The 114,987-nt window shown below is 57.1% G+C and carries 91 protein-coding genes, 2 tRNA genes and 2 pseudogenes (1 of these 95 cut by a window edge); 45 read left to right on the top strand and 50 right to left on the bottom strand.

Going from position 1 to position 114,987, the window contains the following annotated elements; genetic code table 11:
- On the top strand, positions 1–919 hold a 919-nt coding region (locus tag P8Z34_02970), incomplete at its 5' end, for a hypothetical protein (GenBank protein ID MEJ2549626.1).
- A gap of 94 nt (positions 920–1,013) precedes the next feature.
- Here P8Z34_02970 and P8Z34_02965 read toward each other — a convergent pair.
- The 14 genes and pseudogenes from P8Z34_02965 to P8Z34_02900 form a co-directional block, all read right to left on the bottom strand.
- Entirely contained in the window at positions 1,014–1,631 is a 618-nt protein-coding gene (locus tag P8Z34_02965; GenBank protein MEJ2549625.1) for a DUF5698 domain-containing protein, read from the bottom strand.
- A 19-nt stretch (positions 1,632–1,650) separates the two neighbouring features.
- Entirely contained in the window at positions 1,651–2,178 is a 528-nt protein-coding gene (locus P8Z34_02960) for a DUF2179 domain-containing protein (GenBank protein MEJ2549624.1), read from the bottom strand.
- A gap of 5 nt (positions 2,179–2,183) precedes the next feature.
- Complete coding sequence (gene glgP, locus P8Z34_02955) at positions 2,184–4,361, bottom strand: alpha-glucan family phosphorylase (protein MEJ2549623.1); 2,178 nt, start codon at positions 4,359–4,361, stop codon at positions 2,184–2,186.
- A gap of 151 nt (positions 4,362–4,512) precedes the next feature.
- Positions 4,513–5,415 (bottom strand): PIG-L family deacetylase, encoded by a 903-nt coding sequence (locus P8Z34_02950; protein MEJ2549622.1) that lies wholly within the window; start codon positions 5,413–5,415, stop codon positions 4,513–4,515.
- A 36-nt stretch (positions 5,416–5,451) separates the two neighbouring features.
- The gene (locus tag P8Z34_02945; GenBank protein MEJ2549621.1) at positions 5,452–5,874 is read right to left on the bottom strand and encodes a secondary thiamine-phosphate synthase enzyme YjbQ; all 423 of its coding nucleotides are present in this window, start codon (positions 5,872–5,874) and stop codon (positions 5,452–5,454) included.
- 81 nt (positions 5,875–5,955) lie between these two features.
- Entirely contained in the window at positions 5,956–7,020 is a 1,065-nt protein-coding gene (locus P8Z34_02940) for a GGDEF domain-containing protein (GenBank protein ID MEJ2549620.1), read from the bottom strand.
- Between the two features lie 31 nt (positions 7,021–7,051).
- Positions 7,052–7,837 (bottom strand): enoyl-ACP reductase, encoded by a 786-nt coding sequence (locus P8Z34_02935; GenBank protein MEJ2549619.1) that lies wholly within the window; start codon positions 7,835–7,837, stop codon positions 7,052–7,054.
- Between the two features lie 219 nt (positions 7,838–8,056).
- Positions 8,057–8,452, bottom strand: coding sequence for an Acyl-CoA dehydrogenase C-terminal domain-containing protein (locus P8Z34_02930; protein ID MEJ2549618.1), 396 nt, complete (start codon positions 8,450–8,452; stop codon positions 8,057–8,059).
- 3 nt (positions 8,453–8,455) lie between these two features.
- Positions 8,456–8,821: pseudogene (locus tag P8Z34_02925) on the bottom strand (acyl-CoA dehydrogenase family protein).
- 18 nt (positions 8,822–8,839) lie between these two features.
- Positions 8,840–9,772 carry an acyl-CoA dehydrogenase family protein gene (locus P8Z34_02920; GenBank protein MEJ2549617.1) on the bottom strand — a complete coding sequence of 311 codons (933 nt, stop codon included), beginning with the start codon at positions 9,770–9,772 and terminating at the stop codon, positions 8,840–8,842.
- Positions 9,773–9,798: 26 nt separating this feature from the next.
- On the bottom strand, positions 9,799–10,821 hold the full coding sequence (locus P8Z34_02915; protein ID MEJ2549616.1) for an electron transfer flavoprotein subunit alpha/FixB family protein: 1,023 nt from the start codon (positions 10,819–10,821) through the stop codon (positions 9,799–9,801).
- A gap of 57 nt (positions 10,822–10,878) precedes the next feature.
- Positions 10,879–11,772: an electron transfer flavoprotein subunit beta/FixA family protein gene (locus P8Z34_02910; GenBank protein ID MEJ2549615.1), complete on the bottom strand. Its 894-nt coding sequence runs from the start codon at positions 11,770–11,772 to the stop codon at positions 10,879–10,881.
- Complete coding sequence (locus P8Z34_02905; GenBank protein ID MEJ2549614.1) at positions 11,769–12,437, bottom strand: DNA-3-methyladenine glycosylase; 669 nt, start codon at positions 12,435–12,437, stop codon at positions 11,769–11,771. Before P8Z34_02905 ends, P8Z34_02910 begins: the two co-directional genes overlap by 4 nt.
- A gap of 49 nt (positions 12,438–12,486) precedes the next feature.
- Positions 12,487–13,419 carry an NAD-dependent epimerase/dehydratase family protein gene (locus P8Z34_02900; protein MEJ2549613.1) on the bottom strand — a complete coding sequence of 311 codons (933 nt, stop codon included), beginning with the start codon at positions 13,417–13,419 and terminating at the stop codon, positions 12,487–12,489.
- 106 nt (positions 13,420–13,525) lie between these two features.
- On the opposite strand from P8Z34_02900, the gene P8Z34_02895 reads away from it, so the two are divergent.
- From P8Z34_02895 to P8Z34_02840, 12 genes are all read left to right on the top strand, one after another.
- Positions 13,526–14,809, top strand: coding sequence for a hypothetical protein (locus P8Z34_02895; GenBank protein ID MEJ2549612.1), 1,284 nt, complete (start codon positions 13,526–13,528; stop codon positions 14,807–14,809).
- 354 nt (positions 14,810–15,163) lie between these two features.
- A complete protein-coding gene (locus P8Z34_02890; protein MEJ2549611.1) occupies positions 15,164–16,018 on the top strand; it encodes a substrate-binding domain-containing protein in 855 nt (284 codons plus the stop codon).
- A 223-nt stretch (positions 16,019–16,241) separates the two neighbouring features.
- Complete coding sequence (locus P8Z34_02885; GenBank protein ID MEJ2549610.1) at positions 16,242–17,291, top strand: ABC transporter substrate-binding protein; 1,050 nt, start codon at positions 16,242–16,244, stop codon at positions 17,289–17,291.
- Positions 17,257–17,643 carry a hypothetical protein gene (locus tag P8Z34_02880; protein ID MEJ2549609.1) on the top strand — a complete coding sequence of 129 codons (387 nt, stop codon included), beginning with the start codon at positions 17,257–17,259 and terminating at the stop codon, positions 17,641–17,643. The genes P8Z34_02885 and P8Z34_02880 overlap by 35 nt, the downstream gene beginning before the upstream one ends.
- Positions 17,644–17,761: 118 nt before the next feature.
- Positions 17,762–18,736 carry a sugar ABC transporter permease gene (locus tag P8Z34_02875; GenBank protein ID MEJ2549608.1) on the top strand — a complete coding sequence of 325 codons (975 nt, stop codon included), beginning with the start codon at positions 17,762–17,764 and terminating at the stop codon, positions 18,734–18,736.
- A 1-nt stretch (position 18,737) separates the two neighbouring features.
- Positions 18,738–19,598 (top strand): carbohydrate ABC transporter permease, encoded by an 861-nt coding sequence (locus P8Z34_02870; GenBank protein ID MEJ2549607.1) that lies wholly within the window; start codon positions 18,738–18,740, stop codon positions 19,596–19,598.
- A 23-nt stretch (positions 19,599–19,621) separates the two neighbouring features.
- On the top strand, positions 19,622–22,084 hold the full coding sequence (locus P8Z34_02865; protein ID MEJ2549606.1) for a glycosyl transferase: 2,463 nt from the start codon (positions 19,622–19,624) through the stop codon (positions 22,082–22,084).
- 85 nt (positions 22,085–22,169) lie between these two features.
- Complete coding sequence (locus tag P8Z34_02860; GenBank protein MEJ2549605.1) at positions 22,170–24,488, top strand: glycoside hydrolase family 3 N-terminal domain-containing protein; 2,319 nt, start codon at positions 22,170–22,172, stop codon at positions 24,486–24,488.
- A gap of 146 nt (positions 24,489–24,634) precedes the next feature.
- Positions 24,635–25,801, top strand: coding sequence for a xylose isomerase (gene xylA / locus P8Z34_02855; protein ID MEJ2549604.1), 1,167 nt, complete (start codon positions 24,635–24,637; stop codon positions 25,799–25,801).
- Between the two features lie 101 nt (positions 25,802–25,902).
- Positions 25,903–27,408, top strand: coding sequence for a xylulokinase (xylB, locus tag P8Z34_02850; protein ID MEJ2549603.1), 1,506 nt, complete (start codon positions 25,903–25,905; stop codon positions 27,406–27,408).
- Between the two features lie 295 nt (positions 27,409–27,703).
- Entirely contained in the window at positions 27,704–29,923 is a 2,220-nt protein-coding gene (locus tag P8Z34_02845) for a hypothetical protein (GenBank protein MEJ2549602.1), read from the top strand.
- A gap of 27 nt (positions 29,924–29,950) precedes the next feature.
- On the top strand, positions 29,951–30,544 hold the full coding sequence (locus tag P8Z34_02840; protein MEJ2549601.1) for a glycerol-3-phosphate acyltransferase: 594 nt from the start codon (positions 29,951–29,953) through the stop codon (positions 30,542–30,544).
- 33 nt (positions 30,545–30,577) lie between these two features.
- Here the strand turns inward: P8Z34_02840 and P8Z34_02835 are convergent, their stop codons facing one another.
- Together P8Z34_02835 and P8Z34_02830 are read right to left on the bottom strand one after the other, a co-directional pair.
- Positions 30,578–33,895, bottom strand: a complete 3,318-nt coding sequence (locus P8Z34_02835) for a transglycosylase domain-containing protein (GenBank protein ID MEJ2549600.1) — start codon at positions 33,893–33,895, stop codon at positions 30,578–30,580.
- Positions 33,896–33,963: 68 nt separating this feature from the next.
- Positions 33,964–34,437, bottom strand: coding sequence for a MaoC/PaaZ C-terminal domain-containing protein (locus tag P8Z34_02830; GenBank protein ID MEJ2549599.1), 474 nt, complete (start codon positions 34,435–34,437; stop codon positions 33,964–33,966).
- Between the two features lie 239 nt (positions 34,438–34,676).
- Between P8Z34_02830 and P8Z34_02825 the strand changes: the two genes are divergently transcribed.
- The 3 genes from P8Z34_02825 to P8Z34_02815 all read left to right on the top strand — a co-directional run bounded on the left by P8Z34_02825 (position 34,677) and on the right by P8Z34_02815 (position 39,301).
- On the top strand, positions 34,677–37,067 hold the full coding sequence (locus P8Z34_02825; protein MEJ2549598.1) for a hypothetical protein: 2,391 nt from the start codon (positions 34,677–34,679) through the stop codon (positions 37,065–37,067).
- Between the two features lie 76 nt (positions 37,068–37,143).
- Complete coding sequence (locus tag P8Z34_02820; protein MEJ2549597.1) at positions 37,144–39,033, top strand: Na+/H+ antiporter; 1,890 nt, start codon at positions 37,144–37,146, stop codon at positions 39,031–39,033.
- Between the two features lie 10 nt (positions 39,034–39,043).
- Positions 39,044–39,301 carry a cyclic-di-AMP receptor gene (locus tag P8Z34_02815; protein ID MEJ2549596.1) on the top strand — a complete coding sequence of 86 codons (258 nt, stop codon included), beginning with the start codon at positions 39,044–39,046 and terminating at the stop codon, positions 39,299–39,301.
- A gap of 24 nt (positions 39,302–39,325) precedes the next feature.
- Here P8Z34_02815 and P8Z34_02810 read toward each other — a convergent pair whose 3' ends face one another.
- The 7 genes from P8Z34_02810 to P8Z34_02780 all read right to left on the bottom strand — a co-directional run bounded on the left by P8Z34_02810 (position 39,326) and on the right by P8Z34_02780 (position 45,432).
- Entirely contained in the window at positions 39,326–40,285 is a 960-nt protein-coding gene (locus P8Z34_02810) for a CAP domain-containing protein (protein MEJ2549595.1), read from the bottom strand.
- 195 nt (positions 40,286–40,480) lie between these two features.
- The gene (gene amrA / locus P8Z34_02805) at positions 40,481–41,071 is read right to left on the bottom strand and encodes an AmmeMemoRadiSam system protein A (GenBank protein MEJ2549594.1); all 591 of its coding nucleotides are present in this window, start codon (positions 41,069–41,071) and stop codon (positions 40,481–40,483) included.
- Between the two features lie 152 nt (positions 41,072–41,223).
- Complete coding sequence (locus P8Z34_02800; protein MEJ2549593.1) at positions 41,224–43,380, bottom strand: cation-translocating P-type ATPase; 2,157 nt, start codon at positions 43,378–43,380, stop codon at positions 41,224–41,226.
- A 71-nt stretch (positions 43,381–43,451) separates the two neighbouring features.
- On the bottom strand, positions 43,452–44,390 hold the full coding sequence (locus P8Z34_02795; GenBank protein MEJ2549592.1) for a hypothetical protein: 939 nt from the start codon (positions 44,388–44,390) through the stop codon (positions 43,452–43,454).
- Positions 44,390–44,959, bottom strand: a complete 570-nt coding sequence (locus tag P8Z34_02790; protein MEJ2549591.1) for a class I SAM-dependent methyltransferase — start codon at positions 44,957–44,959, stop codon at positions 44,390–44,392. Before P8Z34_02790 ends, P8Z34_02795 begins: the two co-directional genes overlap by 1 nt.
- On the bottom strand, positions 44,956–45,183 hold the full coding sequence (locus tag P8Z34_02785; GenBank protein ID MEJ2549590.1) for a thioredoxin family protein: 228 nt from the start codon (positions 45,181–45,183) through the stop codon (positions 44,956–44,958). The genes P8Z34_02790 and P8Z34_02785 overlap by 4 nt, the downstream gene beginning before the upstream one ends.
- A gap of 9 nt (positions 45,184–45,192) precedes the next feature.
- Positions 45,193–45,432, bottom strand: coding sequence for a hypothetical protein (locus P8Z34_02780; protein ID MEJ2549589.1), 240 nt, complete (start codon positions 45,430–45,432; stop codon positions 45,193–45,195).
- A gap of 101 nt (positions 45,433–45,533) precedes the next feature.
- On the opposite strand from P8Z34_02780, the gene fusA reads away from it, so the two are divergent.
- Genes fusA through P8Z34_02765 form a run of 3 tightly spaced genes read left to right on the top strand, consistent with a single transcriptional unit; the run spans position 45,534 to position 48,450 of the window.
- Positions 45,534–47,609, top strand: a complete 2,076-nt coding sequence (gene fusA / locus P8Z34_02775) for an elongation factor G (GenBank protein MEJ2549588.1) — start codon at positions 45,534–45,536, stop codon at positions 47,607–47,609.
- 57 nt (positions 47,610–47,666) lie between these two features.
- Complete coding sequence (locus P8Z34_02770) at positions 47,667–48,083, top strand: hypothetical protein (GenBank protein ID MEJ2549587.1); 417 nt, start codon at positions 47,667–47,669, stop codon at positions 48,081–48,083.
- Positions 48,073–48,450 carry a DUF6504 family protein gene (locus tag P8Z34_02765; GenBank protein ID MEJ2549586.1) on the top strand — a complete coding sequence of 126 codons (378 nt, stop codon included), beginning with the start codon at positions 48,073–48,075 and terminating at the stop codon, positions 48,448–48,450. The genes P8Z34_02770 and P8Z34_02765 overlap by 11 nt, the downstream gene beginning before the upstream one ends.
- A gap of 58 nt (positions 48,451–48,508) precedes the next feature.
- Here the strand turns inward: P8Z34_02765 and P8Z34_02760 are convergent, their stop codons facing one another.
- Genes P8Z34_02760 through P8Z34_02745 form a run of 4 tightly spaced genes read right to left on the bottom strand, consistent with a single transcriptional unit; the run spans position 48,509 to position 52,136 of the window.
- Positions 48,509–49,483 carry a phosphatase PAP2 family protein gene (locus P8Z34_02760; protein MEJ2549585.1) on the bottom strand — a complete coding sequence of 325 codons (975 nt, stop codon included), beginning with the start codon at positions 49,481–49,483 and terminating at the stop codon, positions 48,509–48,511.
- Positions 49,484–49,486: 3 nt separating this feature from the next.
- Positions 49,487–50,269: an alpha/beta fold hydrolase gene (locus P8Z34_02755; protein ID MEJ2549584.1), complete on the bottom strand. Its 783-nt coding sequence runs from the start codon at positions 50,267–50,269 to the stop codon at positions 49,487–49,489.
- Positions 50,266–51,039, bottom strand: a complete 774-nt coding sequence (locus P8Z34_02750) for an alpha/beta fold hydrolase (GenBank protein ID MEJ2549583.1) — start codon at positions 51,037–51,039, stop codon at positions 50,266–50,268. Before P8Z34_02750 ends, P8Z34_02755 begins: the two co-directional genes overlap by 4 nt.
- The gene (locus P8Z34_02745; GenBank protein ID MEJ2549582.1) at positions 51,036–52,136 is read right to left on the bottom strand and encodes a Xaa-Pro peptidase family protein; all 1,101 of its coding nucleotides are present in this window, start codon (positions 52,134–52,136) and stop codon (positions 51,036–51,038) included. Before P8Z34_02745 ends, P8Z34_02750 begins: the two co-directional genes overlap by 4 nt.
- A 100-nt stretch (positions 52,137–52,236) precedes the next feature.
- Between P8Z34_02745 and P8Z34_02740 the strand changes: the two genes are divergently transcribed.
- From P8Z34_02740 to P8Z34_02685, 12 genes are all read left to right on the top strand, one after another.
- Positions 52,237–52,309: transfer RNA gene (locus P8Z34_02740), tRNA-Ala, on the top strand.
- Between the two features lie 5 nt (positions 52,310–52,314).
- A tRNA-Ala gene (locus tag P8Z34_02735) sits at positions 52,315–52,390 on the top strand.
- Between the two features lie 342 nt (positions 52,391–52,732).
- Positions 52,733–55,549, top strand: coding sequence for a leucine--tRNA ligase (locus P8Z34_02730; GenBank protein MEJ2549581.1), 2,817 nt, complete (start codon positions 52,733–52,735; stop codon positions 55,547–55,549).
- Positions 55,550–55,694: 145 nt separating this feature from the next.
- Complete coding sequence (locus P8Z34_02725) at positions 55,695–56,099, top strand: Rid family detoxifying hydrolase (protein MEJ2549580.1); 405 nt, start codon at positions 55,695–55,697, stop codon at positions 56,097–56,099.
- A gap of 59 nt (positions 56,100–56,158) precedes the next feature.
- Positions 56,159–56,842, top strand: coding sequence for a response regulator transcription factor (locus tag P8Z34_02720; GenBank protein MEJ2549579.1), 684 nt, complete (start codon positions 56,159–56,161; stop codon positions 56,840–56,842).
- A gap of 4 nt (positions 56,843–56,846) precedes the next feature.
- The gene (locus tag P8Z34_02715) at positions 56,847–58,274 is read left to right on the top strand and encodes a HAMP domain-containing sensor histidine kinase (GenBank protein MEJ2549578.1); all 1,428 of its coding nucleotides are present in this window, start codon (positions 56,847–56,849) and stop codon (positions 58,272–58,274) included.
- Positions 58,275–58,314: 40 nt separating this feature from the next.
- Positions 58,315–60,378: an immune inhibitor A gene (locus P8Z34_02710; protein MEJ2549577.1), complete on the top strand. Its 2,064-nt coding sequence runs from the start codon at positions 58,315–58,317 to the stop codon at positions 60,376–60,378.
- A gap of 117 nt (positions 60,379–60,495) precedes the next feature.
- Complete coding sequence (locus P8Z34_02705; protein ID MEJ2549576.1) at positions 60,496–61,866, top strand: peptidase MA family metallohydrolase; 1,371 nt, start codon at positions 60,496–60,498, stop codon at positions 61,864–61,866.
- Complete coding sequence (locus P8Z34_02700) at positions 61,859–63,994, top strand: peptide ABC transporter substrate-binding protein (protein MEJ2549575.1); 2,136 nt, start codon at positions 61,859–61,861, stop codon at positions 63,992–63,994. The genes P8Z34_02705 and P8Z34_02700 overlap by 8 nt, the downstream gene beginning before the upstream one ends.
- Before the next feature lie 57 nt (positions 63,995–64,051).
- Positions 64,052–65,800: a dynamin family protein gene (locus P8Z34_02695; protein MEJ2549574.1), complete on the top strand. Its 1,749-nt coding sequence runs from the start codon at positions 64,052–64,054 to the stop codon at positions 65,798–65,800.
- A 53-nt stretch (positions 65,801–65,853) separates the two neighbouring features.
- Positions 65,854–66,351 (top strand): histidine phosphatase family protein, encoded by a 498-nt coding sequence (locus tag P8Z34_02690; protein ID MEJ2549573.1) that lies wholly within the window; start codon positions 65,854–65,856, stop codon positions 66,349–66,351.
- A gap of 117 nt (positions 66,352–66,468) precedes the next feature.
- On the top strand, positions 66,469–67,494 hold the full coding sequence (locus tag P8Z34_02685) for a fructose-bisphosphate aldolase class I (protein MEJ2549572.1): 1,026 nt from the start codon (positions 66,469–66,471) through the stop codon (positions 67,492–67,494).
- A gap of 98 nt (positions 67,495–67,592) precedes the next feature.
- On the opposite strand, the gene P8Z34_02680 is transcribed toward P8Z34_02685, so the two are convergent.
- Together P8Z34_02680 and gltB are read right to left on the bottom strand one after the other, a co-directional pair.
- Complete coding sequence (locus P8Z34_02680) at positions 67,593–69,065, bottom strand: glutamate synthase subunit beta (protein ID MEJ2549571.1); 1,473 nt, start codon at positions 69,063–69,065, stop codon at positions 67,593–67,595.
- Between the two features lies 1 nt (position 69,066).
- Entirely contained in the window at positions 69,067–73,584 is a 4,518-nt protein-coding gene (gltB, locus tag P8Z34_02675) for a glutamate synthase large subunit (GenBank protein ID MEJ2549570.1), read from the bottom strand.
- Between the two features lie 246 nt (positions 73,585–73,830).
- On the opposite strand from gltB, the gene P8Z34_02670 reads away from it, so the two are divergent.
- The 4 genes from P8Z34_02670 (at position 73,831) to arfB (ending at position 77,250) form a co-directional block, all read left to right on the top strand.
- Entirely contained in the window at positions 73,831–74,583 is a 753-nt protein-coding gene (locus P8Z34_02670; GenBank protein MEJ2549569.1) for an enoyl-CoA hydratase/isomerase family protein, read from the top strand.
- A gap of 138 nt (positions 74,584–74,721) precedes the next feature.
- Positions 74,722–75,543, top strand: coding sequence for a polyphosphate kinase 2 family protein (locus P8Z34_02665; protein ID MEJ2549568.1), 822 nt, complete (start codon positions 74,722–74,724; stop codon positions 75,541–75,543).
- A gap of 76 nt (positions 75,544–75,619) precedes the next feature.
- The gene (locus P8Z34_02660) at positions 75,620–76,687 is read left to right on the top strand and encodes a DUF5668 domain-containing protein (GenBank protein ID MEJ2549567.1); all 1,068 of its coding nucleotides are present in this window, start codon (positions 75,620–75,622) and stop codon (positions 76,685–76,687) included.
- Positions 76,688–76,824: 137 nt separating this feature from the next.
- Complete coding sequence (gene arfB, locus P8Z34_02655; protein ID MEJ2549566.1) at positions 76,825–77,250, top strand: alternative ribosome rescue aminoacyl-tRNA hydrolase ArfB; 426 nt, start codon at positions 76,825–76,827, stop codon at positions 77,248–77,250.
- 20 nt (positions 77,251–77,270) lie between these two features.
- Here arfB and P8Z34_02650 read toward each other — a convergent pair whose 3' ends face one another.
- Both P8Z34_02650 and P8Z34_02645 read right to left on the bottom strand, forming a co-directional pair.
- Complete coding sequence (locus P8Z34_02650) at positions 77,271–77,600, bottom strand: cupin domain-containing protein (GenBank protein MEJ2549565.1); 330 nt, start codon at positions 77,598–77,600, stop codon at positions 77,271–77,273.
- Positions 77,601–77,667: 67 nt separating this feature from the next.
- A complete protein-coding gene (locus P8Z34_02645; protein ID MEJ2549564.1) occupies positions 77,668–78,489 on the bottom strand; it encodes a hypothetical protein in 822 nt (273 codons plus the stop codon).
- Positions 78,490–78,705: 216 nt separating this feature from the next.
- Here P8Z34_02645 and nadC point away from each other — a divergent pair, with 216 nt between their 5' ends.
- Genes nadC through nadB form a run of 3 tightly spaced genes read left to right on the top strand, consistent with a single transcriptional unit; the run spans position 78,706 to position 82,181 of the window.
- Positions 78,706–79,539 (top strand): carboxylating nicotinate-nucleotide diphosphorylase, encoded by an 834-nt coding sequence (nadC, locus tag P8Z34_02640; protein MEJ2549563.1) that lies wholly within the window; start codon positions 78,706–78,708, stop codon positions 79,537–79,539.
- A gap of 3 nt (positions 79,540–79,542) precedes the next feature.
- Positions 79,543–80,592: a quinolinate synthase NadA gene (gene nadA, locus P8Z34_02635; GenBank protein MEJ2549562.1), complete on the top strand. Its 1,050-nt coding sequence runs from the start codon at positions 79,543–79,545 to the stop codon at positions 80,590–80,592.
- On the top strand, positions 80,589–82,181 hold the full coding sequence (gene nadB / locus P8Z34_02630; protein ID MEJ2549561.1) for an L-aspartate oxidase: 1,593 nt from the start codon (positions 80,589–80,591) through the stop codon (positions 82,179–82,181). The genes nadA and nadB overlap by 4 nt, the downstream gene beginning before the upstream one ends.
- Before the next feature lie 293 nt (positions 82,182–82,474).
- On the opposite strand, the gene P8Z34_02625 is transcribed toward nadB, so the two are convergent.
- The 4 genes and pseudogenes from P8Z34_02625 to P8Z34_02610 form a co-directional block, all read right to left on the bottom strand.
- Complete coding sequence (locus tag P8Z34_02625) at positions 82,475–83,518, bottom strand: prohibitin family protein (GenBank protein MEJ2549560.1); 1,044 nt, start codon at positions 83,516–83,518, stop codon at positions 82,475–82,477.
- 319 nt (positions 83,519–83,837) lie between these two features.
- A complete protein-coding gene (gene dtd, locus P8Z34_02620) occupies positions 83,838–84,305 on the bottom strand; it encodes a D-aminoacyl-tRNA deacylase (protein MEJ2549559.1) in 468 nt (155 codons plus the stop codon).
- Between the two features lie 192 nt (positions 84,306–84,497).
- The gene (gene trpS / locus P8Z34_02615; GenBank protein MEJ2549558.1) at positions 84,498–85,487 is read right to left on the bottom strand and encodes a tryptophan--tRNA ligase; all 990 of its coding nucleotides are present in this window, start codon (positions 85,485–85,487) and stop codon (positions 84,498–84,500) included.
- A 12-nt stretch (positions 85,488–85,499) separates the two neighbouring features.
- A pseudogene (locus P8Z34_02610) lies at positions 85,500–85,685 on the bottom strand (Rdx family protein).
- 417 nt (positions 85,686–86,102) lie between these two features.
- Here P8Z34_02610 and P8Z34_02605 point away from each other — a divergent pair.
- From P8Z34_02605 to P8Z34_02585, 5 genes are all read left to right on the top strand, one after another.
- Positions 86,103–86,330 carry a YtxH domain-containing protein gene (locus P8Z34_02605; GenBank protein MEJ2549557.1) on the top strand — a complete coding sequence of 76 codons (228 nt, stop codon included), beginning with the start codon at positions 86,103–86,105 and terminating at the stop codon, positions 86,328–86,330.
- A 276-nt stretch (positions 86,331–86,606) separates the two neighbouring features.
- Complete coding sequence (locus P8Z34_02600; protein MEJ2549556.1) at positions 86,607–86,996, top strand: response regulator; 390 nt, start codon at positions 86,607–86,609, stop codon at positions 86,994–86,996.
- Positions 86,997–87,259: 263 nt separating this feature from the next.
- Complete coding sequence (msrP, locus tag P8Z34_02595) at positions 87,260–88,204, top strand: protein-methionine-sulfoxide reductase catalytic subunit MsrP (protein MEJ2549555.1); 945 nt, start codon at positions 87,260–87,262, stop codon at positions 88,202–88,204.
- Positions 88,204–88,884, top strand: a complete 681-nt coding sequence (locus P8Z34_02590; GenBank protein ID MEJ2549554.1) for a sulfoxide reductase heme-binding subunit YedZ — start codon at positions 88,204–88,206, stop codon at positions 88,882–88,884. Before msrP ends, P8Z34_02590 begins: the two co-directional genes overlap by 1 nt.
- A gap of 371 nt (positions 88,885–89,255) precedes the next feature.
- Positions 89,256–89,720 (top strand): hypothetical protein, encoded by a 465-nt coding sequence (locus tag P8Z34_02585; GenBank protein ID MEJ2549553.1) that lies wholly within the window; start codon positions 89,256–89,258, stop codon positions 89,718–89,720.
- 40 nt (positions 89,721–89,760) lie between these two features.
- Here P8Z34_02585 and P8Z34_02580 read toward each other — a convergent pair whose 3' ends face one another.
- Entirely contained in the window at positions 89,761–90,900 is a 1,140-nt protein-coding gene (locus tag P8Z34_02580) for a GH3 auxin-responsive promoter family protein (protein MEJ2549552.1), read from the bottom strand.
- Positions 90,901–91,154: 254 nt separating this feature from the next.
- Between P8Z34_02580 and P8Z34_02575 the strand changes: the two genes are divergently transcribed.
- Complete coding sequence (locus P8Z34_02575; protein ID MEJ2549551.1) at positions 91,155–93,029, top strand: serine protease; 1,875 nt, start codon at positions 91,155–91,157, stop codon at positions 93,027–93,029.
- Positions 93,030–93,125: 96 nt separating this feature from the next.
- Here P8Z34_02575 and P8Z34_02570 read toward each other — a convergent pair whose 3' ends face one another.
- A complete protein-coding gene (locus P8Z34_02570) occupies positions 93,126–94,157 on the bottom strand; it encodes a hypothetical protein (GenBank protein ID MEJ2549550.1) in 1,032 nt (343 codons plus the stop codon).
- Positions 94,158–94,255: 98 nt separating this feature from the next.
- Positions 94,256–96,616 (bottom strand): ComEC/Rec2 family competence protein, encoded by a 2,361-nt coding sequence (locus tag P8Z34_02565; protein ID MEJ2549549.1) that lies wholly within the window; start codon positions 96,614–96,616, stop codon positions 94,256–94,258.
- A 245-nt stretch (positions 96,617–96,861) separates the two neighbouring features.
- Here P8Z34_02565 and deoC point away from each other — a divergent pair, with 245 nt between their 5' ends.
- Positions 96,862–97,539, top strand: a complete 678-nt coding sequence (deoC, locus tag P8Z34_02560) for a deoxyribose-phosphate aldolase (GenBank protein MEJ2549548.1) — start codon at positions 96,862–96,864, stop codon at positions 97,537–97,539.
- 113 nt (positions 97,540–97,652) lie between these two features.
- Here deoC and P8Z34_02555 read toward each other — a convergent pair whose 3' ends face one another.
- The 12 genes from P8Z34_02555 to P8Z34_02500 form a co-directional block, all read right to left on the bottom strand.
- On the bottom strand, positions 97,653–98,195 hold the full coding sequence (locus P8Z34_02555) for a hypothetical protein (GenBank protein ID MEJ2549547.1): 543 nt from the start codon (positions 98,193–98,195) through the stop codon (positions 97,653–97,655).
- A gap of 13 nt (positions 98,196–98,208) precedes the next feature.
- Positions 98,209–99,843: a GAF domain-containing protein gene (locus P8Z34_02550; protein ID MEJ2549546.1), complete on the bottom strand. Its 1,635-nt coding sequence runs from the start codon at positions 99,841–99,843 to the stop codon at positions 98,209–98,211.
- Between the two features lie 259 nt (positions 99,844–100,102).
- Positions 100,103–100,705 carry a signal peptidase I gene (gene lepB / locus P8Z34_02545; GenBank protein ID MEJ2549545.1) on the bottom strand — a complete coding sequence of 201 codons (603 nt, stop codon included), beginning with the start codon at positions 100,703–100,705 and terminating at the stop codon, positions 100,103–100,105.
- A gap of 70 nt (positions 100,706–100,775) precedes the next feature.
- Complete coding sequence (der, locus tag P8Z34_02540) at positions 100,776–102,146, bottom strand: ribosome biogenesis GTPase Der (GenBank protein ID MEJ2549544.1); 1,371 nt, start codon at positions 102,144–102,146, stop codon at positions 100,776–100,778.
- 6 nt (positions 102,147–102,152) lie between these two features.
- Positions 102,153–103,400, bottom strand: a complete 1,248-nt coding sequence (locus tag P8Z34_02535; GenBank protein ID MEJ2549543.1) for a CdaR family protein — start codon at positions 103,398–103,400, stop codon at positions 102,153–102,155.
- 8 nt (positions 103,401–103,408) lie between these two features.
- Positions 103,409–104,284 carry a diadenylate cyclase CdaA gene (gene cdaA, locus P8Z34_02530; protein MEJ2549542.1) on the bottom strand — a complete coding sequence of 292 codons (876 nt, stop codon included), beginning with the start codon at positions 104,282–104,284 and terminating at the stop codon, positions 103,409–103,411.
- Positions 104,285–104,319: 35 nt separating this feature from the next.
- Positions 104,320–106,665, bottom strand: coding sequence for a tetratricopeptide repeat protein (locus tag P8Z34_02525; GenBank protein ID MEJ2549541.1), 2,346 nt, complete (start codon positions 106,663–106,665; stop codon positions 104,320–104,322).
- Positions 106,666–106,786: 121 nt separating this feature from the next.
- A complete protein-coding gene (gene polA, locus P8Z34_02520; protein MEJ2549540.1) occupies positions 106,787–109,564 on the bottom strand; it encodes a DNA polymerase I in 2,778 nt (925 codons plus the stop codon).
- A gap of 76 nt (positions 109,565–109,640) precedes the next feature.
- Positions 109,641–111,317 (bottom strand): response regulator, encoded by a 1,677-nt coding sequence (locus tag P8Z34_02515; GenBank protein ID MEJ2549539.1) that lies wholly within the window; start codon positions 111,315–111,317, stop codon positions 109,641–109,643.
- Between the two features lie 151 nt (positions 111,318–111,468).
- The gene (locus P8Z34_02510; GenBank protein ID MEJ2549538.1) at positions 111,469–112,614 is read right to left on the bottom strand and encodes an NBR1-Ig-like domain-containing protein; all 1,146 of its coding nucleotides are present in this window, start codon (positions 112,612–112,614) and stop codon (positions 111,469–111,471) included.
- A gap of 214 nt (positions 112,615–112,828) precedes the next feature.
- Positions 112,829–113,974 (bottom strand): NBR1-Ig-like domain-containing protein, encoded by a 1,146-nt coding sequence (locus P8Z34_02505; protein MEJ2549537.1) that lies wholly within the window; start codon positions 113,972–113,974, stop codon positions 112,829–112,831.
- 169 nt (positions 113,975–114,143) lie between these two features.
- Positions 114,144–114,987: the end of a CSLREA domain-containing protein gene (locus P8Z34_02500; protein ID MEJ2549536.1), read on the bottom strand. Its footprint extends 1,757 nt past the window's final position; the window shows 844 of its 2,601 coding nt (coding positions 1,758–2,601); the start codon falls outside the window, past its right edge; its stop codon occupies positions 114,144–114,146.

Here is a 114,987-nt window from a genome sequence, read left to right as displayed (position 1 = left end):
TTTGGAGGAACGCGGGTTTTATATTGCCCGCTGCAGTCATAGTAATTATACATATACTCGTTTATCCCTCGGATCTTCGTTAAACATGGCATATCTTCATGAATTTTATCAATTCGATGATCTTAACGGATTTGAGCAGGTGATAAAGGAAAATCTAGTCACTAGTCTGTTGAAAAAAATAGGATACAAAATCGTAGCATTCGCAACCGCATTTCCGCCAACCAATTGGGCCCATGCAGATGTTTATTTTTCATACAGAGATCAAAATCAGGAAGATCGTTTGTTTCAAGCTGGAGTACGAGAACCTGAAGCCGTCTTCATCCGTACGACAGCGGGTCTGATCATTTTAGATGCAGAAACACTGCTGCAAGATAGAATGAAGAAATTAATTGACGAGTCAGCAAGTTACGATCGATACATGCGTATTGAGTACAATCTTGACAAACTGAGTACGGTGCCTTCAATCCAAGGCCCAAAATTTGTTTTCGCCCATATCACCATTCCCCACGAACCATATATATTTAGTGCGAGTGGAGATTTCGTGCCGAATCAAACTGACAATATTGTTGGTTATCGAGGACAAGTTGAATATGTGAACTCAAGAATCATTGACTCGATCGACAATATTTTGAATCATTCAGATATACCTCCAATTATTGTGATACAAGGGGATCATGGAGGTGTGGAGACCGTAAATGATTACAGAAGGACAAATATTTTAAATGCATATTATTTGCCTGGTGGAGGAACAGATGCACTTTACCCTACAATTACACCCGTGAATACATTTCGACTGATTTTCGATCAATATTTCGATTCCAATAATGGATTACTTCCGGATGTTAGCTATTATTCACATTGGAAGGATATTTTTAATTTTGAAATTGTTCCTATAACGAGACAGGGTTGTACTCCATAAATTCAGGAAAGAGGTGGAATATATTTTCTTAGCTTGAGAGGGTGATTTATTTTCGAAGCTCGATAGAATAACGTTTCTAATTGTAATAATTATTTCAAGTTTTCCAGCCTCCCTGCAACTGCCGAACCGGCTCCATGGTGATGAAAGCGTTCCGATCGATTTCCAGGATTTGGCGCTTGACGTGCCAGAGTTCCTTGCGGGGAACGAACGTGAGCAGCGTGTGCACCGTCCCCATCAAACCCGTGCCGGATAGTTCGGTCACCCCGTGACCTTCTGCGCGGAGATGTGTGCTCAACGCTTCACCCAGATTCGATGAGGTGATCCGCAGCAGGATGTGTCCGGGTGCAATCTTCGAATCGATTGCCATCCCCAGCACGTTCCCGAAGGCGAAACCAAGGGCATATGCTGCGAGATTCCAGGGATTGTCGAGATCTTCCAGGACACCCGCAACACCGACCACAAACAGAGAGGATTGAAGGAAGGCGAGCAGCCAGGCCGTAGTTCTGCGTCCTTGCACGATGGTCAACGTGCGAATCGTGGAAATGGTCAGATCGCTGGTGCGCAGCAGGAAGATGAGGATGGGGACGATACCGCTGGAAATCGCAGACCAGGCCACGGTCGGCGCGGGGGGAAGGGTAACGCCTGCGAATCCGACGAGGCTGGCGAGAACGATGGTCACGAGAAGTGTGACGATGGGATAGCCGACGCGCATCTTATCCGGCCTTCTCCACTCAGCCTCTCCAGTAGCCTCGGTGGAGCGGGCGGATGTCCTCGACGGTGACGAAGGCATCCGGATCGATTTCGTTGATGCTCTTTCGTACGGTTCTCACTTTGCGGCGTTTTACGCTGCAGTTCAAGACGGAAACGGTTCCGTCTTTTCCCCGGCCCGAAATCTCCGTTACGGCGTGTCCGGCATGGCGAAGTGCCTCTGCGATGGCGCTTCCCCGCCGGGAGCTGATGATGCGGACGTGGCTGAAGCCAACAGCCAGACGCTCCTCGATCATCATGCCTACGACGTTGCCCGTGGCGAAACCACCGGCGTATCCGATGAGGTTGAAGAGATTGTCCAGATTGCTGAGCACGCTGGTGATGGCGATCACCCAGAGTGCGGATTGGATGAATCCGAAGATCCATGCGAACGGCCTGCGTCCCCGGATGACGAACAGAACCCGCAGCGTATCCAGCGACATATCCGTCACGCGCAGGAAAAAGATTACCAGGGGCATAAAAGCCGGGTTTATTGCGAGGAGATCGAGCATCGAATTTATTCGTAATCTTTTTTCTTACAATTCGGAAGCGCCGGCAAGTACATATTGTTGACGTATTCCTTCACCATCCGACGCATGCTGAAACGCGGCGCGAGCGACTGAATGGAACGTTTCACCCTTCGCAGCCACTCGCCTGGCAGGTCGTCCGCCGAGCGCTGGTAATATAACGGAATGATCTCGTTCTCTAAAACTTGATAGAGACTCTCGGCGTCCGCCTCGTCCTGGGCTTCCGGAGTATCGAAATCCGTCAACGTGCCGATTGCCCAGCCGTTCTCACCGTCGTAGCCCTCTATCCACCACCCGTCCAGAATCGAGAAATTCAATACGCCGTTCAAAGCGGCTTTTTGCCCCGACGTGCCGGAGGCTTCGTTCGGGCGGCGGGGTGTGTTGAGCCACACGTCCACGCCTTGTATCAAATAGCGCGCCAGATTCATGTCGTAGTCTTCGACGAAAACCAAACGGCCGCCGTTCTCGGCGCGTTTGACCTGACGGTATATTTCCTGAATCAGAAGTTTCCCCGGATCATCGGCCGGATGAGCTTTACCGGCGAAGATCAACTGAACGGGCATGTCCGGCCGGTTGAGCAAACGCAGCAGGCGATCCACGTCACGCAGAATCAAATCGGCGCGTTTATATGTGGCAAAACGGCGGGCGAATCCAATCGTCAGCGCGTAAGGCTCGAGCAAGGCGCCGCTCGCGATGACCTGGACCGGATGGTCATTTCCGCACAGCCACTGTGGGCGGGCGCGTTCCCGCAGGTAATCGGTCATCTTGCGTTTCAGATGGCGGCGAACGTCCCATAGTGCGTGATCGGGAATGCGATCGATGTACTCCCAGAGTAGAGGGTCGTCGAGGTGTTTCTCCCAATCCGCGGCCAGGAACTCCTTGAACAGTTCGCCCATGCGGCGTGCCACCCAGGTGGATGAGTGGATCCCGTTCGTGATGTGGCCGATGGGGACTTCTTCGACGGGTCGATCGGGCCATAGAAAGGCCCACATTTTCCGCGCCACGCGGCCATGCAGTTCGGACACGCCGTTGCAATGTTCCGACATGCGGAAAGCCAGGATCGCCATACTGAAGCGTTCGCCCCATTTCTGGGTGTGCAGCGCCAGGTTGATGAAGGAATCTCGATCCAGGCCGAGTTTCGGCCAATATTTTTCGAAATACTGATCGATCAATGCCAGAGGAAATTCGTCGTGTCCCGCAGGAACAGGGGTGTGGGTGGTAAAGATCGTGGTGGCTCTGACTTTTTCCAGGGCGGTATCGAAGGACGTTCCGCTGGCGGTCATCTCGCGCACTCGTTCCAGCGCCATGAATGCCGAATGGCCTTCATTCATGTGCCAGGCGCAGGGATTGAAGCCCAGCGCCCGCAGCGCTCTCACACCGCCGACGCCGAGGATGATCTCCTGGGATATGCGTGAATCGAGATCGCTGGTGTAGAGCCTGGCTGTTAAATTGCGGTCGGATTGGCGATTCTGTTCGACGTTCGAATCGAGCAGATACAGCGGCGTCCGACCGACCTGAACGCGCCACATACAAACCTGGACCTCGCGCTCTCCAAGCGGGACGTTGACCGTGAGTTTGTCGCCGTGCTCGTCGACGACCGGGAAAACGGGTAAATCTTGAAAGGAAAGATTCTTGTATTCGGCTTCCTGCCAGCCATCCTCGGTAATGTGTTGGATGAAGTAGCCTTGCGTATAGAGAAACCCAACCGCCACCAGGGGGATACCGAGATCGCTGGCTTCTTTTAGATGATCTCCGGAAAGGACGCCCAGACCACCGGCGTAGATCGGTAGAGTCTCGTGAAGGCCGAATTCCGTGGAAAAATAGGCGATAGGTTGGTGAATCCGTTCGGGATGGGTGTCGATGTACCAGGTCTGCTTGGTGTCCGCCATATACTCGTCGAAGGCCCGGATGACTCGATCATAAATTTCAAGGTAGCCGCTGTCCCGTGTGGCTGCATCGAGCTTTTGACGCTCTACTTGGCGCAGGAAGCGAACGGGGTTGTGGCGTGTGCCTTCCCAGGTGACGGGATCGATGAAGCGATAGGCGCGCTCCGCTTCGGCATGCCAGGTCCACCATAAGTTGTAAGAAAGCTCGCTGAGACGATGGATGCGCTGCGGTAAATTGAATTGGTTTGGTGGTTTCTGACTCAGGTATTCGTCGAACGGCATACGTTACCCATTTCGTGCAAGGTTTCGGATACGAAAACCTCGGTATCATACCATGCGAGAATCACGTCGTCTAATGACTTTTGTACGGGTCAGGACCTCGTGCGCTTCGACGTGCAGGATGGTGCCTATCCAATCGGAATTCTGAAGTTCTTCAACTGGCTGCGATCGTCGAAGGGGATGAGTCAGGATCACAGCGAACGAACGAGACGCCTTCGAAGAGATCTTTCTCGCGGGTGTGTTTGTTTGCCGGGGGATACGCACGCATGAAGCCTTCGTGCCGAGAGAAGAGTCGAAAGATCCAATTGACGAAACCGCCTCCCGGGGCGGAATTCTGACTCGAGTGACAGGCCGATGCGCGCTCCTTCGCATCGAGCGCCTTGCTGACGTTGATCCTGGCGTGGATCGGAAAATCCTTCGAAGCCACCTCGACCAGATCGATGTCTTCATTGCGGCCGAACCGGTGCGGATCTTTTCCGAACAGCGGCATCAAGCGCACGAGCATGCGAGTCGCGCCGCGCGGGAAGGTGTGGTAATACAATTTCTGCGGCTGGTAGGGATCTAATCCATCGGGATACGCCTGCGGGTTCCCGGCGGCATGGAAAGCTTCGGTGCAGGCACGTTGGATCGCAATATGGTCCGGATGACCATAACCACCGTAAGGATCGAAGGTGATCACTACCTGAGGTCGAATCTTGCGCATCAAGGACGTCACGCGCGCGGCGACTTCCTGCAGCGGCGCAGCAGCGAGCGCCTTCGGATGCCGATTGTCCGCCGAACCGGGCATTCCCGAATCACGGTAATCCAGGAAATAGACTTCTTTCAAGCCCAATATGCCGGCTGCGCAGCGCAGTTCGTCTTCGCGCAGCATGGCGACATCGTCGTAACCCCGCAGCAGCGAATCGTCCACATCGCCCGCTTCGCCGCGCGTGGCGCAGATCAGATAGACTTCGACGCCGCGTTGTGCATACAGCGCCAACGTGCCTCCCACGCCGAAACTCTCATCATCGGGATGGGCCATGACGGCCAGCAGGCGGGGTTGGGATTCCGGGCTCAATACGAGTGCTCCTCTACGGCGGATCGACAGATCCTTCTACTCATCGTCTCCTATGATTTGTATCACAAGTTCACGCTGCCTGGGCCGTACGTCGAAGTCGATGAACAGGATCTGCTGCCAGGTTCCCAGGGTCATGCGGCCGTCGATGACGGGTATGGAGAGCGACGGTTTCATCAACGCAGCGCGCAGATGGGAATGGCCGTTGCCGTCTCCCCAACGAAGATTGTGTTTGTAGTCGCGATTCGGAGGCGCGATCTCATCCAGGGTGCGCTTCAAGTCTGCCAGAGCGCCGCTTTCGTACTCGATCGTCGTGAGCGCGCTCGTCGAAGAAGCCGTGAACACCGTGACCAAGCCGTTTCGTACGCCGGTATCCGCCAATGCCTGCGCGACATCTCGGGTGATATCGTGCATGTCGGCATGACCGCGGGTGGAAACCTGGACGTAAGCACTATGTACCATTGGCTCACCTCGTTGCCTTTCGTCTTGTTGCCTGTGATTGTCTTCCGTTCTATCCGTTGACGGCGGGGAGTAAATCGCTCGTCATTCCACTCGCATCACGGACCTCAATTCCGGCGAGGGTTCCTTCTTGTGGAATTGAAAAGGGGAAGCTGGTCCAACTCGAGGAATCGATGCGCCCAAATGCCGGCTGTACGCTGAAAGCGCCTTGCGCAGTTTCGTCACCACTCCCTGCGCGCCGCCGATCGTGGTCTCGGGCAGCAGGATGGCGAATTCGTCACCGCCGATACGAGCCAACAAGTCTGTCGAGCGCAGCACGCCGGAAAGAGATACGGCGGCGCCGCGCAGAATATCATCGCCGAAGATGTGCCCAAAGTGGTCGTTGATCGGTTTGAAACCATCCATGTCGATGAAAACCAGGCTGAGCGGGCGGCGATAACGTCTCGCGCGGGTGAATTCCCGCTCCATTTGATCGAGAATGTGGCGGCGGTTTGAAAGACCGGTCAGCGGATCGGTGAGCGCCATTTGGGTCAATTGTTCGGTTTGGGCGGATAAGCGTTCGACCGTCTCCCGGATGTAATCCGCCAGCGATTGCAGAATGCCGGCGAAGCCAAAATACAGCGTCGCCTGGCCGATGATGAAGAACACACCAATCGGGCCATCGAAAAGCGGATCCAATTCCCCGTACATTAAATAAACCCGCCACCAGGCGATGCTGATGGCGGCGAATGAAAGACCCGCAAAAATGAAGGCCGACTTGCCGCCTTGCGTAATGCCGGCCAGTAGAATGCCCACCAGATATGCGACGCTGAGAATGTAGATTTGTTGGGGAAATAGAAGCGTACAGATCAGCGTGAGGATGAGGATGAGCGCGGACAAGATCATGGCCGCGCGATCCACATTCCCCTGATTCATAGTTCTGTATGACAATGCGCCGCTTGCAGCGAGAATGAAGATAATGGCCAGGTCGATGGCCATCGCAGATGTGGAGCGATCCGAGAGCACGAATGTAAACACGATGTCTGCGATCAACCATATACCGAGGACCGTGTAGAAACCGATAAAGACGGATCGGGTCAGTCTCGAGCGAAAGTGACGGCTCTCAGGGTCGTTTCGCAGGAGAAATTCATCGAGGTAATTGTTGATCACGAGTGTCGATCCAACTTTGATTTTCCCGTCGCTATTCTTCTTGTGGACCGGTCAGACCAAGGATATTGTAACCCGAGTCGACGAAAATGACTTCCCCGGTGACGTTTCTTGCCAGGTCCGATGCCAGCCATACTGCGGCTCCGCCAACGTCGTCCGGCGAGATGTTGCGCCGCAGCGGAGTCAGTGAAGCGTATTGGCGATACATGTCCTTGAAACCGCTGATCCCGGACGCGGAGAGCGTGCGCACCGGGCCGGCGGAGATGGCGTTGACTCGGATGTCTTGCGGACCGAGATCGGCGGCCAGGTAGCGAGTCGAGGCTTCGAGCGCCGCCTTCGCGACTCCCATGACGTTGTAATTGGGGATGACTTTCTGCCCGCCGTAGAAGGTCAGCGTGAGCACCGATCCGCCCCTGGACATGAGCGGCGCGGCGGCGCCCGCCAATGCGATCAAGGAGAATACGCTGATGTCCATTGCCAGATGAAAACCCGAGCGGCTCGTCTCGTGGAAACGTCCCATCAGATCTTCCCGATTGGCGAAAGCGATGGCGTGGACCAGAACGTCGATCTGACCGAAGGCTTCCCCGGCTTTGTCCATCACGGTTTGAATTTCATCGTCGTTGGTCACATCGCACGGTTCGACGAAAGAGACTCCGATCGAATCGGCGAGCGGCCGGACGCGCCGTTCCAAGCTTTCTCCGGCGTAGCTGAAGCCGAGACGGGCTCCTTGTTGGTGAAACGCCTGGGCGATGCCCCACGCGATGCTGTGGTCGTTGGCGATGCCGAAAATCAATGCGGTTTTACCCGATAAAAGTCCCATTTCAATACTCCCGATCCACCAATACAAGATCTATGTGCGATATGGAGAATTACTTCTTATTATTAACCCGTGAACGTGTCGACGTACTATGCTGTTATGAGAATTCACCCGCCTGGGCACAAGCGGCAACCCGTACGTCGGCCGAAATGAAAATCGTCTCTCGTGCTGCGTTTATTGCCGGCTGAGGATCCAGATCAGCCGATCGACCTGCCTGGCAGGCTAGAACTTCTCAGCCAAAACCTTTTCCCGTGCCATCAGGGGCTTTTCATTGGCGGCGAGGATGGTTTCACCGGCGGCATGGATTTTCGGCAGGTGTTCCGTAATGTAGATGCGGGCCAGCTCGCCTTTGCGTTCGGACTGGAGTGCGTCCTGGAGCAGCAGCCAGGAGTTGACCACGTAAGCGGCGATGTCGGCCAGATCGACGGCGTAGTAATCGATGAGGTCGCGTTCTTTCTCCTTTAAAACGTCCGTCACCTTTTGCAATAAGTCGGTGGCGTCGACGAGCTGCTCCTTCAAATCCTCCAGGTCTGTTCCGTAATCCTGCGAAGCCCACTGATCGAGTCGATCGTCCAGGGCGTGGCCCAGCAGTTTCCCCAGTGCCGCCACGATCTGCATCTGGCTGGTGCCTTCGTAGATGTTGGTCACGCGCACGTCGCGGAAGTGGCGCTCGACGTTGAACTCGCGCATGTAGCCGACGCCGCCGTGTATCTGCATCGCCAGGTAACAAACCCGGTTGGCCATCTCGGTGGTGTAGTACTTGGTGAGGGGCGTGAGTACGTCGGCCCGGTTGGAGGCGACCTTCGCTTCCTGGCGCAGCGTTGTTTCGCCCTCGGCGATGCGTTCTTCGTAGGCCTTGAGGCGGTCCACCCAGACGCCGGCTTCACAGATCAACGCCCGGCTGGCTTCGAGTTCCCCGCGCATGGACAGCAGCATGCGCGAGACGGCCGGCAGCTTCATGATCGGTTGGTTGAATTGAAAGCGTTCGTTGGCAAACTTGTAAGCCTAGCGGTATGCCGACTCGGCTATGCCCACGGCCTGTGCGCCGACCGCCAGCCGTGCGCCGTTCATCAGCGCCATGGCGTAGCGAATTAACCCGAAGCGCCGCTTTCCGATGAGCCAGGCGGGTGTGTCCCTGTATTGAATCTCGCAGGTCGGGGAGGCATGGATGCCGAGTTTGTTTTCGATGCGCCGGATGCGCACACTCTCGTCTCTCTCGATGACGAACAACGACAACCCTCGGGCGTCGGTCGATCCCTCCTCGCTGCGGGCCAACACCACTTGCACGTCCGCATTGCCGTTGGTGATGAAACGCTTGACTCCGTTCAGCCGCCAGAACCCGGCTGCTTCATCGTAGCTGGCTTTCGTCTGCACGTTTCCGAGATCGGAACCGGCGTCGGGCTCGGTCAGGACCATGGCGCCGCTCACTTCGCCACGTCCGAAGCGGGGCAGGATGCGCGCCTTGGTTTCTTCGTCGGCGTAATCGTTGATCGAGGCGGCGATTTCCTGCAAGCCAAACACGGTCATCAACCCCGCCTCCGCCCGGGAGACGATCTCGACCATCATCTGGTAGATCGTTTCCGGCAGGTTCAGGCCGCCGTATTCCCGGGGTAACATGGCGCCCATCAACTCGGCCTGTTTGAAGGCTTCGATGCCCTCTTTGGTCACGTCGGCGTATTCGACGTTGCCGTCCAGATATTGGGCGCCCTTCTCGTCGGCTTCGGCCGCCGTGGGAGCGACGATGTTGGCGCTGATGTCCCCCAGGATTTCCAATTGGAGGCGGAAATTATCGATGGCGTCGGCGTAGTTACGCGGAGCGTCCGTATATGCGTCGTGAAGCGTGTAGCCTTTCTCTTTGATCTCGAGAATGTCTCTCAGGTCGAGCTGCGCCAGGCGGAATTGAAGATCGAGGTTGTCGAGGAAAAAGTTTTCCGTCATCTTGGTTTACCCTATCTCGTTCTCGGTTATTTGGCTTTTTCGCGCAAGTTGCGAATAAGCAGCGGCAGGACTTCGGCGACGTCGCCGACGATTTTGTAATGTGCGACCTTGAAGATGGGCGCGTCCGGGTCGGTGTTGATGGCGACGATTTTGTTGGATTTGTCCATGCCCGTGCTGTGCTGAATGGCGCCCGAGATTCCGGCGGCGATGTACAAACGCGGGCGCACCGTGGTGCCGGTCTGTCCGATTTGATGTTCCCTGGAAACGAGGCCGGCGTCTACAGCGGCGCGCGAGGCGCCTACCTCTCCGCCCAGGATGTGCGCCAGTTCCTCGATCAGGTGAAATTCATCCACACCCTGCACCCCGCCGCCCGCGGCGACGATGATGGGTGCATCCTTCAGATTCACGCTCGGTTCGCGTATCTCCCGGCTCAGCACCTCGAGCGCAAAGTCGTTGGATTCGAAGCTGGGTTCGAAGTTATCGATTTCGCCTTTTCGGTTCGCATCGGGCGTGTTGGCCTGCATCACGCCCGGCCGTACGGTCGCCATTTGCGGTCGCGTCTTGGGATTGACGATCGTGGCAATGATGTTGCCGCCGAATGCGGGCCGAATCTGGTACAGCAAGTCTTTATATTCCTGCTTTTCCTTCTTCGAGGTGTAATCTCCAATTTGCAGATCGGTGCAGTCGGCAGTCAACCCCACCTGGACGGCGCTGGCGATGCGCGGCGCCAGGTCGCGCCCGAGCGGCGTGGCGCCGATGAGGAAGATGTACGGCTGATGTTGGCGGATCAAATCGATGGCCACGCGTGCGTATGGCAGGGTTCTGTAAAGGGCCAATTCGGGATGATCCACGACCAGCACTCGATCGGCGCCGTATTGAATCACGCTTTCGGCCAGCTTCTCGACCTGATGACCACACAACAAACCCCAGACTTGGCTTTGCAGGGTGGCCGCCAATTCCTGGCCCTTCGCCAGCAGCTCCAGACTCACGTCGCCGATCCGGTCTTCTTCCTGTTCGATATAAATCCAGATGTCTTTTGATTCTGTCATGCGTCTATCCTGTCGGAGAATACGAAGTTCGTTTCGTATCCCGGTTTTCCTTCGTCCTCAACCCACAACGTATTCTTTTACAAGTTCGTTGATCAACTCCTTGATGCCTTCCGGAGTCGCCGGTATCTCTTTGCTCTCGCCGCTTTCCAACACGACGAAATTCACCTTGTAAACCTGCGTGGGCGAACCGGCCAATCCCAACTGCGACTTATCGAGATCGAGGTCGTCTGCGCTCCAGACCGGGATCTTGAGGTTGTGCCCGCTCAGGTACTTTTCGAGGGCTTCTTCCGTCTCGAACTCCGGCCATTTTTCGAGCAGGCCGGGATATTCTGCCGGAACGGCGGCGAGTTTGTTGGCGATGCGCTTCCGCGCCGAAGCGGGGCGCGGTCGATTGGCGGACGAGACTACGGTGAGCAGGCAGGGTAGTTTGCATTTGACCAGTTCGCTGCCTAAATCGAACGCCCGCTGCACGACGATTTCGTCAGCTTCCAGGCTGACGATGGATTCGGCATACGTGATCTGGGGCAGTCCCAGCTTTTCCGCAACCTGCGGACCGACCTGCGCGGTATCGCCGTCGATCGCCTGGCGGCCGCAAAACACCAGATCGAAATTCCCTGCTTTTTCTACGGCGTATTTCAGCGTGTAGGACGTTGCCTGGGTGTCTGCGCCGGCGAACTCGCGGTCGGAGAGCAGTATCACGCGATCCACACCACGGTAGAGAGACTCGCGCAGGACTTCAGCAGCTTTGAGCGGTCCCATGGTCAGGACCGTGACCGTTCCGCCGTATTGTTCCCGAACCTGGAGCGCCATTTCCAACGCGTTCAGGTCCTCTGGATTGAAAATCGCCGGCAGGGCGCTGCGGTTCATGGTGCCCTTGGCCGTCATCACCTCGCCGCTGATGTTGCGCGTGTCGGGGACTTGCTTGACGAGCACGATGGATTGATACGTCATTCGTTCCTCCGCCTGGGGTTTTCGTTCGTTTCGTCGGATTGGACGGATTCGATACGGAAACGCCATGGAATGCTCTTCCATGGTTCTGGCACATTATTTAAACCCACTCGAGGCCCAACGGTCACGCTGAAATTTCCCGCAATCATGCCCTCTTCCACGAACAACTGCGATGTCGGCCGGCAGAGATCGTGGCCGTCGAAGCTGCGCTCGATCGACAATGCCTGGCATAATTTTGCCGGTCCATCCGTGAGTCCGAACTCGGAAGCCCGACCACGGCGGCGGCGCATGATGGGCCGGCCTTCCTGCGGCATGATGCCGCGAATCAAAACGGCGGCGGGAAAGCCATCCTCCTCGCAGACGAAATTGAGCATCCAATGCACGCCGTAGGTGAAATACACATAGCAATGCCCGGGCGGACCCCACATGGCGGCGTTGCGCTGGGTCTTCCCCGAGCGCGCGTGACAGCCGAGGTCGTCCGCGCCGATGTAGGCTTCGGTCTCGTTGATAATGCCGGAGAGGCGCACGTGCTGATCTTCCAGCTTCACCAGCCGTTTCCCGAGCAGCTCACGTGCGACCGTAAGCGTCGGGCGGTTGAAGAATGTACGCGGCAGTCTGCGTTTCGGACGGATGCGGTTCATGGTTGTCCGCCGGACTCGGTCGTCCATCGTGCTTCGAACCCCCTCGATCGTAAGGATCGAGCATGACCGGGGTATTTCATTCCGTGGACTGAAAACGAGGATCGAGTTCCACCATGCGCTTCAGGCCTTCTTCGAGTGTGACGCGCGGTTTGTAGCCCAATTTTTCCCGGGCGAGTCGTATGTCGGCGCACATGCGCGAAGGCCCCGGGTTCTGATCCTCTTTGTACATCCACTCGACTTGCTTTCCGGTGGTCTCGATGACGCGCTGCGCGATGCCGTTCATGCTCGTCTCGATTCCGCTGCCGATGTTGATCACCTGGCGGTCGACGGTCTGCGCGGTCGCGGCTGCGACCATCGCTTCGACCACGTCGTCGAGATATACGAAATCGCGCGTTTGTTCGCCGTCGCCGTAGATCACCAGCGTGCCGCCACGCACGGCCTGGCGGAGGAAATGCGGGATGACGGGTGGGTGAGTGGCCGGCAGGGGTTGTCCCGGGCCGTAGGCATTGAACACGCGCAGGGAGACCGTTTCGATTCCCCAGAGCGAACCGATCGTGCGCACGTAATGCTCTGCGGCCAATTTCGAGACGGCATAGGGCGAGCCCGGGTTCGGAGGGTCGTTTTCCGAAAGAGGTTGGTGGTCGTGGTCGCCGTAGACAGAACCGGAGGAGATGAACACGACGCGTTGAACGCCCACGTCACGCATCGCCTCCATGACGCTCACCGTGCCGCCGACGTTTACGTTGTTGTACTCACGTGGATAGAGGATGGATTCGGAAATAGATACCCTGGCGGCAAGGTGGTAAACGCAATCCACCCCTTGCAGCAAGGTCCACAACTTGGGCCTGTCGCTGACATCGCCGCGGGTGAAGAGCACGTTCGGATTCAGACGTTCGGGATCCCCTGCGGAGAGATCGTCGAGACCACGTACTTCATGATCTTCGCGGGCAAGTCGATTCGCGAGGGCCGATCCGAGGAAGCCGGCAGCACCGGTCACTAGAAAATTCATGATTCCACTGCGGGTTGAATCTCTTGCGTAGCGTCCAAGTCGGGGGATTATATCACATCGATATGAGTAACATTGACAGGCAAGAACGCGCTGGTAAGATGCAATTATGTCTGTGGTGATTTCCCTGCGCAACTTGAAAAGGTGGTTGGGGCGTCTTCTTGGGATGCTCCTTTTCTTCACGCTCGTCGCTGGCAGTACGCTGCAGCCCTTGAAGCCGAATCAGCGAGTACACATGTACACCCGAGATATCGAATTCAATTACATATCCTGGACGATCGATGCGCTGTTCGAGAAGGCCGAACAGATCGGGGTCGGCGCGACGGATTACCTGCCGGAAGGGGAGGCCACATCTTTCGTGCGCGCATACATGGATCAACTTGGAAAGGTGATGCAGATCGAGAATCAACTGGCGCTGCTCGCCTCCGATGAAAATCTCGCCGATCCGCAAGCGGATGCGGCCGAATTGATCCACGCACGCGACGCCCTGCGAGAACGCCTGGATCTTATGCAGCCCGTCGTCGAGGCGATCTTGCAGGAGCAGGTTGCCGTATCGATTGCTGAAGCGGGAATCGAGATTGGCGGCGTGCCTTTCCCCCCGGTCAACTTCCATTTTACCCGGCCCCCGATGGCGCTCATCCTGTCTCCCCGGGATGTCATCCGACAGGATGCCGACATCTCTCTGAATCCCTCCATAACGTTGGAAGAAGTGCAGACTCTCGAAACCCGGGTCGAACGGGAGTTGAACGTCTCTGCCCTGGTAGTGCCGATTGGTGGTGTGGGCATCTATCCGACGATGGTCAGCGAAAGCACATCATTGACCTGGATCACCGAGGTGATCGCGCACGAGTGGGTTCACAACTACCTCACCATCCATCCGCTTGGCCTGCGTTACTATTCGAGTCCCGAACTGCGCACGATGAACGAGACGACCGCCAGCATCCTGGGAAGCGAATTCGGCCTGCTCACGCTGGAGAAATATTACCCGGACCTCGTTCCAATGCCCGCGGCTGAAACAAGCCAGGAAGCGCAAAACGAAGAAAATCCAATGGCGTTTGACTTTCGTGCAGAGATGCGCGAGACGCGTCTGAAAGTCGATGCGCTCCTGTCGCAGGGACGCATCGAGGATGCGGAGGCCTACATGGAAGCGCGCCGTCAGTTCCTGTGGGAAAACGGCTACCACATCCGCCGCCTCAATCAGGCCTATTTCGCATTTTACGGGGCCTACGCCGATGAACCCGGTGGAGCGGCGGGAGATGATCCCGTCGGCGATGCGGTTCGCAGTTTGTGGCAGGTCCTCGCTTCACCCTCCCGGTTCCTCACGGCGATGGCCTGGCTGACGGACTTCCAGGATTTGCAGGAAACGCTTGCGGAAGTATCTCCGCAGAAATGAGACGGCGTTCCATTCCGTTCTGCAAATCGATTCCCGAACGCATGATTCCCCAAGGATTCGGCTTCGAATCGAATTCATGCTTGACAACCGGATAAAAATGTGCGAAATTATTGACGCATTCCGGTAACAATACCGGCACTGATACCGGAAGGTCACTTGGGGCAGGAAAAAGCGTATATGGGTCGACAACGAAAAACAGTCACCATTTACGACGTCGCCAAAGCGGCGGGAGTTTCTGTATCGACAGTTTCCCGAGTTTTAAACGATAAAGTTGATGTTGCAAGTGAAACACAAGAGCGTGTGCTCGCGGTTATCGATCAATTGGAGTACACCTCCAACTTGGCTGCTCGCAGTATGCGCAGCAGAAAAAAGAACTTGATCGGATTAGTTGTGCCAGACATTGGTTCTCCATATTCAATCGAGATCATGAAGGGCATCAATCGGGCGATTGCCGATTCGCCATTCGATTTGCTGGTTTACACTACGGGGGATGTTAAGAAGAGCGGTGCGGCTTCCCACGAGCAATACTACGTTTCGTTATTAAATAATTCCATCACCGACGGCGCCATCGTCGTGGCTTCAGCGGCTTCCGGTTTCGTTTCGGATGCGCCCATCGTCTCCGTAGATCCTCACGGGGATCCGATCAAAGGCGAACCGAGCTACCCATTCGTCCAGGGGACGAATTACCAGGGCGCCATCGAAGCGATGGAATATCTTCTGGGTCTGGGCCATACCCGGATCGGGTTCATCACCGGACGGCCGGAAATCGGCAGCGGACAGCGCCGCTTGAAGGGCTACAAGGACGCACTCGCAGACGCCGGAATTGAGATCGACGATCAATTGATCGTCTCGGGTGATTTCACCACCGAGAGCGGCTATGATTGTGGATTGGCCTTGCTTGAGTTGGAAAATCCACCCACGGCCATTTTTGCGGCCAACGATCAATCGGCGATCGGTGTGTTCAAGGCCGCAGAGGAACTGGGCCTCCGCATTCCGGAAGATTGTTCTATCGTAGGTTTCGACAATATTTCGGAAGCGAAGTATCTGGGACTGACGACGATCGATCAATGCCTGGAAAAAATGGGCTACATTGCCGTACAGATGCTGATCAAATTGATCGAAGATGAGTCACTCGAAGAATCGGTGTACAAGATGCCGACCAAGTTGGTCGAACGGACTTCATGCCACGGCCAGGCTGTACCCGCGTAGTGTGTGGCGTGTGACTTTTTACTTATAGATTTGCAAGATGTACAAATTTAATTAGAATATGGTTGGGAAGGAGGTGGTTGCAGAATAAATTGGTACGCATGGCAGAACTTTTCGTCGAAGCATTCATGAAACAAGGAAGCTCTGCCGCAATCGTGGGGTGATCGAAAGCTCCACAAAAGAAACGCATAACCAATAAGTTCGTCCTTAGAGGAGAAGAAAAAACATGCGTAAGTCACTTTTGTTGCTCATAAGCTTGCTAGTCATCGCGACGATGCTTCTGGCAGCTTGCGGCACCGCTACCACGGAAGCTCCAATGCAGGAGCCAGAAGAGGAAGGCGGACAAGCTGAGGAGCCCGAAGAGGAAATGCCCCCCAGCGAAACTGAAAAAACGGTGCTGAATGTATGGTCATTCACCAACGAAATCCGAACCATGGCGATCGCGTTCGAGGGTAGGCACCCCGAAGTGGACGTCGTCTACACCATGATCCCCATGACCAACGGTGAGTACCAGACGAAGCTGAAGGCAGCACTCGGGACCTCAGACATCCCCGACGTGGTTGCTTTGGAAGCTGCATTCGTGAAGGAATGGGTCGAGGCTGATTTCTTGGCCGATCTCAATGACCTGCTGCCGACAGCGGAAGCGGTTGAGACCTATCCGTCCGTCGTCGAAGTAGGGACGTACGGTGGCGTCGCCAAGGGCTTTTCCTATCAGGCGACCCCGGGTGGTTTCTTCTACCGCCGCAGCATCGCTGAGGAATGTCTGGGAACGCAAGATCCTGGCGAAGTTCAGGCAATGGTTTCCGATATGGACAAATTCCTCGAGGTCGCTGCAACGATCAAAGAATGCTCGAATGGCGACTACTACATGGTCGGCACTTCGGCCGCTTTGTTCAACCCCTACCTGCAGAATCGTTCACAGCCGTGGATCGTTGACGGTGAGCTGATCATCGACCCGATGGTCATCAAGTACATCCAGCTGGCGAAACTCATGCGCGATGAAGGCTATGAGTCACAGGCTGGTCAATGGTCCGAGGGATGGTTCGCTGGGATGAGCGACACCTTGGTGGACGCCGATGGCAACCCCAAGAGAATCTTCAGCTACTTCCTCCCGACCTGGGGTCTTCCCTACGTGTTGATCCCGAACTCGGGCGACACCGGTGGCGACTGGGCGTTGATCCCCGGCCCGATCCCCTACCAGTGGGGCGGCACCTGGGTAGGCGCGATGAAGAACAGCCCGAATGACCAATTGGGCTCTGGGTGTCTACACCAATGACTACCTGGCTGCCATTGATCCTGATGTTCCTGAAGATCAAGCACAGCCCGGTGGCGACTTCGTCTCCAGCCAGGTCGTCGTAAAGAAAATTACACCGGAGTTCGACTCTGGCGACATTTACGACTGGCTTGGCGGTCAGAACAACTACCGACAGTGGTCCGAAGCAGCACCCAACGTAAGTGGTGCCTTGCTGACCGGATCTGATGACGCCATTCAGCGCCCACTCGAGAGCGCTCGAGATGAATATCTCAGTGGCAACATCACCATCGACCAGATGTGGGAGCAGTGGCTTGAGCAAGTTCGCAACCTGTTCCCCGACCTGATTATTCCTGAACCTCCAACCATGGAGTAATCGGTAAGAAGCAAGTTGTGTGGGTCAGTGGGGGATCTCCCGCTGACCCACATTAATTTCTCGCTGCACCATCTATTTGAATTCGGACGATATGGAATAGGTATATGGAGGAATGGTTATGAGACTCCTCAGAATTCGAAGGAACAGCTACGGATATATCTTCATCGCACCCTTCATCATAGGATTTCTCGTCTTCGGGTTATATCCGTTGTACAACACCTTCGCACTCAGCTTTACCGATATGACCTTGATGAATGCGAGTTCGGCCAAGTATATCGGGTTGGACAATTTCAAGCGCCTGTTCGCCGACAATTTCTTCATGAAGGGTGTGACGAACACCTGGCTGCTATGGCTGCTTAACTTCATCCCTCAAATTGGCATCGCCTTGCTGCTGTCGGCATGGTTTACAAGTGCCAGGCTCAAGATCAAAGGCGTGGGACTGTGGCGAGCCCTGTTCTATCTGCCGAACTTGTTGATGCCTGCCACTATCGCGGCATTATTCTTCAGTTTGTTTCAATTTTACGGTCCTGTGAATCAGGCCATCGTCCAGCTCGGTTTCGTGGATGAAGCCGTGCACTTTCTGCAGAAAGTCTCAGTAGCCCGAGCCCTGGTGATATTCATCCAGTGGTGGATGTGGTTTGGTCAAACCACGATCATCATCATGGCCGGCATCGCTGCGATTCCCGTGCACCTGTATGAAGCGGCCATGGTCGATGGCGCCACAGGCACGCAGATGTTCAGGCGCATCACCATGCCCTTGCTGAAGCCGATCCTGACCTACGTCTTCGTTACTTCGCTCGTCGGCGGCATGCAAATGTTCGACATACCATTTCTGCTGACCGATCAGCGAGGCGGTCCCAGCAGCTCCATTATGACGAACAACATCCTCATGTACATGAAATTCTCGAGCAGCAAAGGCCACATCGGTGCAGCTTCGTCGGTTGGTGTGCTCGTGTTCATCATGACTACCGTTGTTGCACTGGGGATCTTCTACTTCATGAGGGAAAGAAAACTTCCATCGGCAAGGAAGAGGCAAGAGAAGACGTTACGCCCATTGCGGGCACAAATGGCTGAGTTGAAGGCACAGGAGTAGGATGATGATACGGACTTCTGCAGAGACTTCTAAGACTGGTTTATATATTTCGCGCGGGTTGATCTACGCGCTCCTGATTTTCCTTTTGCTCATTACCATCGTCCCCATCTGGATGTTGATTGTAAACGCGACCCGTTCCACGTTTGAAATCCAACAGGGCATCAGTTTTTGGCCGAGCACACACCTGATAGAAAACTACCGCCTACTGGGAAGTAAGGGAATCAACATCTTCAAGGGTTTCTCCAACAGTATGTTTGTGTCGATTACGACGACCCTCATCACGGTGTATTTTTCCTTTCTGACGGCGTATGCTCTGGTTGTATACGAGTTCAAAGGGAAGAAGTTCTTCAATAACTTCGTCATCGTGCTGGTTTTGATCCCGACCCAGCTTTCGATTATCGGTTTCTACCAATACATGTCCACGTTAGGACTGACCGATAATTATGCCTCCCTCATCTTGCCAACGATCGCAAACGCGGGCGGCGTGTTCTTCGCCAAGCAGTATTTCGAGTCGATGTTGATTCAGGACCTCATCGATGCGGCCCGGATCGATGGTGCCAGCGAAATCGGCATCTTTCACAGAATCATGATGCCGTTGGCAATTCCAGGTGCGGCTACCTTCGGTATCTTCGCCTTCGTTTTCGCCTGGAACAACTTTTTCAATGCGTTCATCCTGATCTCGTCCTTCGATAAATACACCTTGCCGATGCTGGTACAGACGCTGCGTGGTGATGTGTATCGAACGGAATACGGGGCCATCTATATCGGCCTTGCCATCACGATCGTACCCATCCTGATTGTCTACGCCCTTTTCTCGCGATATATCGTTAGCGGTATTGCCATGGGCGCGGTACGAGAATAAAACCATCATCACAGCGAGGTACCATGCGGTATGGCTATTTCGACGATGTTGAGCGCGAATATGTAATTACACAACCCGATACACCATTACCGTGGATCAACTACCTCGGTTCGCAAGCGTATTTCTGCCTCATTTCCAACACGGCAGGAGGCTACTCCTTTTACAAAGACGCCCGCTTGCGAAGGATATCAAGATATCGTTACAACAACGCGCCCCTGGACTGCAGTGGGCGCTACATCTATCTTCGGGATGATGGCGCCTCGGCAGCTCAAGCAGAAGCGTTATTCTGGTCGCCTTCGTGGCAGCCGACCCGCACGCCGCTGGATACATATGAATGCCGGCACGGCATGGGGTATACGATCATTCGTTCTTCACTGGCGCAGATCGAAGCCAGCACGCGTTACTTCGTCCCCCTGGGAGAGAACCTCGAAGTCTGGGAATTGAAACTCACCAACCACCGCACAGCGCGCGCGCAGTTGTCCGTATTTTCGTCCGTGGAGTTCAATTTGTGGGACGCCATGGATGACGCTACCAATTTTCAGCGCAACTACAACGTAGGTGAAGTGGAAGTGGCGGACGGGATCATCTATCACAAAACGGAATATCGCGAGCGACGGGATCATTTTGCTTACCTGGCGTGCTCCGAACCCATCGCTGGATTCGACACACAGCGAGAAGCTTTTTTAGGGCCTTATCGGGGTTACACTGCGCCTGTCGGGGTCGAGTCGGGTCGCTTATCCGATTCGATTGCCCACGGTTGGCAACCCATCGGGGCGCAGCACATCAAGGTCGAACTGCAAGCCGGTGAAAGCAAAACGATCGTTTTCTTGTTGGGATATCACGAGAATCCGCACGATGCTAAGTTTGATCCGCCCGAATCCCAGACCATCAACAAACGCCTGGTTTTACCAACCATTCAGAAGTATCTCCAGACGAAGCAGATCGAAGAGTCCTTTCAGGAACTACGCTCGTTCTGGGATGGTATGTTCGGCAAATTCCAGGTGACCACCCCGGATACGCATACGAACAGGATGGTCAATATCTGGAACGTATACCAGATGATGGTCACCTTCAATTTGTCGCGCTCGGCGTCTTACTTCGAATCGGGTATCGGGCGCGGCATGGGCTTTCGTGACTCCAACCAGGATTTACTTGGTTTCATGCACTTGCTGCCGGAACGCGCGCGTGAGCGTATACTGGATTTGGCGGCAACGCAGATGCCCACCGGTGGGGCGTATCACCAATACCAGCCTTTGACCAAACGCGGCAACAATGACGTCGGCAGCAACTTCAACGATGATCCCTTGTGGTTGATATTGTCGGTGGCGGCGTATCTCAAGGAGACCGGCGACTGGGAGATATTGGACGAAGCTGTGCCCTACGAAAATTTGTCCGGTACGGAAGAACCGATCTATGGTCATCTGCAGCGTTCGATTCAATACACCCTCGATCGTCTCGGTCCCCACGGCTTACCGCTCATCGGTCGTGCGGATTGGAACGACTGCTTGAACTTGAACTGCTTCTCCGAATCGCCGGGACAATCATTTCAGACCACAACCAACAAAGACGGCAAGGTGGCGGAGAGTGTTTTCATCGCCGGCCTTTTCGTCCTGGCTGCGCAAGAAATGCAGGCTATCGCCAATCATCGAGGCGACGCGGCCGATGAAAAGACCTATATCGAAGCGGCGGAGAAGATGGCGAAAGCAGTTTGGACCGCCGGCTGGGACGGCGAATGGTTCCGCCGCGCTTACGACGACATGGGACGGGTATTGGGATCGCGTGAAAACGATGAGGGACAGATTTTCATCGAGCCGCAGGGAATCTGCGTGATGGCCGGGCTGGGCCTGGAAGACGGTCGTGCGCTGCAAGCGCTGGATTCTGTCGCAGAACAACTCAAGACGCCGCACGGCATTGTGCTTCATCAGCCGGCGTTCACCAGATACTATCTGCACCTGGGGGAGATATCGTCGTATCCCCCTGGATATAAGGAGAACGCTGGCGTTTTTTGCCATGCAAACCCATGGATCATGATAGCCGAAACCATGGCGGGGCGTGGAGACGATGCGTACGAATATTATCTGTTGATCAATCCATCCGCGCGGGAAGAAATAAGTGAAGTGCACAGATGTGAACCTTATGTATACGCTCAAATGATCGCCGGCAAGGATGCGCCGACTCACGGCGAAGCAAAGAATTCCTGGTTGACAGGCACAGCCGCCTGGAATTACGTCGCCATCACACAGTGGATTCTCGGCATCCGGCCAACGTACGCCGGCCTCGAAATCGACCCGGTTCTACCCTCGGATTGGGATGGTTTCGAGGCGGTTCGATATTATCGAGGCGTGCGTTATCGGATCAAAATCGAGCGGCACGGATCGGGAAGCAATGTTCGCCTCGAAGTCAATGGAAGTCCCATTGACGGACGCATCATTCCCTTGCCCGGAGATAAAACCAGAGAACTTGAGGTACTCGTTAGCTTGGGGTAGGGTGGACGACAACGAAAAGGGATCTCACTGATTTTCTTTGATTGGTAATAACTGAATTGTACCGTCTATGTCGCTGAGGAGTTCAATGGCATCACTCAAACAACGTATCGATGATCTGGTTTCACAGATGAATCTGGATGAAAAAATCTCCCAGATGGGTTCTTGTTGGATGTATGAATTACAAACACAGGGGCAGATCGACGAGGAGAAGATTGCCGCTCGACTCGGCAGCGGTATTGGGCAAATCACTCGCGTCGCTGGTGCATCCACACTCGATCCCGTGTCTGCCGCCAAGACCGTCAATCGTTTGCAGAAGTATTTGCTCGATAAAACCCGCCTCGGAATTCCGGCCATCGTCCATGAGGAGTGCTGCTCGGGAGCGATGGTCCTCGGCGGTACGATGTTTCCTCAGATGATCGGTCTGGCGTCGACATTCCGTCCGGCTCTGGCGAAAGCCATGACCGAGGCGATCCGGCAACAACTACTTGCCATCGGTGCCAGGCAAGCTCTCGCGCCGGTCTTGGATATCGCCCGAGATTCCCGCTGGGGACGTGTGGAAGAGACTTTTGGCGAAGATCCCATGTTGGTCAGCCACTTTGGTGTGGCCTACATCGAAGGATTGCAGAACGAATCGCTGGCTGAAGGTGTGATGGCCACCGGTAAACACTTTATCGGGCACAGCAACTCGCAGGGTGGTTTGAACTGCGCACCCGTCCATATGGGGTTTCAAGAAGTCTACGAGGTGTTTCTGGCGCCGTTCCAGGCCGCAATCCGAGACGCCGGGCTTGCCACGATGATGAACGCTTATCCCGAATTGGATGGAGTCGTCGTAGCGGCCTCGCATCAGATTCTGACCGACATGCTGCGCGGGGAGTTGGGTTTCGATGGCTTGCTCGTTTCGGATTACGAAGCGATCGAGATGATTCATAATTTTCACTTCGCAGCAGCGGATGAATCCACAGCGGCCAGCCTGGCACTCGCGGCTGGAATCGATGTCGAACTGCCAACGACCGTTTGCTACGGGGATCCGCTGAAGACGGCTCTCGATGAAGGCAAGATCACCATGGACATGATCGACCGTTCGGTGTGTCGTCACTTGCAAAAGAAATTCGAACTCGGCCTTTTCGAAAATCCCTACGTGGACGAAGGCGCGGTACTCGAATGCTACGAGACGGATGCCAATCGCAGCCTCGCACGTCAGATTGCCCACGAGAGCATGGTTTTGTTGAAGAACGACGGCGTATTGCCGTTGGGAAAGACGATCAAGACGCTGGCCGTCATCGGACCGAACGCCCATGAAGGGAGGAACCAGCTTGGCGATTACTCCTACGCGGCGATGAAGGATATGATGGCGTTTGTTCCACAGGAAGACTCGTCCTTCATCGATGTGAACGAAGCGGAGTTCGCTCGACACGATATAAAGATCCCGTCTATTCTCGAGGGCATACAAGCCCTGGTTTCGCCGGAAACCGAAGTGCGCTACGCCAGGGGTTGTGACAACCTCGATCCGGATACTTCAGGTTTGCCGGAAGCGCTCGAGGCCGCAAAGGATGCAGATGCGGTCATCCTCGTACTCGGCGATCGTTCGGGGATGACGCCGCTGTGCACTTCCGGTGAAACACGCGATAGCGCTGATTTATTGCTGCCGGGAGTTCAACGGGATCTCGCCGAAGCGATCCTGGAAAACGGCCAGCAGGTCGTCGTGGTGTTGGTCAACGGCCGCCCATACGCCATTCCCCGGATCGCAGAGAACGCGAATGCCATCCTCGAGGCCTGGCTTCCTGGGGAGGAGGGCGGCCCGGCTGTGGCCGATGTGCTTTTCGGAGATTTCAATCCTGGCGGGAAACTCCCCATCACTTTTCCCCGCTCGGTGGGTCAGCTGCCGTTGTTTTACAACCGCAAACCGTCGGGAACGCGCTCCCACTGGTATGGAGATTACGTTTCCGAGACGACCGATCCTTTGTATCCCTTTGGACACGGCCTGAGCTATACGTCCTTTGTGTACAGCAATTTGTCGATCTCCAAAGCGCAGGTGAAAGCGGGAGAAGTGCTGGATATATCTCTTCACGTTAAAAACACGGGTCCGCTGGATGGGGATGAAGTCATCCAACTCTACGTCCACGACGAGTATGCCAGTACGCCGCGGCCGGTGAAAGAGCTCAAGGGCTACGTAAGGCAGAATCTAAAATCCGGTGAAGAGAAGAAAGTCATCTTTCACCTGCAGGCCGATCAACTGGCGTTTTACGATAACGATCTGCAGCTGGTACTCGAATCCGGCCCGGTTCAGATCATGCTGGGAAGTTCTTCCGACGACATCCACTTAAGCGGCCGCGTTGAGATCGTTGGAGAGGACAGTACGCCCATCCAGCAGCGCATGATGAATTGCCCGGTCACTGTCGAGTGAACGACCCGCTGCAACGAGGTGATCCTAAACACGGCATCAGGCAGTGAATTCTGCCGGGTGCCGTCAGATACTCCATCGTTCCAAGGACGGCGAAGCCGAAAGTATAATTGAAACTTCAATACCCTACTAATGAAGGAGATAATCCAATGAGTACATATGATCCGAAGCCTGAACACAAATTTACCTTTGGCTTATGGACGGTAGGCAACATCGGACGCGATCCCTTTGGCGCACCGACCCGCGAGCCAAAAACACCGGTTGAATTGGTCCATTTGCTGGCAGAGGTGGGCGCCTATGGGGTCAATTTCCATGACAACGATCTGGTTCCCATCGATGCTACCCCGGCCGAGCGCGATCGCATCGTTGCCGATTTCAAAAAGGCTCTCGATGAGACCGGCATCGTCGTGCCCATGGCCACGACGAACCGGTTTGGCGATCCGATCTTCAAAGACGGTGCTTTCAGTTCGAACGATCCCAAGGTACGCGCATATGCACTCCAAAAAACAATGAATGCGATTGACCTGGGCGTCGAACTCGGGGCGAAATTCTACGTTTTCTGGGGCGGACGGGAAGGCACCGAAACGGACGCCGCCAAGGATCCGGTGGTGGCGATCAAGCGTACCCGGGAAGCGATGAACTTCCTCTGCGAGTACGTCTTGGATCAAAAATACGACCTGAAGTTCGCTCTGGAAGCCAAGCCCAATGAACCGCGAGGCGATATCTATAATTCGACCACGGGTCACATGTTGGCTTTCATCGGAACCCTGGATCATCCCGAAATGGTCGGGGTAAATCCAGAGGTGGCTCACGAACACATGGCGGGTTTGAATTTCACCCACGGCGTGGCCCAGGCCCTGGAATCGGGAAAATTGTTCCACATCGATCTCAACGATCAGGCATTCGGCCGATACGATCAAGATTTCCGTTTCGGTGCGGTCAACCTTAAGAGCGCCTTCTTCCTGGTCAGGCTGCTCGAGGATTACGGCTATGCGGGCAGCCGTCACTTCGACGCACACGCCTACCGCACGGAAGATTATGAGGGCGTCAAGGATTTTGCCCGTGGCTGTATGCGCACCTATCTGATCTTGAAGGAAAAAGCCGAACAGTTCAATAAGGACAAAGAGATCCAGGATTTACTGGCGGAAATTAATCGAGACAGCGGTGAAATGAAAGCTTTCACCGGCGCCTATTCGGCCCAAAAAGCGAACGATCTGAAAGCGTATTCGTTTGACCGGCAGGGTTTGGCCGCACGCGGGATGCAGTACGAGCGTTTGGACCAACTCGTCGTCGAACTGTTGTTGGGTGTTCGCTGAGCGAAGACGATCGATTACATCTCCTTGATCGCCGATCGAGGGGAGACACAACGTACATCGCAGATTGAAAACAGGTCGCATATGGTGGCTGCACCATTGCTTTGTATCGCCAGCGATCCGTAATTCGAATCTTTTACGGCACGGCTACCAAAACCCTGTTGATGGACGAAGATGGGCAGATCGTCGCGGTGACTTCTTCCGAATACACATTTCAGGTACCGCACCCACTCTGGAGCGAGCAGGAAGCCGGGTTGTGGTGGGATGCGACGGTCAAAAGCATCCGCAAAGCACTACAGGAATCGGGCGTCGATGGGGATGCGGTGAAGGGAATCGGCCTTACAGGACAAATGCATGGTCTCGTGCTGCTGGATAAAAATGGTGAGGTCTTGCGGCCGGCGATCTTGTGGAACGACCAGCGAACCGGTGCACAATGTGATGAGATCCGGGCACGGTTGGGCAAAGCGAAGCTGATCGAGATCACCGGGAATGATGCACTGCCCGGATTTACCGCACCGAAAATCCTCTGGGTGCAGGAAGAAGAGCCGGAGATTTATGAGAAGGTCGCCAAGATCCTGCTCCCCAAAGACTACGTGCGTTACAAATTGACGGGCGCGTACGCCATCGATCGGGCCGGAGGTGCCGGCACGCTGTTGTTCGATATTCGCAAGCGAACCTGGTCCCCTGAAGTTGCGGACGCACTGGGCATCGACCTCGAGTGGCTGCCTCCCACGTTTGAAGGGACGGACATCACGGGCCGGGTGTCCAGGGAAGCCGCAGAAGCGACGGGTTTGAAGGAAGGAACTCCCGTGATGGCCGGCGGCGGCGATCAGGCAGCGGCTGCCGTTGGTACCGGCGCGGTGGTCGAGGGAATCATGTCGCTCAGCCTGGGCACGTCCGGGGTCGTTTTCGCCACGACGGACGAAGTCGTGATCGAACCGGAAGGACGGTTGCATTCATTTTGTCACTCCGTACCCGGGAAGTGGCACTTGATGGGTGTCATGTTGTCCGCCGCGGGAAGTCTGCGCTGGCATCGAGACACCTTCGCGCCGGGCCAGGACTTTGATTCGTTCGTTCAACCTGCTGCGGACGTTCCTGCCGGATCGGAGGGGCTGGTTTTCTTGCCCTATCTGACAGGAGAGCGGACACCGTATTCTGACCCCTTGGCCAGAGCTTCGTTCGTCGGATTGACCGTTCGCCATACCCTACCGCACATGACCCGGTCGGTGTTGGAGGGAGTGTCTTTCGGGCTGCGCGACAGCCTGGAGCTGATGAAAGGTGCCGGTTTGACGGACGTCAACCAGATACGCGCCACCGGCGGCGGGGCCAAGAGCGCACTTTGGCGTCAGATCCTTGCGGACGTATTAGGCGTCGAAATCGTGACGGTTAATTCGAGAGAGGGTGCGGCATACGGCGCCGCATTGATCGCCGCTACGGGAGCCGGAGCCTTCAGCGATCTTGAAACGGCTTGCAAATCCGTGGTGCACATCACGGGGCAAACCGCGCCGTCCGATGCGCAGGACGTGTATGCAGCCTTGTATCCGATTTACCGGGGTCTGTATCCCGCTTTGAAACCCAGCTTCGATGCCTTGTCTTCTTTCGATGGTTGATGGGTGATTCGGCTGGCCGCGCGTAAATTCGGTCCGTGGATCGTTTCAGGAAACTGCGAAAACTTCGTTCGAATCTCTGAATAGCATTTCGTTCGTATATACTGCTATGCGCCCATTCCATAAATACGGACCTGAGGGAGAAGGTGCCGGGATGGATTTGGGATTCTGTTGATTGGCCCATCCGACAGATAACCCTTTCCAACTTATTCCCTGTGTTTGCACCGAAGGACGTGTGCAATGGGAACGGATGAGTTGGATTTATTCTTTCGTCCTCGTATAGCGTATACTGGTAAGGATGGACTTAACGTACCCCGTTGGCACGGCGCCGCTTCATCCTTTCCCACTCGCAAGGTTTCTGCCTCCACTCGAGGAGGGCAGCGTTCGCCGTGTCATCGAAGAACGTCAATGGCAAAACCGCTTGATCCTGGATCCTTTTGGCGTCTCTCCGCTCCTGGCGATTGAGGCTGCACGCACAGGAAACGCCGTCGTGGCAGCGGTCAACAATCCGATCACACGCTTCGTCTTGAAACACGCCCTCGTTCCATTCCGCTTGCATGAATTACAGGCCGCGTTGGCCCGCCTGGCTGCGACCCCCAAGAACGGGGGTCGACTGGAGTTGTTTTTACTCGACCTGTACCAGACCGAGTGTTCCCGCTGCGGTGCCCCCGCGATCGCCGATTATTTTGTCTGGGATCGGGAGCTGGACCAACCGACGCACAAAGTCTTCTCTTGCGAGCGGTGCAATTTTTCGGGCGAAAGTGCAACAAGCGCTGCGGATTGGGAACGGGCGGAAGGTTTCACGCAGCGCAGTCTGCAGCATGCACTGGCTTTGGAACAGGTTGCCTCCAAGGGCGATCCGGATCGGGATCATGCGCGGGCTGCCTTGTCCGTCTACCCTGCAAGAGCATTGTATGCCCTCATCACTTTGATGACCAAAATCGCGCAGGTATCCTGGGAGCCGAGGCTGTACGAAGCGGCGCAGGCGCTGCTGCTTTCCGCCTTCGATCAAGCGAACGCCTTATGGGGCTATCCGGAAGGACGCTCGCGGCCGCGCCAGTTAAGCGCTTCTCCACATTACCGTGAAATTAACGTGTGGCGCGCCCTGGAAGATGCCGTCCCCGTCTGGGCGATGGAGGACCCGGGAGTCAAATCCATGAAATGGACGGAAGGATCGCTTCCGGAACCAGGCGCCGTTGCGGTATTCTCCGGCCCGCTGCGCGATTTGATGCAGACGTTCCCCAAAGAACGCGAAGCATTCGTGCTCACCGTGCTGCCGCGGCCCAATCAGGCGTTTTGGACCTTGTGTGCTTTGTGGGCGGCGTGGCTGTGGGGTCGCGATTCGGCCGCACCGATCCGCATGGCGCTGCGGCGCCGGCGTTACGATTGGGCCTGGCATGCTGGTGCGCTGCGCACGGTCTTGTCGAAGTTGCACACCTGGTACAAACAAGACCAGGCGTTGCTCGCGTTCATACCGGAGGCGGAGCCTGGGTTCACGGCAGCGGCACTCGCCAGCCTGGATGGGGTGGGTTTTCAACTCGAAGGGTGTGCGATCCGCGGCGATGAGGGGCAAGCTTTCTTCCAATGGACGAAATCCAGGCTGAATCGAAAGCAGATTCCTGCTGGGCTGCCGCCTTCACTCATCGACGCTGCGCGTGAATTCTTGAAACGGCGGGGCGAACCGGTCCCGTTCTCGTTGGTGCATGCGGCCGTATGGTGCCGTCTTGCCGAAGAGCGCAGGCTGGCCCGGATTTGGGAACACGAAGACGGACATCCATTATCGATCGTCGCCGAGGCTCTCGAGAAAGCTTTGGTCGACACGCGCTACTTCCAACACCTCGGCAAAGGCTTGGAGCTCGAAAGCGGGCAGTATTGGCTGGTCGACGCCCGCGAGGCCGCAGCGCCGCTCGCGGACCGGGTGGAAGAACTGGTGCTGGACATCTTGCGGTCCGGGGATGTGATTCCGGAACTCGAAATCGACCAACGCGTGTGTGAGGCGTCGCCCGGATTGATGACACCGGATCGGGGACTCGTTCGGGCGTGCATTAAGTCCTATGCGCTCGAGCAGGACGACGCCGGGTTGTGGTCCTTACGGACGGAAGATCAGCTCGATGAACGTCAGGCAGACTGCGAAGAGATCAAGCGTTTGCTGGTTGATATGGGAAACAGGCTGGGGTTTTCCGTTCAGCAGGAGAATACGATCATCTGGCGCGACGCGCAGGACGCGCCAGTTTACGACTTCGTGGTCATGGCAACGGCCGCCATCGGCACAGTGCTGCATGACCATGCTGCACGTTCGTTCACCTTCGTGATGCCCGGCGGGCGTGCCTCTCTGGTGACTGAAAAAGCGCGCAGGGATTACAACCTGCGGGCGTGGCTTGAAGAAGGTTTGCGCGTGGTGAAATTCAGGCACGTTCGCAGACTGGCGGGGGAAGCGACTCTGACTCGAGCGAACCTGCCGGAGCGTATGGGGATCGACCCACCGGGGTACCACGATCCGCAGCTGCCTCTGTTGTAAATTTCTCACGATACAGGAGATGAATCCATGGAGCATGTTTTCCGCTTCCTGGCGATCGGAGCCGGCGCCTACCTGTTGGGTTCGATTCCCTTTGCGATCTTGATCACCCGTTGGCGGGCCGGCATCGACGTGCGCGAGGTGGGATCGGGGCACGCAACGGCAACGAACACCATGCGCGCGGCAGGCTGGCCGGCGGGAATCGCGGTCATGCTGCTCGATGCGGCAAAAGGGTTCGGGGCGGTCTGGCTGGCGCGGCGTTTCGCCGAATTTGGCTGGGAACCGGCTCTCGCCGCGGGATTGGTCGTCGTCGGACACTGCTGGCCGGTTTTTGCGGGATTTCGCGGGGGCATGGGCGTGGCCAGCGGCGCCGGAACGTTGTTGGCCACGTGGCCGCTGGGGTTGGTGCTGGCGATTGGATTGGGGGCAGCCTGCCAATTGCTCATCAGGCACTCGGCGCGAGGGAACATCCTGACGGGTTTGCTGATCGGACCATTGTGGCTGATTTTTGGCGCTTCAGGCGCAGATCTGTTGTTGGCTATCGTTGTCGGCGTACTTATCGCGTATCGTGGTCGGTTGGATTGGAATCGCGAATATCGCGAGTTGTGGTGGGATCGGGAGTAAAGTTATTGTCGCTGATGATATGTTATTGATCGATTAGGGAGGAGTGAGGGTCGCCGTATCGGTCGGTGATGGGGTTGGAGTCGCTGTCGACGTTGATGTGGACGTCGATGTTGACGTTTGTGTTGATGTGGGCGGGTTCGTAGAAGTCGGCGCCGTGGTTTGGGTCGCCGTGGGAGATGGTGACGAAGTAGTGGTTTCCGTAGGGGTGGGAGTCGGCGTCGCCGTGGGTTTGACGCGATCGATGGTGAGATGTATGCGGACTTCTGCGACGCCTCCTTCGGTGCTGAAGATCCTCAAACGCAGCGTGATCGTTCCGCCATAAATATCACCGAGATCGAGTTTCCCCAATTTCACGGGATCCGGGTGCTGGCTTTCGCCGCGTTCGATCCTCGTCCAGGCAACGGGGTCCGAACGCTTGCCGAAATCCAGGACCCAGCGATCGAAATCCGCCGTCGCACCGGCAGCGCCGAAGATCTCCAGCGTATCACTGGTGATCGTATCGCCTTCATCAGGCTGCGTGATGCTCAAGATTGGCCGAGGGCTGTCTTCGCTGCAGGATTCCTGAGGCACGAAATAGATTTCGTCTTCGTCGAAGCCCATGTTTTCGGCCCAGTCTTTTCCCTTGGAGTCATTCTTGATCCATTCCTGCGCCCAGGGATCGGTGACGTTCAGACCCATTTTTTCAACGGCGTATTCCGGGCACTCGGCGGACGCCAGTAAGAGCGAGTAGCTGTCGAGCCAGACCTCACGCCAGAGGTCCTGTTCCTTGGGAAGCGGGGGTTGATCCCAGGCGAAAATTTCCGTGCGTTGCTTCGGGCACCATTCCGAGGGAAGCGTTCCCGAGATGGTGCAAATGACGTAGTCTTCGATGCCGGGCGGCATGATGAAGGGGGAGGGGTGGTCCTGCGTGAGATCGTGAACGGCCACCTGCATGAACTCGTTCCAGATCGGCGCAGCGCCGGTCAGTCCCGACGTGCCTTCCATGGGGGTGTAATCGGCATTCCCGACCCACACTCCGATGGCGATGTCCGGGGTGTAGCCCAACGTCCAGTTGTCGCGGAAATCGTTGGTCGTGCCGGTCTTGGCTGCGACCTGAAAAGGAAGGTTGAGCAGCGAGTTCGGGCCGAAGGCCGGCGTGCGTGCAGCGTTATCGGAAAGGATCGACGAGATCAAGTAGGCGTGCTCCGGGCGAATGACCTGTTCTCCCTGGGGTGGTTGATATTCATACACCACCTCGCCGCTGGAATCCTCGATGCGCAGGATCCCCGTGGGCGGCACGCGCACGCCGTAGTTGGCGAAAGTGGCGTAAGCGCTCGTGAGTTCCAACAGCGTAACGTCGCCGCCGCCCAACGTCAGGGAAAGACCGTAATCGTCCCGCGTGAGTGTCGTTATCCCCAAACGGCGGGCAAACGCGATCAAGCCCTCTTCTTCGGGGGTTTCCGGATCGTCGAAGATGCCTACGAAATTCAGGGTTTTCACGGCGGGGACGTTGTAGGAATTCGCCAGTGCCGTGCGTGCGGTAACCGGACCATGGAAGCGTTCGTCGTAGTTCACCGGTTCATAGGGCGGACGGGGATCGTTGGGGTTGCCGGACGGAGGAAACTCAGATGGTACGTCCCAGATGAGCGTCGCCGGAGTCCAGCCTTTTTCGAACGCCGCGGTGTAGGTGAGCGGTTTTATCGAGGAACCGGGTTGGCGGGGCCGAACGGCCATGTTGATCTGGCCGTCGTTGGCCTGGTAATCCGCCGATCCGACCATGGCCAGGATTTCACCCGTGCTGGGTTCGATGGCGACCAATGCGCCGTTCGTAACTCGGCGGTCGGTAAGCGATTCCACCTGCTCGGAGACGATCTGTTGGGCTTGTTCCTGAAGCCCCGGATCCAGCGTCGTGTACACCGAGAACCCGGAGCGGTAGATCGTTTGCGCGTCGTAAAGGTTTTCCAGTTCCGAGCGGACGAAATTCACCCAATGCGGGAAGCGGATGGTGATGTCCGGCGAATGGAATTCGTAGTTGGTGATTTCCGCAGCGGCCCTGCCGGCGTCTTCCGCGGTGACGCAAATCGGCTGCGGGGAATTGCTCACATAAATACAACCCTGCTCCACGCTGGCTTCGACCATCAAGACCAGGACCTGCTGCTGGCGGTTGAGAGTCACATTGCGATTGGTGAAAACGTCGTAGACGGAAGGCGCCTGTACGAGGCCGGCCAAAAACGACGCTTGTGTCAGGGTAAGTTTGTCGGCGGTGGTGTTGAAATAGGTTTCGGCTGCGGCTTCAACGCCGTATGCCAGATTGCCGAAATAGGCCTGATTCAAATAAAGTTCGAGAATTTCTTCCTTGCTGTAACGCCGGGTCACTTCTGCGGCGAGCAGGATTTCACGTGTTTTTCTGCGCGCGGTGATTTGCGAACGTTCTTCCGGAGTAAAGAGCAAGTTGCGCGCAATCTGCTGGGTTATCGTCGATGCGCCGGAAACGACCTCTCCCGATTGATAATTCTGGACGAGCGCACGGATGATTCCCAGGGGATCGAAGCCGGGATTGCTGTAGAACTGGGCGTCTTCTGTGGCGATGATGGCGGCCACCATGAAAGGCGAAATGTCTTCGAGGGGCACGTAGGTGCGCCGTCCTGCCTGCGGATCGAGGATCTCGTAAAGCAGATTACCCTGCCTGTCGAAAATCCTGGTGGTCTCGAACTGCGCCGCGTTGGCTTGCAGATCCTCTACGGAGGGCAGCGTGGCTGCAAGTGCATAATATTGGTAGAGCCCAAATGAAACGACGCCGATCAGCACTGCGATCAATGCGAAGGCTGCAAATATGGTCATGCGCAGCAGACAGCCGCCGCAGCCTGTGAAAAAGCCGGAAGGTTTCGTCTCGCCGCCCGTTTGCACAGGTTGGGACGAATCGGGGGGTGCGATGAATGCGGCATTACTTACGCTCGTCGCTTCGAGATCGCGTTCCGGCACGCGCTGGGGAAGCTGCGACTCGTCTCCCGCCGCAGGCGGCGTCGGTGTTATTGAACGCATGTATTCCGACGGGTCTTCCGCATTTGCCTGGAATGCCAATTCGGGCTGATCTGCCAAGTCAGGCGCGGCGTCGAGTTCGAGTTGAAACTCGATCTGCTCTTCCGATTCCGCGGGGTTTTGCGTCGGGACATCGTTTTGCTGGATGTCCGCTTCCTCTTCCTCACCCTGCAGTAATCTGCGGAGAAGTTGATGGTGTTCAGCCTGTGGCTCGTCCGCGCTCGATGGTGGCACACCGCCTTCGTTGGCGGGTGCCTCATCTCCTGCGCTTGTTTGATACTCCGAGCTCTCGTCGCCGCGAAGCTCGGGATCTGCATCCTTGTTTTGTTCCATCAGAGACGATTATAGCATGGGGGTTTTTGACATGTAATTTCGAATTCGACGCCAATATTCGGTGAAAATCATTCCGCTGGGCGCGATTGAATCAGGGCAATCCAACGCCCTTTCATCACCGTCTTGTCGTCCTGGTTTTTCACGTCGACGCTCAGCTTGATCGATCCGCCGCCGAGTCGGGGCAGCTTTTTGGTCTCTTCCACTTCGAGCACGACGTAAACCGTGTCCCCGATAAAGACGGGCAAACTAAACTTCCAGGATTCGATTTCGCGGAATGCCAGTACGGTGCCTTCCATCACGCCGGTGCGAACCGCCAACCCTGAAATGACCGCCATGATGAGCAACCCGTGCGCAACACGCTGCCCGAAGGGGGTCGTCTTGGCGTATTCCGCGTCCGTGTGAATCAGATTCCAATCACCCGAGATACCGGCGAAGTTCACGATGTCCGCTTCGGTAATCGTGCGTGCCGGACTGACGACGCGTTGACCGATCTCAAATTCCTCGAAGTACAGACCTCTGCGCATGCTCTCCGATGCTTCCATGGTTTCCTCCTCACCTCAGCGCACGATTGTAGCATGAATCGAAGGGGATGAGGAACAAACCCGGAATACGCCCGATCATCAGAACGTCGAAGGGGCTTTATGATGCCCGATGGGTAGAATCGAGTGCCCGAACATGTGCGGCAGCAGCCCGGGATTATCCGGGAATTTGGGGAAAGCGCTTCGAATCTGCGAATCGAATACGCTTTACCTTTGCGCACTCTCTTCTTACAATTCGTTTCATGCGTGAATGGTCGATTCCCCGAGAGGGACCTCTATCGTTGTGTATCGCTGCAGATGCGCGTCTGACAACACCGGATTACCTGGACGATCAAATCTGGGAGCTGGCGTTGATTGGGGGTGATCCGCCGGCGCTGTCGATTCAGACCACGTATGGGTTGCGCGCTCGTAGCATGCGGATTTTCCCCGGTTTTCGTTGGGGGGAATCAGCGGTCGTCCACCCCGATCATTTTTACGCGCCCACGGTCGTACGCGCCTTCCTGCCGAATTACATACGCGTCACTTGTTCGCCTTTCGAGGATCTGGAAGTGGAAGCCGAATACTGGGTTCCCGACTCGAAGTGCCTGGCCGGCCGCTTCACGTATTACAATCGGGGAGTCGATGTTCGCAGAGCGGAGCTTCGTCTGCACGCCTTACTGCAGCCGGGTGAGAATCCGCAGGTGATGGATGAGCAGCTGATTCAGGGCGTCACTATATTGTCGGGACGAACGGCTTCGATAGAACCCGTGGTATTTCTTTCGGGCGGTGCGGTCCGCGAACAAACGACATTTCCCTCCCTGACCGTCTCCACTCGGCTTGTTCCTGGGGAGCAGAAGAGCTGGCTTTGGGTCCATGCTGCGTATGGAAACCATGCGCAATCCTTCGAAGTTGCACGGGAACTCGCAGCGAAATCCTGGGACGCAGAAATCGCCAGGCTGGAAATGACCGCCGCATCCATCGTCGATATCGAAACGGGTGACGAGGATTGGGATGCTGCATTGGCGTTCGCGCAAAAAGATGCCCTGATGGGCTACGTCGGCCCGACGCGGCACCTGCCGAATGCATCACTGGTCCAGACACGCCGGCCGGACCGCGGCTATTCGCCGCGCGGCGACGGATCGGACGTTCATGTGCATTGGGCCGGAGCGTCTGTGGCACTGACGTATACGAATTTACTGCAAGTGCTGCCTGTTGCGCCGCAACTGGCAGCAGGAATGATCGAGAATTTCACCGCCGCCGGGCGAGTGGAAGGGGGTATCGATTGGAGTCCGGGATTGGCGGGACAGCGGAACGGGATGCTGGCGCTTCCGCTCCTGGCGACGTTGGCCTGGAAGACCTTCCTGCATACAGAAGACCGGGCCTTCCTGGAAGGGGTCTTCGTTCCTTTGCTGGCTTTCGTGGACGTGTGGTTCGAATCGGATCATGACCGCGACGGCGACGGCCATCCGGAATGGACCAACACGACGCAGTCGGCGTTCGACGATATCCCCTCGTTCGTCCGATGGCGGCGGTGGGGGCAGGGTGTGGATATTTCCCTGGCAGAAACCCCCGATCTGGCTTCCTACCTGTACCGTGAGTGTCAGGCGCTGCGGGATATGGCCGAGCTGTTGGATCGAGCGGAGCTCGTTCCCGAGATCGAAATGCGCATGTCGCACCTCCAGGACTCGCTCGATATTGCCTGGGCGGAGAAAGAATCCGTCTATCACCATATGGATCGTGATCTTCACGTTTCGCCTCGTGGCCTGCGGCTCGGAAGAAGGAAGGGTTCGTTCGACCTGCAAGTCGAACGTCCGTTCGACCCTGCAGTGCGCGTCCTCGTGCGGTCGATCGGAGAGGAGGGATTGTCGCACGCCGTGAGGATATTCATCCATGGACGCGGTCGCAGTGGGCGGAAACGGATCGAGAAACTGACCGAACGAGATTTCCAATGGTTCTGGGAGTTTGGAACGGCGACCAGTCAGAAACAGTACACGGAGATCGAGCGAATCGAAGTCGCAGGTTTGAGCAAGGAATTCGAGACTGAACTGCGCGTGGCGGATTTCACCCGTCAGGATCAAACGCTGCTCCTGCCGCTATGGGCCGGCATTCCCACATCCGACCGGGCAGATCAATTGGTGCGAAAAGCGTTGATGGACGAAGAAAGATTCTGGAGGCCGTATGGCATTCCATCCTGTTCCGCAAAGGACAAGGCGTATGAACAAAGCCCGGCCGAGGGAGCTGGCGGCGTCTGGTTTTTTTGGAACACACTGCTGGGCGAGGGCCTTGTAGCGTATGGTTACCGGCGGGAAGCGGCAGTCTTGGTCGAGCGGTTGATGGCCAGCGTCGTCCAAAGCCTTAAGGCGGATAAGGCGTTTCGCGAATCGTATCACGCGGAACAGGCGGAAGGTTTTGGGGACCGGCACCATCAATGGGGAGTGTTTCCCGTCAGTCTTTTCCTGGATACGCTGGGGGTACGCTTGATCTCACCTCATAAAGTATGGCTGCGTCCGTCCAATCCGTTTCCCCGGCCGGTCGTCGTTCGCTGGCGCGGGTTGAAACTGGAATGTTTCACGGCGTACACGCGGGTTACTTTTCCGAACGGCCAAAGCATCAAAATCGAAGGGGATGAACCTCAATTCGTCGAGCAAGATTAGCTTTCCCACTCCCACCGGTATCTGCGGATATAATTGAAATGTCGGTTAAGTTTGTAATAGGATAAAAGTTGCTTCGATGGATACCAATCTCGAACTCGAACTGCTCATCTTGATGATTTTCCTGGTGGCGTCCGTCGTGGCCATCATTGGACGCCGTTTTCGCATTCCGTACACGGTAGGGCTGGTTATCGCCGGCCTGATCATCGGTTTGCGCTCGGATCTCTCGATGGAAATTTCACCGAGAGTTTTTCTTTCCCTGTTCTTGCCGCCGTTGTTGTTTGAAGCAGCGTTCCACTTGAATTTCGAACGCCTGCGTCAAAATCTCGGAACGATCGTGTTCATGGCCGTCCCCGGCGTCATCCTCAATATGCTGTTTGTCGGATTCGTCATTCATTGGGGAGACGGATTGGTTTTACCCATCGCTATCGTTTTCGGCTCCCTCATCGCCGCGACCGATCCGGTGGCAGTCGTGGGTATATTCCGCAAACTTGGCGCACCGAAACGGTTGGAAGTCTTGCTGGAGGGCGAAAGCCTGCTGAACGACGGCACGGCCATCGTGATGTTCAATCTTGCGCTGGCAGCGGTCGCTGCGGGGAGTTTCGACCTCGCAGAGGGTGTGACCTCCTTCATCCGCGTTGCAGGCGGAGGCTTGATCATCGGCTTGCTCTTTGGATGGCTGTTCGCACGCGCCACCTCGTTGATCGACGATCATCTCGTCGAGACAACCCTCACAACCCTGGTCGCTTTTGGTTCGTTTTTTGTGGCCGAAGACCTGCTCCACTTCAGCGGCGTGCTGGCCGTCGTGGCGGCCGGCATCGTGAGCGGCAACGTCGGACCCCAGGGGATGTCGCCCACGACGAAGATCGTGGTTTTCAACTTCTGGGAATATGCTGCCTTCGCAGCCAATTCGGCCGTGTTTCTCCTGATCGGCCTGCAAACCAACCTGACGCAGCTGCTGGAAAACTGGAAGCCGATTCTGTGGGCCATCGCCGCCGTACTTCTGAGCCGAGCGTTTGTGGTTTACTTCTTCTCCAGGCTGATCAGCAGGATGGAGACTCGTTGGCGGCACGTGCTTTTTTGGGGAGGTTTGCGGGGCGCGATTTCGCTGGCTCTGGCGCTCAGTTTACCGTTGACCCTGGGCGACTCGCGGGATCTCATCATCACCATGACCTTCGGCGTCGTGCTCTTCAGCATCATCGTGCAGGGCTTCTCCATGGACCGGGTTTTGGCGCGCTTGAAGGTGATCGAGCGCAACGAAGGCCAGATTGAATACGAACGCCGACAGGCCAGAGCACTCGCCGAACGTGCGGGGTATGAGCGCATTCAAAAGCTGAGCAAGAATGGGTTGATCTCGGAGCACACCTGGGAACATCTGCAGCCCGTGCTTGAGCATCGCGTCAAAAACCTGACTTCGGCGGTTCAAGAGATCCTCCGTGCAACACCGGATCTCGAAGAACAGGAGTTGATCAACGCACGCCGCGAGATGCTGCGGGCGCAGCGCGGCACGTTGGCAACCCTACGCAGGGATGGAATCATATCGGATTTGACCTACGATAGCCTGCTCGCCGAGGTCGACGAAGCCCTGGATTCGAGCGTCGAAGCCTGGACCGATTATGCCCAACAGAGCTATCTGCATCAGGAAGTCTGCCAACTACTCATGGTCGTGATCCAGGAAAGGGATCTCGAATCGGCGACCAACGCACTCAGGGCGCGGGGCGTGCTCACCACACGGGTTCGCAGCGACGGTGGATTCCTTCGCCGAACGAATCATCTGCTGATCGTGGGCATCCCGGATGGTGAACTGGAAAGCACGATCCGTGTGCTGCGGGAAGCCACCCGCGGCAGCGTGGAATATCTGTCGGCACCCGTGGATAACCTGCCCGGTCGGTTGGGAAAACCGAAGCAGATCGAACTGCGCGGGGCTACGGTTTTCGTCTTCGACGTCGAGCAGTGTGAGGTGATCTAGAGTGAAATTAATGATTGTGATCCTGGACGATAAGGACGCAGATCGAGCGGTCGATGCGCTCATCGAAAAGGAGTTCCGCGTCACGCGAGTGGCATCGACGGGTGGTTTTCTGCGGCGGGGCAACACGACGCTGCTCACCGGTCTGCAGCCCGAAAGGGTGGATGAAGCCATCGCGGTGATCCGAGAAGTACGTTCCGAGCCGCAGGCAGCCGAACGAAGGCGAGCGACGATTTTCATCCTGGACACCGAACATTTCGAGCAGATTTAGTCAATCGGGCTGCGGGATCATCGTTCACGGTCGGGTGAAGACGAGCGTGAAACAACCGCCGTATTGGCCATCCGGGTTGTATTGATAGCCGATGCCGATCGATTGATAGTTGGCGCCCAGAATGTTCTCTCGATGGGGCGTGCTGTTCATCCACCACTCGAAGGCCTGTTCGGGAGCGTTGTAGGAACCACCGCCGGCGTAGATGTTCTCCCCGATCCACGTAAAGGAATAACCTTGCGCTGCTACTCGGTCGGCCGGCCGCGAGCCGTCCGATCCGGTGTGAGAGATGAAGTTGTTGCAAGCCATGTCTGCGCTGTGAATCCGGGCTGCGGCGGTCAGTGGACTTTTAAGGGTCAGGGAACCGAGTCCGTGTTCGCTGCGCGCCTGGTTGATGAGACTCAGCAGCGTTGCCTCGTATGCGCCGTTCCCGCTCAGCGAACAGGAAGCTGTCGGGGATGTGGGCGTTGCAGTTGCGGGCTGCTGTGATGCAGCCGGGGCGGTGGATTCCGGCGTCGGAGTCGGCGTTGCAGCAGGAGGCAGCGCGGCGGTCGGGGTCCTAGTGCGTGTGCTCGTCGGGATGCTCGGCGGCGTTTTCGTGCTTGTCGGATATATGGGGATGTATTCGGTTGGCGTTAGTGAGCAGGTAGGCGTTATAGACGGAGTCGGGGAAACTGTGCAACTGCTGGTCGGCGAATGTCTCATCGTCGACGTGCTGCTCGGACTTCTCGTCGGCTGCAGGGAGGCGCTTTCCGTCGTTCGTTCCGCTTCGCGGGCAATACCGACGGCTGCGGTGGTGAGCGCCGCTGTGGGCACGAAATTGGCCGCGGACAGTTCGGTGGCATAAAGGGCAATTTCGAACTGCAATCGCGGAGCGAAATACAAAAGCGCGGCCGCACCTGCGCCTGCGAGCACGGTCATGGCGGTGGCCAGGAGAACCTTCAAACCGCTTTTTCTCGAGAAAAGTCGCAATCTTCTTCGGCGCACGATAACCTTCAGTTTTGCCGGGCAATTTGAATTTATCCCCGGCGCGACGTGAGTTGACGCAGCCCGTCGTCTCGATTATCGACGGCGTGACAATCAACGGGTATAAGGCGATCGTACTACACTTCTGAGATCGGAGTATTCCGCTGTGTTACGTCCAGGGCTGACGCACTATACTCAGATATAGGGCGTCAGGATCTATTCGTCCTTCAGGTCTGCCTCGCAGATGGGCAGCACCTGGTAGGTAAAAACCTGCAGTTTCCCCGATTTCCATGCGTCGGGCGGGAGAAAGGCTTTCTCGCAAAGCATTCCCAGGAAACGTTCGGGGTCGGGTACCTTCTTCCATACCTGGGGTAGGAATGTAGCGCGACGGACTCCTTGCTGCAGGATCACCCCATCTTCGCCCGGCCGGAGTTTACCGATCAAGTCGTCTGGCCCCTCATATTCCAACGGCTCGGGCGTTGAAAGAACGGAAATTTCAATACTCAACTGCGGGATTTCATCGGCTCGAACGGGGGGAAAACGAAAATCCTTCGTTGCCGCGGCTGCGGCGTGGATGCGCACGTCCTCGGCGAGGGCGTGTTCCGCCATGAGACCTCCGATGCAGCCGCGTAACTGGTCGCCGTTGTACAGCGTTACGAATGAAGTCTTGCACTCTCGCAAGGCTGGAGGCAGAGAATGCAGGTCGAATTTCACTGCATGGTGCGCTGGATCTACGGCGCTCTCGATCGCCTCGCGTGCAAGGCGCAGCAGTGTTTTCTTTTCACTCTCTGTAAACCGGTTCTGCATCCGATGCCTCAACTTTATCGACGATCCGTTTTCGCTTAAAATGAAGTATAGCAAGAGTTGGCGATCTTGGAACATCGTGTTTGGCCGTCCGGCAGGATGGAACAGGTGTTTTACGGGCGTCAACGCAGCGAATCGGATGCGCTTTGCCGATGTCAATGGTCCAGCTTGGATTGCTGCAGCAGCCGGGAGGAATTGGCCAGTATGCCCAGGTCGGGGATGGACTGCGCCGCGGCTGCGAGTATGGGTGGAAGGATTCCCAGCGCGGCGAGGGACAAACCGAAGAGATTGTAGATCAACGTGAAGCCGATGTTCAGCTTGACCACGGACATCGTCCGCCGGGCGATGCGGAAAAGCAGTGGGACGAGCGTCCAGTCTTCACGCAGCAGGGCGACGTGGGCGGCTTCGATGGCCACGTCGCTTCCGACCGTACCCATGGCGATGCCGACGTCGGCTTGTGCAAGGGAAGGCGCATCGTTGACGCCGTCCCCGACCATGACGACTGTGCGCCCTTGTTCCTGATAGCGCTTGACGATCTCGATCTTGTCCTCGGGAAGCAGCTCGGCGCGGTAATCGACGCCCAGCCTGTCGGCCAGGTGGGCCGTCGCATGGACATTGTCTCCGGATATCAAAACGAGCTCATCGATGCCGAGCCGCTTGAGTTGGCTTATCGCCTGCGGCACCTCATCGCGTACGGTGTCCGCTGCTGCCAGGGCGCCGATCAGTTCGCCGTCTCTCGTGACGGCGAGCAGCGTCTTGCCTTGCTTCTCTTTCTCCAGAAAGGAGTCGGGCAGGGCGGCATCGGGCAGCGAGCGGCGGTTTCCCACACCGATCTGCCGGGAATCGATCCGGGCGAGCACGCCGATCCCCGGAGTAGCTTCGAAGTCCTGGGGTTCTTGCACGGCACAGCCGCGGTGGAATGCGGCCAGGCGGACGGCCTCCGCAAGCGGGTGCTCTGAATAGCGTTCGGCGCTGGCAGCGAGGCTCAGCAGCTTGTCCGCAGAGATCTTCCCCAGCGGTATGACGTCCGTGATCTCTGGTTCGCCGAGGGTGAGCGTTCCGGTTTTATCGATGAGTACGGTCTGGGCTCGGGCCAGCGCTTCGAGGTGTTTGCCGCCTTTGATCAACAGGCCGCGGCGGGCGCTGGCGCCGATGGACGCCAGCATGGCGATCGGTGTCGCCAGGGCGAAGGAACAGGAACAGGCGACGACCAGCACGGCGGCCGTGGCCAGGGGGTTTCTTCCGATGATGAAAGTAAGCGCAGCGATTCCTGCAACGAGGGGCAGGAAATAGCTGGAGAAACGATCCGCAGCGCGTTGAACCCTGCCGCGCTGACTCTCCGCGGTCTCGACCAGCCTGATCACGCGACCGAAGGTCGAATCGGATCCGATGCGCTGGGCGCGTATGCGCAAATTTCCCAACGTGGCGATCGTGGCGGCATAAACCTGGGAGCCGGCTTGCGCCTCCACGGGCATCGATTCGCCGGTGATGGTTGCCTGGTTGACGGTCGCCTGGCCGGCGACGACTTCCCCGTCCACGGGGATTTTCTCACCCGGCCGCACGACGACCACGTCTCCGGCTTTGACTTCTTCGATCGGCACTTCCACTTCTTCTCCCTGGCGCAGGAGACGCGCTTTCTGGGGGGACAGACTGGCAAGGTCCCGGATCGCATGGCGTGCGCGCTCGGAGGTGTAGCGTTCGACGAAATCCCCGACGCGCATGAAGAAAACGACGACCGCGGCGGTAGCCCATTCCCCGACGATGACGGCGGCGATGACTCCCACGGTCATCAACGTGTGCGCGATGATTTCCCTGCGCCACGTAGCCCGAAGCACGTTGAGGAAGACCGGATAGCCTCCGATCAGAATGACGACCAGACCGAGCTGCCAGGGGATCGAGCGGCTGACTGATTCGAGCAGCCCGAACCACTCGCCCAGAACGACGACGAGAAACAGTATGGCAAAGACGCCGAAGAGCAGCGTCAATATCCGGCGGGCGTACTGCGCTGCATTTCGCTGCGCCGTCGTGACTTCCGGAGCGGGAACGCGGTAGCCGGCCTTTTCGACGGCCTTGCGCAGGTCGGGCATGCCGACCCGGCCGGGATCCAGGCGAACGACGGCGCGTTCGGCCCCCAGAAGCACTTCCACGCTTTCAACGCCGGAGAGATCGGATATGGCCCGCTCGACGTGCCTGGTGCAATCGACGCAGTCCATGCCTCGAATGGGGATTTCCAGGGTCTGGATGCCCGCGTTGGATGTCTCTGGTTTGCTCTCTGGCTGCATGTCTTTCGTGCCTATCTCGTAGCGTTTCATCTCATGCTGGGAGAAAGAAGATCTCCATATAATAGGATACTATCCTTATCGGACAAAGAATGTCAAGTAGGCTAAGGGGCTTCTTGTTGGCGCTTGAAAATCGTGGTCGTGATGGCGTCCGCGAAATCCGTCAGATCGTGCAAACCAGCAGCGAATTGGATGCGCAGATCCGCAGGTCCGACGATAAGCGCCGGGACAGGATTGCGGGTATGCCCACGCACACTGAGGTCTTCCAGGTTGCCGTGGTCGGAGGTGAGCACGATCAAATCCGTTCGATCCTTCCAGGCGGAGAAGAGGCCGTCCAAAACGGCGTCGACGGATTCCAGCAGTTCGACGGCCCCGTCGAGTGAGGAACGGTGGCCGGCGTAATCCGTGGGCCAATAGTCGAACCAGGAGAGTGCATAAGTTTGGGAAATGGCGGCTAGCAATGCTCCGGCTTCAGCGGGCGTATAGACGGGCGCCGGAGGGAAATCGGGCCGTGCGACCCAGCCGGCGCCGGTGAAATCGGCGGACATCGCCCGTCCCTGGCGCATATCCTCGTCGGTCATCAGTTCGAAGCCGGCCGCAGTGACGGCGAACGGAATCGCGGAATACAGGCGGCGGCCGGAATTTATGGCTTCGAAATAGCCAGGCGGATAGGCGTTGATCAACGCCGCAGGTTCGCCTTTTCGACGGACCAGGGCAAACAAATTGTCCTCTGTGAGGATGTCCCGGATGGCGGGATTCGGTTTGGGCCCATAATGCATGCCGATTTCCGCAGATACGTTGCGGCCCGTGAGCAGGCTGGCCTGGCCGGTGGCGGACTGCGGCAGCCCCGCGACACCCATGCACGCGTCTACGGCGAGAAGCGACGCTCGTTCGCCGACAAACGGTGCCGAACCGGCCAGTAATCTGCGGCCTTCCATCAAGCCGATCAATGCCGGCATGCGTGCGACGGCAAACGGGTTGCGTTTCGGGTCGTCGGCGCCCAGCCCGACGCCATCGAGGAAGAGCATCAAAACGCGCGCCATCACGGCTTCCGTCGAAAGGTGAACCAGGCCGAAGTCCTTTGCCGTTCGGTTCCGAGGGTCGCGTCGAGGCATTCCAATTCCGGGGAGAACAGCGTTTCGATTTCGGCTGCGTTTAGCGGATCGTCCTGGGTTTCATCTTCATCATCCAGCCAGGCGTAGAGCAGAAACGAACCTTCCGGATTCAGCCAGCGCTTGAGGTTCGCGGCGTACCGTTTTCTCGCATCTCCGCTCAGACTGTGAAAGCAGCCGATGTCGAGCGCGAGATCGAAAGGGTCACCGAGATTCCGCATTGCAGTCACGTCGCCCTGGCGAAAATCGATTGCTGCACTTGCTTCGTGTGCTTTCTGGCGCGCGCGCCGGATGGCGAGTATCGAAATGTCCACTGCCACGACCTGCCAGCCGTGTTTCGTCATGGTGATGGCGTTCGTACCGGTGCCGCAGCCCAGATCGAGAGCGCGGCCGGGGGAATGGGAACCGAGAAAGACCATTAATTCCGGCGGTGAGATTCCGGTGTCCCAGGGTGTACGGCGGATCAGGTACGAAAGTTCGAACAGGACCTGGCGGATCACTTTAATTCCATGAGCGCGCTTTGCACGGCGGCCTTGTTTAGCGCACCGAGCTTCCGCCAGCGCTCGTTTCCGTCGCCGTCGAACAGAATGAAGGTGGGCGTGTACTCGAAGCCGTAGCGTTCCATGAAATCTCGAGACGCAGGATCCTGGACGTCCAGACGGATCACGTCCAACTCCTGCTGGAATTCGGTTTCGATCCCATCCACGATGGGTTTCATGGCCATGCAGGCTATTCAAAAGCGGCTCTGGAATTCGAGCAGGACCGGTTTGCCGCTTCCGATCCCGCGTTGGGTGCGCTGAGCCGGACCTCTGCCGGGGTAGAAAATCAAATACACAGCCGCCAACACGAACGCCAGCCCGAGCAGCACGAGCAGGCGGGAAGTGGTCATGCCGCCGGCGCCGAGGATCAACGCCGCGCCGACCAGCACCGTGCCCGCGAACACGAAATAGGAATGTTGGTTGATAAATTTCATCGGCTCTCACCCATGAATGAAATTGTAACATCTTTGACAACAACCCCCTCCTGCTTTACAATCTTTGGGCTAGGAAACCTCGTTGGAAGGGCCCCAATCGAATGAAAGAATACGCAACGGAATTCATACGTAATGTTGCCTTAGTGTCCCATGGTGGTGCAGGAAAGACCTCCCTGGGCGAGGCGATGCTGTTTCTGACCGGTGTGATCAACCGCATGGGCAGGGTCGAAGACGGCAATACCGTCTCCGACTTCGAGGAGGAAGAGATTCGCCGTAATCTCTCGCTTTCGACGTCCATTCTGCCGGTTGAATACAAAGACAACAAGGTCAATCTACTGGACACGCCCGGATACACCGACTTCATCGGCGAAGTCATTTCAGCGCTGCGTGTGGCGGACGGCGCCGTGGTCGTCGTCGATTCGGTCGCCGGTGTGGAGGTCGGGACCGAGCTGGTCTGGGATTACTGCGATACGTTCAAGCTGCCGCGCTTCGTCGTGATCAGCAAGATGAACCGCGAGAACGCCAATTTCCAGGCGGCGTTGGCGGCGGTGCAGGAACTCTCCAGCGATGTTACCTTCATTCCCGTCCAACTTCCTCTGGGTGAAAAACTGGATTTCGAGGGTGTGATCGATCTTTTCAGCATGAAGGCGCGCCCCGGAGATGGCACCAAGGCGCAAGACATTCCCGCCGAGTATGCGGACAGCGTCGAAGAGGCGCGCACGTCGCTGGTCGAAGCTGCGGCCGAGGGAGACGACGCCTTACTGGAGAAATATCTGGACGGTGCAGAACTGAGTGCGGAAGATGTGTCCAAAGGATTTCGCAGCGCCGTGCAGTCAGGCCGCTTCGTGCCCGTGTTCGTCGCTGCCGGAACCGAAAACATCGGAACCGCGCCGCTGCTGGAAGCGATGATCGAATTGTTCCCCTCGCCGGCGGACGTCGCGCCGGTGGTCGCCAAAGGCACCTCCGGGGAGGAGGAGTTATCGGCGTCGGACAACGGACCGCTGGCGGTCTACGTATGGAAGACGACGGCCGATCCCTTCGTCGGGAAACTCACCTACATGCGGGTGTACTCGGGACTCCTGGACAGCGATCGCAAGGTGTACAACCACAGCCGCGACGAAGATGAGCGGCTGGGAAGCCTGCACGTCATGTGCGGCAAGGAGCAGATTCCCGTCGATCGCCTCCACGCCGGGGACATCGGAACGGTGGCGAAGCTGGGTGAAACGGAAACCGGCGACACGCTCGGTGATAAAGGGCATCCCCTTCTGCTGCCGCAGCCCGAGTACCCTACGGCGTTGTACGCGGTCGCCGTGTCGCCGAAGACGCAGGCCGATTCGACCAAGATCAGCCCTACGTTGACGCGTCTGAGCGAAGAAGATCCAACCCTGTCCTGGTACCAGGAATCCAGCACCAATCAAACCATCCTGCAGGGCATGGGAGACCAGCACATCGACGTCGCCATTCGTAAGGCGGAATCGAAGTTTCAAGTCGGTCTGGATACCGAAATTCCCAAGGTGCCCTATCGGGAAACGATCACGAAGGTGGGCACTTCACAGTATCGTCACAAGAAACAGACGGGCGGCGCCGGCCAGTTCGCCGAAGTGCACATGCGCGTCGAACCCCTGGAGGACGAAGACTTCGAATTCGTAAACGAAGTCTTCGGTGGAGCGATTTCTTCCAGTTTCATGCCCGCCATCGAAAAGGGCGTACGCGGTGTGATGAAGCAGGGCGTGCTTGCGGGCTATCCGGTCGAGAAGGTCAAGGTGGCAATCACGGACGGCAAGGAGCATCCCGTCGATTCGAAGGCCGTGGCCTTCGTGATCGCCGGGCGCGAAGCCTTTAAAGTGGCGATAAAGGACGCCGCCCCCGTGCTGCTCGAACCGATCATGGACGTGCGCGTGATCGTGCCCGAGAGCAACATGGGCGACGTGCTGGGAGATTTGAATACCCGCCGGGCCCGCGTCCAGGGGATGGAAACGGAGCGCGGCCGCAGTGTGGTCACGGCCAAAGTTCCCCTGGCGGAAATCCAGCGCTACACGACCGATCTGCGTTCGTTTACCGGCGGGCGAGGATATTACACCACATCGCTCAGTCATTACGAAGTCGTCCCCCATCACATCACCGAGGAGATCATCGCCGCTCGCCAGAAGGAACTCGGCAAAGAAGAAAGCGATTAGAAGACAGATATTATGGGGAGGGTCTGTGCCTCCCCATTGTGCTTCACTGGAGTCACGGTGCAGAAACCTCCGCTAAGCCTGATTCTATTAAGCCTGATCGCGATCCTGCTCTCGATGTGGTCGGTCGTAAACAGCCTGCACGTTCTCTGGTTCGGATCCTATCTCGACCTGGGTGACGTGCAATTGTTGTGGTTTCACGAACCCGGGCAGGTCAAAATCTCGCCGGTTTCGTTACCCGTCGCAGCGCTGAAAGTGGCCTGGCCGTTTCTCGTATTGGGCCTTACCTGGCCCGGCGTACTGGCGGCCCTTTGGCTGGGCATGCCCTGGGCTTCGCGCTGCGTCGTCGGGTTGTTCGTGCTCTCCCTGTCGATCTTCGGCCTGGGCACGCTGTTGGCCTTGCTGGGTTTGGCGTGCCACACCGCGGCGACGACGCGTCGCTGGATCACGCAGTTCGGTGAGGCGCATGGAGTCTGATTGGATTCCGGTTCGCTTCATCGACAACGAGATCGAGGTAGGTTTCGATCGGCCTCCCACACTGCGTAAGAAACCCAAAGCTCCGGACACGATCATCTGGGGGGATGAAGAATTACGCGTGATGAAAGTGATTTCGGAGTGGTTCGACACCCGTCGCCGGGGCGAGATGTCCCGCAACATGTCCGAGGAGCACCTGCGCGTCGCCGAACAGCGCGGCTCGTGGGGCGTGGGGCGGTTTTTCTTCCGGGTGCGAGTGGAAGACGGCCGCGTCTTCGACGTGTACTACGACCGCGCGCCGAAGAAGGCCGCCGACCGCATGGGTCATTGGTTCCTGCTGCGGGAGATGGAAGCACAAAAAAGGTCTTAGTTAATCTCCGAGAAAGATACCGCGGGAATCTATATCAGCAGGCTTGATCGACCTATTTCTACGCCATCCCCCACCGGACGAACAACCTCGGCGCCACGTAAGCCGCCCAGAACGCCAGGGCGGCGAAGCGCAGGTAGCGCAAGCCGTAAGCAAGAACGCCGTGACCGGAGGGGAAAAGGAGCTTGAGGCCGACGTAAATCACCAGCAAGCCGAGCATGCCCGCGAAGTAGCGCTGGGCGCGCTGCCCCCACGAGCCCCGGGCGCTGAATCCACCCCAACGGAAGAGCAGCACCCCACCGGCCGCCAGTCCGAACAGAGAACCGCTGGCGGTGATCAGATCGTCGAGGGCCAGCGGGTCCACCAGCCCTGCGGGCTGCGCCAGGCTTGCGGTTTCGCGCCACGCTTCCGGAATGGAGTGCTGCACCGCCAGATGGTTAACCCCCAGACCGACGCCGATGAAGGCGAGGGAGACGAGCAAGGCGATCGCGATCTGGATCCCGGCTTTCATGGTGCTGATCCGTTCGCGGATGGGCTTTTCCAATTTGACGAACAACACCAGCAGGATCGCTCCGACCAGCCAGCCGCCAAACGTGTCCGTAGGAAAATGGACGCCCAGATAGAGGCGCGAGATGGATATGAATAAGATGAGCAGGACGCAGACGACCGTCAACCAGCGTTTGCGCAGCCAGACGGCCAATCCGCCCCAGATGGCAACCGCGTTTTGGGCGTGTCCGGAAGGCAGCCCGAAGGTCGGCCGCCAGCCGAAGGCTTTGATCTCCGTGCTGACCCAATACGGGCGGGGAAATCCAAAAACCACTTTCAAGATGTTGTTGACGGAACCGCTGGTAAGCAGGAGCAGCCCGATGCGGAATCCAAGCACGGCATCGAAGCACCACAAGATCGTGGGCATGATCAGGATGTAGAATTCCTGGTTGCCGAGGTAGGTGAAGAATTTCATCGGCACGACGAGCCACTCCCCAAGCGACTGCAGCCATTCGATGACCGGGATACCCCACTCGAGCCACGGATTCATCACTCAGACTCCTTCTGGGCTAGATGCGGCGATGCGCTGGACGAACGCGGTCACGTTCTTAAACACCACCGTCCGTTCGGCGTCACAGGTGATCACGTGACTGCTGTCTTCGACCCAGACCATGCGTTTGTCGGAAGATCCCAGGTGTTCGTAGATCTGCTGCATGTGATCGGGCGGTATGAAACGGTCGTTCTTCGAGTGCATCAAGAGCGCCGGCACGCGCATCTTCGGCAGCGCGCTCCGCATGGCGGCCAGCAGCGGCTCCAACTCGAGGATGGCCCGCAGCGGGTAGCCCGAGTAGGCCACACGCTCGTCCTGGGCTTTGGGGTCGTGCCAGTCCGGGGATCCCTTGGCGATGGCGGGCAGCATGTGGCTCAACGGCTTCATGAACGGCTTGAGACGTTCCAGGCGCCGGTTGGGCGGCAGGCGGAAGGGCGTGGCCAGGGTCACGACTCCGGCGTTCGGGAATTCGGTTGCCAGGATCAGCGAGAGCGATCCGCCGACGGATGAGCCGATGAAAAAGATGCGTTTGCAGCAGTTGCGGAGTAAATAATAGCCGTCTTCGACACTTCCGAGCCAGTCCGTCCAGCGGGCGCGGTTCATGTCCTCCATTTTTGTACCGTGAGCGAACAGACGTACACCCAGCACGGTGCAGCCATGCTGCGCCAGGTGTGTGCCCAGTTCACGCACTTCCTGCGGTGAGGCGGTGAAACCGTGAGTTAGCAGGCATCCCGTCTCTCCAGCGGGAATGAAGAAGGGTTCCGCTCCGGCCTGGACGCAGCTCATCCGGGTTCACTCGTCACACGCTGGATGAAATCTCCCGCGGCCTTGAAAGCCGTCTGGCGTGCCAGATCGCGCGGGATGTTATGTCCGCCCTTTTCCAACATCAGGATCTGCTTGTCCGTGGAGGGTACGGCATCGCAAATCGCCCGCGCATCTTCTGGGGTTACTGTGTCGTCAAACTTGGAATTGATCAGCAGGAGCGGTTTCTGAAGTCGGCGTAGATTGCCGCGCATTTCCGCCAGAAATTCCTGAAGCTCGTATCCGCCGCGCACGGGATAGCCTGCATAATCCACGTGCAGTTTGTCCGCCATCGGGTCGAATATGCCGGAGGGGCCTTTTTTGGTTCTGGATTTGTAGATGGTGCTGAGGAGCGGCAATACTGGCCGCAGCCGCCGGACCGTGGGATCATGGATTTCATACGGCGCGGCCATGGCGATCACGCCCCAAACGGGAAGTTCCGTGCCGAGATAGAGTGATAATGACCCTCCCAGCGACAATCCGGCAACGACGACCTTCTCGCAGCTCCCTTTAAGCAGGTAATAACCGTCTTCTGCCGACGCGACCCAGTCCTTCCAGCGTGCGCGATACATGTCAGATAGCTGTGTGCCGTGGGCGAAGAGGCGCGGCGCAAGAACGGTGAAGCCGCGGCCGTTAAGATACTCTCCCATCCAGTGCATTTCGTTGGGTGTGCCGGTAAATCCATGCAGTAGCAGACAGCCGGTCTTCCCACCGGGCAGGAAGAAGGGTTGGCCGCCCTTCATGATTTGTGTCATGAGATCGTCTCCAGTTTACGTGAATACGTCGTCAGGCTCTCGACGCCGTCCGATGTGACCAGAACGTCGTCCTCGATACGCACGCCGCCGCGACCGGGAAGGTAGATTCCGGGTTCGACGGTGAAGGTCATTCCCGGCTGCAGAATGCGCTCGTTATCCTCCCGGATATAGGGAGGCTCGTGCGCTTCCAGACCGATGCCGTGGCCGGTGCGGTGGATGAAAAACGCGCCGTAGCCGGCGTCTTCGATGACGCTGCGTGCAGCCCGGTCGACTTCGCCGCATGGTGCTCCCGGACGCACGGCCTCCCTGCCTGCTTTATTGGCGGCCCGGACGACTTCGTAGATGGTGTTCAATTCCTCGTCGATCTCGCCGAGCGCGAACGTGCGTGTGATGTCGGAGATGTAGCCGTTCACCCGAGCACCCCAGTCGAGGATCAGCAGGTCGCCCGTCTGGAGCGTTCGCTCTGTGGGCGTGGCGTGGGGCAGGGCACTGTTGACTCCGCCGGCCACGATGGGATCGAAGGGGAATTCGGATTCCGAGCCGGCACGCAGCAGCTGCAGGGTGAGTTCCGCTTCCAGATCGCGCTCGGTCATGCCGGTGCGGATGAGCGGGATGATCGCTTCGAGCGCTTCCTCGGCCGCCACGACCGCCTTGCGCATGATCTCGATTTCTTCTGGCGTTTTAATGATGCGCAGTTCATTGAGGATCACCTCGCCGGAAACGAACGTCGCCTGGCGCGAGTGTTCCTGCAGCAGACGCAGCTCCATCACGCGCATGCGCAGCGGTTCCACGCCCACCCGATAACTGTTGAGTGATTGGCAGGCTTTCTGGAACGTTTCTGCACGCGAACTGGCCGATTCATCGTAGCTGAAAAGCTGCAGATCGAAGTCCACGGAATCGGCTTTGCCGCGTTCCAGATCTGGGACGATGAGCGTTGGATCGGCATCGGCGCTGAAGAGGGCCAGGATGGGCCGTTCCAGTAGATGGAAGGAAAGACCCGTGAGGTAGGAAAGCGTTGGGCCTGGGTTGAGCGCCAGCGCATCCAGTTCACTGTCCTTAATAACCTGCTTCAGCCGGGTGATGCGGTCTGCATGCATGCGCTCCTCCTACATGGCATTATAGTTGCGGCGGAAGTGGAGATCAATGCGTTTCTTGACAGTGATATGGCGCTGAAGTACAATGCCAACACCTCGGCGGGGGCCTGTAGCGCAGTTGGGAGCGCGCATCAATCGCACTGATGAGGTCGCGGGTTCGAATCCCGCCAGGTCCACTCCCGGGCCCATGGCGCAGTTGGGAGCGCGCCTCAATGGCATTGAGGAGGTCGTGGGTTCGAATCCCACTGGGTCCACCAAACCATTTGAATATCCGGCTTTGGCAGGAGTAGTAGGCCATCCGTCAGCGAGTCGGGGAGGGTGAAAGCCCGGCAAGGCGGTCACGGGACGCCGTAGAAAAGGCTGAACTCGCCTGCCGTCCATTTTGGACAAGCCCTCCCGGCGAACAAAGTAGTCGAGAGCGGGAATCGCCCGTTAGCGCGATCCGAGCAGCCCGATGACGCTGGCAGACACTTCTTTTTCCAAACGGTCGGGAAGCAGGGTGGTACCGCGGAGCGCACCTTCGTCCCTGAACGGACGAAGGTTTTTTTGTGAAGCGGAACGGGATTGTCCGAGGGAAGTTGTTCGTGTGGAGGACGTAGATGGGTAAGAAAAAGGAAGCGCAAGAACGCACCCCGGAGCGTGCCTGGATCGAGCGGTACGACCCCGGCGAAATCGAACCGAAGTGGCAGGCGCGTTGGGAAACGGATCAGCTTTACAAAGCGGAAATCGATCCCAAGAAGAAGAAATACTATTTCCTGACCATGCTTCCTTACACATCGGGCGACATGCACATCGGTCACTGGTTCGCCATGACGCCTTCGGACGCACGCGCCCGCTACCTGCGCATGAAGGGCCTCAATGTGATGTACCCCATCGGATTCGACGCCTTCGGTTTGCCGGCCGAAAACGCGGCGATCGAACGCGGCATTCATCCCAAGGAATGGACTTACAAGAACATCGCCAACATGCAGCGCCAGCTGCGCAGTATGGGCGCGATGTGGGATTGGTCGCGTCAGGCGATTTCCTCCGACCCGGAATATTACCGTTGGACGCAGTGGTTCTTCCTGAAAATGTACGCGAACGACCTGGCCTACAAGAAAATGTCACCGGTGGATTGGTGCCCCCACTGCAACACCACCCTGGCCCGGGAACAGGTCTGGGGTGAGGACCGGCACTGCGAACGCTGCAAGACGCCGGTGATCAAGAAGAACCTCGACCAGTGGTTTTTCCGCATCACGAACTACGCCGATGAGCTGCTCGACTTCTCGACCATCGATTGGCCCGATCCCGTGCGCATCCTGCAGGAAAACTGGATCGGTCGCAGCGAAGGCGCAAGCGTGACTTTCCAAACTGAAGACGGCGACCCGATTCCCGTGTTCACCACGCGTCCGGACACGCTCTGGGGCGCGACTTTCATGGTGCTGGCGCCGGAGCATCCCCTGGTGGAGAAGATCACCACGGAAGCTCAGGCGGAGGCAGTGAAAGCCTACGTGCATCAGGCGGCACGCCAGGCTGACATCGAACGCGAGGCGCTGGATAAGGAGAAGACGGGCGTCTTCACCGGCGGCTACGCCATCAACCCGGTGAACGAGAAACGCATTCCGATCTGGATCGCCGATTACGTGCTGATGACCTACGGGACCGGGGCGATCATGGCCGTACCCGCCCACGACGAACGCGATTTCGAATTCGCATTGAAATACGGCCTGCCGATTATCCCGGTGATAGACCGTCCGGACGGGCTGACCAAATCGGTCGCCCTCATGCAAACCGTGAAGGACGGATTCGCTGAAGCGCTGGAAGCGGAGAAAATCCCCTTCGAGAAGCGCGACGGCGTGTTCCAGATCGAGATACCGCTCGGAAAGGTCGCCAACTACATCGAGATCGCAAAAGCACACATTAAAACCGGCGCCTGGATCGAAATCGTGGGAACCCAGTGGCTGTTCATCTTCCACGACGAAGTGATGCCCTGGGATTCCGCCGAAGCAGATGAGAAGATCCTGGCTCGCTGCAAGAGTCTGGAACCCAACGTGAAGGATAACCGTTCGGTCATGGAAATGCTCTGGGGTGTGGAATATTACCGGGACGCACTCTACCACGCCGAATATGGCACTATGATCCATTCCGGTCCGCTGAGCGGGACGCCGGGTGAAAGCGCCGTCGACACAACCAACGCCTATCTGGAGAAAAAGGGCGTCGGCAAGGCTGCGGTGAATTACCGCCTGCACGATTGGCTGATCTCGCGGCAGCGCTACTGGGGCGCGCCGATTCCCATGGTCTACTGTGAGAAATGCGGCATCGTTCCCGTTCCGGAGGACCAGCTGCCGATCGAACTTCCCGACGACGTGGAGTGGAAGCCGACCGGGGAAAGTCCGTTGAAATTCCATCCCACCTGGAAAAATACGCAGTGCCCGAAATGCGGCGGACCGGCGGAGCGCGAGACGGACACGATGGACACCTTCATGTGTTCTTCGTGGTACCACCTGCGCTATCTCAGCCCCCATTACGACAAAGCGCCGTTCGATCCCAAAGAGTACGACTACTGGATGCCGGTCGACACCTACACCGGCGGCATGGAGCATGCCACCATGCACCTCATCTACACCCGCTTCTTCCACAAAGCCCTCCGCGACATGGGTATCACCGAAGGACCCGAGCCGATGCTGCAGCTGCGCAACCAGGGCCAGATCCTGGGGCCGGACGGCCAGCGCATGAGTAAGTCGCGCGGCAACGTGATCGATCCCGACGAACAGGTGGCGATGTATGGCGCGGACACCGTGCGGGGCTACCTGATGTTCGGATATCGCTGGTCGGAGGGCGGTCCCTGGAGTCCCGAAAACATCCAGGGCGTGGTGCGCTGGCTGAACCGGGTTTGGACGCTGGTGCTCGAAACGGCGGACGTCGAGACGGGAGACGAAAAACCGGAGCAAACCCGCGACCTGACGCGCAAGGTACACCAGACGATCCGACAGGTGTCTCGTGACCTGGAGCAATTCGAATTCAACACGGTGATCTCCGCCTTGATGGAACTGACCAACGCCATCTACGAGGTAAATTACGCCGGACTGACAGATACACCAGGCTTCAAGAAGGCCGTGGAGGCGCTGCTGTTGTTAATGGCGCCAGAGACTCCGCACATCGCCGAGGAATTGTGGGCGCGTCTGGGCAAGCCGTATTCCATCCACCTGCAGTCGTGGCCGCAGTTCGATCCCGAACTGGCGAAAGAAGATGAGATCACTTTGATCGTGCAGGTCAACGGCAAGCTGCGCGAACGCATCACCGTTCCGGCTGGGATCAGTGAGGAAGATGCGAAAACGCAGGCGTTGAGCAGCGAAACCGTTCAACGCTTCATGGAAGGCAAGCAGCCGAAAAAGGTGATCGTCATTCCCGGCCGGCTGGTCAACATCGTCGTGTAAACCGTCTGTGGGTAACTTCGTTATCACGCAGGAAATCGATTTTGTAAGGGCGACCCGCCGGGCCGCCCTTACTTTCGTCTCGTTGCCACTTCACCGACCTCGACGTACAATCGTGATCGGTCCGAAATCCAGAAGGTGAAAAATCATGATGATGAGACGCGACGTCCTGATCGCGGACGATGTGCCTGCGGCCATCGGTCCGTATTCGTTGGGGATAAAGTCCGGAGACCTGGTGTTCGTATCCGGCACGCTGGGAATCGATCCGCAGCGTGGGGCACTGGTAGCCGGCGGAATCGAGGCGGAGACACGCCAGGCGCTGACGAATCTGTCCGGAATTCTCAAATCAGGCGGAACTTCGTTGGAGAACGTGGTCAAGACGACGGTTTTCATGCAGGACATGGGTGAATTTGCCAAAATGAACGCTGTTTATGCGGAGTTTTTCCCCAACGAACCGCCGGCCCGCTCGACGGTGGAAGTGGCGGCGCTGCCCAAAGGAGCGGCGGTGGAGATCGAGGCTGTCGCCGTCGTGGGTGGGCTGTTGGGGGATTGAGGATGCCTCGAGTGTACGGTTCCTGTCGTGATGGGAGCTGCAGGTGTGGAGGGTAAGGCATGACGGGCGAGAAGATTCTTGTCGTCGACGATGAGGCCAACATCATCGATCTGGCGCGCATGTATCTGGAACGAGACGGTTTTCAGGTTTGTGCGGCGAGCGACGGTGCCCAGGCGCTGCAGGAAATTGCCAGCCAAAAACCGGCGCTGATCGTCCTGGACATCATGCTGCCCGAGATCGACGGTTTCGAGGTCTGCCAGCGGGTGCGGGCAGAATCGGACGTGCCCATCATCATGCTCACCGCCCGCGACGACGACGTGGACAAGATCGTCGGGCTGGAATTGGGCGCCGACGATTACATGACCAAACCCTTCAATCCGCGTGAACTGGTCGCCCGGGTGAAAGCGATTCTGCGCCGCAGGGATCGAGCGCCACGTGAGAGTACGGCTCCTTTGGAACTCGGCGACCTGCGCGTCGATCCGGCGCGTCGAGAGGTCCGAGTCGCCGGGGAAGCAGTCGATTTACGCGCCAAGGAATTCGATCTGCTGCTGGCGTTCTGTGAGAATCACGGCATCGTGCTCACGCGCGAACAGCTGCTCGAACGGGTCTGGGGCTTCGATTTCTACGGCCAGACCCGCACCGTCGACGTGCACGTGGCCGGCCTGCGCAAGCGGTTGTCGAACAGCGAGCAGGTGTGCATCGAGACGGTGACGGGCGTGGGTTACAAATTGGTGTGTGAGTAATCGCGTGCTTCGCTCCCTGCGTTCGCGCTTGTTCCTGACCTTCCTGCTGTACGCCGGAATTATCGTGATCCCGGTGGTTTTAAGCCTGATCTTCGTCGTGCTCGCCAATCTGGAGCGGCTGGAGTATCGTCGCCTGGAGGTCTTGCGCGGCACACTCGACGTGCAGCAAGCGAACGTGCTGGCCGATCTCCCTCCCGATCGCCTGCCGCAGTTCTTGGACCGCGTGGACCAGCAGGCCGACGTGCGGATCATAATCCTCGACGGCATGGGCAGCGTATTGGTCGACAGCCGTCCGGGAGCGCGCAAGATACCGCAGGACATGCAGCAGACGATCGTGCAGAGCGACTCGATCGAGCGGGGCAAGTTTGGAACACTGATTTCAGGCTCGTGGATCTTCGTTTCCACCCGCATATCCAACGGGCGCTGGGTCGTCCTGGCGGCGCCTTCAAACTCGCTCAGGCGCCTGTCCACGTGGGGAAATGAATTGATACAGCCGCTGCTGCGAATGGGGATTCTGGCGCTGGTAATCTCCGCACTGCTCGCCTGGTTGATCGCCCGCTGGGTCGCCGCGCCGTGGAGCAAGGCCGCCGGCGCGGCGCGTGCCGTCGCAGCAGGGGATTACGAGCAGCGCATCGAGAGCGGCGGACCGCTCGAGGCGGAGAATATGGCGCTGGCCTTCAACGACATGGTCGCCCGCGTGCAGTCCAGCCGTAGGGCTCAGCGGGATTTTGTGGCCAACGTCTCCCACGAGTTGAAGACGCCGTTGACTTCGATCCAGGGCTTTGCGCAGGCCATACTGGATGGAACGGCGGAAGACCGCCAGACCATCGAGCATGCGGCACAGGTCATTTTCGACGAATCCGATCGTCTGCGGCGCCTGGTTGAAGATTTGCTGGACCTGGCGCGTCTCGATGCCGGACAGGTGGAATTCCAACGCGAACCGGTAATGCTGGAGAAGCTTGTCCAGAGCGTCATGGACCGGCTCGATCTCCGTGCGCGTGAAAACAAAATCGAACTGCACAACCAGCTTCCGGTGCTGCCGACCATCGTCGGAGATGGTGATCGCCTGGCGCAGGTGTTCACCAATCTGATCGACAACGCCGTCGATCACTCACCGGAAGGGGGCAAGGTTACGCTCAGCGCAGACCTGGAAAATGGCTGGATTTCCATTCACGTGGCTGACCAGGGCCCAGGAATACCAGCGGAAGAACTCTCTCGGATTTTCGAGCGTTTTTATCAATTGGAGAAATCCCGCACCACAGGAAAGAAACGCGGGGCGGGATTGGGCCTGGCGATTTCGCGTGAGATCGTACAACTGCACGGCGGCCGTCTCGTCGCAGAGAGTACGCTTGGGCATGGCAGCCGTTTCACGGTGCGGCTTCCGATCGTTCGTCCGGATGATAAAACCCTCATCCATCGCCGTCAGCCATAATCCGATATAATCCTGGATACCTAATTTTTGGAGTGGATTGATGTCAACAGATGAGCAAAAACCGGCGGTCTGGTTTTCGATCGGCCTGGTCACGACTTTGGTGGTCTTTTTCTGTATTGCGGTGGCCGTCTTGACGATTGTGCTGCTCGGCGATGCGGTCGACTCGGTATTCTCGTCAGAGCAAGTGGCGCAAAGCACACCGACCGAAAGCCCCGGTGAATCCGTAACGCAAGAGTCATCTTCGCCTACGATCTTCGATGCGATGATTCAGGAAGACGTCGATCTCGAATTGGCGCGTGAGATGCGGGCGAGTCTGGCTGACACCATCGTGCCCGAAGCCGATCCGAGATCTCTGGCGGAGCGCTTTCGAGGCGTCGACGATGTCCCTATCGTGCTGCGCGAGCACGCCGATCCGATCCCCATCGGTGCGAAGGAATCCTTCTGGATCACAGACAATCAAGAGGGGGAGAGCTTCGAGATCACTGCCAGTTTGGCTTACATCACCGACCACGTCTACTTCTGGGTCGAGGACGGCGTGAGTTATAACGAAGAAGATGCGGTGGCTCTGGTGGATACGTTCGAAAACAGCATCTATCCGAAGGACCGGGAATTTTTCGGCGAAGAATGGTCTCCCGGTGTGGATGGGGACGTACATCTCTACATTCTTTTTGCCCGCGGCCTGGGATACAACGTGGCCGGTTTGTACGGCTCCATCGATGAGTACTCGCCTCTGGTTCATCCGTATTCGAACGCACATGAGATTTTCTACATCAGCGCGGACAACGTCTTTCTGCGTGAGGAGTTTACTTACGGCGTGCTGGCCCATGAATTCCAACACATGATCCATTGGTATCGAGACAGCAACGAAAGTACCTGGATGAACGAGGGCTTCTCGGAATTTGCCGTCTTGTTGAACGGCTATGACGTCGGCGGGGTCGATTATCTCTACGCCAGCGATACCGATAAGACCCTCGATTACTGGCCCAGTGGGGAGGACAGTTCGGCGCACTACGGCCAGGCTTTTCTCTTCATTACCTATTTCATGGATCGCTTCGGCGCCGAGACCACGCAGGATGTGGTTGCCAATCCCGATAACGGCCTGGATTCGATCGATCGCGTTCTCGAAAGCGAGGCTTCTTCCGGTGCGTTATCCGGCGCTGCAGTCGGCGCCGATGATGTGTATTCGGATTGGAGTGTGGCGATGTGGTTGAATGACCCGTCCATCTCGAACGGGGAATACAGCTACCGATCGTACGATCCTCCCACGCCGCGGCCTGCTGTCTCCTTCTTCGAATGCCCTGGCGATGAACAGGTACAGGACGTCAAACAATATGGCATTGATTACATTGAATTTACCTGTACGGGTACGTTCACTGCCGATTTCCAGGGGCTTCCAAGCGTGCGGGTCGTTCCGGAAGACGCCCATTCCGGGGATTATGCGTTTTGGTCAAACCGCGGCGACACGTCCGACATGACCTTGACGCGCAGCTTCGATTTCAGCGAGGTGAGCGGCGACATCAACTTCGATTATTGGGTCTGGTATGACATCGAAGAGGACTGGGATTACTTGTATCTGCTGGCCTCCGCAGATGGCGGGGAGACCTGGCAGTTCGTAGAGACGCCCTCCGGAACGGATACCAATCCGACGGGAAATTCCTACGGCTGGGGATACACGGGACACAGCGGCGATCCGAGTACATCGGCTTGGATTCGTGAAAGCGTCGATCTGTCGGCGTTCGCGGGACAGCAAATCTTGCTGCGTTTCGAGTACATCACCGACGCAGCCGTCAACGGTGACGGCTTGTTGTTGGACGATCTTTCCATCAAAGCAATCGACTATGAAGAAGATTTCGAATCCGGGGACGGGGACTGGGATGCGGCGGGCTTCGTGCGCCTGTACAATCACCTGCCGCAGACGTATCGGCTCGTCTTGATCGAGACCGGACGTGAGACCCGCGTCCGCGAGCTGCCTCTGGACGAGGATCAATCCACCGAGTTCGAATTGACGATCGGCGATGAATTCGACGAGGCGGTCCTGGTCGTCATCGGCACCGCACGGCACACCTGGCAGCCGGCATACTACAAATACCTGGTCCAACCATGAGCGTCGGGGGAGTATCCATCCCCAAGCAAAAACATACAAGGCCTTCATTCTGCTTCGGACCGTTTGGTTTCGTTTGAAGGTATTGACCTTCGACAGTTCACAGAAGCTGGTGCTGGAATGATGCAAAGATATCGAACACTGCTGGTTTTCGTGCTGGGCATGCTGCTATCCGGATTTCAATTTCGGCAGCAAGCCGGCATTCAGATCGTCGAGGCGAAAGCGACACTTAACTTTCCGGAGGAGATCGAATTTACGATCGAACTGGAGAGTGACGTCCTCATCGAAGTCGTGGAATTGGAATACGGTCTCGACGTCAGCAGCTGCGTGACCGACGTCAATCGGGTGATCCCGGATGATTTCCAACCCGGCTACGACGTGAATACGTATTGGGTGTGGAACATGCGCCGGACGGGGTCGCTGCCTCCTGGCGCAAGGTTGTGGTGGCGCTGGCACGTGGTCGACGCAGGCGGGATCGAGCTGAGGACAGAAAAACAGTGGTTGACGTGGATCGATCGTGCGCATGCCTGGAGGACCGTTCAATCCGGAAATGTCTATCTGCATTGGTATGCAGGCGATGAAACCTTCGCCAATCGCCTCCTGGACGCTGCCGTGGAAGCCCAAGACCTTTTGGAGCTCGACATTGGGACACACCTGGATCGGGACGTTAATCTTTATATTTATAAGGATTTTGATGACCTGCGTGACGCCATACTCTTCGAACCAAGCTGGGCGGGCGGCCTGGCCTATTCCGGGTTTGCGATCGTGATCATCGGAATCTCGCCCGACAACCTGGATTGGGGAATCGATACGATCTCCCACGAATTTGCCCACGTGATGGTTGGCAGCGCCGTCGATCACTGCTACAGCAGCATACCCACATGGCTGAATGAAGGTCTGGCGATGTATGCCGAAGGCGGCCTGGACGACTATTCGGAGTACCTACTCAGTGAAGCGATCGATGACGATCAGCTCCTTTCGGTTCGCTCGTTGAGCGACAGTTTCGCCGAGCACACGGAAATAGCCCAGCTGTCCTACGCACAATCGTACAGCCTGGTCGAATTCTTGATCGATGAGTACGGGCAGGGGTCGATGCTGGCGCTCTTGCAAGCCTTTCAGGACGGTTATCGTTACGACACCGCGCTTGAAAAGGTGTACGGCTTCGATGCGGATGGATTGGATCGAGTATGGCGGGAGTCGGTCGGTGCGAGCACGGATTCACTCGATGCGACGGCTCATGAAGCGACGCCGACCGTTTTCCCGACGATCCAACCTTACGTCATCGAATCTTCTTCCGTTCAAACCAGCGGCGAGAAGCCTCCGATCGAAGCCTCTACGCCGGAGACCGGCAGCGAAAATCCTGCAGGGGATGTTTCATCCTTTCCGTGGGGGATCGGATTGGTGATCCTGGGCGTTATTGTTTTGATGGGCATTGTCTGGTGGTTGCAGCGCAGAAGGAATCGGCTGCCCGGTGGAGGAACGCGTGACTGATCGATTCCCACCCAGAATAGTATTCACACTCGCCCTCGTGCTGGCCGGATTCGCCGGGCTGACGTCGTGCAATGCGCGCGACGTTGAAGAAGCGGCCACTTCGTCAACATCGCAGCCGGTCTCCGCATCCACCGCGCCGGTGGACGAGAATCCGGATTTGCCAACGGACTACGAACCGGTTCGATACTTCAACGATGAAGCCATGTTTTCCCTGGAACCGCCCATGAATTGGGAAGTGGATGAGCCGGGAGATGGTTTTGCGTTGAGTTCGATGGTCGATCCTGTCGATGGGGCTCGAATCCTGGTCACCATTCCGGGACCTTCGATCGATCCGGCGAATGCGCTGGATGAAATTCTGGCGGTCTGGCTGGGGGAAGATGCAATCGGAGAAACTACGTTCGAGGACAGCTTCGAGACGGATGCAGGTCCGTCCGGCGGGTTCCGCGCCGGTCGCCTTCGACCGGGATCCGAATCCGGCATAGAGGGCTGGGCCGTCGCCAGAGTCGAGACGAGCGCGGCTGCGTACATGTTTCTCTCCACGTATCCTGAAGAAGATTCGGTTTCGTTCCTGGCGGCCTTTCTTTCGACGCTGAAAAGCTTCCGTCTCGAGCCCGGTATGCCGCGTGACTTTCCCCGCGAGAATGCCCTGGTACTTGCAGGCAGTGAACCGTTGACGCTCGATCCGGCACTCACCCATTTTGGGGGCAGTGGAATGATCGGGGATATTTTCAGCGGCCTCGTCGTTCTCGATCCACAGATGAAGGTGAAACCCGCATTGGCGCAGGGTTGGGACGTCAATGAAGACGGAACGGTGTATACGTTTCACTTGAATCCACGGGCTCGCTTTCACAATGGGCGTCCCGTTACGGCGGACGATGTCCTCTTCAGTTGGGAGCGTGCCGCCCGCCCGGAAACAAATTCGGAGACGGTTTCCCTTTACATGGGAGACATCGTCGGGCTGCTGGATTTTCATGCGGGAGAGGCAGATTCGATCGAAGGCGTCCGCGTCATTGATGCGCACACCCTGGAAGTCCGTGTCGATGGACCGAAGCCCTATTTTTTAGCCAAACTCACCTACCCAGTCTCCTGGGTGGTCGATCGCTATCAAGTCGGTTTCCCGAATTGGGCCAATCACCCGAACGGAACCGGCCCGTTCCGGCACGTACAGCATCTCGAAGAGACGTTCTTCCTTCTCGAGCGCAATCCGTTTTATTCCGCAGAAGCGCCGCATCTGGATTTCGTGGCCTATCTGATTTACGCGGGCTACACCCAGAGTCTGTATCAAACAGGGGAGGTCGATTTCACCGGTCTCACACGCGATCAACTTGAACGCGCCGAAGATCCCCGGGACGGCTTCTACGGCACGGTGATCTCCGAGACGGGTTTATGTACGAGCTACGTGACGTTCAACACCAGCCTGCCTCCGTTCGACGATCCCCTCGTGCGCAAGGCGTTCGTTCTCGCCGTAGATCGCGAGCGTTACGTCGAAGCGCTCACCAACGGAGAAGCGGTTGTGGGACGCGGGCTGCTTCCGCCCGGTATGCCGGGGGTCAGTGAAGACGTCCGACCCCCGATTTACGATCCCGAACTGGCGCGCGATTATCTCGCTGAATCGGATTATTACGCGCCAGGAACAGAACCGCCTGAGATCATTTGGACCCTGGGAAGCTCGAGCGGCTACTATTCCAGTGCGGCGGCATTCCTGGTGGACACATGGAAAGACGTGCTGGATGTCGACATTCAGGTCGAGGGGATCGATTGGCTGAGTTATTACGATCAGGTGGATGCCGGAAATTACGGCCATTTGTTGTTGGAGGGCTGGTGTGCGGATTATCCCGATCCGGAGAATTTCCTGGATGTCCTCTTCCACAGCGCCTCATCACAAAACCATGCATATTATAATGATCCTGAATATGATGGCCTGATCGAAGCGGCGCGGACGGCACAAAATCCGGAGCTTCGGTTAGAATTGTACCGGCAGTCCGAACAATATCTGCTCGATGCGGCACCCATCCTGGTTCTCAGCCATAGTTCACCTTCTTATGGCGTCTGGAAAGCTTACGTGTTTGGCTACGTGCCTTCACCGATCGATGTGCCACAGAACTACATGATCTGGATCGAGCGTTGAACTTGCGGGTGCCCGGATCGTGATATCGAAGCGGATGTGTCTCACGAGGAGCATTCTATGACGTTCCCGACGCTATTGGATGATCGTCAAAGCGAACTCTGGGAAGCCGAGCGCAAACAAATCGAGCAGTTGATCGACTTGCTCCGAGATTGGGAGACGACTCCTGCGGACCTCGAACATTTACAGCAGGCATTGCAGCAGCTGGACGAGTTGTTCCTGCTTGTGGTGGTCGGCGAATTCAACAGCGGAAAGTCGGCCTTGATCAACGCCCTGCTGGGGAAGGCGTACTTGCCCCAGGGTGTCACCCCTACCACGGACCGGATCTATGTCGTGCGCTACGGCGAGGAGGGGGCGCCCGAATTCGTCGCCAAGGACGTGCGCGTGGTGCGCTACCCTGCGGAATTCCTGCGCGAAGTCAACATCGTCGACACGCCGGGGACGAACGCCGTCCTGCGGCATCACGAATCCATCGTGCGGGAATTCATTCCCCGCAGCGATCTGGTGATTTTCGTCACCTCGGCGGACCGCCCATTCACGGAAAGCGAACGGGCTTTTCTGGAGCACATTCAGGAATGGGGCAAGAAGATCGTCGTGGCGATCAACAAGATCGATATCCTCGAAGATCAGCAATCGATCGATGAGGTGCGCGAGTTCGTGCGCGGCGGCGTACAGGAATTGCTGAAACTCTCTCCACACATGTTTTCCTTCTCCGCCCGGCGGGCGCTCGAAAAGGCAGACGGTTCGGATACATCCGGGCGCGCCGCGAAGAGTGACGAGTTCGCCGATTTTCGCAAATACTTGTTGGAGAGTCTCACGCAGACGGACCGCATCCGCTTGAAGCTGCTCAGTCCGCTGGGCGTGGCGCGGAAAATCGGCCGACAGTACGACGAACTGGCGAATTCAAGGCTGGAAATTCTCTCCGAAGACGTACAGGTGTTGGACAAAGTCGAGCGCCATCTCAAGTTGTATGCGGAAGACACCGATGCCGAATACGAGCGTCATTGGCTCAGCATCGATAACAAACTCTTGGAAATGCGATTGCGCGGCGAGGAATTCATCGACGATCGAATGCGGCTTTTGAAGGTTCGCGACATGCTGCGCGGCGGCCGGCTGCGCCAGGATTTCGAAGACGACGTGGTTGGGGAGACGCCGAATCAAATCGCCGCCGACGTGCAGGAGATCGTCGACTGGATGGTCGAGCGCGAGATTCGCCAGTGGCGGTTGATGGCCGAAGAACTGAGCCGCCGGCGCGAGACGGATTCGCTGCGTGCCGCCGCCGAAGAGGCTTCCAGCGGCTTTGCATACAATCGCCGGCAGCTGCTGGACAACATCGGTGTTAAAGCGGATGGCGTGATTAAAAGCTACGACAAGCAAACAGAAGCAGCGAGGCTGGTGACGACGGTGCAGGAATCGATCGCCATGATGGGTCTGGTCGAAGTCGGCGCCGTGGGTCTGGGGATTGTCTTGAATGCGCTTCTCGTGGGCGCAACGGCTGACGCGACGGGCATCATCGCCGCCAGCGTGCTGGGTGTGCTCGGTTTCGCCATCATTCCCTTCCGGCGCGGTCGTGCGAAGAAGGAATTGCGCACGAAGGTCCGTGAACTGCGTGCCAGGCTCGGGACTGTACTGCGGGAGAGTTTCGAACGAGAACTGGAACAATCGATCGGGAGATTGCGGGAGGCGCTCGCACCCTACCGGCGCTTCGTGCTGCACGAGGAGAAGCACTTGAAGGAAATCGATAAAGGCCTCGAAAATGTACTCGGCCAACTCGATGCGCTGGAGAGCGAGATCGAGAACATCAAATGATACAGACGAAAGAATAAGGACGTTCGCCCCAGTTGTCGAGCACAGAATCATCCGTGAAGAAGCTCTATCTCGTCCGGCATTCGAAATCGAGCTGGAAAAATCCCGGTCTATCCGACTTCGAACGTCCCTTGAACAAACGCGGCAAACGCGACGCCCCGTTTATGGGCAAGCTGCTCGCCAAACGGGGTGTGCGGCCGGAGATCATTTTTTCAAGTCCCGCAAAAAGAGCGGTAAATAGTGCTAAAATCATCGCTGAGGAAATCGGGTATCCGCTTGAGGAAATCGTCACGCAGGCGAAAATCTATGACGCAAGTGTCGCGGATTTGCTCGAGGTCGTACATGACTTCGATAGTATCTATCGGGAAGTGATGCTCTTCGGTCATAATCCGGGTATCACCGGACTGGTGAATTACCTCTCCGATTTCGACCTCGACAATATACCCACCAGCGGAGTCGTTTGTATCGAATTCAACGGCACAGCCTGGCACAGGATTTCCCGGCACAGCGGCGCAGTGGTTTTTTTCGAATACCCGAAGAAATACCTGGATTGAAACCAATTGCACCAATAAGTGTTAACTCGATGGGTCGAAAATACGCTGTACTTTTCCACACGAAATGATGCATTACGATGCGTGGCATTTCTGTGAGATTATTTGGAGGTTCGATATATGTCAAAGCAAGATCTGCAATCTGTAGCAAAGGCACTCGTTGCCGAGGGAAAGGGCATCCTCGCGGCTGATGAAAGTACGGGAACGATCAAGAAACGTTTCGACAGCATCAGCGTAGAGTCCACGGAGGAGAACCGCCGTTCGTACCGCGAGATGTTGTTCACCACGGACGGCGCCGCGGATTACATCAGCGGCGTGATCCTTTACGACGAGACCATCCGTCAGAGCACCAAAGACGGCGTCCCGTTCCCTGAAGTATTGTCCAAGCAAGGCACGCTGCCCGGAATCAAGGTGGACACCGGCGCCAAGCCGATGGCCGGCTTTTCGGGAGAACGTGTTACGGAAGGTTTGGACGGTTTGCGCGACCGCCTGGCGGAATACGTCAAGCTGGGCGCCAAGTTCGCAAAATGGCGGGCCGTGATCACCATCGGGGACGGCATTCCGACGGTGGCATGCATGAACGCCAACGCACATGCCCTGGCGCGTTATGCTGCGCTGTGCCAGGAAGCAGGTTTGGTACCCATCGTAGAGCCGGAAGTTCTGATGGACGGCGATCACGACATTGACCGCTGCGAACAGGTTACTACTGAAACGCTGAACCGCGTCTACGATGCCCTGTTTGAAATGAACGTCGAGTTGGAAGGAACGCTGCTGAAACCCAACATGGTCATTTCCGGAAAGGGTGCGACAAAGCAGGCCGGTCCGGAAGAGATCGCCGAAGCAACCGTGCGCACGTTCCTGCGAACCGTCCCGGCCGCCGTACCCGGGATCGTCTTCCTCTCCGGCGGACAAACCGCCGAGCAGGCAACCGAGAATCTGAACGCCATGAACGCCATGGGCAAGTTCCCCTGGGAACTCAGCTTCTCCTACGGCCGTGCGCTGCAGGCGCCGGCGCTGAAAGCCTGGTCCGGAAAAGTGGAAAACGTCCCCGCGGCGCAGAAGGTCTATCATCACCGCGCCAGGATGAACGGCGAGGCGCGCTACGGAAAGTACACGCCGAAGATGGAGAAGGAACTCGCAGTCTGAATTCTGTGCCCGAAAACGAACACAGAACGACTGACCCTCCCGGAAGGCCCCTGCGACCGGGAGGGTTTTGTTTTTAATGTATCGATGGTTTTTCTGGATTAGGGCAGCATCTGCAGGACGGCGTCGCTGCGCGTTTTCGTTTTCGCTTCGAGAAGGGAAGGACGGCCGTTGAGATACGCATCCACCTCGAGCGCGCATTCCCGTCCTTCGCTGATCGCCCACACCACGAGCGATTGGCCTCGGCGCATGTCGCCGGCGGTGAACACGCCTTCGCGTGTCGTGCGGTAGCCGTGCGAAGCACAGTTGCCGCGATCGTCTTTTTCTACACCGAAGTCATCCAGCAATGCATGCTCCGGATGGAGGAATCCCATGGCGAGCAGCGCCAGTTGGGCAGGGAGTTCGTGTTCGCTATTTGGGAGCGCTTCGGGCCGGCCCGAACTCCAGTCTGCTTCCTCTGCCCGGATGCCTCGCAATATTCCCGACTCATCCGTGAGGAATTCCTTCGACATCACCGCCCAGCGCCTTTCGCAGCCCTCGGCTTGTGAAGTCGAAGTAGTAAGCATGCGCGGCCCCGGGTGGGTCGGCCAGGGAGTCTGCAAGGTGCGGGATTCCGGCGGCTTGGGCAAAATTTCGATCTGCGTGACGGAGCGGGCTTTTTGTCGAATGGCAGTTCCAACACAGTCCGACCCGGTGTCTCCGCCGCCGATGACGACAACGTCTTTGTCCGTGGCCAGGACGTCGCTGCCTTCGAGGATCGAATCGCCGGCGATGCGCCGGTTGGCCTGGGTCAGGAAATGCATGGCGAATTCGACCCCCTCCGCATCGCGGCCCGGGATGGGCAGATCGCGGGGTTTCGTCGATCCTCCGGCCAGTACGATGGCGTCGAAATCGGCGATGAGTTGCACTGCGGGTAAATCGACACCCACGTGGGTTCCCGTATGGAAGGTCACACCTTCGTCCATCATGAGTTCGATGCGGCGATCGAGCACAGCCTTGGAGAGTTTGAAATCGGGTATGCCGTATCGCAGCAAGCCACCGATCCGGTCCGCCCGTTCGAAGACCGTGACCTTGTGCCCCGATCGATTGAGTTGATCGGCGGCGGCAAGGCCTGCCGGGCCCGATCCGACGACGGCGACCGTTTTCCCCGTTCGGCTTCGCGGCGGCTGCGGCGCGACCCAATCCTCATTGAACCCGCGTTCGATAATGGCGAGTTCGATGGATTTGATGGCGACCGCCGGTTTGTTGATGCTGAGAACGCAGGCCGACTCGCAGGGTGCCGGGCAGAGACGTCCGGTGAATTCGGGGAAATTGTTGGTGTCCAAAAGCGTCTGCAGCGCCTGCTGCCATTTGCCTCGATACACCTGATCGTTGAAGTCGGGGATGATGTTTCCCAGCGGGCAGCCGTTGTGGCAGAAGGGAACGCCGCAATCCATACAGCGGGCGCCCTGGATTTCATTCTCTTCCTGGGTGAGGGGAATGCTGAACTCGTGCCAGTGACGAATGCGATCTTCGACCGGTTCGTAGGCCGGATTTTTTCTGACGAATTCCTTGAAGCCGGTAACTTTACCCATCTTATACCTCACTCACCGCAGCCATCTCGACGTTGAGCCTGGCGAGGGCACGTTTGTAATCGCGCGGCATCACCTTGATGAATTTCCTCAATTGAACGTCCCAGGTCGCAAGAATGCGTTCCGCACGCTCCGATCCCGTGACTCGGGCGTGTTCCTCAATGAGCGTTTTGAGTTCGGTGATCTCCTGCGGATCGACGATGTCCTCGAGGTCGACCATGCTGGTGTTGATTCGCTGCCGCGCCCGGTCGTCCTCGTCCCAGATGTAGGCGACACCGCCGGACATTCCGGCCGCAAAATTGCGTCCGATCGGCCCCAGGATCACGGCTCGTCCGCCGGTCATGTATTCACATCCATGATCGCCGATGCCCTCGACGACGACGTGTGCGCCCGAATTACGCACGCAGAAGCGTTCGCCGGCCAAACCGAGAATGAAGGCCTTGCCGGAAGTCGCTCCGTAGAACGACACGTTTCCGCAGATCACGTTGTCGTTGGGATTGAAATTTGCGTCTTTCGGCGGGTAGAGAACGGCCGTGCCGCCGGAAAGCCCCTTGCAGAAGTAGTCGTTCGCTTCGCCCTCGATCTCGATGGTCAGGCCCCTGGGGGCGAAAGCCATGAAGGATTGACCGGCCGAACCTACTGCTTTCAGGTGGATTGTGCCTTCGGGAAGTCCTTCCCCGTTGGTGCGGCGGGTGATTTCCTGCCCCAGCAGCGTACCTACGGTGCGGTTCACGTTGCGGATTTCGAAAGTTTCCTCGACCTTTTTACCTGCTTCGATTGCGGGGCTGGAAATTTGAATCAGCTGCTTGTCGAGCGCCTTGTCGAGGCCGTGCTCCTGGGGAACGCAGCAGAACGTCCCGCAGCGGCCGTCCGCCTGCATGAAGTGAAGCAAGCGTGCCAGGTCGAGATGCTTGGCTTTGTAGTGTTTGATGTCCCGTTTGGGGGCGAGTTTATCCACCCGCCCGACCATCTCGTCGACGGTGCGGAAACCGAGACGCGCCATGTGCTCGCGCAGGTCCTCGGCGATGAAGTGGAAGAAGTTGACCACGTGCTCCGGTTCGCCCGTAAACAACTTGCGCAGTTCCTTGTCCTGCGTCGCCACACCCACGGGGCAGGTGTTGAGATGGCACTTGCGCATCATGATGCAGCCCATGGCGATCAGCGCTCCCGTGGCGATGCCCCACTCCTCGGCGCCGAGCAGCGCGGCGATGGCGACGTCCCGGCCCGTGCGCAGGAGGCCATCGGTCTGCAGTACGACGCGGTCACGCAGCAGATTCTGCATGAGGACCTGGTGCGTCTCGGCCACGCCGAGTTCCCAGGGGAGACCGGCGTGTTTGATCGAAGAGAGTGGGGAAGCGCCGGTTCCACCGTCGTGTCCCGAAATCAGAATCACATCGGCGTGCGCTTTGGCGACGCCTGCGGCAATTGTGCCTACACCCACCTCGGCCACGAGCTTCACGTTGATGCGTGCCCGGGGGTTGGAATTCTTTAGATCGTAGATCAGCTGGGCGAGATCCTCGATGGAGTAGATGTCGTGGTGCGGCGGCGGCGAGATCAATTCGACGTACGGCGTCGAATGGCGCACCCGGGCGATATTCTCGTCGACCTTGTGGCCGGGAAGTTGGCCGCCCTCGCCCGGCTTGGCGCCCTGGGCCATCTTGATCTGCAGCTCGTCGGCGTTGACGAGGTAATTGGCCGTGACGCCGAAGCGTCCCGAAGCCACCTGTTTGATGGCGGAGCGCATGCTGTCTCCGTTGGGCAGAGGCTCGTAACGAATGGGATCCTCGCCGCCTTCTCCGGTGTTCGATTTTCCTCCGAGGCGGTTCATGGCGATCGCCAGCGTGGTGTGTGCCTCCCAGGAGATCGACCCGAAGGACATCGCTCCCGTGGAGAAGCGCTTGACGATCGAGTCGACGGGTTCGACTTCCTCGATCGGTATCGGATCGAGGTTCGTGAATTCGAGTAGATGGCGCAAGGTGATCGGCGCATCTCCCGGGTCATCGACGATGCGGGCGTATTCCCGGTAGAGGGCATAGTCGTTGGTTCGGGCGGCGTGCTGCAGCTTGTGAATCATCTCCGGATTGTGCTGGTGACGTTCGCCGCGCAGACGCCATTGGTATTGGCCGCCCAACTCCAGGTCGTCATCGTCGTTCGGATCGAAGTAAGCGGCTTTGTGACGCATGAGAGTCTCGCGTTCGATCGTGGGGATATCGATCCCACCGATGCGCGAGACGGTTCCCGGAAAGTATTCCTCGATGACTTCGTCGGAAAGGCCGACCACCTCGAAGATTTGTGCACCGATGTAGGAGGAAATGGTCGATATTCCCATCTTGGACATGGTCTTGAGCAGACCCTTGCCGATCGCTTTGAGGTAATGATTGCGAGCTTCTTGCTCGGTGAGTTGGTTGGGCAGGAGCTTGCGTAAGCGCATGTCCTCGATCGTCTCGAAAGCGATGTAAGGATTCACCGCGGAGGCGCCGAAGCCCAAAAGACAGGCGAAGTGATGTACTTCGCGTGCTTCTCCGGTTTCGATGACGAGATCGCACTGCGAGCGCAGGCCTTTACGGATCAAATGGTGGTGTACCGCGGAAACGGCGAGCAAGGAAGGAATCGCCGCATGGCCCGAGTCTACCGGCCTGTCGGTGAGAATGATCACCTCGTAGCCGTCGAGCACGTATTCCTCCGCCACGCGCCGCAGTCGATTGAGTGCTCGCTGCATCCGGCCGGGCTCGGCTTTGAAACAGATCGAAATGGTCTTGGCTTGGTAGCTCTGTCGATCGACCCAGCGCAAGCGCTCGAGATCCTCGTTGGTCAGGACGGGATGCGGCAGTTCGATCACGTTGGCGTGCTGCGGTCCGTCCTCCAGAATGTTGCCCTTGCTTCCGACGAACGACACGAGGCTCATCACCAGATCTTCACGAATGGGATCGATAGGCGGGTTGGTCACCTGGGCGAAGAGCTGGTGGAAGTAATCGAACAAATTTCGCGATTTTTTCGAGAGCACCGCCAACGGGGTGTCGTTGCCCATGGAGCCGATGGGCTCCTTGGCGTTCTTGACCATCGGTGCCAGGAGGATGCGCAGATCCTCCAGGGTATATCCGAAGACGCGCTGCCGCGTGCGTACCTTGCGGGATGGGGGCTGCAGGATCTGACGCGGGGGCTCGAGTTCGGCGAGAGGAATCTTGTTCTCCACGAGCCACTGTCTGTAGGGACGTTCGTCGCAGATACGGTCCTTGATTTCGTCATCCGGGATGATGCGCCCTTCTTCGAGGGAGGCGATGAACATCTTCCCCGGCTGAAGTCGTCCTCTCCGGACGATTTTTCCGGCGGGCACATCGAGGGTGCCGGCCTCGGAAGCCATGATGAGCAGGTTGTCATCCGTCAAGCAATAGCGTGAAGGCCGCAGGCCGTTGCGGTCCAGCGTGGCGCCGATGAGCGTGCCGTCGGTGAACGCCACCGATGCGGGACCGTCCCAGGGTTCGATGAGTGCGCCGTGATACTCGTAGAACGCCCTGCGGTTTTCGGGAATCTCCGGATCTTTCTCCCAGGCTTCCGGGATGAGCATCATCATCACGTGTGGAAGGCTGCGGCCTCCCATCATGAGGAACTCGACTGCGTTGTCCAGGCTGCCGGAATCCGAGCTGCCTTCCTGGATGATGGGCCGCATTTTCTGGATTTCGTCCTGGGTGAACAGCGGAGAGGAAATGATCGACTGGCGCGAATTCATCCAGTTGACGTTTCCGCGCAGGGTGTTGATCTCACCGTTGTGCGCCAGCGTACGGAAAGGATGGGCGAGCTTCCAGGTCGGCAGTACGTTCGTCGAGAATCGGCTGTGAATCAAGGCGAGGGCAGACTCGAAGGTGTCGTCGAGCAAATCCGGGTAGTACGCCGTGACTTGATCTGCCGTGAGCATTCCCTTGTAGACGATCGTGCGCGAGGACATCGAACAGAGATAGAATCTCTCCGCCCCACGGACTGTCTCACGTACCATGCGGATGCCATATTTGCGGGCCACGAACAATCGCCGTTCGAATTCATCCTGCGTCCGGCAGGACACAGGGCGGCGGATGATAATTTGATGAATGCTGGGCTCGCCGGATATTGCCGTGGCTCCCAGTGTTGAACTGTCGGTGGGGACCTCGCGCCAGCCAAGCACATCGAGTTCGAGCTCTGCGATGGCGCGCTGGAAGACGTCTTTCACACCCTGGTGGGTTTGATGGTCTTTGGGCAAGAAGCACTGGCCGATGGCGTAATCCCCGGGCTCCGGCAGGCCGATGCCAATCCGTGAACATTCTCGCAGGAAGAAACCGTGAGGGAGCTGGACGAGGATTCCCGCGCCATCGCCGGTTTCTTTTTCCACCCCTCGGGCGCCGCGATGGTCGAGGTTGCGCAGAATTTCGATGCCCTTGCTGACGATCCCGTGCGATTTGGTGTTGGTCAGATCAGCGATGAATCCGACACCACAGGCGTCGTGCTCGAAGCGAGGATCATAGAGGCCATTGAGGTGTATGGACGGTTGCATGCTGATCTCCTTCGATCGGTAGCGGTCATCTCCTGGGCAGTATGGTCTACTCCAGTCTTATACGATCTGCGTGTCGTCACCGACCGGTTTCGGGATAAATAACATCTTATAACACAAAATAGCGAATCTTTCTATATTAATTGAGAATCGCCTGCGCATAGGAGCAGATTGGCTTTGATCTATCTCGATGCCGCGGGGTAGAATGGGGTTGACATTCCGACCGGAAGAAACGTGTCAGGAGGGCCCATGGAGTACGTAGATGCCTCCGTTTCGCAGGGCATTGCCACGCTTACGCTGCGCAGGGGCAAGGTCAATGCACTGCACGAACCGATGGTCGACGAGCTTCAGGAAGCGTTCTTGAGGTTGGAGAGAGACCCGCAAGTAAAGACGGTGATACTGACCGGCGCGGGTAAATTCTTTTCCTTCGGGTTCGACATTCCTGCACTGCTGTCCTACAGACAAGAGGCGTTTAATTCGTTTCTGACCAAATTCACCGATCTCTATTCGAATCTGTACCTTTACCCAAAGCCTACCCTCGCTGCGATCAACGGACATGCGATCGCGGGCGGATGTATGCTTGCGCTGGCGTGCGATTACCGCTTGATGGTGCAGGGCAGGTCGAAGATTTCGTTGAACGAAATAACTTTTGGCGCTTCCATTTTCGCAGGATGTGTGGAAATGCTGCGCGCCTGCGTGGGCCAGCATTATGCGGAACGAATCCTGCTGAGCGGTGATATGTACCTGGCGGACGAGGCCCTCGAAATGCGTCTCATCGATCATATCTCCAGCCGCGATCAATTGCTGCCAGATGCAGAAATCCTGGCTCATGATTTCGCCAGCAAGGACGTCGTCGCCTTTCGGTCCATCAAACGCCTGCTGCGTGGCCCGGTCCTGGATTCGATGCGGGCCAGAGAGGAAGGTTCGATCCAGGAATTTTCGAATATCTGGTATTCCGAAAGCACCTGGAAGAACCTGCAAGAGATCATCATTCGATTCTAGCGCACGATCATTCATGAAACCCGCGGTCGCCGTACCACGTATAGATATCGTGCGATCGCCGGACCGTGCGCTTGGTGGATGTCTTCCTGCGGTAAACGTAAGCAGCAAGAACATACTCTGGAACAAACTGGAGGGCACATGGGGAAGGACAATTCTACCGATCGCTACCGAATCGGACCGGGGACCAAAGTCGATCTCAGCCAGTGGGATCCGCAGGACAAGAGCGCATTCCCGATCGACAAAGATGATGGGCAGGATGAGACTCGCCGGTTGACCGACCGTTTGGAAGAGCTGCAGGAACTTCTCTATGCGCAGGGTGAACACAAGCTTCTCGTCGTGCTCCAGGCGATGGACACCGGAGGCAAAGACGGAGTCATCCGGCACGTTTTCGAGGGCGTGAACCCGCAGGGCGTGAAAGTGGCGAATTTCAAAAAACCCACGGCGCAGGAACTGAGTCACGATTATCTCTGGCGCGTGCATCGACATGTTCCCGGAAAAGGCGAGATCGTTATTTTCAATCGCAGTCATTACGAGGACGTGCTCGTGGTGCGGGTGCACAATTTGGTTCCACAGTCCGTCTGGTCCAGGCGTTTCGATCAAATCAATGCGTTCGAACGTATGCTGGCTGAAGAAGGCACTACGCTGTTGAAATTTTACTTGCACATCGATCTCGACGAACAGAAGCAGCGTCTACAGGCTCGTCTGGACGAAAAACATAAGCGTTGGAAATTCAACCCGGACGATTTGAAGGAGCGCCAGCTCTGGCCGAAGTACATGCAAGCCTATGAAGCCGTGCTGTCGAAAACCAGTACTCCATGGGCGCCGTGGTACGTGATCCCGGCGAATCGAAAATGGTACCGCAACCTGGTCGTCGGTTCGATTATCGTCGAGACACTCGAATCTCTGAAGATGCAATATCCGTCCCCGGATTTCGACGCCGATGAGATCGAGATCGTGTGAGTTACATTCCGATTTGATTGTTTTCGGGAGATTCGAAGACATGAGTTAGGGCTCGTAATAAACTGAGGAGGAGAACATGCAAGATGAAAAGCGAAATCAACCCCATCGTTCATTTTTCTGGCCGCTGCTGCTGATCGGAGTGGGTATCGTTTGGCTGTTGGCGAATATCGGGATCATTGAATCGTTCAGCCTGGCGTTTTTAATCCGTTTGTGGCCGGTCGCTCTGATCGCCATCGGCCTGGATATCATGTTCGGCCGCCGCTTTCCGTTTGTGGGGGCGCTGATCGGTCTCGGAGCGGTGGCGTTCGTGGTCCTGCTGCTGGTGATGGCGCCCGATCTCGATCTGGATTTGGGGCCTGAACTTAAAACACTCAACTTCAGTGAACCTTTGGGCGAGGCTTCTTCCGCACGTATCGATCTGGATTTAACCCACTATCCCACGACGGTCGACACACTGGAGGATTCAAACGCTTTGATCGAGGCAGAATTGGACACTTTGGAGGACGTGTCATTCAGCGTTCACGGCACGAACAACAAGGTCGTCCAACTCGAGCCCCGTGACAGCACCTCCGTTTTTGACTGGGTGGGTACACTCGGGAAAGACGCTACTTGGGAAATTGGCTTGAGCCCAGAAATCCCTGTTGATCTACGCGTCGATGTGGGATCCGGTTCGGCGCGATTGGACCTGGGAGGTATGAACCTGGAGCGCATCGAAATCGATGGCGGCTCGGGAAGCAGCCGTTTGATTCTACCCTCCAGCACGAAGAGCTACGACGTTCGCCTCGATTCTGCATCGGGTTCTTTCACGGTCGAGGTTGCCGAGGGGGCAGACATCGAGGCGAATATCGAGGTCGGTTCCGGTTCGCTTAAGATTTCCCTTGACGGGGATGCCGCAGCTGAATTGAATGTCAACGGTGGATCCGGTAGCACGACGATCGAGGTGCCCGAAGGTGCAGGGGTGCGCCTGGTCGTTCACAACAGTGGGTCGGGGAGCGTACACGTTCCGAATGGATACGCGCTGATCAGCGACGGTGGGGATAACGACGACGACACTGGAACCTGGGAATCCGAGAACTATGCCGATGCCGAACTCCGCATCCAAATAACCTATGACGGTGGATCGGGCAGTTTTACTTTACGTTAGGGTTTGGCTTCCGTGCAGTTTCGTCATGATGAAGGGCTGCCCGTTACGGGCAGCTCTTCGTTTCATTTCGATCCTGCACCGAAGCGGAGCCGAAGGAACGACTTGAAACCTTGCCAGGCCTTGATTATGCTTAAGCCATGATTCAGATCACCAAAGACATTGCGCTCGATGAAGATGAATTGCAGTTCGACTTCGTCCGGGCAGCCGGCCCGGGCGGGCAGAACGTGAATCGAGTCGCCACTGCGGTGCAGCTGCGTTTCGATGTCCGCCGGTCCCCCTCGCTGACCGAGAGCGTGCGCGCACGCTTGATGCGCCTGGCCGGCAACCGGATCAACAAAGACGGTGTCTTGATCATCAACGCGCGCCGCTTTCGTACGCAAACCCGCAACCGTAAAGATGCGATCGACCGCTTGAGCGATCTCGTCCGGCGAGCAGCGCAGCGAGAGAAGCCTCGCAAGAAGACGAGACCCAGCAACGCGGCCAGAGAACGCCGGTTGCAGGAGAAACGCCGCCGTTCGCGAATCAAGAACCTGCGGCGTATACGTCCTACCGACATGGAATGAGATCGGCGCTACGCCGGATTTCATTCCTGCAGCATGACCAGCATCATTTTGAAGCGTTGAAGGGCCTTTACGGCATGCGGGACGTTCGCGGGCAATCGAACGATGTAACCGGCTTCGACTTTGTGTGATTTGGAATCGATGACAACTTGCGCCTGCCCTTCGAAGACATACAGCAGCGCTTCGTGCGGCGTCGTATGTTCGCTCAATTCCTGTCCGGCATCGAAGGCGAACAACGTTATGTTTCCCGTTTCCTTCTTCAGAATCGTCCTGCTGACGATGCCGCCGTCCTGGTATTGAACGGCGTGCGGAAGAGAGATCACTTCCGGGATGTGTCGTCCTTTATCTGCCATCAAACCTCCTATTACCGCGCGATCGACGGCCGGGGAATGAAAGGGTTGGCACGCTCAGGAGGCAGTTTCAAGCAGGAGTTGTTGCGGAGGAAAAATATCGCACCAGTATTCCATCGATCTCTTGCCAAAAAGTCAGCGGATCGATTTTTATTCTTTCTGCCATGAGTTTATCGATCTCCTGAGCGCTGCGTCGTGTTTCCAACAACATTATCATGAAATCGTGGTGTTGTTCCGAGAGGTATCGTGTAAGCCAATAGCCTCGCGTGGTGTGGTAGACGAGCGCCTCTATTTTCATGCGCGAGAGCTGCCGGTACGTCGGGGGCGGAGCTTTGGGTTGGTAATCGCGCAGCAATTCAAGCGTTTCTTTCAGGATCGTCCTCTTCCCCAAATAGCGGTCCACCGTGACCGTGGCGAGGCCTTCATTCAACCACATCGGCAAACGCAGGTGCGCGGAGCAGGCGTGGATGAGTTCGTGGCAGCTGACGTGCTGCAGTTTCAGACGCATGTCTTTCTCTTCGACGAACATACGAACGCCGACGCGCAGATCGCTTTGTTCCAGGATCCGCGGCGGCTTTACGCCGATCACAACTCGCTTACCGAAGCGCTGCGTCCATGCGGCGGCGTAAGGCCACATTCTACGCGCGCGCGGCGCCCAAAGCGGAAACCCAATCCCCAGAAAGATTTTCCACGGCCAGGGCGCGGATCGGAAGAAGAATTTCCACCAGGAAATCATCACGTAAACGTGGCAATCCTGCGGCGGATCGAGTGCCCACATATCTCGAGCTAGCTGAAGCGCTCGCACGCAGGTTTTTTCGATCAGTTCGATCGTCTCTAGCTCCTGCGGATTAGCGGCGATGGTGATTCCACCGATCTTCTTATCAGATTTCATGGACGCATTCTCCTTTTTCGATGCTGATGCGGTGTTGGAGAAATCATATCATCGGTTGTTCTTAATTCTGTGTGTCAATTATCGAGTCGACGGCTGGCTGGACATCATCATTCTGCCAGCGTATACTTCGTGTAATTTCTACTTACAAATGGATGGTCTCCTCCCGTTTTATGGTTGATGTTGAGATTCCACGATCCAGCCAGCATAGGATGATGAATGAACGATGATTTGATTCAGGCTGCCCGGCCGCTTATCGAATTGGCTGTCGCAGAGGATATCGGCCCAGGGGATGCAACGTCTAACGCGGTGATCGACCCCAGCGGATCGTTAAGAGGCTCGATCGTCGCCAAGCAGGCCGGCATCGTCGCAGGCCTGCCCATCGCCCAGGCGGTGTTTACACGCGTGGATGCGGCGCTGAACCTCGAGGCCAACGCACGCGACGGGGCAGCGGTGCTGGAAGGCGGCGTGCTCGCGCAGGTTTCCGGGCCGGGCAGTAAACTGCTGGCGGCGGAGCGAATCGCATTGAACTTTATCCAGCACCTTTCCGGAATCGCGACCTATACACAGAGCTTCGTACGCGCGGTCGAAGGGAGCAAGGCCGTCATCCTCGACACGCGGAAAACACATCCCGGATATCGACTGCTGGAGAAGTACGCTGTGCGTATGGGCGGAGGCCAGAACCACCGCAGCAACCTGCACGAGATGATTTTGATCAAGGATAACCACATCGCTGCCGCCGGGGGAATCTCTGCAGCCGTCGAACGAGCCCGTGCGGCATACCCGCGTTTGCCCATCGAAGTCGAAGTCGAACGAATGGACCAGTTGGGCGAGGCGCTGACTCTCGATGTGGATCGCATCATGCTGGATAACATGAACCCGGCAGAGATGCGCGAGGCCGTTTGCCTGGCGGCGGGGCGTACGCCTTTGGAAGCATCGGGCAACGTGGATTTGGCGTACGTTGCGGAAGTTGCCGCGACGGGTGTGGACTACATCTCGATCGGCGCACTTACGCATTCCGCACCGGCGTTCGACGTGAGTCTGAGGATTTAGCCGATGGACGAACTCGATCGGGTCTCGCAACTCAAATCCCAGTTGGGGGAGCAAGTTGTGATCCTCGGCCACCATTACCAGCGGGATGAGGTGGTCCAACTGGCGGACTTCCGGGGCGATTCGTTGAAATTGGTCTTCGACGCCGTGAAATGCCGGGAAGCAAAGTACATCGTCTTCTGCGGCGTGCACTTCATGGCAGAAACCGCCGCCATCCTGGCTCAGGCTGGCCAAAGTGTGTTCCTGCCGGATTTGAACGCCGGTTGTCCGCTGGCGGACATGGCCGATCTGGCAGACGTGCAGCAGGTCTGGGATCAACTGGGCGAAGTGCTTGACGTCGAGACTCAGGTCACCCCGATCACCTACGTCAACTCCACGGCAGCGTTGAAGGCGTTCTGTGGCCGTCACAACGGCCTGGTGTGCACCTCGTCGAACGCCGAAAGGATACTCGCCTGGGCCTTCGAGCAGCGGCCGTACGTGTTCTTTTTCCCCGATCAACACCTCGGTCGCAACACGGGCAAGAAGATGGGCGTGGCACTGGAAGAGATGCTGTTGTGGGATCCGAAACTTGCACGCGGCGGGCACAATGCAGACAGGCTGAGAAACGCACGCATATTTCTGTGGCGGGGTTGGTGCAGGGTGCATCGTGTTTTCTCCACCCAGGACGTGATCCGCTGGCGCCGGATGGTTGCGGACATTCGCGTCATCGTCCATCCCGAGTGCAGCATGGAAGTCGTCGATCTTGCGGACGAAGCAGGTTCGACCTCTTACATCATCCGGCGAATAGACGAATCGCCTTCCGATAGTAAATGGGCCGTGGGCACCGAATACAATCTCGTCCACCGCCTCGATCAGGCGTATGCAGATAAATTCGTCGCCATTCTCTCGGAGAAGCCGGTAAATTGCCGCAACATGAATCTCATCACGCTGGAGAAAGTTGGCCGCGTTTTGGAAGGACTTGCGAGTGGGAATTTCGTGAATCAAGTCGAGGTTCCTGATGAAACCGCTCGAGAGGCACGAATCGCGTTGGAGCGTATGCTGGAGGTAAGTCGGTGACTCCCGTTCGCGGCGACGTGCTCGTGATAGGCTGTGGCATCGCCGGCGCAGCGACGGCGCTGCGTCTGGCGCAGGATCGAAAAAAGAAAATCATCGTAATTACTCGCGCCGCCGAGCCCGAAGAGAGCAACACGCGCTACGCGCAGGGAGGCATCGTTTCCCTGGGCGAAGGCGACAGTTCCGATCAATTGGTGGAGGACATCCTTGCTGCGGGTGCAGGATTGAGCCTGCCTTCTTCCGCCCGCATCATCGCAGAACAAGGTCCTGAACTCGTTCGCCAACTGCTGATCGAATACTGCGGCGTGTCTTTTGACCGCACGTCGGATGGTGGATTGGCCTACGGCCAGGAGGCGGCGCACACCTGTCCGCGCATCCTGCACGTTGGGGATTCCACGGGCAAGGCCATCATCCGGGCCATGGTCGCCGCTTTGAATCGAGAACCCAACGTCGAGATCGTGCCTGCGGCGACGGCCGTCGACCTGATCACGTTTCCCCATCATGCCAGCGATCCGCTGACGGTCTACGGAACGATCACGTGCTACGGCGCCTACGTTTTCGAGCAGACGACGCGCAGTGTGCACCGCTACCTGGCGGGAAAGACGATCCTCGCCACGGGAGGCCTGGGGCGTATCTTTCGGCACACTACGAATCCGGAAGGGGCCCGAGGAGACGGGCTGGCGATGGCCTATCGTGCCGGCGCACGGGTCATCAACGCCGAGTATGTGCAGTTCCACCCGACGACGCTCGCCGTTCCTGGAGGTGAGGGATTTCTCATCTCCGAAGCCGTGCGTGGAGAGGGAGGCCGTTTACTCACCCCCGCGGGAGACGCTTTCATGCAGAAATACGATCCGGAGTGGGGGGATCTGGCGCCGCGCGACGTCGTCTCGCGTGCCATCCACCACGAGATGATCGAAAATGGCTATGACCACGTGCTGCTCGATATTCACTCCGCCATGACGGCCAAGGCCATCCGCGAGCGCTTCCCGACGATCCACGCGCGCTGCTTGGATTTGGGCCTGGACATCACCCGCCAGCCCATTCCGGTCGTACCTGCTGCACATTATTTCTGCGGCGGGGTATGGACGGACGAGTGGGCGCACACCAGCGTTCAAAACCTGTATGCCGTGGGCGAAGTGGCCTGCAACGGGGTTCACGGCGCCAATCGCCTGGCGAGCACGTCCCTCGTGGATGGTCTCGTCTGGGGCGTGCGTGCGGCGAAGGACATCGCCACGACCGGCGCAGCGGACAATGTAAAGCCGGACGAAGTTCCACGCTGGGAAGAGGCGGGATTGGAGGAAGATGCCGATCCGGCATTGATCTGGCGTGACATGCGCACCATCCAGCACACCATGTGGCATTACGTGGGCCTGGTGCGTTCCACACGGCGCCTGGCACGCGCCATGCGGGATCTGAACCACTTGAAAGAGGACATCGAGGTTTTCTATCGTACGACACGTGTGAACGACGCTTTGATCGGGCTGCGTCACAGCGTTCAGGCCGCGCTCATCATCGCCGCTGCCGCACAGCACAACCGCACCAGCCGCGGCTGCCATTATCGTGACGACACGAAAGGAACCGCAGCGATTTAGGTATTTTCCAATATGTCACGGATTTGACAGAAAACAGGACGTGGTTTTTTAAATCGCACGCATCGTCTTCCTGTTCGAGATAGCGATGTAAGGGCGGGCTTTAAACCCGCCCCTACAAATTCTTATTACTGATCTGCGGGACGGTCTCGATCGTTCCGGATAGCTAAGGCGGAGAAAATATATTCTTACAGGACGACGTAGATGGGGTGATTCGTATTCCTTAAAGATAATGAAAGGGCTGGCCTGAATGGCCAGTCCTTTGGTGTTTCGGATCGACTCGAGGAAGTTGTCATCTAGGGAGTCGATGGAACCGTAACTGCGCCTTCCTCTTCCAGCGAAGGCAGCGGCAGCAAGAAGGGGTTGTCGTTAGGCACGAGCATCACGCGGATCTGGTCCGCCAGCTTCTGGATGTATTCGAAGGTGAGCAGGTCGGGATTATCGCGCAATGCGTCGGCGATCATCTTGAGCGCCTTGGCTTCCGCTTCGGCTTCGATCAGGCGCGCCTCTGCACGACCCTCAGCGGCGATCACATTGGCGTCTGCTTGTCCTTCGGCTACCTTACGGGCTTGTTCGGCCTCCTGCGCGCGCTGCTGGACCACGAAAGCCGCCTGCTGCGCCTGCTGCTCGGCAATCTGCTTTTGTTCTACTGAGGCAGCGTATTCCGGTGAAAATTGAATGTTACGCAGGATAAAATTGCGCAGGATCAACCCATTCTGCTGCAGTTGCTCTGACAATTCTGCTTCGATACCCTGGATCAATTCCTGTCGTTTGGCACTCACGATCTCGTCCACGCGATACTGTGAGGCTTCGTCGCGGATAACGCCACGGGAAACTGCTCGGACCAAATCGATGTCGTACCGGTCTTGCCATTGAATGTGAACGTCGATAACCTGTTCGGGATCGACGGCGAAAATCACAGAAGCATCGATAAGTACTTCCTGGCCGTCGGATGTACGGGCGGCAACCGAGTCGTCTCCTTGCACCTGACCTTCTTCCGGCGCGATGGACATCGTGTAGGTCTGGCTTGAAATCGGGTACGTAATCACACTTTCGGCGAAGGGAACGACCCAGCGCAAGCCAGGTTGAAGCGCTTCAGATTTATAACCTTGCGGGTCAAGCGCCGAGATTACAACACCACGTTGTTCGGGTCGGATGAAGACGAGCCCGGCAGACACGGTTGTCAGGACGATGGCAAAAAGAAGCGTAGCGATGACCATAACCGGCGCAGATTTCATGTTACGTCCTTGTGCCGCGCGCACGACAGCCAGAATTACGATTCCCACAAAAAGCAACCAGGATACCGTAGATAGAGCGCGAATTACATATGCGATGTTCATGGATTTTTCCTCCTAGAGTTATCCATAGATCAAATTTTCGTATTTCGACGGGATTATAACATGCAGATTTTTCAAGCTGCGGACGAGCGGCTGACGATAGCCTGCCAGGATAATTGATTCGAACATCGATTTGAGAATCAGGATTGTAATACGATACAGCCTGGATTTGGGGAGATCCTATGCGTCTCAGTCGTGGATAAATATTCGGATTACATACCGTAAGAATCTTCCTAAGCGGGAATATTCAATACTTTGCATTGATCAATTCTACCGGGAGAAGACTAATACTACGAGGGAACAATTATATTTGTGCGTTCTACTAAAGTATCCTAAATTCGAATATGGATGAATAGAGTTGCTTTGGGATCTTAGACGGCCCGTCGTTTTCGATGTCCACCAGCATGTGCGCCCCAAAAACACCGGTTTGTGTTGGAACTCCATAATCTCGTAAGTGGGCTGCGAAGATCTCTACGAGCGGTTCTGCCGTCTCCGGCCTGGCGGCCTTGGTGAAACTCGGCCTCCGGCCTTTGCGTGTGTCGGCATACAGCGTGAATTGAGAGATCACGATAGCCTGGCCTTCGATATCCTGAACGGAAAGGTTCGTTTTACCCGCATCGTCCTCGAAGATTCGCAGCGCGGCGCATTTTTCCGCCAACCGACGGGCGTCTTCTGCGGAATCCTCGTGGCCGATTCCGATCAGGATGACCAGCCCCCGGTCGATCTCCGCGATGGTTTCACCTTCAATGGACACGCGCCCACGGCGAACGCGCTGCAGCACCGCACGCATATGGCCCTCGACTCCTTCTCGATCTCAGCGCAATACGGCAAGAAGTTTCAAAGTGCAGTTACCTGACCAGCCGAACCTTCCGTCGCCTTTAAACCGGCTGGTGAAGCTGATTCGAAGCGGTTCGATCATTCGACCAGGCTGCTCGTCATCCCTTGAACCCGAAGGGAAATGTCCCATTTTTGCAGCTGCAGGTCAGGGCAGTCCGACGGCTTCGCGTACTTCGATCATCGTTTGCGCGGCAATTCGTTTGGCGCGGGCTGCCCCATCCACCAATATATTCCAGACCTGATCGGGATTTTCGCTGAGCCCGGATCGTTTTTCCCGGAAGGGGGCGAGATGAGCGTTCAGATTCTGGGCGAATCGCTTCTTACAATCCACGCAGCCTATGCCTGCCCGGCGGCACTCGATGTTGATCTCTTTGACGTCCGCCTCCGTAGAGAAGATTTTGTGCATCGTGAAGACGTTGCACACGTCCGGGTCACCTGGATCCGAGCGGCGCTTTCTCTGTGGATCGGTCACCATGGTCATCACCCGTGCAGTGGTCTCCTCCGGTGTAGCGGCCAGTTCGATGTGATTATCCAGGCTTTTACTCATCTTCTGCACGCCATCCGTGCCGAGGACTTTGGGGACCTCCGTGCTTTTCATCTGGGGCTCGATCAGCACATTTGTTTCGTAGCGGTGATTGAACGAGCGCACGACCTCGCGGGTAAATTCGAGGTGCGGTGCCTGGTCGATTCCAACAGGCACGAATTCGGCCCTATAGAGCGCAATATCGGCGGCCATCAAAATCGGATAGCCCACCAGGCCGTAGTTGATGTTGTGCGGCTGCTGCCGCGCTTTTTCTTTGAATGTAGGCAGATCGGTCAATTTCCCGAGCCCAACGACCATTGAAAGGATGGTGTGCAGCTCAGTGACTTCTGGGACGTGGGATTGGATGAAGATGATCGTCTCTTCCGGCCGCAGTCCTGCGGCGAGCCAATCGAGCGCCATCTCGTAGGTGTTCGACTTGAGCGATTTGGTCGTCTCGAGTGTCGTCAAGGCATGCAGGTCGACGATGCAGTAAATGCATTCGTATTCATCTTGCAGCGCCACGTAGTTCTTGATGGCACCCAGATAGTTGCCCAGATGTTGGCGCCCGGTCGGCCTGGCGCCGGAAAAGACGCGCCCCTTCTTTGCAGTCAATGGGAGTTCCTCCTACAGGTGGTCTCCGACGTAATTCGCCGTCTCACCCGATTCGACGTGACGTCCGGTGGCGAGTTTGGAGTACACCAGGGTGCCATCGACCGTGACTTCGAAGCATCCGCCGTCGGATGGGATAAGGGTGATCTCGTCAATCCTTGTTTCATATTTCTGCAGCACTTCAGCCATCGCACGGATGGCTCGATCCGTGTAGTGTCAAACGGCGCAGTACTTGATGCTGACTTTGGTCATGGCGTCCTCCGTTGATATCGTTTTCCTCGTCATGCACAACCGGGAGGATCTCTCCCGGTCTGTGGTTCGGGGCGATATTATCTGTGACAAATTACGAGTATATCGCAGATACTTTGGGATAGGCAACCAGATCGAATGCAATGTCGCGAAAAGGTGTAGAATGTCTCAACGAGCAGGTAGGCGCTGCACCCTCACAATCGACGAGGTGCGGTGAGGCTTCGCGGGGGTATGGGTGTTACAAACAGTGCAGCGACAATCCGAAGCGGCGGAAATTTACGCTGACGATGGAGCTTCATCTGAGAATATGCACAGGTTTCCAGGCGTTTGGTACTTTTCTGAATAATTTATTACAAGCGGAGGTGTACGATGCGACGTTTCATGACCTTTCTCACCGGCGCTTTCTGCGGCGCCCTCGTCGGAGCCGTAACCGCATTACTGCTGACGCCTTCATCCGGTGATGAATTTCGAGCGCGCATACAGCAGCGGAAGGATGAATTTCGTCAAGAGATCCAGGATGCCTATGAAACCCGCATGGCGCAATTGGAAGGCGAGTTGAACATGATGAGGGGAAGCTCGAAACAGCGTGAGGAGTAGACGCAGACTTTGGATGGTAAAGGTCCATCAATGAGGCGATCGAAGGAGAAGAAACACTAATCTTCGAAGCGGGTGTGAACTACTGCGGCTCTTCATTCTCATCTGTGTGATCCCGCTGTTTTTCCATCGATATTGACAAGTTATCTCGATCTTGTTGCGAAGGCAGTTCTTCGTTCCCGTTCTTCGCTGAGAAAGCTGCGTGCGCTTCCGAGATGCAGCCTGGCATAAAACGTGCAGCTTGACGGATGTATATCATCTAGTAGAGGTCCGAAAACCATGCAGCATCAGTGTAATCCTGTCGTGCTCGTTGTCGATGATGATCCCGTGTTTTGCGCGATCATGCATGAATTCTTGACTTCCGACGGTTATAAGGTCCATCTGGCGTATGACGTTCACCAGGCGTTGCGGCTGCTCGAGTGCTGTACGCCGGATTTGATTCTCTCGGATATTATGATGCCCGAACTCGACGGGATCTGCCACGTGCGCAAGATTCGTTCGGCGCCCGCATGGTCCAATATCCCAACGATTATCGTCAGTGCGAAGGCGATGCCGGAAGATCGAAGCCAGGCTTTGGCAGCTGGGGCTAACGCTTTCGTGAGCAAACCTTTCTCGATCAAACAGTTCCGCAGGGAGATCACCAAATACCTCCCTGCACATTCCGGGTGAGCCGACAGTCCCGGCGTTTTCCTTCAATTGTGGTACATTGACATCTTCCTGTTTCCCTCGGTGCAATCGGTCCTCGAGCATTTTCTCGTCTCCTCGAATTTTCCTGATTGGCCGTGATTGACCTTCTGACGCGTTAAATAATGGCATTATCGTCATGCTTCCCTCATGCAGCGCAACGCGGCTCGGTGTGCTGAGGTAAAATCTGGTCTGAGGATGGTCTGCGGTAGAATTGCTGGTATTGGGCTTGGAATATGGAGGTAGAAATGGTGAAAATACGTCCCTCAGAGATTACTCCGGAGCACGTTTATCTATCAAGACGCGATTTTCTGAAAGGCGCAGGAGCGCTGGCCTCGGGCTCGCTGCTCCTGGCGGCTTGCGGTGGAGGCGTCGCAACTGCGCTTTCGTCGGCCGATGATGCGATGCAGCCGGAAAGCAGCGCATCAACGGATGAATTGGGCGACCCGGTGAACAGTTACACTGACATCACCCATTTCAACAATTTTTACGAATTTACACCGGACAAGACGACCGTTGTCGATCTCGTTGGCAATTTCCGAACTTCGCCGTGGCAGGTCGAAGTCGGAGGTTTGGTCCATAACCCAAAGATCTACAATCTTGATGATTTGACCGGCTTCGAGAAGGAAGAACGTGTCTATCGTCTGCGATGCGTCGAGGGGTGGTCGATGGTGATACCCTGGAATGGCTTTCCCCTGGCCCGTTTATTGGAGGACGTCGAACCGATGGCGGATGCTAAATACGTACGCTTTGAAACGCTGTATGATCCGGACGTAATGACAAATCAACAAAGTCCCTGGTATGTATGGCCGTACGTCGAAGGATTGCGCATCGATGAGGCCATGCACGATCTGACGCTCATGGCCACCGGGCTGTACGGTAAGAGTCTGCCGGCTCAAAACGGCGCGCCGATCCGGCTGGTCGTGCCCTGGAAATACGGATTTAAAAGCATCAAATCGATCGTCAAGATCGATCTGGTTTCGGAACAGCCGACGTCTCTTTGGATGGCATCTTCGCCAAATGAGTATGGATTTTACGCCAACGTCAACCCCGATGTGCCTCATCCTCGCTGGTCTCAAGCAAAAGAGCGCCGCATCGGAGAAATTAGCCGAAGAGACACCCTGCTCTTCAACGGGTATGCCGATGAGGTCGCTTCCCTCTATCCCGACATGAGCCCATCGATCTTTTTCTGATGACAAGATTGCGCCGGATAGGCATCCAACTCGTCACCCATGCAGCAGCCCTGACGCCGATGGGTCTGCTGATTTTTGATTGGTACCGGAATGACCTCACGGCCAACCCCATTCAGGCGGCGACGCTGCGTACGGGCAAAACCGCACTGGTCTTGCTGACGATTACGCTGGCGATTACGCCGTTGAATACCCTTTTTGGCTTCAAGCAATTAATCCCTGTGCGCAAGTGGTTCGGCCTCTATGCGGCCTGTTACGTGGCGGTGCATTTCTTCATTTTCATCGGAATCGACTACAGTTTCGATTTCGGATCGTTGAAGGACGCGCTTTTCAATAAGCGTTTTGCGTTGGTGGGTCTCGCCTCCGGGCTGCTGCTCATACCTTTGGTGATCACCTCGACCCGGAGTTGGCAGCGCAGGCTGGGAAAGAATTGGAAACGCCTGCATCGTTTCGTATATCTCGGGGCGTTCCTTGCGACGGTGCACTACACATGGTTGGTAAAATCGGATATCCGCGTACCACTGGTCTACATGACGGTTGTGGTGCTGCTGCTCGTCCTGCGCATTCCCCAGATACGTACGGCCGGCAGCAGATTTCACCAAATGCTTTCGAGGTTCGGTGTGCATCTGCGGGCACGCTGGAGTGAGCAGGTACGGACGAACGTCTCGGAAACATCGGAATAATCTATATCCAACTGCATTCGTCGATGACGTAATTATCTACGACCATTGATTTTTGTTTCGATCGGGGGTCTCCCTCGACGCAATGGCTTGCAAATTGAGTTTAGGCCTTTTCTCGTGTATCATATTTTCAGTGGCCGGGTTGCTTTATCCATTATTCGTGTCAATCTAGAAGCATCTTGTTGGAAACAATTTACCAATTGCACGAAGTTTGGCGGCCTCGAGCCCAAGGCTGCCTGCTGCAACATCACAAGGCCAGATTTTTGCCGGGGTCGTTCGGCAATGCAATCTGATCTAGACTCAGGATTCGATCTTTTTCTTTTACCCGCGTGGTATTGAAATCTCATCATAGGATCAGGAGGAGGCAAGAGGAGATGGCTGACAAGAAAAACACCCCGATGAACGAAAAAGAAGAGAAAGAATGGGGGAGGGATGAAAAGATGGATGAAAAGTCCCACGAAAAGGAAATGGGCAAGCGGTGGGATGAGAAATGGAGCCGCGATCCGCTTTCCGCCATCGTTTGGGCGGCGATCTTGATCTGGGCTGGGGTTTTCTTTCTGATTTGGAATATGGGTTATCTGGAGGACGTGAATCTGCCCGGGAATGCGGGAGCCTGGTCTTATGTAACGGCAGGCGCCGGTTTGATCCTGTTGGCGGAGGTGTTGATCCGCCTCACCGTGCCAGCGTACCGCGGTCCCGTTGGAGGGAGTCTCTTTCTCGGTGTGATCCTGTTCGGGAGTGGATTGGGCGACATTACCAATTCAGACCTGATCTGGCCTTTGATCATCATCGTCCTCGGGTTATCGATCATCTTTCGCGGAACTCGAAAGAAAACCTGATCTGAGAATTGACATGCGGCTGCAGTGGGTCGATTGGATCTTACAATCGACCCATATTTAATGTGGAGAACTCGTTCCAGGCGTATTCGAGAGGCGTCCACCAGCGATCGCGGCCGATACAGCGGTAGCAGGGTTTTTCCACACAAAGGATACGGTCTCCGATTGCATAACGCGGCAATATGGGGGTGGAAACGACGAGATTGCCCATCTCGCCGTCGCGCATCTCGTGCAGCATTTTAATCCCGGAGCGTGTCGCGGCTTCCAGGAGGAACAAGTCATAATTCGGCACCCAGGCCTTTTTCTCGTCGAGCTGCTGGCCGAACGTTCCCTCGGTGGCTCCGTATATTTCCCGGATTGCAACAGGTCCGTAAAGCGCAGTCAATGCCGCCTTGTGGTGCGTGTTGATTCCTGGAACGCTGCCGAGGGTCATGATTTGCGTTTTCCACAGTTTCTTCGGATACACTTTGTGTTTTTTCCGTAGGTAGCGTGCAAAACGTAAAGCCGTCGGCGCGACTCCACCCACGAGAGTAACGTTTTCATCCTTGCATTGTTGGTAGGCCAGCTCGAAACGCGCTTCCCAGTCGCGTATCGTCTTTCCGCCTCCGAGTGCATCGATCTCATCTTGTGTGGGCATCGAATGGATGGGGGTTTTCTCCGAGACGAATTTGGTATATATCCCGGAGCTGTAGCCGTAGGCCAGCTCCCGATCGCCGACCTTGACCGTGCCGACGTAGGATGGAAAGTTCAAGTTGAGATTGACGCCCTGGAAGAGATCGAAACGGCCGCTCTCCAAGACGTAGTTCATCATAGCGCGGCCGGCGGCGACCCGCATCGCCAGGTCGGTCGGGGTCATGGGGATGAATTTCGACTCTCCGGCGGTGGTGCCGCGAGTGATCGCCCAGCCGATGGGCGGTTCCGCCAGTAAGAGATCCATTTCACCCGCCATGACGCGGTCGATCAGCGGCTTGAATTCTTCATAGGTCATGATGGGAAACGCCTGGCGGTATGTTTCGATGGAATCGACCTGTAAGGCGCCGTGTTCTGCGCCGTATTTCGTCTTGGCGTAATCCTGCAGCAAACGATGCAATACGTTCTGCTGTGCGCCCACCGGATCGGAAATGGCATCGTGCCAAGGTTGGAGCTGCGCCATCAGCATGGCCCTCGGATCGCTGGCTATCATCTTCTCCTCCACGTTGATCTCTGGCAAACCTAAGTGTATTCAAAATCGGGAAAAAAGAGAACGGTAAAGCATGATTTTTCTAGTGGATGTCCTTGAGCACCAATCCATCAGCGGGATGATGCATATGGGATGAATTGGATGTTGTCTGCGATTGCGAAATCTTATACTATTCAGCTTGAACAGCTGGCGAGATGTGGTTTGTTGAGCTGGAGGGCGAACATTCCGCATCTTCCTCGGTACGGAAGAGGTGTCGGATGAAAAGGAAAACGAAAACCATCATCATCATTTTAGCGATTGCAAATGTAGGCATGCTGATCGCCGTCGCGGTGTTCGCGATCTCGAGTTTGGGGATCTTCGAAGGCGGCCTGGGCTTTCTTTCCGGCTCTTCGAGCGATATGCAGGTCGAGGTGCGTGCGCCTTCCGAGGTAACGGTCGGAGATACGTTCGATGTGTTTGTCGACGTGGAAAATCTCGGCAGTGGAAACCTGACCGTGGATGAGATCCTGCTGCCGCAGAATCTTCTCGAGGCTGCCACGGTGCTCGATGTCTTTCCCGGGTCGCTCGATCAGGTGAATGAAGGCTCAATGACCGGCTTCGTGATCGATTTCATTCTCGTTCCCCAGGAAGTGCGCGAGTTCCGCTTCCGCATGCAGGCCGGCGAGGCTGTAGAATTCAACGGCAGCTTCAACGTCAAGGCGGGATCGAAGCAGGTTTCTGCGGCCACAAGCCTGGTGATCGATGGTGCAGCGGAAGAATTGGCAGACGACGTGGAGGCGATCGCAACGCAGGCTCCGACGCCCAAGCCGGCCTCCGAAATTCCATTTTCCTCGGTTGTCAAAATCACGGCAATGTACATGGAAAACGGGAGCCTTACACCGGGGTGGAGCGGATCCGGTTCGATCATCTCCTCTGACGGTTTGATTTTGACCAACGCTCACGTCGTGCTGCCAGACAAGTTTTTTCCCGTCGACGCACTCAAGATTTCGATGACCGGCGAGCCGGATCAACCGCCTACCGATGCTTACTACGCCGAGGTACTTCAAGCCGACTATCAACTCGACGTCGCTGTGATCCGCATCACCACGAATATCGACAAGCATGAGATCGTTCCGTCCGAGCTCAACTTACCGGCGGTGCCTCTGGGAGATGCCGGCCAGATTCAATTGGGGGACTCGTTGATCATTCTCGGTTATCCGGGAATCGGCGGGCAGACGATTACGCTCACGCGTGGCGAAGTGAGCGGTTTTACCTCCGAGGAGACGTACGGCGATCGCGCCTTCATCAAGACTTCGGCGACGATCGCGGGCGGGAACAGTGGAGGTTTGGTGGTCGATTCGGCAGGATATCTGGTCGCCATTCCCACACAACTTGGCTACGGTGGAGAGGATCAGTTCGTGGATTGCCGCGTGATCGTCGACACCAACCGCGACGGGGTTGTCGATGGACGGGACAGCTGCGTTCCGACGGGCGGTTTCATCAATGCGTTGCGCCCGATCGATCTGGCCATGCCCTTGATCGAGGCCGCACAGCGCGGCGAATACAACATCGTCGAGCAGCCCAAACCGAACATTACGATGCCACAGGGGAAGACACTCGTCTATCAGGAAGATTTTTCGAGTAGGTCTGCGGGCTGGCGGCACGAGCGCAATGAAGCCGCTTTCGTTGGCTACCAAAACGGCGAGTATGTCTTTCAAATCAATTGGGAGGGGTATTACTTCTGGGGAAATCCGGGAAAGAGTTACGGCGATTTGATTCTCAGCGTCGATTCACGCATCGTCACGCCGGTGGAGGGCGCGGATTTCGGCGTGATCTGCCGCGCCGAAGATGACGGCAATTTTTACGCCATGACGATGACCGGCGATGGCTGGTTTTCCATCTGGAAAGCGGAAGATTACGGCATCGAATGGTTGTGGGAATGGGATTACACACGTGAAATTCCTAAAAATAGTTCCTACACGATTACGGCCGCATGTATCAGCAGCGAACTGACGCTTGCGATCAACGACATCGTCGTCGCGCAAGTCACGGATTACACGTTCACGGACGGCGATATCGGGTTGATCGCCGGGACGTACACCGAAGGCGGCTTTTCCGTGGCGTTCGACAATCTGGTGGTGAAGCTGCCTTGATGTTGTGTTTTCCGACTGAATGAAACAGCCGCTCCCCGAGGGCTTCATCGTGGGGAGCGGCTTCGTTTTGATAACCGTTTCTAGGCCGGAGCCGGGTTATTCCGCCAGTAGAATGGTTCCCGGAAGCACCCAAACCGGCGCTCGTTCGTGCACAGACGGATTCAGCGTCAGATTCACGAGGTCCGTTCCGATAGCAGAGAGGATGTAGAGATCATCGCCGTCGTTGCGGTCCGAAGCAAAGACGATCCACTGTCCGTCCGGTGACCAGTTCGGATCACGATCGTTGGCGCTGCCGTCCGTCAGGGGTGTTTCGTTCATACCATAGGCGTCCGTGAGGATGATGAAACTGGCGTCGCGATAGCGTGATTCGAAGATGAGCCGCGTTCCGTCGGGAGACCAACGCGGGCAGCCTTCGTCTCCGTCTGTATCGACCAGTAAGGTTTCTTCGCTCCCGTCCGCGCGCATGATGTTGATCCTGCTCGACACATACGAGAAATGGAAGGAAGTAAAAGCGATGTGCGAGCCGCTTGGGGTCCAATTGGGGCAGGTGTCGCTGGTTTCGTTGTTGGTTATTCGGGTTTGCTGGGAGCCGTCGGCGTTCATCACGTAGATTTCCGGAGGCGGGCCTTCGTAACCCGGAATCACGTCCCGCATCGAGTAAAATGCGATCTTGTTTCCGTCCGGCGACCAATCCGGGTCTCGGTCGGCTGCGTCGTTGTTGGTCAACTGCTTGAGATCCGTACCGTCGGCATTCATGACGTAGATTTCATCATCGCCGTCGGCGTTGCTGACAACCGCGAGCCGGGTGCCGTCGGGCGACCAGTCGAATTCCGATACGCCGTCGATGGGGGGCTGCCAACGTGTGAGCTGCGTTCCATCCGTGTTGACGACATACATGTCGGATTGGCCACCCTGCGATACGAGAAACATGATCTGCCCGAGTCCACCGAAGGGATTGGCCGTCTCGACCGGCTCGGGGGAGGGCGTGGTGGTGTCGATCGGCAATTCCGTTGGAGCTTCCGTAGGCTCGGGTGTGGCCGTCGGGGCCGCCGTTTTCTTTTGGATTGGCGCGTTGCATGCCGCCAGGCAGACGATCAGAAGGATGGGAAGACGTTTCGTCAACTGCATCATGCACCGCCTGCGGTACGAAGTTGCCGAAATTGTAGCATACGGAGCGAAGGGCGCAAAACCATCTCACAGCGTTGAAGCGTCCATCTCAATCTGGATCAGTTTGGCGTTCGCTCGACCTCGACCCAAAGTTTTTCTCCATCGCTGAAGCAGTGAATCCAGCCATGTTGGTCGGTACGCAGAAGCGTCGTTCCCTCCAGTGCTTCAAGCACGCGCCAGTCGGGCAGGTTGCGATCGTTCCCGGCCGTCACGGAAACCAGAGCCAGTCGGGGCTGCAGGCGGGCGATCAGACTGGGCGGGTTTACCGCGCCGTATCCGCTGTCTGCGAGCATCAGCGCCGTAGCGGTTGTAAAACTGCGATTTTGCTGCAACGCTTCGACCAACGCGGGGTCCGCCCCAGGTGTGAGCAGGAAGCTCGCTTGCCCGTAAGTAACCCGAAGGATCGCGCCGCGCCGGCCAACCTCGACGACCTCGAGATGTGCTCCCGATCCAAGATCGAGAATCTGTCCGCGGGCTGCATAACAGATTTCGCTGCCCATTTCCATGAGGGAGTCGATCAACTTGCTGTAGGCCGGGCCGCTCGGATCCCCTGAAATGAGAACCCCGCCGATCGAGAAACGTTCGACGGCGCTCGCCAATCCTGCGATCTGTTCTTCGTTTGTCCCGCCGACCACGAGCCAATCCAGGTGGGCAGCGAGCGGTGGAAGCCGTCGACCCAGCGCGGTGGACAGACGCATCGTACTGCTGCCGCCGTCGACGAGGACGTGCCTCCCTGTGGGGGTCTGGATCAGTATGGCGTCGCCGCCAGCCGTGTCGAGCATGGTGAGGTGCAAACGTCCGTCGGATCGGTCGACGACGCCGCGCCAGGTGAACCCGGCCAGCACGGCCAGCGCAGCCAGCGTCGCAGTTTTCGATAGTCGCAGCGATTCCAAACGCGTGCGCACGCACGCCAGGCGGGGATGGCGTTCCGCCGGAATTCGAAGGTTCGCGGTGAGGGTGAAGAGAACCAGATAGAATCCTGCGACGACGAAGAACGAAACGGGGCCCAGGGAAAAGCTGGCTGCGTTCCAACGGGAGAAATAGTCGACCGTTCGAATGGTAAACGCCGCGAAAGGCCACGCGCCCCAGGCGAGGACGTTCCCCAACGGAAGCCACAAGCAGCCCGCCAGGGTGGCCAATCCCGCCAGGATCATCACCGCGGGTTGGACCGGCAAGATCACGGGATTGGTGAGGAACGAGGCGAGCGAGATGCGGCGGAAATAGTATGCGATCAGGGGCAGCGTGGTGAGCTGTGCAGCCAGGGTGAAGAGAATGTATTCACCGATGGGTCCGGCGAGGCGTTCTGCGAGGCTTTCCTCCACCCATCTGCTGGCTGTGCGTACGAACCAATTCTGAAGGGGTTCGGCGTAAAGGATGAGGCCCAACGTGGCCGCAAAAGACAGTTGAAATCCCACGTCCCAGAGCACGCTCGGGTTGATGATGCTCATCAAGATCGCTGCGCCTCCCAGGGAGGCCATGCCGTGCGTCTGCCGGCCGATGCGGTTCGCCAACAGGACGAAGCCGCCCATGATGGCCGCACGCACCACGGCTGCGTCTGCGCCGACGAAGATGGTATACAAGCAAATCGCCAACCCGGCTGCGACGGCGCCCCGACGAACGCCCAGCCAGCGTCCGAACAGTGAAATGAAGAGGGCGCTGATGATGGTGATGTTGAATCCGGATATGGCGATGATGTGCGTCGTGCCGGTCTTGTCGAACGCCGTACGTACTTCGGGTGAGATGCCGCTTTCGATGCCCAGCAGTATTCCGGCGAGCAGGGACGCTTCCGGATCGGGAAAGATCTTCTGCACGATTTCCAATGCGCGCCCGCGGAAATCGTATACGCTTTGAAGCAGGGGATGACCCACTCTCTTTTCCAATATGGCGATCACGGGATCTTGCATCAGGCTGTGAATTCCCTGCCGGGCGAGGTATTCTCGATAGGAAAACGTTTCGAAGACGGGAGGTGTCTCGACGAATCCGGTCAGGCGAACGCTGTCCCCGTAGCTGTATTCCTCGAACGGAGACACGTACGCCAGGAGTCTGCCCGATATCACCCGGGTCTGTTCGCCGTCCAAGGTTTGGATTCTTTGGGCTTCGATTTTCAAACCCGTGTACGTATCGCGCAGGTCGGGTGAGGCGACGATGATGCCTTCGATCGTGACAGGCAATCCGCGATCGTTGTGGCTGGCGACGTGGTTCGCATCGATCCTGGGGAGGGACGTTACGTACCGCAACCCTCCCAGTGAGAAAAACAAGCTGAGCGAAAACATGACTTGGGAAAGCGGATTGCGGCGGAAGAGAAGCAACGCGGCCAGCGAAATCCCCGCAAGTATTGACCACTCTGTGGAATCAATCGATACGGCCCGGCTGATGCCGATTCCGGCCAGCCAAGCCATGCTGAAAGAGAACAATCTCATTGCATCCCCCTGGATTCATTTTGTCAACCGCATGATAACTTAAAACCGCGCCGAAACCAAAAACGCATCCTTCAGACTCCCAATCTGTTTTGATTAACTCCCGTTTGCTGTCGGGAGAGGCGCCGCAAGCCGTTCGAACCGGACCGGCATGCTTGCCTGGAAAGGGTCGTACGGCATAGAATAACCATTGAGAATCGAAAACAGAAGCGCATTCTTCCCATTGCCAACGAATGGAGGGTAGTGTTGTGACGAATAAAGAATCAACCCAGGTGCCTATCAACCGCCTCATCGACCATACGCTGCTCAAAGCGGATGCCAGCGAGGACCAAATCCGCCAGCTTTGTGACGAGGCCGTGGAATACAAATTCTATACAGTATGCGTGAACCCCTACTATGTAAAACTGTGCGCGCAGCTGCTCGGTGGGACAGACAGCCTGGTGTGTTCGGTCGTAGGTTTCCCACTGGGCGCCACGCTTACGGAAGTCAAGGTCTTCGAGACGCAGCGGGTGCTGCGGGACGGGGCGAGCGAAGTAGATATGGTGATGAACATCGGTGCGTTAAAATCGGACCAGATGGATGTAGTGCGGGAGGATATGGCCAAAGTAGCAGATACCTGTCACCAAGGTGAAGCCATCCTCAAGGTGATTATCGAAGCCGCGTTGCTCACGGACGAAGAGAAGGAAACTGCCTGTCAGACTGCAGTGGATGCAGGGGCGGATTTTGTCAAAACCTCGACGGGTTTCGGCCCTGGTGGAGCGAGCATCGAAGACGTGGCATTGATGCGCCACGTCGTGGGACCTGATATCGGCGTGAAAGCCGCAGGCGGGATTCACACGTACGCGCAGGCACAGCAAATGATCGCTGCCGGGGCAACGAGAATCGGTGCGAGCGCCGGGGTGAAGATCGTAAAAGAGTCGATGTAACTCGAGCCCGATCGATCGTCAGCTCACCCGTATGATTCCGAAATAGAACGCTTAGGGACGTCCGTGCCCGGATGTCCGGCGTAAATCCATCGCCCGAGTCGCAGACTTGCGGATTATCCGGCGTCGTCCTTCGGCTGGGGGATTTCTTCTTTGGGCAGCAAGGCGATCCCATCGACCATCTTGCGATTGATCAGACCGACGGGAGAACGGGTCCGGACTGCGGGGAAGAGGATTGCGTTGAAATCTGTGTGGTAGATGGGGATGAACAACGAATCGCCCTCGAACATGATCGAACCGAAGTTGAATTTGCCTGAAGTTTCCACCATGCCACGCATTTCGTAGCCCCCCATGAGAATGCGTACCCAATGCGGAATTTTACTCGTATACCCCCCTCGAGCGAAGCTCGCTGCGCCGAGTTCGGAGCGGCTGCTGAGTAGAATGACCACCACTTCGCTCTTCACCAGCCACAGCGTAGGGTGGCGGGCGATCAACTTGGAGGGTTGGTGCAGGCGCGAAAGATGCGCACCTTCCATCTCGATGTAGGAGCGCGTTGGAATGTTGATGTAGCTGAACAGTCCTGTGGGTCCTGCCTGGACCCTTCCCAGTATTCTGTGCGTTTCGGTGTAGACTTCGACCGACGTTGGTTTTCCATTCATGATCCCGCTCCGATCAGGTTATTGGAAGGGAGAAGACGATGCTGGTGCTTGCGGGTGTGTGTTCGTACCACAATCTTCCGTTCATGCTTTCAAGCATCATACGAATCTCACCTAAAGAAAGCCCCGGTCCGATCTGTCCGGCGGACGGATCGATTTCTTCTTTCGTCAGCGCGTGAACCGTATCCGGCGAGAGACCGGGACTCGTATCCGAAATTCTCACGATGGCCCACAACCCATCGTTGAGTTGGATGTGCCTCGGGATGGGAATGCTGGTACTGCGGCCTCGGAGCATTTCGACACGATGGGCTTCGAGAACGATGCGGCCGCGCGACGTTCGCCGGATCGCAGCTGCGACGAGCGTTTGGATGATGCGATGGGTGCGGTTGCTATCGCCGCGAAAAAGAGGCAGTGGGGGGCTTTCGTCGATGATTATCTCCAGACCTCTGCGTGCTGCCGGACGCCGCATTTCCCGGAGTACCTGCTCCATAATACCGGGTAAGTCGACCATTTCTTGTGCTTCTTCGACGTCGAGCGTCGCCATGGGCATGGCACGCAGCATGAGTAGATGCCTGTGGAGTTCGTTCAAGTTGCGCCGCTGTTCTCTACTCGATGCTTCCGTTGCGCCGTTGATCATCGGTTCGATGATTTGAATACACTCATCGAGTCCTTCGATCAGATCGTTGGGAACGGCTGTGAGGGTTTGGTTGGGTGCTGCCGGGTTTTCCGCCACGCGCATCAAGTTGGCGTATTCCAGCGCCACGCCCGTCCAGTGACCGAGCGCCATCAACAAGGTAAGGTGATGCTGACTAAATCGGCGCGGGGTGATGCCGTTGTATATGCCCAGCACGCCGACGATGCTGTTCCGCGCCCGGATGGGAACCTTTACGAGTGATTGCACCATGAAACCCGTTTGAACCTTGATCGCCCCACCTTCCAGGGAAGGCTGGCGCAGCATCGGCTCCCCGGTCGTGAACACTTCTCCCGTCAACGTGTCCTCGACACGCAAGCGCTGCAATGTTGCATGCCGTTCGTTGAGGCTCTTCGTAGCGCGCAGCACCAACTCTTTGGTGCCAGGTTCGGCCAGGTAGATGTTGGCTTCCTCGGCGTCGGTTACAAAGGCGGCTGCTTCCACGACGCGGCGAAGAATGGAATCCAGGTCGCCAAGGCTGACGACCACGCGGCCGATCTCGGTTAGAAGGCGAATTTCCTCCGATCGCCGTCGGAATTGCTCGCGCATCCCCTCCAGCCTTCGCGCCAGTATCTTGGTGTTTGCTTCGATCGAACGGCTTTCACCCATGTCGTGGATGGCTTGACATAGTACTTCCGACCGGTAGGGTTTGAGTAAAAAGTCATTCACACCGAGACGGAACATGTCTCGTATGCGGGAATGGGGGAAGTGAGCCGCGAGTACGATGGCGGGCGCTTCTTCACCTTGCGCACGCATGTTGCGTAAGTTCGCCAGTGGATCTCCGCGTAGTTGGGTGATGTCGAGAACCAGGATGTCCGGTGGTGGACCATCCGTGTTTGAGGTCGAAGCCTGAATCCCGGCAGGGCGAAAGACACGATCAATGAGCGCTTCTGCATTGCTTTCGACATCCGCGATCACCAATACACGTGGGGATGCCGCTTTTTCTTGCGCTTCAGACATGTGAATGTCCTTTGAGATGTGTCCTAGGACACAAAATCTCTCATCCTCATCGTCCCGTTCCGGTGGATTTGGCGCTAAACAGCTTCATCGAAGATGTATTCCATTCCAGAGTCGGAGATACCACCAATCTACCTGTCCTTAACGGGTAGAAATCAATGCTGCTGAATTATGCACTGAGATTCCCATTTGGGGCAAATCACTTGGTGTTTCTGTGTTTCGATTTTAGCACAACGTACGGGGTTCAGGCGAGTGACCATTATTACTCTTCGGCAGCCCCTACGAGATTGTAATGCGGGATCAGTCCGACGGTGTCCAGCGGCCAATAAACGAAAATAGCTTTTCCGATGATTTCGTTGATGGGCAATCCGCCCCAATCCGGGGAATCAGAAGAGTTATTGCGGTTGTCTCCGAGAACGAAGACCTCGTTGCGGCCGACGAGCCACTCGCCGGAGAAGTTCGCCGGTGCGGCGATATAGGGTTCTTCCAACAGAACGTCGTTGACATACACATGGCCGGATTGAACGTCGATCGTATCTCCGGGCAAGCCGATCACACGTTTGATGAATCGTCGTGAGGGATTTTGAGGGAAGTAGAAGACGATGATGTCTCCGCGGATGGGTTCCTGCCAACGATACGCCAGCCGGTTTACGACCACGAATTGACCGTCGTGGAGGCTCGGTTCCATGCTGATGCCTTCGACGCGAATGCGCGCCGTGATGAGATTGACGGCCAGAAATAGCAGCAGGGCGATCAAGGCCGTCTGTAAAAACTCACCGAAGTAGCGGATGATCCGGTTCTGTGGCTTTTCCGGGGCAGGTGCCTGCAACTCGGCTTCGTGGTCGTACGAGTAAGGGTTCGACATCGCAACAAATTATATCATCATCGAGGGCGCCTACATTTCGGGGAGTCGCGAGGCGCAGGGTAACGATCCTTCAGGCTTGTTTTCGAAAGGAAAGACGCAGCGGCGTTCCCAGAAAATGGTACTCCGTGCGGATGCAATTTTCGAGATATCGCACGTAGCTGAAATGGACCAACTCGGGATCGTTGACGTGGAAAAGAAACGTGGGCGGATCGGTGCGCACCTGCGATGCATAGCGAATACGCAGACGTTTGCCTTTTCTGGCCGGCGGCGGGAAATCGTGGAGCGCTTGTCTCAACAGACGATTCAATTGACCGGTCGGTATGCGCCGCAGCCGCTCTTCCTGCACCTGCAAAGCCGTGGAAATCACCTGTCCGACGCGCAGACCCGTCTTGGCGGAAATGAAGAGGACCGGGACGTAGTCCATGAAATTCAACGCCTGCCGAAGGTGTTCCGTGAAGGCGGCCATGGTGTGTGAATCTTTGTCTACCGCGTCCCACTTGTTGACGATCACGACGACGCTCTTCGCTTTTTCGATCGCCATGCCCGCGATGTGCGTGTCTTGCGCGATGACGCTTTCCGTGGCGTCGACGAGCAGCAGGACGACGTCCGCGCGATCGATGGCCTTCAGGGCGCGCAGGACGGAATACCGCTCCACGCCGGATTGAATGCGGCCCCTGCGTCGAATCCCCGCCGTGTCGATCAATGTCAGGGGTGTGCCGCGGTAGATGAGCCGGGTATCGATGGCGTCGCGGGTAGTCCCTGGTAGAGGGGACACAATCACCCGTTCCTCCCCCAGCAGACGATTCAACAGACTGGATTTCCCCACGTTGGGGCGACCAATGATGGCGATCTTGATCGTGGTATCTTCATCGTCCTCGAGTGCGCCTTCGAACTGCAGGGCCTCCACGAGCAGGTCCAGCATATCGCCGGTGCCGCTGCCGTGCAGGGCGGAAATCGGTATCGGATCGCCCATGCCGAGTTCATAGAATTCGTGCGCCCGGGCACGCCGTTGTTCGTTGTCGCAGCGATTGACCACGAGCAGGATTGGTGGTTGCCGGGTCTCGCGCTGCAGGCCCTGCTGTTTCCGCAGCCTCTCTGCCACTTCCACGTCCGCCGGCGTTACCCCGCTTTCGACATCCACGATGAACAGGATGGCATCTGCATCTCGCATGGCCAGTTCGGCCTGGGTACGAATCTGTTCGATAAAGTCTGCGGAGTCCAGAGACAAGGGTTCGCTTCTGCGGATGTCCGTCGGATCGATCCCGCCGGTATCGACGATGTCGAAAGTGATGCCGCGCCATTCCGCTTCGGCGACGAGACGATCGCGCGTGGTGCCGGGCCTGTCGTCCACGACGGCCAGGCGTTCGCCTGCGAGGCGATTGAACAGGGTGGACTTACCGACGTTCGGGCGTCCGACGATTGCAACGACAGGTTTGGACATCGGCACTCATGATTCTGAGGTGGGGGTCGGCAGCGGAGTGGCGCTGATCGTGACTTGAATGGTGGCCGGGATGGGGCCGCTGGCGTCGATAATCTCGGGAATCCCGATGATTTGCGGCGTGATCTGGTACGTTCCGGGTTCTAAACCGGTTACATCGACGACCACGATGATCTCTTCCGGCTGCAGCGTGTTGAGCAGCGCCGCCGGACCCGTGAGAATGATGGAGACTTCATCGGGAGAGAGCAGGGCGTAGAGGTCGGTACCGACCCCGCGCACGTCCAACGGACGGTTGATGGTGATCGAGTTTGTGCGGGGTTCGATGTCGACTTTGACGGTCACGCTCTGCTCAAACGCCAGGGAAAAGCCGGGCGGGAGATCGAGCTGCAGTTGCTGCTCGACATCGTCCACGGCGCCGGACAAGTCCAGTGGAACGGTTTCGATGTAGCCCGGCAGGTCTTCGAATGCCTGGGGATCGGAGGAAAAGATCGTCACCCATTGAGGCGTAACGGTGACCTCGGTTACCAGGTAGCCGGCTTCCACCAATTCGTCCTGCCCCTCGATCTTGGGTATGACGGAGACGAGGCGGTAGTTGGGCTGTTGCGTGATCTGGATCTGCACGCGCACGGTTTCGGGGGAGATCTGGATGCCGTTTACCTCGAGCCCGTTTTCGTCCATGGCGTTGAGAGTCACCAGTTGATCCAGGCTTTCCTGGCGGTTGGTCAGGTTGAGTGCAGCTCGTAATTCGACCACGCGCGCTACCGCGGAGGCGGGTCCGACGATGGTTGCGTTTCGAGGCTCGGCGACCGGGTCTTCGGCGGTATAGCTCAACGCCGGACTGCCGAGAGTCACGACCTGGACCGGCAGTGTTTTCGTTTCTTTTACTTCCAGGGTGACGATCACGGATTCCGGTGCGATCTCAGTTACTTTGACCAATCGTCGCGTGAGCTTTGCCTGGAGCGGTACTTTGTACGTGCCTTGCTCCAACCCTGACATATCCGCCACCACGCGGATGTCCGCATCCGACAGTTCGTTCCAGATCGATTGGGTCGTCAGGAGCGTAACGCTGGCTTGCGTTGCGGACGGGTTGGTGATCAGAAAGCCATCCGGTACGCCGGTAAATTGAATGTCGACCGGATTGGAAAGCGGGTGTTCTACGCGGGGATCATCCTCATTGACGGCAATGAACCAGACCATGACAGCCAGGATCAGCGAAAGCAGAAGGGTTCCGAAGTTCTCCCTGAACCAAGTCAACATGGAAGGCTTCAGTCTCCCTGGGCTTCGCTGCTTGCATGTTGGAACCGCAAAAGCAATTGGTCGAGCCACTCGGGGAGCCGGCTGGTCGTACGCGGTTGGAAAAAGGCGGTCAGAATGTTGCGCAGGCGATTCTGGTCCAGGCGGCGGATCATGCGTCCGTTGTGGGTGATCGAGATTGATCCCGTCTCTTCCGACACGACGACGGACACCGAGTCGCTGACCTCGCTGATGCCCAGCGCAGCACGATGGCGCAGGCCGAAGTGGTGCGCCGGCGATCTCGAAAGTGTGCCGCTGGAGGAGAGCGGCATCACACATGCTGCTGCGACGAGTCTGCCGTTCCGGATGATCACTGCGCCGTCGTGCAGTGGGGTGTTGTGAAAAAAGAGCTGCAGCAGAAGTTCGGGCGTCAATTGCGCGTCGAGGGAAATTCCGGTTTCGACGTATTCATCCAGCCGCACTTCTCTTTCAATAACGATCAATGCACCAAATCTGCGTTCCGCAAGCCGCTGGGCAGTGCCACAGACGATGTCGATCATGTTTTCGATTGCGCTGGGTTGTGTTCCCAGAATGAAGAAATTTCCTGCTCTTCCCAATTGTTCCAGCGCACGGCGGATTTCGGGGGCAAAGATCACCGGAATCGCAACGATCAGCGCCGGCAAAGACGTTTGCAGCAGCCACGAGAAAGCTGGAAGGTCGAGCACCAGTGTGATCAAAGCAATGCCGAGGGTGAGCAGGATCACCCCGCGCAGCAAGACTTCCGCTCGCGTGCCCCGCATGAGCCGCAGGAGCAAATACATCACCACGGTGACGAGCAAGATATCGATCAAGCTCAGCCAGTTGAAGCGAAGTATGAATAATTCCAGCTCGTTTATGAGATCCGTCACGTTCGAAACCTATTTTGCTTTCCCTCCATCGATCGTCAGGCGTTCCTCAAATTGGTGAGCAATTCTTGATACCCTTCGATGTCGGGGGGTTGGAGAGTGATGATTCTTTCGATGATTCGAATTGCTTCGCCGTTACGCCCGGCGTCGAGGAGGATCTCACCCAGTGCATCGAATTGTGCGATTGCATCGGCTTTGCGGCCGGCGGCGAGGTAAGCTTCGGCAAGACGCTCGTGCAGAATGCTTTTCCCGGAGTGCTCTCGCGCCAGGTCTTCAATGAAAGTCAAGGCGTTTTGACCGCGATCGTGCTGAACGAGATACTCGAGATAACCATCCAATTCCTGAGCGGCTTGTTCATCCTGCGCGAGACGTAAATTCAGATCGATCACGTTCGTACGCGCCTTCTCGTCGCTTGGATCCAGGGTGCGGATCTGGGAATAGACGCGCAATGCACGCCGCCAATCCAGACGAGAAAGGTCGATGTCGCCCATTTCCCGTAATATCTTTACGGACCACTCTCGGTCGACAGAACTGTCCTGCGCCAGGCTGAGCGCTGATGCCAGGGCTTTTCTGGCCGAGTCCAGTTCTGCCATTTGCATATAGATGTCCGCCAGATCGATGTAGTGTTCCAGCGCCTCTTTGTGTCGATCTTGCTGGACGAAGAGTTCGATCAGTCGGTTTCTGGCCGGGATGTTGACCGGGGCCTCGCGGATGATCTTGGCGTAGACATCTGCGGCCTGGGGAATTTCACCACGCACGCGATGCGTTTCGGCGACGATCCCCATTTTTTCCAAGCCGGCTTCCCGACGGCCGCTGCGGATCATGATTTCAGCCATGCGCATGTGCAGCGCAAGATAGGAAGGTGCGTGATCGAGCGTCAGCATCGCTTCTTCCATGGCCGCGGCGAACAATTCACGGACGAGAAGGTCGTCGATTCGGCCCAGGGATTGAAGCACGCGGTCCGTTCCGCCCACGGCGAGCATCTCGGCGATCGGAACGACGGCCGAGCTTTCCGCACCCTCGCTTTCCAATTGCATGCGTGCCTGACGAAGCCGACGCATCCAATCCGGACCGCTGAGAAAGTTGAGCGTGCTCTCAACGATACGAGCCAGTTCTTCTTCGTTGCCTTCTTCCTGGGAAACGAGCATGGCGTCGTAAAACTGATTCAGGGACGCCGATTGACTGGAATCGACGGACAGCGAATCGGCGATTCGCAGGGCTTGCAGCAGGTACCTGGCAGCTTCGGGCAGGTCTTTCTCCGTGCGCGCGATCCGACCGAGGGCGAGGTTGGTGCCCAGATCTAAATCTTCGTAACCCAACGCGGCGGCAAGATGCTTTTTAGCGGCCTGGTAATCTTCGGCCTTCTTGAGCAGAATACCTACGTTGTAGTGCGCCGCCCGATGGTCCAATCCAGCTTTAATCGCACGTTCGTATTCCTTGATGGCTTCTTTGTCTTTCCCACGTGTTTGCAGATCGATCGCCTGCCCGAGATAACGATACATCTGGGGTTGCCCGACGGATTTACGGCCCGAAAGACTCAACCCTCCAGCGAGGGCGGAAAGTCCGGATGAAGTGTCCGCCTGATCGAGATCATCTTCATCGTCCCCACTTGGTTCATCGAACAGCAGACCGGCCAAAATCTTGAGTGCATCGCGCTGCGCCGCGACTTCGGGATCTGCCACATCATCGTCGTCTACTTCCGTCTCCACGGCTTCCGCGTTGATGTATTCCTGGACCTTGGCCATCCGCAGCGGCGCGGTCGCGCCGCGCGGCTGCGAGGGCGGCGCCAAGGTTTCGCCGACCTTGAGCGCACGCAAGGCTTTACCCGCCTCAGGATGCCCGGGGACGAGGCGTAAAGCACGCTGTACGGCTTCTATGGCCCGCTCGGTGTTCCCCGCTCTTTGCAATATGGACGCCACGTTGATGTATTCGTACACCGCCTGGCGGGCATTTCCGGTCCGTTCGTAAGTGAGGGCCAAGGTGGAGCGCGTGTGCAAATCGTCCGGTGTCAGGCGTGCGATGTGAATCCAGTTATCGATGGCCTTCTGAGCGTCCTTTCGGGCCAGGTAGCGCTGCGCCGCAGCATTGCGCTGCATGACGGCGTCGCTAATTTGCCCCAGGCGTTCGAAGATCTCTGCGCAGCGTTCGAGCGGGATCGGGTCGTTGGGGGTGACCTTCGCGGCCTTATGGTAGACCGAAAGCGCTTCCTTGTACTGCTCGGTCTCCAGCAGCGCCAACCCCAAACTGGTGAGCGCACCAGGATCTTCCGGCAGCTGCACCAATGCCTTGCGGTAGAACTCGATTGCCCGGTCCCACTTGAGGTCCCAGGCAGCAGAGTGCCCAAGGCGCATCGATTCTTCAAAAAGGTTTGACTGGTCAGTCATTCGACGATCTTCACCTGACTAAAAAATTCTAGGCGAGGCGAGTATAGCATAAGTCATCATCGGTCGCTGAACAACCTGACGAAATATATGCCAATCCTGCTGTCATTCGTCTCCGTTGGCATCAATCTACGGGTTTCATGCTCGCCCAGGTCACGCCTGCTTTGGCATCGGTCTTCAATGGCACACGAAGATCGAATGCGCCTTGCATGATCTTCTGAACGACGGCGGTGGTTTTGGTCAGTTCGCTTTGCGGACATTCGAGAACCAATTCGTCGTGAACCTGGATCAGCATGTCGGCTTTTGATTTCTCCTCGGCCAGTGCTTGCGGGAGGCGTATCATGGCGATTTTGATGATGTCGGAGGCCGTGCCCTGGATCGGGGCGTTGATCGCCTCGCGCATCGCCCGGGCGCGAGCCTGTTCTGAAACGGCGGACCCCGCGACCAACTGCGGGAAGTATCGCCGTCGACCCAGCAGTGTGGAAACGTAGCCGACCTGAGAGGCCTGTTGTCGAATCTGCTCCAGGTATCGCTGCACGCCAGGGAATCGATCGAAATATGCCTTGACGAAGTTTTCGGCTTCCGCGAGGGTCAAATCCGTGGAACGGGTCAGCCCGAAGGGACTCATCCCGTAGATCAGGCCAAAATTGATCGCTTTCGCCCGTCTGCGCAGATTCGGCGTTACGTCTGCAGGTTTGACGCCAAAGATCGCCGCTGCGGTGGCGCTGTGGATGTCTTGATCGTCTCGGAAGGCTTGCAGCATCGCTTCATCTTCGGATATGTGGGCGACGATGCGCAGTTCGATTTGAGAGTAGTCCACACTGAGCAAAGTGTGGCCGCTGTCTGCGATAAAGGCCCGGCGGATTTCACGACCGATTTCGGTGCGCACCGGTATGTTTTGCAAATTGGGGTTCGATGATGCCAATCGGCCGGTCACCGAACCGGTTTGATTGAAGGACGTGTGTACGCGGCCCGTTCGTGGATTGACTTCCTGGGGCAGGGCGTCGGCGTAGGTGGATTTTATCTTTGCGATCTCGCGGTAGGCGAGTATGTCATCTACGATTGGATGTGCTTCACGCAGTTCTTCAAGCACCGAGGCGGCGGTAGAGTAATGACCGGAAGCCGTGCGGCGGGCGCGATCGGGCGGGGCGAGCTTCAAATCCTCGAAAAGCACAGCCGACAACTGCTGCGTCGAATTGACGTTGAATTGACTGCCGGCTTCTTCGAAGATCTTGGTTTCGATCTTCGCCATACGCTCCTGCAGTTCTCTGGAAAGCTGACGTAAGAATTCGATGTCCAGGCTGATCCCCGTCATCTCCATTTGTGCCAGGATGGGAATCAACGGCATTTCAAGCTCTTGGAACAATTTCGTCTGGTTCTTCTCTTTTAGTTCCTTCTCGAGGATCGGCAGGAGGCGCAGACAGATCTCGGCGTCCGCAGCGGCGTACGGCGCGACTTCTGCAATGGGCACCTCGGCCATGGAACGTTGATTCTTTCCACGGCCGATTAACGTTTCGATCTCCGTCATCTCCACGCCCAGGCGGATCCAGGCCAGATTTTTCAGCCCCAGGCTGCGGGAAGCGGGATCGCAGAGCCACTCGGCCAGCATGGTATCGAATGCGAGCGGCGAAGCACGAAGCCCGCTGCGAGCGAGAAGGGTGTAATCGTACTTCAGATTGTGTCCCACCTTGGGTTTGCCGGAATCGGTCAGGGGACCACGCAGGGCTTCGATGACCGTTTCCAACGGCAGTTGCGCTCCGGCTTGGGCAGCGACGTGCCCGACGGGAATGTAATACCCCTCTTCGGGTTGGGTGGCGAGCGATATTCCGACGAGATCGGCCTGCATCTCATCTGTGCTGGTCGTTTCGACGTCGAAAGCAACGCGTTCAGCCGCTTCGAGGCGCTGGATCAGATTTTTGAGTTTTTCAGCATCGTCGACGATGTGTACGGTCCGGGATCCTGCGCTACCGCCCTGCTGATCGCTGACGAAAAGACTCATCTGGTGTTCGCCGCTTTCTTCGTCGATTTGGATGCGGTTGAGTAAAGTGCGGAATTCGAGTTCCCGAAAAATGTCGACGATTTCATCCCGGTTGTAGGCTTGCGCGCGGCATGACTCGAGATTGAACTCGATGGGCACGTCCGTTTCGATTTGGCCCAACTTCTTGCTCAGATAGGCATCATCGCGGCCTTGCTCCAATTTGTTACGGAAACGGGACTGAACCTCCGCCAGGTTGGCGAAGATGTTATCCAGGGTATGGTATTTTTGGAGCAGCGATGTGGCCGTTTTCTCACCCACGCCGCGCACGCCCGGGATGTTGTCGCTGCTGTCACCGACGAGGGCTTTCAGGTCGACCAGCTGCCCGGGATCGAGATCGTAGCGTTCGCGAACCTGTTCCGGCCCGTAGTCGGTCGCTTCGGAAAGCTTCTGGCCGGATAATTGAATGGTCACGTCGTCGGTGGCAAGCTGCAGGAGATCACGGTCACCGGTGACGATGATGGTATGGACGCCCTGCGCTGACGCTTGTCGGGCCACAGTGCCGAGCACGTCATCGGCTTCGTATCCTTCGGCTTCGAGAATGGGGATTCCGAAGGCCGCGATAATCTCACGGATGCGTTTGATCTGCAGGCGAAGATCGTCGGGCATCTTCTCTCGGGTGGCCTTGTACTCAGCAAACAGATCGTCGCGGAACGTGCGGCCGGTATCGAAGGAGACGGCGAGATACTCCGGTTTCTCACGCTCGAGGAGCGAGAGCAGCACGGAGACGAAGCCGTACGTCCCGGCCGTCGGCTCGCCGGATTTGGTTATCCAGCGGGAGGGATCGCCTGCACGCGTCAGTGCAAAGTAGGTGCGGTATGCGAGTGCATGGCCATCGATGAGAAATAAGCGAGGTTGGGTAGTCATCCTGGACGCTCCCTTGGAATAATCGGTGAGGTATTAAATTGTAGCACCAGGCGCAATTCGTGGGGGAAACAGGGAGTCAGATTTCGATGCCCTGGGCCTTGCGGGTGGCTTCGACGAAGGCATGCAGCCGTTCCGTCGGCGGTGATCCACCGGTGATCAGCAGGTAGCTGCGAGCCCAAAATCGTCGAGAGGGCAGGTCGTCCACAAATTCCGGAAACGCGCTGAGTATTCGCTGTGAAAGATCGTCGCGAAGCCGGAATACCGCATTCGATGGCGCAGTCTCCTGGGAAATGCTCATCGTCAGACAGAGATAATCGGGTTCGATCGACACTTCATCCGCACGCCAATCCCACGCCAGGCAGAGACGAATCACCCATTGCTGCAGATTTTCCGCAAGAGCGCCCGTCAGGCGGTGCTCCGGGAATCGGGGTACAAGCACCGCAGTTACGGGAAGGTAGTACTCCGCGTCGGGCAGCGGGATTGGTTCCTGTGCATCCGGGGTGGAGTCCGAATCCGGGAAGGCGTCCTCGTCGAGAAAGGGCAGGTGGGATTCGGGTTTGGGTTTGTCGGGCACCCAATCCCCAGGGATCGCTGCGACGGTGTCTGCTTCTTCAATCCGGTGCTCTTCGATTTCTGCGGGTGCTTCGTCGGGTTCCGGAGGGGGCAGGTCGAGATCGTCGAAAAACGGCATCTCTTGGGCCTCCGGTTCCGCATCGAAGATTTCGTCGAACGATGTCTCTTCTTCGTCTCGAGCGGAAACTGGTGCGGTATCGGGTGCGGATTTCTTTATGGAAGGCAGGTCGAGATCTTCGAAAAACGGCATCTCTTGAGTCTCCGGTTCCGCATCGAAGATTTCATCGAACGATATGTCTTCTTCGGCTCGAGTGGAAATCGGTGCGGTATCGGGTGCGGATACCTTTATAGGAGGCAGTTCTTCCTCGTGGCCGGACAGATCGGTGTATTTGAGTCTATCTGCGGCGTGTCTGGCCTGGCGGCGGATGATCCCGAAGGACGTGCCGGAGGGATAGATCAGCGCCAAAATCCAATTCGGCATCAAACCGTTGGCATAGAGGATGCAGTCCCGTTGTGTGCCCGGCAGGCGAGTCAGAGTGGTAATGGCTCCGCGGGCGCCCGAGCCGACTCCGATTTCAGCAATCTTTTCTGCGAGTCCCTGGGCTTGATCCGCAGTTATCCCACCCGTTTGTGCCCATTGCCGGCCGTGGTGCAAGAGGATCACCGCTTCGGCCGACGTTTCGTCACATATCCTGGCGAGGTACTGCGTGGTTCGATCCGCGTCGTCCGCCCAGGGTGCCGGCGTGTCCATGACCTCGATGAAGGGGGCTTCCTGTGGGAGGGATTCTTGGATCTGTTCCGTTGCCACAGGCTGCGTCGGCAGATCAATCGCTGCGGAGACGATTTCGTTGAGTTCAGGAAGGTAAAAGGGCTTCGTCAGCATGCCGCGGATTGGAAGATTCGACAATGCAGGATCGTGCGGGTCGTTGTTGGGCGGAATGGCGATGATGGCCATGTCCGGATTGGTGGATTGGATGCGTTGAATACAGGCCGGCGCATCGGCTTCGGAGAGATCGAAGTCGATAATCAGCAAGTGGATATTCTCCCGATCTCCGAGTTCGATCGCCTCGTCTGCGTTCATCGCCAGCGACACCTGATACCGCCCGGTTTCTTCCAGCGCATTGCGGATCAAAGACCCGAATTCTTCCATCTCTTCAACAACGAGTACATTCGCAACCATAGCTTGAATCTATCACGCGTGCTTTGAATCTGCCAATTCAACCGCTGGAATGCGGCAAGCATCTGCACAAAATATACCTCGATAAAGAGCGAAAATCCCCGCGAGTCTTCGAACTTCGCGGGGATTTTTCACATCTATCCGCTGCGCAGCGTCAGGGCGTGTAGTAGGTGACTTTGAGGATTACCGTGTTGAAAGTCAGGTAATCGTTTCCATTGTCATTATCGGTCTGTTTGTTGAACTGCAGACGCAGCTTGAAACGACTCGACCCCACCTTGGTCTGGAGGGCATTGACCATGTCGGCATCCGAGACGGCATTTCCCAGGCTCGAGTTTGAGCTCCAGGAAATAAGCCGGCCGGAAGAGGGTGTGCTGCTGACGAAATCGGAGGCGTCCAGGCTGCCGTAATCGTCCTTGAAGATGAAGAGCGCCCCGAGCGCCGAGAACGGCGTTCCGCTCACGGTGAAATCGCCGAGGTCGATCACGACTTCCGTGATGACGGCGTCCGCCGGGATTCCGGTGATATTGAAACTCAGGAAGGCCTGGGAGGAATCGTTGCTTACGTTGTCTCCGGCGATTTTGTTTCCGAATACGAAGCCGCCTTTGGTCACCTGCCCACTTTCGCCGACGACGAGGGGAACGGTTTTCGTTGTCGTGTTGGGAACGACCTTGATTTCGACCCAGAAGGGATTTGTGCCTCCTGCGCCGATGCCGAAGTTCACTCCCGATCCGTTGCGCAATTTCCAGTAGCCTTTGTAGGTGCCCGGAGAGCTCGGCGCGGTCAGATCGACGGAGACGTCCATGGTCGCACCAGGCGCCACGGTTCCACTGGTGAGCTGTTTGGAAGCGGGCCCTCCCATCGAATCACCGCTGTCGAAAATGAGTGCATAGCTGGAGGTCCAGGTGCAGGAGCCATCGTTCTTCAGGCGCCAGGTCTTGGTGAAGTTCTCGTTCGGTTCAAATTCCTCCCCGTCGGGTACGGTGACGTCCGTAACGAAGGCGGCGCGGTCGCAGGGGATGGTGGTATTCGTGACCGTGGGTGTCAGCGTTTTGGTCGGCGTGGGGGGCTCCTCCGTCGGCGGCGCTTCGGTCGTGGCGATCACAGGCGGCGGAGGTTCTGTCGTTTCCACGCTGCCGGGTTCCACCGGTTGGGTGAGACGGGCGGACACCGTCTGTGCGGCCGATGTGGCGAACAGATCCGGGGTAGCGCCCATGCCGGGGAAATTACAGGCCGAAAGAATCAAACCGGCCGCAAGAATAAAGACGAGTGTTGAAGTTTTTATCCGAGTCAGAAGGCTCATCTTGGTGTCTCCTTCGTTTTGATATCTTCTTCTCCGTGTACCCGCTAAGAATATGATCATTCAAAGCCGGCAATCAGTATCAGGATGCTACTGTGAGCCGCCAATTTTGACAAGTGGCGTTCGCTTAATCTGGCGCTCAGAATTTTCTTGAGCAGCATGGAAAATCCCCGCCGAGAATCAGTTCGACGGGGATCAGCATCCTGACGCCAGGTAATTATGGTGTGTAGTAAGTTACCTTGATCACAATCGTGACCAGTTCCAGATAGTCTGCGCCGTGATCACCATTTGTGTCATCGGCGAATTGGAATCGCACTTTAAAGCGACTGCTGCCCACTTTGCTCTGCAGTGCATTGACCATATCGTTGTCGGCGGTTTCGGTTCCCAGGCTCGATGTCGAAGACCAGGACATCAGCCGGCCGCTCCCCGGAACACTTCCGACGTAGTCGCTTGCGTCCAGGCTGCCGTAATCATCCTTGAAGATGAATAATGCGCCCAGGTCACCAAAGGGATCTCCGGTTTTATTGTAGCTGCTGACCTTCGTCGTAACCTTGGTGATGATGGCGTCCGACGGTATCGCACTGATATCGAAGCTGACGAATGCTTGTGTGGATGTATTCGTGTGGCTGTCACCCACATACCTTCCAAATCCGGTTGAGCCGGTGGATTCCACCTGTCCGCTTTCCATTTCTTTCATCGGCAGGGTGACCGTGGTGGTGTTGGGAACGACCTCGATTTCGACCCAGAAGGGATTCGTGCCGCTCGTTCCGATGCCGAAATTCACACCCGATCCGTTGCGCAGTTTCCAGTAACCCTTGTACGTTCCCGGTGAACCTGGCGCGGTCAGATCGACGGAGACGTCCATCGTGGCGCCAGGCGCCACGGTTCCACTGGTGAGTTGTTGGGATGCAGGTCCGCTCATCGAATCGCCGCTGTCGAAGATGAGCGCGTAGCTGGAGGTCCAGGTACACGAGCCGTTATTTTTCAACCGCCAGGTTTTGGTGAAGCTCTCGTTCGGTTGCAGTTCTTCCCCGTCCGGGATGGTGACGTCCGAAACGAAGCCGGCGCGATCGCAGGGGATGGTGGTCTGCGTGATCGTAGGCGTGAGCGTAATCGTTGGGGTAGGCGGTTCTTCCGTCGGTGGCGCTTCAGTCGTGGCGATCACGGGCGGCTCGGGCTCTGTCGTCCCGTCTATACCTGGTTCTACCGGCTGCGTCAGCCGGGCGGATACGGTTTGCGCTGCGGACGTGGCGAACAGATCCGGGGTGGCGCCCATACCGGGGAAATGACATGCCGAAAGGATCAGGCTTGCTGCAAGGATCAGGACGAGAGTTGTTGTTTTTGTTCGAATCCAGAGGCTCATCTTGTTGTCTCCTTCATTTTGAAATCTTCTTCTTTGTTAAACAGGCATGGCATTGAGCGTGAATGGCCAGTAGTTCGGATCAGGATGCTACAACAGCCTGCCTGTTTCGACAAGATGCCCGTCGCGAGAACGTCGCCTTCAATTTCAGGGCGCTCGTTTTCGCCCGGCGTTACGGGCATATGCATGCCGCAGCGCCCGTCACGCCGCCGGACCAAGTGCCCCCGCTTGCTTCGCAGTCTTCCTGGCCGAGATCCGGGGTGCAGACCGGCGGCGTTGCCGTCGGCGGCGGAGGCGGATCGACGACCGGAACGCCGCACGTGCCGTACGGGTTATCCGGGCCGTCCAGCAACCCGAGCCAGATCCAGCATTGATGCTGATCGACCTCGAACTCTCCGTGCGTAAATTCGGGATTCAAGGCGATCAACCCGGCGCTCTCGCCCTGCATGAGAATGGCAATCTGGTCCGATTCGACGTAGTCGCTCTCCCGGCAGTTGGCATTTTGCAGCGCGATGAAGACACACGCGGATAACTCCGTTGTGGGAGTTGGCGTGGGGGTCGAGGTCGGCGTCGATGAAGGCGTTTCCTCACGCTGCGGCCCTTCGAGGGAAAACGGCATCCACGAAGTCGGTGAACATAACGCTTTCCCCAGTATTCCTGGGGCGTTGCCCTCTCCGGCGGTGATACGCCAGCGGTAAAACCCCGGTTGAGCGGGGAGCGCGAAGCTGCTGAAGGCGATGCTTGTCTCCTGCGTCGTTTGATTCACACCCGAGCCGTCCGGTGCGCTTAACTCTACCTGCCAGACGATCCCGTCGGCGACGCCGGGGCCTGGCGTCCAGGAAAGCAGCGGGTCCTCGCTGGTTTGGAAAACGGTTCCGGCCGGCGGCGCGTACCCATCCGGTAGAAGCAGCTCGCTGCATAGTGGTTCAATCTTCGATTCCTCTTTGGGAGGGAGCAGTTCCAGGTGCACGTTGGGAAGCGTACTGCCCAGGGTCAGCAGGGCGATGCCGAACACT

Source organism: Anaerolineales bacterium (genome assembly GCA_037382465.1).
Classification (GTDB): Bacteria; Chloroflexota; Anaerolineae; order Anaerolineales; family E44-bin32; genus WVZH01.
This window is presented reverse-complemented; position numbering and strand designations above follow the sequence as displayed.

Coding starts and splice junctions, on each gene's coding strand:
- P8Z34_02965 (MEJ2549625.1), bottom strand. CDS start 1,631: ATGCGCGTCGGCTATCCCATCGTCACACTTCTCGTGACCATCGTTCTC.
- P8Z34_02960 (MEJ2549624.1), bottom strand. CDS start 2,178: ATGCTCGATCTCCTCGCAATAAACCCGGCTTTTATGCCCCTGGTAATC.
- glgP (MEJ2549623.1), bottom strand. CDS start 4,361: ATGCCGTTCGACGAATACCTGAGTCAGAAACCACCAAACCAATTCAAT.
- P8Z34_02945 (MEJ2549621.1), bottom strand. CDS start 5,874: ATGGTACATAGTGCTTACGTCCAGGTTTCCACCCGCGGTCATGCCGAC.
- P8Z34_02935 (MEJ2549619.1), bottom strand. CDS start 7,837: ATGGGACTTTTATCGGGTAAAACCGCATTGATTTTCGGCATCGCCAAC.
- P8Z34_02930 (MEJ2549618.1), bottom strand. CDS start 8,452: ATGCAGATCGTGGCGGCACTGGGGAAACTGCTGGGCCACGCCCTGGAC.
- P8Z34_02920 (MEJ2549617.1), bottom strand. CDS start 9,772: ATGACGGAAAACTTTTTCCTCGACAACCTCGATCTTCAATTCCGCCTG.
- P8Z34_02915 (MEJ2549616.1), bottom strand. CDS start 10,821: ATGACAGAATCAAAAGACATCTGGATTTATATCGAACAGGAAGAAGAC.
- P8Z34_02910 (MEJ2549615.1), bottom strand. CDS start 11,772: ATGACGTATCAATCCATCGTGCTCGTCAAGCAAGTCCCCGACACGCGC.
- P8Z34_02905 (MEJ2549614.1), bottom strand. CDS start 12,437: ATGGACGACCGAGTCCGGCGGACAACCATGAACCGCATCCGTCCGAAA.
- P8Z34_02900 (MEJ2549613.1), bottom strand. CDS start 13,419: ATGAATTTTCTAGTGACCGGTGCTGCCGGCTTCCTCGGATCGGCCCTC.
- P8Z34_02895 (MEJ2549612.1), top strand. CDS start 13,526: ATGTCTGTGGTGATTTCCCTGCGCAACTTGAAAAGGTGGTTGGGGCGT.
- P8Z34_02890 (MEJ2549611.1), top strand. CDS start 15,164: ATGCGCAGCAGAAAAAAGAACTTGATCGGATTAGTTGTGCCAGACATT.
- P8Z34_02885 (MEJ2549610.1), top strand. CDS start 16,242: ATGCGTAAGTCACTTTTGTTGCTCATAAGCTTGCTAGTCATCGCGACG.
- P8Z34_02880 (MEJ2549609.1), top strand. CDS start 17,257: ATGACCAATTGGGCTCTGGGTGTCTACACCAATGACTACCTGGCTGCC.
- P8Z34_02875 (MEJ2549608.1), top strand. CDS start 17,762: ATGAGACTCCTCAGAATTCGAAGGAACAGCTACGGATATATCTTCATC.
- P8Z34_02870 (MEJ2549607.1), top strand. CDS start 18,738: ATGATGATACGGACTTCTGCAGAGACTTCTAAGACTGGTTTATATATT.
- P8Z34_02865 (MEJ2549606.1), top strand. CDS start 19,622: ATGCGGTATGGCTATTTCGACGATGTTGAGCGCGAATATGTAATTACA.
- P8Z34_02860 (MEJ2549605.1), top strand. CDS start 22,170: ATGGCATCACTCAAACAACGTATCGATGATCTGGTTTCACAGATGAAT.
- xylA (MEJ2549604.1), top strand. CDS start 24,635: ATGAGTACATATGATCCGAAGCCTGAACACAAATTTACCTTTGGCTTA.
- P8Z34_02845 (MEJ2549602.1), top strand. CDS start 27,704: ATGGACTTAACGTACCCCGTTGGCACGGCGCCGCTTCATCCTTTCCCA.
- P8Z34_02840 (MEJ2549601.1), top strand. CDS start 29,951: ATGGAGCATGTTTTCCGCTTCCTGGCGATCGGAGCCGGCGCCTACCTG.
- P8Z34_02835 (MEJ2549600.1), bottom strand. CDS start 33,895: ATGGAACAAAACAAGGATGCAGATCCCGAGCTTCGCGGCGACGAGAGC.
- P8Z34_02830 (MEJ2549599.1), bottom strand. CDS start 34,437: ATGGAAGCATCGGAGAGCATGCGCAGAGGTCTGTACTTCGAGGAATTT.
- P8Z34_02825 (MEJ2549598.1), top strand. CDS start 34,677: ATGCGTGAATGGTCGATTCCCCGAGAGGGACCTCTATCGTTGTGTATC.
- P8Z34_02820 (MEJ2549597.1), top strand. CDS start 37,144: ATGGATACCAATCTCGAACTCGAACTGCTCATCTTGATGATTTTCCTG.
- P8Z34_02815 (MEJ2549596.1), top strand. CDS start 39,044: ATGATTGTGATCCTGGACGATAAGGACGCAGATCGAGCGGTCGATGCG.
- amrA (MEJ2549594.1), bottom strand. CDS start 41,071: ATGCAGAACCGGTTTACAGAGAGTGAAAAGAAAACACTGCTGCGCCTT.
- P8Z34_02800 (MEJ2549593.1), bottom strand. CDS start 43,380: ATGAAACGCTACGAGATAGGCACGAAAGACATGCAGCCAGAGAGCAAA.
- P8Z34_02795 (MEJ2549592.1), bottom strand. CDS start 44,390: ATGGCGCGCGTTTTGATGCTCTTCCTCGATGGCGTCGGGCTGGGCGCC.
- P8Z34_02785 (MEJ2549590.1), bottom strand. CDS start 45,183: ATGGCCATGAAACCCATCGTGGATGGGATCGAAACCGAATTCCAGCAG.
- P8Z34_02780 (MEJ2549589.1), bottom strand. CDS start 45,432: ATGAAATTTATCAACCAACATTCCTATTTCGTGTTCGCGGGCACGGTG.
- fusA (MEJ2549588.1), top strand. CDS start 45,534: ATGAAAGAATACGCAACGGAATTCATACGTAATGTTGCCTTAGTGTCC.
- P8Z34_02765 (MEJ2549586.1), top strand. CDS start 48,073: ATGGAGTCTGATTGGATTCCGGTTCGCTTCATCGACAACGAGATCGAG.
- P8Z34_02760 (MEJ2549585.1), bottom strand. CDS start 49,483: ATGAATCCGTGGCTCGAGTGGGGTATCCCGGTCATCGAATGGCTGCAG.
- P8Z34_02755 (MEJ2549584.1), bottom strand. CDS start 50,269: ATGAGCTGCGTCCAGGCCGGAGCGGAACCCTTCTTCATTCCCGCTGGA.
- P8Z34_02750 (MEJ2549583.1), bottom strand. CDS start 51,039: ATGACACAAATCATGAAGGGCGGCCAACCCTTCTTCCTGCCCGGTGGG.
- P8Z34_02745 (MEJ2549582.1), bottom strand. CDS start 52,136: ATGCATGCAGACCGCATCACCCGGCTGAAGCAGGTTATTAAGGACAGT.
- P8Z34_02730 (MEJ2549581.1), top strand. CDS start 52,733: ATGGGTAAGAAAAAGGAAGCGCAAGAACGCACCCCGGAGCGTGCCTGG.
- P8Z34_02725 (MEJ2549580.1), top strand. CDS start 55,695: ATGATGATGAGACGCGACGTCCTGATCGCGGACGATGTGCCTGCGGCC.
- P8Z34_02720 (MEJ2549579.1), top strand. CDS start 56,159: ATGACGGGCGAGAAGATTCTTGTCGTCGACGATGAGGCCAACATCATC.
- P8Z34_02710 (MEJ2549577.1), top strand. CDS start 58,315: ATGTCAACAGATGAGCAAAAACCGGCGGTCTGGTTTTCGATCGGCCTG.
- P8Z34_02705 (MEJ2549576.1), top strand. CDS start 60,496: ATGATGCAAAGATATCGAACACTGCTGGTTTTCGTGCTGGGCATGCTG.
- P8Z34_02695 (MEJ2549574.1), top strand. CDS start 64,052: ATGACGTTCCCGACGCTATTGGATGATCGTCAAAGCGAACTCTGGGAA.
- P8Z34_02685 (MEJ2549572.1), top strand. CDS start 66,469: ATGTCAAAGCAAGATCTGCAATCTGTAGCAAAGGCACTCGTTGCCGAG.
- P8Z34_02680 (MEJ2549571.1), bottom strand. CDS start 69,065: ATGGGTAAAGTTACCGGCTTCAAGGAATTCGTCAGAAAAAATCCGGCC.
- gltB (MEJ2549570.1), bottom strand. CDS start 73,584: ATGCAACCGTCCATACACCTCAATGGCCTCTATGATCCTCGCTTCGAG.
- P8Z34_02670 (MEJ2549569.1), top strand. CDS start 73,831: ATGGAGTACGTAGATGCCTCCGTTTCGCAGGGCATTGCCACGCTTACG.
- P8Z34_02665 (MEJ2549568.1), top strand. CDS start 74,722: ATGGGGAAGGACAATTCTACCGATCGCTACCGAATCGGACCGGGGACC.
- P8Z34_02660 (MEJ2549567.1), top strand. CDS start 75,620: ATGCAAGATGAAAAGCGAAATCAACCCCATCGTTCATTTTTCTGGCCG.
- arfB (MEJ2549566.1), top strand. CDS start 76,825: ATGATTCAGATCACCAAAGACATTGCGCTCGATGAAGATGAATTGCAG.
- P8Z34_02650 (MEJ2549565.1), bottom strand. CDS start 77,600: ATGGCAGATAAAGGACGACACATCCCGGAAGTGATCTCTCTTCCGCAC.
- P8Z34_02645 (MEJ2549564.1), bottom strand. CDS start 78,489: ATGAAATCTGATAAGAAGATCGGTGGAATCACCATCGCCGCTAATCCG.
- nadC (MEJ2549563.1), top strand. CDS start 78,706: ATGAACGATGATTTGATTCAGGCTGCCCGGCCGCTTATCGAATTGGCT.
- nadA (MEJ2549562.1), top strand. CDS start 79,543: ATGGACGAACTCGATCGGGTCTCGCAACTCAAATCCCAGTTGGGGGAG.
- P8Z34_02625 (MEJ2549560.1), bottom strand. CDS start 83,518: ATGAACATCGCATATGTAATTCGCGCTCTATCTACGGTATCCTGGTTG.
- dtd (MEJ2549559.1), bottom strand. CDS start 84,305: ATGCGTGCGGTGCTGCAGCGCGTTCGCCGTGGGCGCGTGTCCATTGAA.
- P8Z34_02605 (MEJ2549557.1), top strand. CDS start 86,103: ATGCGACGTTTCATGACCTTTCTCACCGGCGCTTTCTGCGGCGCCCTC.
- P8Z34_02600 (MEJ2549556.1), top strand. CDS start 86,607: ATGCAGCATCAGTGTAATCCTGTCGTGCTCGTTGTCGATGATGATCCC.
- msrP (MEJ2549555.1), top strand. CDS start 87,260: ATGGTGAAAATACGTCCCTCAGAGATTACTCCGGAGCACGTTTATCTA.
- P8Z34_02590 (MEJ2549554.1), top strand. CDS start 88,204: ATGACAAGATTGCGCCGGATAGGCATCCAACTCGTCACCCATGCAGCA.
- P8Z34_02585 (MEJ2549553.1), top strand. CDS start 89,256: ATGGCTGACAAGAAAAACACCCCGATGAACGAAAAAGAAGAGAAAGAA.
- P8Z34_02580 (MEJ2549552.1), bottom strand. CDS start 90,900: ATGATAGCCAGCGATCCGAGGGCCATGCTGATGGCGCAGCTCCAACCT.
- P8Z34_02575 (MEJ2549551.1), top strand. CDS start 91,155: ATGAAAAGGAAAACGAAAACCATCATCATCATTTTAGCGATTGCAAAT.
- P8Z34_02570 (MEJ2549550.1), bottom strand. CDS start 94,157: ATGCAGTTGACGAAACGTCTTCCCATCCTTCTGATCGTCTGCCTGGCG.
- P8Z34_02565 (MEJ2549549.1), bottom strand. CDS start 96,616: ATGAGATTGTTCTCTTTCAGCATGGCTTGGCTGGCCGGAATCGGCATC.
- P8Z34_02555 (MEJ2549547.1), bottom strand. CDS start 98,195: ATGAATGGAAAACCAACGTCGGTCGAAGTCTACACCGAAACGCACAGA.
- P8Z34_02550 (MEJ2549546.1), bottom strand. CDS start 99,843: ATGTCTGAAGCGCAAGAAAAAGCGGCATCCCCACGTGTATTGGTGATC.
- lepB (MEJ2549545.1), bottom strand. CDS start 100,705: ATGTCGAACCCTTACTCGTACGACCACGAAGCCGAGTTGCAGGCACCT.
- der (MEJ2549544.1), bottom strand. CDS start 102,146: ATGTCCAAACCTGTCGTTGCAATCGTCGGACGCCCGAACGTCGGTAAG.
- P8Z34_02535 (MEJ2549543.1), bottom strand. CDS start 103,400: ATGTTGACTTGGTTCAGGGAGAACTTCGGAACCCTTCTGCTTTCGCTG.
- P8Z34_02525 (MEJ2549541.1), bottom strand. CDS start 106,665: ATGACTGACCAGTCAAACCTTTTTGAAGAATCGATGCGCCTTGGGCAC.
- polA (MEJ2549540.1), bottom strand. CDS start 109,564: ATGACTACCCAACCTCGCTTATTTCTCATCGATGGCCATGCACTCGCA.
- P8Z34_02515 (MEJ2549539.1), bottom strand. CDS start 111,317: ATGGTTGCGAATGTACTCGTTGTTGAAGAGATGGAAGAATTCGGGTCT.
- P8Z34_02510 (MEJ2549538.1), bottom strand. CDS start 112,614: ATGAGCCTTCTGACTCGGATAAAAACTTCAACACTCGTCTTTATTCTT.
- P8Z34_02505 (MEJ2549537.1), bottom strand. CDS start 113,974: ATGAGCCTCTGGATTCGAACAAAAACAACAACTCTCGTCCTGATCCTT.